Source organism: Peptococcus niger, from assembly GCF_900101835.1.
In the GTDB taxonomy this organism is placed as follows: Bacteria; Bacillota; Peptococcia; order Peptococcales; family Peptococcaceae; genus Peptococcus; species Peptococcus niger.
Window position 1 is genome coordinate 1 of sequence record NZ_FNAF01000001.1, and the last position, 115,343, is coordinate 115,343.

Sequence of the window (115,343 nt, forward strand, 5' to 3'; positions counted from 1 at the left end):
CTCCTATGATAAAATTATTGTGTTATCGGCAATAAAATATCAAGGAGGTATCCATATGGATAAGAGAAGCTTAGCACATACAAGTTGGAATTGTAAGTATCATATCGTGTTTGCGCCAAAATATAAGCGACAGGTTATCTATGGGAGATTGAAAAAAGCATAGGAAAAGCGTTAAGAGACCTATGCAAGAGAAGCAGGTCAAATAAAGTATGAAAATAGGCGCTTTAGCGCCAACTGGGGGATTTGTTGCAAGAGAAAGAAATTCAGAGCACGTGAGTGCTGCCAGTAACAGCCCCTTATAGGGGCATAACAAACCACCGGCTAAGCCGGTGGTTCTGATTATGCTTGCGGTTTACGGGTATGTCTATAGCAATAAGAGGAGGCGATTAGGTGAACATTCGACGCATCATCAGCCGAACCATTAAGGAGCCGGCAGGAGATCGACAAAACATTATTGAAGAAGCGTATCAAGAGGACCCCATTGCCACCATGCGGGTCTTGCAAATGCATGTTTATGCACCGATAACACGCCTTGACCGGTGGCTTGCCATTGAGGCCATCGGTGGGTTGGCGGGAAAATATGCGCCGGACTCTGATGAGCTTTTCAGAAATATCATCCGAAGGTTTATCTGGCAAATGTGTGAAGAAAGCGCTAATGTTCCTTGGGCATCGGCAGAAGTTATCGGGAGTATCCTAGCCAATGACAGCCAGCGGCAGTATGAAGAATTTATTGGACCGCTTTATTATCATGCCGGGCTCAATGAAATTTGTTATCCAGGTCTTTTTTGGGCCTATGTTCAGATGACCCCTAGGTATGCCCGTGAAATGGAGGAGTTTTTACCGAAGACCCTGCCTTACATCAGTTACCATGACCCGGAAGCACGAGCTTATGCGGCGTGGGCATTCCGGGAGGTACCTTATGGTACAGCAGAGGGTGAACTGAAAAAATTATTGGATGATGAGCGTGTCGTACCGATTTTTGAAAACGGCGCCTTAAAAGAATATGTTATCAAATCTTTGGCAGAAGAGGCCCTGTCAAGACTTGCGAAAGAATCATAATTTGATTTTGCCTTTACAATAGGTGTGACATCAATTAAGATAAGATGTATTCAGCAGAAAGTGATCACGGCTTCGGCTGAGGAAAGTCCGGGCACCATCGGGCAGGATGCTGGTTAACGGCCAGTGAGGGCAACCTTAAGGAATAGTGCCACAGAAAGCAAACCGCCTTCGGGTAAGGGTGAAAGGGTGCGGTAAGAGCGCACCGGCGATTGGGTGATCAATCGGCCAGGTAAACCCCATTCGGTGCAAGACCTAGTAGAAAACAATAGAGCGGCCCGTTCTGTTTTCGGGTAGGTCGCTTAAGGCGTCGGGTAACCGATGTCTCAGACAGATGATCACTGATACAGAACCCGGCTTATTATCTGCTGAAAAGCCCCCGTACAAATTTGTACGGGGGCTTTTGTATGCTCTTATGCAGCAGGATTGCCCTGCTGGCCGGTATATTGTTGCTGGCCTTGCTGATACTGGCCTTGCTGGTATTGTCCCTGCTGGCCGGTATTTTGCTGTTGATTTTGTTGCGCTTGATTTTGCTGCTCTTGTTGTTGGGCCTGTTGATTTTGCTGTTGTTGCTGACGGTAATAATTCGCATAATTGGCAGACGAGTAAGTGGTCGGCTCAGTGCCGCTGGCATAAAGTTCCATATGCCTGAAGGCGTAGGGCGTTGAGCGTGTGGCCAACTTACCGGTCTTGGTATCGACCAAGACTTCAACCAAGCCATCCGGCTTGGTGAAATTTTCTACCGGCAAGTTGCGATGGGCGTAGGTCATAATATTACCGAAAACCACAGCGGCATTGGTTGAGGTGCCATAAATGGGAGCAGGTGTATCAAAGCCCATCCAAACGACGCCCACCAGTTGAGGGGTGTAGCCGGCAAACCAGAAGTCTTTGCTGTTATCGGTAGTCCCTGTTTTACCAACGACTGTACGGCCATCGCCTAAAGCAGCACCGCCGCCAATGCCCTCATAAACCACACTTTGCAGGCAAGAGGTGATCATGTAGGCAGTTTGCGGGCTCATGGCCTTATGACGTTCGGCTTTTTCTTCCCAAATGACCCGGCCTTTTTCATCGGTAATTTTAGTAATCAAGTTTGGCTCGGTGTAAACACCGCCATCGGCGAAGGACCCATAGGCACCGGCCATTTCCATGACCGATACACCCTTGGTCAGACCGCCTAAGCCGGCAGATAAGGTTTCGTCGTTGACCTCACCTTTTTCAACCAAGGTGGAAATCCCGATGTTTTTAGCAAATTTCAAGCTGTCTTTAATGCCAATCTCCTGCAATACACGGACGGCAACCGTGTTGTACGATTCGGAGATGGCCTTGCGGATGGTGACATCACCGTGGTATTGCAAGTCGGCGTTTTTAATCTCATGGCCGGAATCGCTACGGAAGGGCGCATCTTTAAAGGCCGAACCGGTACCATAGCCTTTTTCAAAGGCCGGGGCGTAAACGAAAATGGGTTTAAAGGCGGAACCCGGTTGACGGGTGCTCTGAGTGGCATAGTTCCAGCCGCGGCTTTGGTTTTCGTCCAGGTGGCGGCCGCCGACCATGGCTCGAACCCCACCGGATGTGGCATCCATGACCACCATAGCGGCCTGCAGCGTTTCATTGGATGCGCCGCCGGGGAAATTATAATCGGAATTAAAGTAATCATACATGTACTTTTGCAAGTCTTGGTCCAAACGTGTATGAATGATATAGCCTCCAGTATACAACTGGTTGATGTCTTTCTCCAAGCCTAACTTTTGGGCGGCAGTGGAGATAACGGCATCAATATAACTTTGGTTATACGTTTGTGTTTCGGTTTCAGGCGTCACTGAAATGGTGGATAAATCCAAGGGGGCGTTGGACGCCTTTTGATAATCTTCTTCAGTGATGTACTTGTGCTTTAACAAAGCCTGTAAAACCTGTCCCCGCCGTGCAAGGGCGTTATCCGGATTGTTGATCGGTGAATGGCCGGCGGGGTTTTGGATGATCCCGGCAATCATGGACGCTTCCGCAATACTGAGTTCAGAGGCGTGTTTGCCGAAAAAATCGTTGGCCGCGGCTTCAACACCGTAGCAATTCATACCGCTGTTGCCGATGCCTAAGTAGACCCGGTTTAAATAGGCGGTAATGATTTCTTCCTTGCTGTATTGCCGTTCGATACGAAGGGCCAAAACGGCTTCTTGAATTTTACGAGAATAGCTTTTTTCATCGCGCTTGTTCAAGGCCATACCGGCCAACTGCTGAGTAATCGTCGAGCCGCCCTGAACGATGTGGCCGGCTTTTAAATTGGCAATAAAGGCCCCGCCGATACGAATCGGATCAATGCCGTGGTGTTTATAAAAGCGCTGGTCTTCAATGGCAACCACGGACTTAATCATATTCGGTGAAATATCATTGTATTTTATTTGAATATGGTTATTGTTGGCGGATAGCTTGTCGACAAATTCGCCGTCCTTGTCAACGATATAGCTGGTAACGTTGTAGCTGGTGATATCCATGTCCTCAATGTCCGGCATTGAGGACATCGCCGCCATGATGACAGTGGCTACAGTTGTAACACCGACCACGCATACCAATAAAAATAGTAAAATTAATAAATGCGACCACTTAAACCGCTTGGGACGGCTGGCATCTGTCGGCTGTTTTTCATTGTCCATTACAAAACCTCCTTATTCACCTTATTATAGCATAGATTGTACCTGGTCCATAGGGCAAAAATCAATGCAAAAAAAGAGCGCCCCGGAAGGGACGCTATGCCTACTACTACATCCTTATGCTGAAATGGTTTCGTTTAAGGCGTTGATGAGGGCATCTACGTCGATACCATGTACCACAGCGCCCTGCTCAATGTTTTCAAAACGTGCTGCGGCACAGCCCAAGCACCCCATGCCGTATTCCATAAAGACTTGTGCTGTTTGCGGATACTCCCGAACGACATCGGAAATAGCCATATCTTTTGTAATTGCCATTATGTTGCTCCTTTCTATGACCGACGGAAATCCGTCAAGCGAAATTTTAGCAAAATATGCTTTCTTGTCAAGACGTTTATCCTTATACCCTTTTGTCGGTGATTTTAATCCGGCTTGAGACTTTTTACTAAAGCGTCTATACTGAGACTGCTGATATCAGGAGGGGAATTTTGTGGAAACATTTCTCAGTCGAAGCGAAAAATTAGTCGGACATGATGCCTTAGAGCGCCTGGCAGCTGCTCGCATTATCGTTGCCGGGGTAGGCGGGGTAGGTTCCGTCGTAGCAGAAGCCTTGGTGCGGGGCGGGGCAAGGCATTTGATGCTTATAGATGATGATGAGGTGGAGATAAGTAATATTAACCGCCAATTGCAAGCCTTGCCGGAAACCGTCGGCCGGTTAAAAGTTGAAGCAATGCGTGACCGCTTGCTATCGATCAATCCGGCCTTGGTTTGCAGCGCAGAGCCGGTGCATATTGACGACAGTTGGGCCTGTCCGGACGGAACGGCTTATGTGATTGATTGTGTTGATGATGTTGCAGCAAAAAAACAGCTCATTCTTTCTGCTTTTCAGGCAAAGGTTCCGGTAATCTCAAGCATGGGGTCAGGCAATCAGATTGACAACCGGCATTTTACCATTACAGACATTGCTAAGACCCATACCTGCCCCTTGGCGCGCGCTTTGCGCAAAGCTCTGCGTGAAGAAGGGATTTCAAAAGGCGTTAAAGTCTGCTATAATCCCATTAGCCCATATCTTAAACAGGGAGGCTCTCCGGGAACGATGAGCTATGTGCCCGGAACGGCAGGACTACTCATTGCCGGTGAAGTTATTCGAGAAATAATGGGTCTTCATGTGTAATGTTTTTCAATACAGGGTATAAATTTGGATAGGTAGATTGTGAAATATAAGGAGGATATTTATGGCTAATGACAACGTCATCGTCGTTAACGACGATAATTTCGATGAAGTGGTCTTACAAAGCGATACACCGGTTCTCGTAGACTTTTGGGCTGCCTGGTGTGGTCCCTGTAAGATGGTTGGTCCTATTGTAGAGGAATTGGCAAATGATTTTGCCGGAAAAGCGAAAGTATGTAAGCTGAATGTGGACGAAGCAGGTCGCACAGCACAATCATACGGGGTTATGTCTATTCCGACATTAATTTTATTTAAAGACGGCGAAGAAAAAGATCGGGTTGTCGGTTTCCGTCCGAAATCCGATTTGGCACGTTTGCTCGAATCATAATAAAAGCTGCCCGGTTTGTATAAGCCGGGCAGCTTTTAGGTTATTTCATATGTGTGGGCACAGCTTTGTGAATACGCCGTGTCTGGTGTTTGAAGAATTGTTTATCCAAGCCTTTTAATAAGCTTCCGGCCAAGAAAAAACTAAAGGTGATTGACAATCGTACAGCCAGGCGGTTGATTTTTTTTCGGATAACCGGCGCCAAAGAAAATTCTTCTTCGGCGTCTGTATTTGAAACCAAATCAATTTCTTTCAGGGCCTGTAGTCGCAGCGCCGTTTGTGCAGGGGAAAGGCCGCTGATTTGTGCCAAAGTGGTCACATCGCAAGGGCCAAATGTAAGCCTGATCAATAAGGGACGGTCTTCGGCATTTAAAAGGTGACGCAGATATTCTTTCATAAGTATAGATCCCTCCTTCAGTCAACATAGCATGAGGATGAGGGCCTGTCAATCTAAATTAACAGATTAAATCCATGGCAGAAAGGAGGAACCGGCATGCAATGCCCAAAATGTGGCAAAAATAGTCGCGTCCTGGATACGCGTACAGCAGAAAAGGGGAATGCCATCCGCAGGCGCCGAATTTGCACCGCTTGTGGTCAGCGGTTTACAACGTTTGAAAAAATTGAAGATATGCCCTTGGTGGTCGTGAAAAAAAGTGGACGTAAAGAGCTTTTTGATCGCAGCAAAGTCATGAAGGGCTTGGTAAAAGCCTGCGAAAAAAGACCCATCAGCTTGGACCGGCTTGAAGCCCTATCTCTGGAGATTGAAAAAGATCTAAAAAATGAAGGCCGCGAAGTCGATTCGGCGCAAATCGGTCAAGCCATTATGAACCGGTTGATCGAGTTGGATCAGGTGGCCTATGTTCGTTTCGCTTCTGTTTATAAAGATTTTAACGATGTGGAAACCTTCATTCGAGAAATAGAAAACCTGCCGAACCGTCATGCCTGATCGGATTGACGGTAGCTACGATGCGATTATTTTACAAGAGCGTCCATTTAACGAGGCGGATGTGATGTTGACCGCTTTAACGGCAGACATCGGCCACCAAACCCTTATTGCCCGCGGCTTAAAAAAAGGGACCAGCCGCTTACGCGGTATTGTTGCTCCTTTTGCAGAATGTCGTTTGCAGTTGGTGCAGGGCAAAGGGGTGGCGGTATTAACCGGGGCGGACTTAGTTGATGCGCATCAAGCCATCCGCAATGATTATCGGGCCTCTTTAGCGGCCATGTACATTTGTGATCTCTTTCATCAAATGACGCAGGAAAACGAGCGAGATTTGGAACGCTATAGCTTGTTGCAGAAGGGATTAAAGGTATTACCGGATCTTTATCCCTGGCAATGGCTATTTTGGATGGAGTGGCAATTGCTTAAAAATGCCGGATTTTCAGCAGATCTTGACGTATGTGGTGTCTGCGGAAAGCCTTTAACGCCTTCTCATGGTGGTGTGCACGCCGGTATTGACGGGACCTTTAGCCATACCACCTGCGGTCCTGACGCAGAGGGTTTGCAGCTAAAGGTCGCTGAGTATCAATATTTGCGTTTTTTGGATTCTGGGGACCCAGCCTATTTGAAGGCCATCCAATTAAGGCCAACGGTGAGAAAGCGTTTGTTCAGTTATTTGGGGACGCGTTTAAGGTATGTTTTGGATTTTCCCTTGCGCTCGCGTGAGAGCATTAAAGGCTTGATTTAAGCCCATGAAAAGCTTGACAAGCCTGTCGCTGAACGCTATATTAAATGCATAAAATCATATGAAACTGTGATCAGGAAGAGTAGAAAACAATCGTTTTTCAGCGAGCTGCCGATGGTGCAAGGGCGGTAAACGATATTTTTGAAGGGCGCCTGGGAGTTTCTCTATTTTGAGAGAGCGTAAGCTAATCAGGGTGGAACCGCGGGAACCGTCTCGTCCCTGTCTTTGACAGGGACGGGGCGGTTTTTTTGAAAGGAGTTAGTATGGATTTTCAAAATATGATCTTAACCCTCAATAAATTTTGGGGTGATGAAGGCTGCATTATTTTGCAGCCGTATGATATTGAAAAAGGCGCCGGGACCATGAACCCGTCTACTTTTTTGCGGGCATTGGGGCCGGAGCCCTGGCATGTGGCCTATGTAGAGCCCTGTCGCCGGCCGACGGATGGGCGCTATGGCGACAACCCGAATAGGCTACAGCATTATTATCAATACCAGGTTATTTTGAAACCGTCACCGGAAAATATTCAGGAACTTTATTTGAAAAGCTTGGAAGTTCTGGGCATTGATATGAGCCGCCATGACGTGCGTTTTGTAGAAGATAACTGGGAGTCACCGACTTTAGGCGCCTGGGGCTTGGGCTGGGAAGTTTGGCTGGACGGCATGGAAGTGACCCAGTTTACCTATTTTCAACAATGCGGTGGGTTAGACTGCTCTCCCGTGAGTGGCGAGATTACATATGGCTTGGAACGCCTGGCCATGTTCATTGACAATAAAGACAATGTCTATGATCTGCCCTGGGTTGGCGATTTAACTTACGGAGATGTCTTCCATCATAACGAAGTGGAATACTCCACCTATAATTTTGAAGTGGCAGATATTGATATGTTGCTACAGCTTTTTGATATGTATGAAAAAGAAGCCATGCGAACAGTAGCCGCCGGACTGGTCATGCCGGCCTATGATTATGTTTTAAAATGTTCCCACACATTTAATCTATTAGATGCCCGAGGCGCGATCAGTGTTACAGAGCGGACGCACTATATCTCGCGGGTGCGCAATATGTCACGCGAATGTGCGGAAGCCTATGTGGCGGCACGCGAGAAATTAGGGTTCCCGTTACTAAAAGATCAGAAGGAGGCAAACCATGAGTGATGTCATTTTAGAAATCGGCCTGGAAGAGGTCCCGGCCCGATTCATGCCGGCGGCCTTGAATGATTTGAAGACATCAGCAGAAAAAGCACTGCATGAAGCGCGCTTGTCTTTTTCTGAAGCGCTGACTTATGGCACGCCGCGTCGGCTTGTCCTGGTCTTGAAAAATGTGGCAGACCGCCAGGAAGATCTTTCTGAAGAAGTCCGTGGTCCTTCTGAAAAAGTGGCTTATGGCGCTGATGGGACCCCCAGCAAGGCTTTAAAAGGCTTTATGGCGTCTCAAGGCGTGGTGCCAGCAGATATTGAAATCAGAGACGGCTATGTTTTTGCCAACAAAACAGCTGCAGGCGAATCACGCATGAGCGTATTAAAACAGCTCTTACCGGAATTGATTTTGGGCCTTCACTTCCCGAAAACCATGCGATGGGGCGCCCATCAGCTGCGGTATGTTCGTCCCATTCATTGGATTTTAGCCCTATGTGACGATCAGGTCATTCCGTTTTCCTTGGAAGTGGCAGATGCTGACCGGCTCAGTAGGGGACATCGCCACCTGGGAGAAAGTACTTTTGCGGTGGCATCTGTGGAAACGTATTTTGACCAATTACAGGAAAACTACGTTATTGTAGATCAAAACAAGCGTCGCGCTATGATTGAAGAACAGCTGGAGGCCTTAACTCGCCAAATGAATGGTCAATTGGTGCCGGATGAAGACCTTTTAGAGGAAATTGTCTATCTGGTAGAGTATCCGACGGCTTTGGCAGGGCATTTTGATGATGCATTTTTGGCCATTCCGCCGGAATTGGTCATTACACCGATGAAGGAACACCAACGTTATTTTCCGGTACGCGATGCGGAAAGTGGCGCCTTGTTGAATGCCTTTTTAACGGTCCGAAACGGCACCAACGACCATTTGGAAGTGGTCCAGGCCGGTAATGAACGGGTACTCTTGGCGCGTTTATCCGATGCACGTTTCTTTTTTGAAGAAGATTTGAAACATACGCCGGAAAGTCGTTTGGATAAGCTCAAGCAAGTTGTTTTCCAAGAAAAGCTCGGGACCGTATACGATAAAGTCCTTCGGCTGGAAAAATTGTCCAAACAAATAGCCGAGGTACTGGGATATGATGAGACCGTTCAACAAGATGTCACACGGGCAGCGAAATTGGCTAAAACCGACCTCGTCAGCAATGTTGTCGGTGAATTTCCTGAACTGCAGGGGATTATCGGAGAGGTGTATGTTTCCCGCAGCGGGAAGGACAACGACAAGGTGGCACAAGCTGTGCGCGAGCATTATATGCCACGGTTTTACGGGGATGCCACACCTGAAACAGACGCCGGTGCACTCCTCGCTTTAACCGATAAACTGGATACCATTGTCGGGTGCTTTGCCGCAGGCATTGAGCCGACCGGGTCCCAAGACCCCTATGGTTTGCGTCGACAGGCCAGCGGTGTCATTGCAATTCTTTTAGCCAATCTCCAACCAGCCTCTTTGGCAGAACTCATCACTTTGGCCACTGACACTTTGCCGAAGGCACTGGTGGCCGATGCAGACCAGCTGGTCCGCCAAGTGGTTGCCTTCTTTGACCAGCGGATGCGGACAGTCTTAAAGGATTCAGATTTTAATACGGTCTTTATCGATGCGGTTTTAGCGGCCGGCTATGACGATCCGGTTGCTACCATGGCACGTGCTGCGACCATTGATGCCTTCCGCAACAATGAACCGGCGGCCTTCGACATGATTTTGCAAACCTATAAACGTGCGCATAATTTAGCCGAAAAAAGTGATGCACGCGCTGTTTCCCCTGAATTTTTTGAAGAAGCAGCGGAAAACAAACTTTTTGATGCCATTGAGACCTACCGGTCTGCTCATGCTGAGGCCGATGTCTATGACTCTTTAAAAGATTTAACTGAACTGAGCGCCCCGCTGGATGCTTTCTTCGATGCGGTCATGATTATGGATGAACGAGAATCTGTTCGTATGAATCGTCTGGCCCTTTTGCGCGAGTACACCCTTTTAGGCCGCGACTTGGTTGATTTTAATCGCTTTAAGTAATTTGACGATGGAGGTCTGATCAATGAAAACCGATATTGAAATTGCGAATTCCGTCACACCGCAACCGATTGAAAAAATAGCGGAACAATTAAATATTTCAAAAGAAGATTTGTACCTCTATGGACCCTATAAAGCCAAGCTCAATTTATCGCTGGCTGAAAATCGCCCATCAAAAGGGAAACTCATTCTAGTTACAGCTATTAATCCGACGCCGGCTGGAGAAGGTAAAACCACGACCACCGTCGGTTTGGGGGATGCCTTGGCCAAAGCCGGACATCGGACGGTTATTGCCCTGCGGGAGCCGTCTTTAGGGCCGGTATTCGGCATTAAGGGTGGCGCTACAGGGGGCGGTTATGCCCAGGTCATTCCGATGGAAGACATCAACCTCCACTTTACCGGCGATATGCACGCCATTACCGCTGCCAATAATTTACTGGCAGCCGCCATTGACAACCATATTCACCAGGGAAACGCCTTAGGGATTGACCCCCGCCGAATCATTTGGAAGCGCTGCCTGGACATGAACGATCGCGCTTTGCGTAAAATCGTCTGCAGTTTAGGCGGGCCGACCAACGGCATGCCGCGTGAAGAAGGTTTTGACATTACGGTGGCGTCAGAAGTTATGGCCATCTTATGCCTGGCCAAGGACTTGGAAGACCTAAAAACACGTCTTGGGCGTATTGTTGTTGCAGAAAACTTTTCCGGCGATTACGTTTTGGCGAAAGACCTGGAAGTTCAGGGCGCCATGGCGATGCTCTTAAAGGACGCCTTAAAGCCCAACCTGGTTCAAACGCTGGAACATACACCGGCCATTATTCATGGTGGCCCCTTTGCCAACATTGCCCACGGCTGCAATAGTGTTACAGCAACGAAGATGGCACTGGCTTTTGGCGATATTGCAGTAACAGAGGCCGGTTTTGGTGCTGACCTGGGCGCTGAAAAGTTTTTCGATATTAAATGCCGGTACGCCGGGTTAACGCCGGATGCCGTTGTGGTGGTGGCAACGGTGCGCGCCTTAAAATACAACGGTGGCCTGCCAAAATCTGAACTGGAGGCTGAAAACCTGCCGGCGTTGGAAAAGGGACTTCCCAATTTGCTCCGCCATTTGGACAACATTCAAAATGTCTATGGCTTGCCTGCTGTTGTGGCCATCAACCGCTTTCCCACAGATACGGAAGCAGAAATCAATTTGATCCGCAAGGCCTGCGAAAGGCAAGGGGTAGAAGTGGCCCTCTCTGAAGTTTGGGCAAAGGGCAGTGCCGGCGGTGCAGAATTGGCAAAAGCTGTCCTGTCCCTCTTACAGGCACCCCGTGATTTTCGGTATGCCTACCAATTGGAGGCGCCGATAGAGGTTAAAATACGTGAGCTTGTTCAAAAAATCTATCATGGGCGCGATGTGACCTTTAGCAAAACCGCCCAAAATGCCATCGCTCATTTAACCGCGGCCGGTTATGCTCACCTGCCCATTTGCATGGCCAAAACCCAATACTCCTTTTCCGATGATGCTACCCAATTGGGCGCTCCGGAAGGATTTACCGTTACCGTTCAAGACCTTCATGTTTCAGCCGGCGCCGGCTTTATTGTCGTCTTATGCGGCAATATCTTAACCATGCCCGGCTTGCCGAAAAAACCTGCAGCCAATCAGATGGATATAGCGGCAGATGGCACGATTACCGGCTTATTTTAACTAAAACTTATAAAAATCCCTCGAATGCAAAAATGCGTTCGAGGGATTTTTTGTACAAGGGCCTTATGGAATAAAAAATTCCAATATCAATGCCAGGGCCAAGTAAGTGCCGTAATCGCGATTTAATTTTGACATTTGAGCCATAGCGGGCATCATCTCCTGGGGGGATTGATTTTCTTTTGCAAAACCGCCAATGACCTTTCGGACGCGCCAGGCAGATAACCATGGCAGCAGAATAACCCATTTATGGCCAATTCCTAAAAGGATAAAGGTCCACAGATAAGCAAGCATCAGGCCGCCAAACATAAAGAGGACACTCTTCCGATGGCCCAATAAAATCACCAGGGTGCGTCGGCCGCCTTTTTGATCGCCAAGGCGATCGCGTAAATTGTTTGCGGTTAAAATAAGGCCTATGAGGATGAAGGGCGGAAGGGCAACCCATAAAACTTGTGGCGTCATGTGATTCATTTGAATAAAATAAGCAATACAGGTGATACCGGCTCCCATGATTCCGCCTGCAAAAATTTCCCCAAAGGGGGTACGCGAGAGCGGCAGCGGCCCACCGGCGTAAATAAAGGCGATCACCATACAGATGGCACCAACGACAAGGAGCCACCAGGATGTGCTCCAAGCCAAATAGATGCCCAGCACCATTGCGATCAGACAACAGATAAACGCAGTGCGTAAAACAAAACCGGGCGAGGCACCATCGTGGACAATGGTACCGCCGATGCCAATGGAATCTTTTGTATCTAAACCGCCACGATAATCAAAGTATTCGTTGAATAAGTTGGCTGCAATTTGAATCAAGACCGTCGCCAGCAACATAGCCACCAACAGCAAGTCTCTCAAGTGGCCGCTCTGCTGCATGGCAAAAGCGGTTCCGATAAAGACCGGCGTAAAACTGGCAGATAATGTATGCGGTCGAATCATCCGCCAGTAAAAATCAAGGGATAACAATTCGCATCATCCTTTCTTTGTAATAGTGAGTGTACCACAGACTGCTGCAATGTCAATTTTTCAAAAATAGTAGAGCTGTAACCACATTGTCATCATTGCCGTTTGCTCCTGTAAAGTTGTATTAAACCCCATGATTAACACGTTTTTCAAAGAATTATTTCTGATCCAAATCGCTTCGGCATACGCAAAAGAGCTTTTTTCATTGAGTGCGCCAGCTGATTTTGCTATAATAAGCCATGTTGGAGGTTTTAACAACACTAAGAGGAAAAGAGGTGTACTGGAATGGCTCACGTTATTAATGGTGATTGCTGCATCTCTTGCGGCGCATGTGAAGGTGAATGCCCGGTTAGCGCAATCAGCGCTAACGATGACGGCATCCGCGTCATTGATGCTGATGCATGCATTGACTGCGGCAGCTGCGCAGCTGCTTGCCCTTCTGAATGCATCGACGCAGAATAATTATTCGGCGCAGGGCATCATCCCTGCCGGACGTGCCGCTTAGCGGCACATACATAGACAGGAGGATACGCAATTAAGTATTATGCTGTCAAAAAAGGGCGTACGCCCGGTATTTATGATAATTGGGACAGGTGTAAGGCGCAAGTTCACGGGTATCCGGGAGCTGTGTATAAAAGCTTTAAAGAAAAATCTGCAGCCCTTGCCTTTCTCAAGGATGATCAGTTTGCCACTCAGCAGGATAGTCCTCTAAAACCCGATCAAGAAACTTTTATCGCTTATGTGGATGGAAGTTACGATGTGGAAACGGGGCGGTATGCCTGCGGCGTTGTCATGCTCACTCCCGAAGGGGAAACAACGCTGTCAAAAGCTTATTGTAATCCGCAAAATGCATCCTTGCGCAATGTGGCTGGCGAATTGGCCGGGGCCTGTCTGGCCATGGACTATGGCCTCATGCACGGCGCTAAAACCTTGATCATCGTACACGATTACAGCGGGATAGCTGAGTGGGTAAGAGGTAGCTGGCAGGCTAAACTGCCCTTAACCCAAGAATACCGGGATTATGCACGCCATATTGGTGAGCAATTAACCCTTCGCTTTGTCAAAGTCAAAGGACATAGCGGAGACACATATAATGAATATGCAGATTGTTTGGCTCGAGAAGCCTTAAATAAAAAGGGGTCATAACGCCACAAATAAAAAGTTAAGGATGGATGGTATGCACGCACCTAATAAAGTATTAGCATCCTGTCTGATGCTGTCAATGGCCGGTGGGCTTATCTTGCCACAGGCCGCAGAAGCCAGCTCTGTACAGGATTTACAAAATAAAAAAAGTCATTTGGAAGCGGATATTAAAGCCGCAAAAGCCGATCGCGATAAAACTGCCGGAAATAAACGCAGCAATGCACAGGCCTTAGAAGCCATTCAGGCCGGTATTTCCACGACGAAACAGCGGATCGGTATTTTGTCGGATCAAATTTCAGCTTCTGAAGGGCGTATTGCCGAGAAAGAGGCTGAAATTGAGCAAAAACAAAAAGAGTTTGATGCGCGTAAAGCTAAATTAAATGAACGCCTGGTGGAAATTTATAAAAAAGGCGACAATAATTTCATGGAAGTCCTTTTTCAATCAGAAAACTTTTCCGATTTTCTAACGCGGTTTGAATATATGAGCATGATTGCTAAAAAGGACCAAGATTTGTTGCGCGAGATTGCCACTATGCAAAAGAATTTGCAGGCCGATAAAGCCGCTTTGGAAGAAGAACGCACGCATTACAATGCGTTAAAATCTGAACAAGTGGATCACCAAGCAGGCCTTGAGCGACAAGAAGCCGAGAAGCAGGAACTGGCCAAAAACTTAAGTGACCAGGAAGCTTCTCTAAATGAACGCATTGCTGCGATGAATGCTGCCAGTGCTGATATTGGCAATCAGATTGTTGCCATTCAACAACGGGAGGCTGAGGCCGCTCGGGCGCGCGCAGCCCAACTGCAGGCACAACAGCAAGCGGCTCAAGGTGGACAGTTACCGGCAAATATGCCCAGTGCACCCATTACTGTATCAGCGGGAGGATATGTTTGGCCGGTACCCTCATCACATATGGTCAGTAGCCGTTATGGGTGGCGTGTTTATCCGTTCGGCGGAACCGATTTCCATATGGGTCAAGACATTGCCGCACCGATGGGGACGCCGATTGTCGCTTCAAGAAGTGGTAAAATCATCATCCAGGTTTATCATCCGAGTTACGGCAATTACGTTGTCATTGATCACGGTGACGGTGTGAGCACCGTTTATGCACATATGTCAGCATTTGCTTCCAGTTTGGGGGCAACGGTGAATGCCGGTGAAATTGTTGGCTTCATGGGGTCAACCGGTGATAGCACCGGTTCGCATTTGCACTTTGAAGTCCGCATCAATGGCCAGCATACGGATCCTGCTGCTTATATTGGTTGCTAATGTATCTCCCTGGTTCAGCACCGGGGAGATATTTCGTTAAATAAATAAAATTTTAGAGGTGTTTGTGTGACAGTCTTAACAAAGAAGCAGATCAAAGGTTTGCGCAAAATGGCGCAAACCACAAAAGGGACGGTGCAAGTCGGAAAGAGTGGTGTTACTGACGGCACCTTAATTAATTTAAATGAAGCGCTACTGGCCCATGAATTGGTCAAAGTGACCGTTTTAAAAAATTCCACCGATGCTATTGGGGATATTGCTGAAGCCTTGGCCGATGCATCTGAAGCCGTTCTTGTTCAGGTGATTGGTCGTCAGATTGTACTCTACAAGCAAAATCCTGATAAACCGTTCATCGAACTGGCGGACCTGTAAGATGGGGACGCATAATCATATTCGCCGGATTGTGGTAAAGGTGGGCACCAGTACCCTTATCCACGATAACGGAAAACCGAACTTACGGCGCATCAACCAGCTGGTTGAAACCTTGGTTGATTTGAGCAATTATGGGGTCGAATGTATCTTAGTTTCTTCTGGTGCCATCGGCATCGGTATGAGTCATTTGCGCTTAGCCCATCGCGGCAAGACCCTTTCTGAAAAGCAAGCTTTAGCGGCTGTGGGGCAGGGCTTGCTGATGCATATTTATGAACGCAAATTCAGTGAATTCGGCGCCACAGCGGCGCAAATTTTGCTGACGCGCGATGACTTATCCGATCGCCGGCGTTTCTTAAACGCACGCAATACCATTCATGAATTGCTCAAATTGGATGTGGTACCGGTCATCAATGAAAACGACACGGTTTCTGTCGATGAAATTCGCTTTGGTGATAACGATTCCTTGGCGGCCCTGGTGGCTATCTTAATTGACGCTGATTTAACCATCCTCTTAACCGACGTAGATGGTCTTTATACGGATAATCCGAGCCTTAACCCGGCGGCTGAAAAAATAGAGCGGGTGCCGGAAATCACAGCAGAATTAGAAAAAATAGCGGGGACTGCCGGTTCTTATGTGGGGACAGGCGGCATGAAAACAAAAATTGAAGCAGCCCGCATCGCTACATCTGCCGGTATTCCCTTGGTGATTGCATCCGGAAAGACGCCCAAGATTGTCTACGATATTGTCCACGGCAAATCAGTGGGGACCTACTTTGACGCGCAGCCGGTAACCCCCCATAGTCGAAAGAGCTGGATTATTTACGGCGCTCGTGCCTTAGGGGCTGTTGTCGTTGACGAGGGTGCTGTCTCCGCCATTGTTGATAGAGGGAAAAGCTTGTTGCCTGCAGGTATTCTTGCCGTGCAAGGGACCTTTGACCAGGGAGACATGGTAGACATTGTTTCATCTCATGGTAAAATAATAGCAAAAGGAATTTCAAATTACGCAGCATCAGACATTGAACGCATCAAAGGCTTGCAAACAAGTCAAGTGGATAAAGTATTAGATGGACACAGCTATGATGTGGTGATTCATCGCGACAATATGGGCTTGACCCATTGAAGGAGGCTCCTCCATGGCACTGGAACAAATGGCACGTAATGCAAAAGCCGCATCCAAAGTATTGGCCTTAAGTGATCACGTTATGAAAAATAATGCTTTAAAAGAAATGGCTGAAGCTTTACTCTTGGAAAAGGCCTATTTGCAAAACGAAAATAATAAAGATATGCAGGCGGCCAAAGAGGCGCATATGTCCAAGGCATTAATAGACAGACTTTTATTAACAGACCAGCGGATTGAAGATATGGCAAACGGGCTAAAAGCCTTGTGTGATATGCCCGACCCCATTGGTCGAGTTGATGAATCCTGGCGCACAGAGAACGGCTTGGAAATTTCCCGTCGGTCGGTGCCCTTAGGGGTTATTTTAATGATTTATGAAGCACGCCCGAATGTCACAGCTGACGCGGCAGGTCTTTGCCTGAAAAGCGGTAATGCAGTTATTTTACGCGGCAGCCGGTCGGCCCTCCATTCGAATATTGCCATCGTATCCGTTTTGAAGCGTGCTTTAGCAGAAACGGGCATACCGACAGATGCCATCCAATTTGTGGAAGATACCGATCACGAGGTTGTTGGCGAACTTTTACGCATGAATGAGTGGATTGACCTGGCCATTCCTCGGGGTGGTTCAGGTTTGATTCAAAGCGTGGTGCGTCAAGCCAGCATTCCGGTCATTGAAACAGGCGTTGGCAATTGCCACCTATATATAGATGCGTCAGCAGATTTAAGCAAGGGACAGGCCATCTTATTAAATGGGAAAGTCCAGCGCCCGGGGGTTTGCAATGCTTTGGAAACCTTGTTGGTGCATGCAGATATTGCCGATCAATTTTTACCTCAAGCCTTGGAAACCTTAAAGGCCGCCGGCGTTGAAATTCGCGGTTGCAGTCGGACCATGGCCTACGGTAAGGACATTATTGCTGCCAGTGAGGAAGACTATGCCACAGAGTTCCACGATTTAATTCTGGCCGTAAAAATTGTAGACAGTTTTGCCGATGCGGTCAGCCATATCAACCGCTACAGCAGCGGTCATTCAGATGTTATTGTGACAGACAGCTATAGCCGTGCCCAGGCCTTCCTCAATGAAATTGACGCAGCCTGTGTATATGTCAACGCTTCCAGTCGCTTTAGTGACGGTAGTGAATTTGGCTTTGGGGCAGAAATTGGCATCAGCACCCAGAAAATGCATGCCCGTGGACCGATGGGCATTGCAGCCTTGACCAGCTATAAATACACCATTTGCGGGGAAGGACAGATTCGCGAGTGAAGCGCCTCGCTTTCTTTGGCGGTAGTTTTAATCCGCCGCATAAGGCTCATGTGATGATTTTGGCAGAGATTGTTCAACGCTTTCAATTTGATCAAGTGGTGGTTGCACCGGCCAGTTGTCCGCCACATAAACAAGATGAGCACCAGGCCTCTTTTGCCCATCGCCTGGCCATGACAGAGCTTGCCTTTTTAGGGCTTCCAAACGTTCAAGTGAGTGATATAGAAGCAAGACGTGTCGGCCCGTCTTACAGTGTTGAAACCCTAAAGCATCTTAAACGAGACTACCCTGACCATGCGCTTTACATGATTACCGGTGGTGATGCCTATGCACAATTTTGCACCTGGCATCATTGGCAAGAGCTTTTGGATACGGCATGTCTGATCATAGCCCGCAGACCGGGCTATGCCTTGCGTGGCAACCAGGACTTGGAGGCGGTGGCTGCGAAAAGCCGCTGCGGCATGATTTTGATAACCGTTCCGCAAGTGCCGGTTTCGTCTACGGAAATACGGCAACAGATTGCCGACGGCCGGTTGAGCGATGCGGCGCTGCCGGAAACCGTAGCTGATTATATTGCGAAACAAGGGTTATACCGGTTGGGAGACTGATACATGGATGACACAGCATACCTTGCCATATTGAATCGTGAATTAGGACCAAAACGCGTTGCGCATTGTCAGCGCGTTGCCGAAACAGCTGTGGCTTTGGCGCATAAAAATCATGCCAACGAACGCTCTGCCTACATTGCCGGCTTGATGCATGATTATGCCAAAAAATTCGATTCCCGTCGGTTATTGGAAATTGCTTCTGAGGCCGACCTGGTGACAGACCCTTGTGAGCTGAAAGTGCCGAGCTTATTGCACGGGGCTGTCGGAGCTTATCTTTTAAAAAAGGAAAATATTGTTCAGGATGAAGCAGCCTTACAAGCCATGGCGCGCCATACAGTTGGCTGTGCGCACATGTCTTTATTGGATAAAGTGATTTACGTGGCAGACTATATTGAACCCGGTCGGACAACGCCGGGAGTAGAGTCTGTACGAAAAGCGGCCTTTAAAGATCTTGATCAAGGTGTATGGCTTTCTTTGACCCATTCATTGACCTGGCTGCTAAGGGAAAAACAGATTATTCATCCGCAATCGATTCAAATGTATAATTGGCTGCTAAGCGAGGTAGTAACTGTGCCTCGGGCCTGACCGAAAAGGAGTTTTAATTTGGAACTTGAACTGAAAAGTATTGTTCAAACACTTGAAGAACATAAAGGCGAAGATATTAAGGTGTTGGAAATTGGCGCTTTATCCAGCATTGGCGATTATTTTGTATTGGCAACTGCCTTGAATCAGACACATGCCCAGGCCTTGGCACATTACGTGGAAGCGGATGTGGTTAAAGCCGGCGGTGAAAAACCGCTGCGCATTGAAGGTTTGCGCGAAGGCGATTGGATTCTTATGGACTATGGCGATATTGTGGTCCATATCTTCACTGCCGATCAACGTGCTTACTACGGGTTGGAAAAACTGTGGGGCGATGCCAATGAATATAACATTGCACCTTGGCTTGAACTTGTCGAACAGAAACGCTCATGAGACCGGTTGCCATTTTTGATTCAGGCATTGGCGGCTTGACCGTGATGCATGAGGCGATGGAACGCCTCCCTGATTTACCGGTGATTTTTTATGCGGATCAGGCGCATGTCCCATATGGCAACAAGACGCCGGATATGATTCGACGTTATATGCATCAGATGATGGCGGACTTGGCGCCTTATCATGTCCAAGCCCTTCTTTTGGCCTGCAATACGGCCACCAGTGCTGCTGCCGAGGACTTGCGCGCCACTGCTGATATTCCAATCATCGGTATGGAACCGGCGGTAAAACCTGCCGTGCTGCAGGAAGCGCCGGGACAAAAAATTTTAGTCAGTGCGACAGATTTGACCTTGCGCTTAGACAAGCTCAACCGCTTAATTGATGATTTGGGCGCAGGAGAGCGGATTTGTCGTGTTTCATTTCAAAAACTGGTTCAGTTTGCTGAACAAGGGGATTTTGACAGTCCGGCAGTATACCGCTATCTGGAGGACCAGCTCTCGCCGTTTGACATGCGTGAGGTTGGTGCCCTAGTTTTGGGCTGTACACATTTTATTTATTACAAACCTGTTTTTAAGGCCCTTTTGCCGCCATCTGTTGATGTTTTGGATGGCAATGAAGGAACCGTCAAAAGATTGCAGAGCTTGCTGACCTATGACCCTGTAGGCGAAGGTGGCCACACATCATCGCACCCGATTTTTTTAGTGTCGGGAAAACCGGCAAATGAGCAGCAAACAATGTTTTTCCATAGGTGTTTGGATCGCTTGAAAAATTGCTAGGAGGTGGTATAAAGTGCAAAAGATGCTATTTGTGATTAATCCTGCTGCTGGACGCAGCAGTTTACGCGACACGTTAATGAGTGTGGTGAAGATTTTTTCAGATGCGGATTACCTGGTAACGCTTTATATCACGAAGTGCTCCAGAGATGGACAGGCGCAGGTGGCTGCTTGGGCCCATCAATATGACGTCGTGGTCTGCGCCGGTGGTGACGGCACCTTAAATGAGGTTGTCAACGGTATTCTGTCAAACGGAGCAGATGTACCACTTGGTTATATCCCCGTCGGCACAACGAATGACTTTGCCACCAGCCATCAGCTGAGCCGTATTCCACGACAAGCGGCACAACATATTGTGGACGGTCAACCATTTGGCCATGATATTGGTGAATTTAACGGGGTTTATTTTACATATGTGGCGGCTTGTGGCCTGTTTTCTGATGTTTCCTTCTCAACGCCACAAGCCTTGAAAAATGCCTTTGGACGTTTCGCTTATTACTTTGAAGGGGCGCGAAAAATTCAGGAAATCACCCAGGATTTTCCTCTAAATCTGACCGTTGATGGGGAAGAAATCAATGGCAAATATTGTTTTTTGGCCATTGCCAACTCTTTGTCTCTTGGCGGCGTTCTTCAATTCCCTGAAAATCTGGTTTCCCTTTCAGATGGTATTTTAGAAGTTCTAGCAATACGCGCACCGCAAAATCCAATTGAATTTCACAATTTGATGCGGGCCATGGTGGAGAAAGATTACAACAATAACTTGATCCGTTGTATTCATGGGAAAGAAATACGCGTACAGAGTGATATTCCTTTAGCTTGGACGCTTGACGGCGAATCCGGAGGGGAGCATACGGATGTCACCATTCGTGTCTGCAAACAACAGATTCGATTGATTTACTAACAGATAAATGACAATGAAGGATGGTAGCCGTTTATGATTCAATTTCAAAACGTAAAGAAGCGGTTTAAAAACGGTACAGTTGCGCTGGAGGACATCAATTTAACCATACACGACGGTGAATTTGTCTATATCGTTGGTATGAGCGGGGCCGGAAAGTCCACCTTGATTAAACTGCTGCTGAAAGAGTATGATGTTTCAGCTGGGCATATCACAGTTGATGGCTTGCGTCTGGACCAGATTCCCAGGTGGAAAATTCCTGCTTACCGACGCAATATTGGCTTTGTTTTTCAAAACTTTCGACTCCTTTCAGATCGTACCGCTTATGAAAACGTGGCTTTTGCCTGTGAATGCATGGGCTTGAGCAGCCGGGAGGTACGGCGCAAAAGCAGGGAGGCCCTGCAATTTGTCGGATTACGGGACCGGATGCGTCACCGTCCGGATGAATTGTCTGCCGGTGAACAACAGCGGGTGTCCATTGCGCGAGCGGTTATCAATAATCCGCGCATTGTCATTTGTGATGAACCGACAGGGAATTTAGACCATCAAACCGCTGCCGGAATTATGCAACTGATGGAAAATATTCATCAAACAGGTGCTACGGTACTTATGGCGACCCATGACAGACGTTTGATGGACAACCATATTCATCGTGTGGTCAGTTTAGCCGATGGGCATATTGTTGGCGATACACGACCGACTACAAGGGGGCTACGCCATGAAGTGGATTAATCATATGATGTACGGCCTGCGCGATACCTTTCGGGCGCTCACACGCCATAAAGCCATGGCCGGTTTGACGACACTGACCATAGCCATTACTCTTTTTATTCTCGGTGCGGTGATTTTATTTGCCTTAAACAGCCAGGCTGCGTCTCAAAAGGTTGAGTCTGAACTGGAAATGGTGGCTTATCTCAAGCAAGATTTGGATAATGAAACCATTGCAAAGTTGGGTGATGAGATTGCCAAACTGCCTGAAGTTACAACGGTTAAATTTGTCAGCAAAGAAGAGGCCATTGATAATTTAAATGCGCGTTTTCAAGCCGATGATAATTTAAAAGAATCGCTTGAAGGTGATAACCCCCTACCGGATTCTTACCGGATAAAATTAGAAAATGCCCAGGACAGTACTGCTGTAGCCAATAAAATCAAAGGTATGCAGGGCATTGAAGAGTTGCGTTATGGTGAGGACTTGGTACGTAATGTGGTCCAATTAAACCATTCTGTCAAAGTTTTTGTGCTGATTGCGGTTTTATTGATGCTTTTTGCCGCCTTATTTTTGATCAGCAGTACCATTAGCTTAACAGTTGCCGGCCGGCGGGATGAAATTTACATCATGTCTTTAATTGGGGCAACCGGCGGGATTATTCGCATGCCATTTTTTTTAGAAGGGATTATCATTGGGGCAACCGGTTCAATCCTCTCTATTGCGGCCTTGTATTTTGGGTATAGTAAATTAGAGATGTATATTTCTCATTTATTGCCATTTCTACCCATTTACGTGAATATGCCTGTTATTTATGCTTTGATGGGCGTTCTGTTGGCCATTGGCATCGTTTTAGGCGCTGTCGGCAGTGCATTTGCAGTTCGCAAGCATTTGAATGTGTAATTTAAACAGCACACGTATGTGAAGTGTGCTGTTTTTTTATAAGGAGGCTCTACTTATGGATCAAGTTCTTTCCGTTGCTCTCCAGCCAATTATCGATGCCGGACCGCGCATTGGTATTGTTTTAGGATCCGGATTAAATAACTTTGCCGAGGAAATAAATAACGCCATCTCCATCCCTTATACAGATATTCCGGGTTTAAAAGCTTCTACTGCACCGGGTCATCGAGGCCGTTTCGTTGTCGGGCACTTGTCGGGTGTGCCGGTATTGGCTATGCAGGGGCGGTTACATTATTATGAAGGATATCAAATGTCGGATGTGGTCTATCCCATTCGCTTGATGCATCGCCTGGGCATTCGAACCTTGCTCTTGTCGAATGCTGCTGGAGGAATTAACGAAAATTTTTCAGTTGGCGATTTAATGCTGATTAAAGACCATATCAATTTTATGGGCACCAATCCGCTGATCGGTCCGGTACAGGCTGACGAACTGCGGTTTCCGGACATGACCTATGGATATGACCCTGGTTTACAGGATATTTTTCGAAATGCAGCTGCAGACCTGGGCATTTCTTTATGCGAGGGCGTTTACCTGGGTACGTCAGGACCCAGTTATGAAACGCCTGCGGAAATTAGAGCCTTTCGCAGCTTAGGTGCTGATGCCGTTGGCATGTCAACGGTGCCGGAGGTCATTACGGCTAATGCGCTTAAAATGAAAGTGGCAGCTGTGTCCTGTATTGCTAATATGGCGGCCGGCATTTTACCGGAACGTTTAACAGAAGAAGATGTCTTGGCGGCGGGGAAATTGGTTGAGAAAAAATTTTCCGCTTTGCTTCGCCGGGCAGTTGAATCTCTGGAGGAATAGAAATGAAAGGAAACTTTAAATCGCTACCTCCGGCTTTATCGTATGACCCATCTACCAATACGATGATCATCATCGATCAAACGGCTTTGCCTGGCCGCCTGTCTCTAAAAAAATTGACGACCATTGATGATGTTTTCTATGCCATTAAAAATATGGAAGTGCGGGGCGCTCCGCTTATTGGGCTAACAGCAGCTTACGGTTTACTGCTGTACGCCAATACAATCCGAACCGACGACCGCCTCTTCTTTTGGAGCCAAATGAAATCGGCTGCAAATTACTTAAAAAGCGCACGCCCCACTGCAGTGAATCTTTTTCGGGACGTTGACTGCGTTATGTCTGTGTTTCGTACATTGGCAGGTGCACCAGTTGAAAAAATTATTGATGAGATTAAATTTCGTGTGGGGATTTTAAAAGAAGCAATCATCAAACAAGAGAATGCCATCGGAAAGACCGGGGCAGCTTTCTTGAAAGATGGCGACACGGTCATGACCTATTGTAATGCAGGGGCACTGGCAACCGGCGGTAAAAAAGGAACCGCTTTGGCGCCTATTTATACAGGTCATGAAATGGGGTTAAACTTATCGGTCATCGCTTGTGAAACCCGGCCTGTTTTACAGGGGATGCGCCTCACGGCATTTGAATTGGCGAAAAATAATGTTCCCGTACAAGTCATTTGCGACAACATGGCGGCCACGGTCATGAAACAACAACCCATTGCCGCAATTTTTGTCGGCGCAGACCGCATTGCTGCAAACGGTGATGTGGCAAATAAAATAGGTACCTATGGGCTAGCCACCCTGGCCCTTGCGCACCAGGTACCTTTTTATGTCTGCGCCCCAACCTCTACATTAGATCTGGATCTGCCATCGGGAGACGCCATACCGATTGAACAGCGGGATGGTGCAGAATTGACGGATTTATGGTTTGCCTCGAGCATGGCCGTTCAAACCGCATCGGTTTACAATCCTTCATTTGATGTCACCCCTTATCACATGATTACAGGCGGAATTATTACAGAAAACGGATTTTGGAAACCGGAGGCCCATCATGGTTGACTGGCTGGCAGAACGAATGTTGGTTGAAGCGGCACACGCACTGGCGCAAGATCATTTGGTAACCGCAACGGACGGCAATTTGAGCATGCGGTCTAGGGAGACCTACCTGATTACGCCAAGCGGTTGCGAAAAGCGCGCCTTAGAGGTGAAAGATCTTAGCCATCTGACCATTGATGGAAAGCTGGTTGAAGGTCCGGCCCCCAGTAGCGAATGGGCTTTTCACCTGGCCATCTATGCTAAGCGTCCGGAAATAAATGCCGTCTGTCATGCCCACCCGGACATGGCCACTGCTTTGGCATCGCAAGATTTAGCAGAGCGTCCGCGCCTGTTATTTGATGCCGAAAGACGGTTTCCCCGGATCGCTTATATTCCACGCCTCGCACCAGGCAGCGCGGAATTGGCGGAAGCCGTGGGCAGGGCTGCTGCGGAATGCGATGCGATTTTACTAGCGGATCATGGTGCCATTACCTGGGGAGAAAACCCGCAAGTAGCAGTTCACCAGATGGCAGCTTTAGAGCGGTGGGCCCGGACAATCTGTATTTTGGAAAACCGCTGCATGTAATTTATTTTTCTACCCTGTTGTGTTACAATTAATAAATGACGGAAAAAGGAGGGGTATGTCATGCAATTCGAGAATAACTTGAGTGCCATCCGGGCCTTACAAAACGATTTTACGGTGGTTGGTACATCTATTTTTGCTGATTTTCCGGAAACGTTTAATTGTTTTGAAGTCCTAAGCGCCTTCCAATTGCCTAAGCTCCTTTTCCCGAACGCAACGGATCCCGAACGGGTAAAGCGCTTTTGCATCAACAGTTCCTTGGTATTTTTAGCCGTCAAAACGCATATATTGACCATGGACTTAACCTATTCGGAAACAGAGAAAAAGCTGGAAATGGCCGTCTTAAACGGGGATTTGTTGAGCGGCCGATTTGCAAAACGGATGATAATAGATGATGAGTTGGACTTGCTGAAAGAGTGGCTTGACCGCCTTCTGCCCTTTTACAGTGATTTAACGGATATGAGCTTGGCGGGAGTCGACAAATCAGAGCGGATGCTATACTGTTCCAGCAAGCTTTTAACCAATCAAATTGAAATTGGGGCCACACACCCTTCGTTTGGCGGAACGCCTCAAGTTGTGCGGACTCATGTAGACGACTTGGCGGAAGGCCTTGTCAATAAAAATTGGGATAATTTATTAACGGCGGTGTCATCAAATGAGAGCCTTTTAGTTGCGGCGCAAAATTTAATTCACTTGCAAAAGCAATACGCCAAGCTGCCGTTGAATCGGTTTTCTATTTCCACACTGGAGGCAGAAAAGACAATATGAAAAATATCCTTCAGCATGCATTTTTGAAAAAAAGACTCAGTCAAGTGGAAGCCTATCTAATGGATTTTCTGTCAGATGGCCCGGCCTTTATTAGTGAACAGGCGAGTGGCAACCTGTCTGCAGGCGGGAAACGCTTACGGCCTGCCTTTGTCATCATGTCCTCAGAATATTATAACCGTTTTGATGACAACATCATTAAAGTTGCCTCCATGTTAGAATTGATTCATATGTCGTCTTTGATTCATGATGATATCAATGACAATGCCGATTTACGTCGCGGTCGTCAGACCATCCATACGGCTTTTACAAATGACGTCGCAGCCCATGTTGGCGATTATATTTTAATCAAAGCCTTGCGACATCTTTTTGAGGTACCCAACCATGAGCGCATTTTAGACCTTATTGCCGATACGGCGGTGGAAATGTGCAAAGGCGAAATTGCTCAGTTGAACTCTATGTTTGACTGGGAGCAAAGTGTTGCAGATTATAATTATCGAATTGAACGAAAAACGGCACTGTTAATTGCCATTTGCTGCCAAATGGGCGCTGTTATGGCAGAAGCCGGTGCATCTGATGAGAATGCCTTTTATCAATATGGGTATCATTTGGGCATGGCCTTTCAGATGAAAGATGATTTGTTGGATTTCTTAAACAGCGATGCTGAAGTTGGCAAACCGACAGGTAAAGATTTGGAAACGGGCTTAATCAATTTGCCGACGATTTTGCTCTTGAATAAAGATTTTGCTGAAAAAGAACATGTGCGTCATCTTATTAGCACTCAATTCCCGAATGGCGAAAAAGATGTAGGCTATATAGTGAGCTTAATCAAACGCGAAGGCTGTTTTGCTGAAACGGAAAAGATTATTTTAAATCATATTCAACAAGCCAAAGATGTTCTGACGCAGTTGGAAAGGAAACCCATTACCGATTTAATGCGGTCGGGCGCGGATTTTATCTATGAAAGGGCTTATTGATGTCATTTGACAATGTTTTTCATTTTGATCTTACCGGGGCGGATTGCTTGATTGTCGGTGGCGGTAAGGTGGCGTTTAGGAAAGCGGGCTCGCTTATTGCAGGCGATGCCCGGGTAACGGTGGTTGCCCCAAAACTGGCTGCAGATTTTACGCGCCTCCCGGAAGAAGGCTATGATTGGATTGCGCGTGAGTTTTTGCCGTCTGATCTTGCCGACCGTCAATTTGTTTTTGCTGCAACAGATGATCGCGCTTTGAACAAGACCATTGCACAGGCCTGTCGCGATAATCGTATTCCAGTTAATGTGGCCGATAGCCGTTCAAATAGCACTTTCATTGTTCCGGCAGTCCTTCAAAAAGGAGACTTAACCGTTTCTGTAGCGACCAACGGCAAAAATCCGGGCTATTCACGGGCCCTTAAATCTTATTTGGACGACGTTCTCGATGACCGTTTATTGGAAGCGCTGGCCGTTTGGTCGGATGTGCGTGAAACAGTAAAGGTACGCGTGCCGGATCAATCTGAACGCGAACGTATTTTACGATCCGTCCAACTGGTGGAGCTGGTGGCTGCATTGGAAAATGAAAGCAAAGATAATGTGTATAGAAAGGTGATCAAATGTCTATTATTGTAATAGGCTTAAACCATAAGAGTGCGCCGGTTGAAGTACGTGAACGCGTATCTTTATCCCGTCCGCAGATTATCAAATATAGCCCCATCGTGCGTGAAATTCCGTCCTTTAGCGGGTGTGCCATTTTGTCAACCTGCAATCGGACGGAAATTTATTGTAATACTGAAACACCGGATGAGGCCATAAAAGATATTCTTAACTTGGTCGCGCAACGCAGTCAATTTGACATAGAGGAATTAAAACAATATATATACATATTTAAAGGAGAAGAAGCTGTTCGCCATCTTTTTACAGTTTCAGCCGGTCTGGACTCCCTGGTATTGGGCGAATGCCAAATTCAGGGACAGGTTCAAGATGCTTATGACGTTGCCCTGCATGAACACCTGTCGGACAGCATCATCAACACCTTATTTATGAACGCATTGACCGTTGGTAAAAGGGTTCGAACAGAGACGCAGGTGGATCGTCAGGCGGTGAGTATTTCCAGTGCAGCCGTTGAAATGGCAAAATCTTTCTTTGGGGAGTTAGAAGGGAAAAACGTACTTGTTCTAGGCGCCGGGGAAACCAGTGAACTCACGTCACGTCACTTGGTCAGTAACGGCATTACCAGCATTATGGTGGCCAACCGCACCTATGAACGGGCGCAATGGTTAGCTGATGAAATTGGCGGCAAAGCAGTGCGGTTGGATCACCTGCAAGCCTATCTTCCGGATGCGGATTTAATCATCAGTTCTACCGCCTCGCCAAAATATTTTATCGAAGCAAAAGATTTGTCACCGTATTTAAACAATCGCCAGCGACCGCTTCTCATTATTGATATTGCTGTACCGCGTGATATTGAGCCAGCGGTCGGCGACTTGCCACATGTCACCTTGTATGACATCGATGATCTTCAAACAGCCGTCAACCGCAATAAGGCCTATCGTGCAAAAGAGGCGATTGCAGCACGGGATATTGTTCAAGAAGAATTAGATGATTTTCTCTTTTGGTTGGACACTTTATGGGTTGTACCGACCATTGTGCGTATGAGGGAGCAATTAGCGGATATTAAAGAAAAAGAAATTCGCAAGGCAATCAATCGCATCGACAACCCGAGTGAGCGTGAGGTACAGATTATAGAGCAAATGGCCAACAGCATTGTCAACCAATGGCTGCACACGCCCATGACCAATATGAAACGCTTGGCCGGTAAGCGGATCGACCAAATTGATTGCTATATTCGGGCAATTAACGATCTCTGGGATTTAAAACAATAGGGGGACTTATGACGATTAAAAAACATTGTCGCGTTGGAACGCGCTCCAGTCAATTGGCCTTATGGCAAACCCGGCATGTGATTGTGGAACTTGAGAAACGATTTCCTGAAACGGCTTTTGAAGTGATTGAAATGTCGACCAAGGGGGACCGCATTCTCAATCAAGCGCTTTCGGCGATTGGCGATAAAGGGCTGTTTACGCGGGATTTAGAAGACGCCATGCATTCCGGGGCCATTGATTTTGCAGTACACAGTTTAAAGGATATGCCAACTTTACTGCCGGACGGGCTAGGCTTGACTGCCATGCTGTCGCGTGAAGATCCACGTGATGCGCTATTGGCAAAAAATGGCATTACAGATATCATGGATTTACCGCAGCAAGCCATCGTGGGCACCAGTAGTTTAAGACGAAAAGCCCAATTACTAGCCCTACGGCCGGATTTGGACATACGGGATTTGAGAGGCAATGTACAAACCCGCATCCGCAAATTTACGGAAGGACCCTTTCATGCCGCCATTTTAGCCAGTGCCGGCTTAAAACGCATGGAAATGGACGAACACATCGCCGCCTATCTGCCAACAGAGCAATTTATTCCTGCAGTCGGTCAGGGCATTGTGGTGGTCGAGTCACGCCTTGACGATGAGGACATGTTGGAAATGCTGGCGCAGGTAAATGACAGGTCTGCTGCCACTTGTGCCCAGGCTGAGCGAGCTTTTATGCGGCGTCTGGAAGGCGGCTGTCAGGTACCCATCGGGGCTTTGGCCCATATTAAAGATAATCATTTAACTGTTCGTGGATTTTTAGGCCGGGTAGATGGTTCTGAAGTGATTATCAAAGAAAAGCAGGGGCTTATTTCCGATGCGGAAGCCGTAGGCACTGCCTTGGCAGAGGATATGCTATCCGGAGCCGGCCAATCAATCTTGGCCGCTATCCGTGAAGAATAGGAGCGTATATGAATAAGGGAATGGTATACTTAGTCGGCGCAGGGCCGGGGGATGTCGGCTTGATTACCTTAAAGGGCCTGAAAGCAATTCAAACGGCAGATGTTATCGTTTACGATCGTTTGGCAAATTCTCGGTTGTTGAGTTTTGCCAAACCGGACTGCCAGATGATTTATTGCGGAAAAACACCGGATCATCATACTTTAAAACAAGATGAGATTAATGCGCTGTTGGTTGATTTAGCGGGTAAACACCAGGTTGTCACGCGGTTAAAAGGTGGCGATCCTTTTGTGTTTGGACGTGGTGGTGAAGAAGGGGAAGAACTGCGTAAAGCCGGGTATGATTTTGAAATTGTGCCGGGCATTACATCTGCCATTGCTGTGCCGGCCTATGCGGGCATTCCGGTGACCCATCGTCATCTGACATCAACGTTTACAGTGATTACAGGCCATGAAGACCCCACCAAGGATGACAGTCAGATCAATTGGCAAAGGTTGGGAGAAGACCCGGGCACCCTGATTTTTCTGATGGGCGTGGGGAGATTACAAGGCATCGTCAGTCAGCTAATGCGCTACGGCAAAGATCCCCATACGCCGGTGGCCTTAATTCGCTGGGGAACGCGTCCTGAACAAGCGACGGTAACCGGCACGCTGGAAACCATTGTAGAAGTGGTTGAGGCCGCAGGCTTTACGTCCCCAGCCATCATCATTATCGGCGATGTGGTTGGCATGCGGGACACACTGGCCTGGTTTGAGAACAAGCCGCTCTTCGGCCAGCGTATCTTGGTAACGCGCGCCAGAGAACAAGCCAGTGCTTTATCGGAAAAGATAGAGGCTCTTGGCGGCGAGGCGATTGAAGCCCCGATGATTCGTATCAAACCGGCCACAGACCAAGCTCCACTTCAAAATGCTGTGGCCAATATTGATGTTTACGATTGGATTATTTTCACCTCGACAAATGGTGTCAGATACTTTATGAAGGCACTGATGGCAGCTGGGAAGGACGTCCGCGCCTTGGCAGGGGCCAAACTTTGTGCCATTGGCACAAAGACAGCGGATGCCTTGCTGGGATACGGCCTTCGCGTTGAAGTGATGCCGGAAGTTTTTCGTGCTGAAGCGGTAGCTGAGGCATTGCAAGGACATATCAGTTCAGCTGGTCGGGTGCTGATTCCCCGCTCAAACCTTGGCAGAGCGGTTTTGGTGGATGAATTGGAAAAAATGGGCATGGAGGTTGATGATGTCATCGCCTATGAAACAGTTCAAGCAGATCTTCCCGAAGGTGGTTTAGCTGGCCTGCTTCAAGAAAATCATGTGAATGCTGTGACCTTTACCAGCTCATCAACAGTGAAAAATTTTATGCGCCTATTGGCCGACAAGTCTTTCTTGCCGGCGTCGTTTAAAATTGTCTCCATTGGACCAATCACAAGTCAAACATTGGCTGAATATGGGCTGAAGGCTGATATTGAAGCAGATCCCTATACAATAGATGGTGTGGTTGAAGCACTGGTTGCATTAACAAAATCACAAAAGGAGTCTTAATATGAATTTAACACATCGCATGCGTCGATTGCGCCGTACACCGGCTATTCGGCGCATGGTACAAAGCGTATACATTCATCCGGAAGACATGATTTACCCGATATTTGTCACGGAGCTTTCCGATAAACCACAAGAGGTCAGTTCCATGCCTGGTGTATGGCAATTCCCCTTGGACGATGTTTTGACTGAAGTGGACCGATGTGTGAATGCGGGCATTGAAGCCATCATGCTTTTCGGCTTGCCTGCTGAAAAAGACGAAAAGGCCTCACAAGCATACGCACAAGATGGGATTGTGCAAAAAGCCATTCGTAAAATCAGAGCGGCTTATCCGGAGTTAATCATTACGACAGATGTCTGTCTTTGTGAATACACCAGTCATGGCCATTGCGGAATGATTGCTGCTGATGGTGATGTGCAAAACGATCCGACGCTCACCCTGCTGGCCAAAACAGCTGTGAGTCATGCTGAAGCCGGTGCCGATATTTTATCGCCGTCAGACATGATGGATGGCCGCGTGGCTTTTATCCGCCAGGCACTGGATGACGCCGGGTATCAGAATGTATCCATCATGGCTCATTGCGCTAAATTTGCATCAGCTTTTTTCGGGCCTTTTCGCGACGCGGCAGATTCAGCACCCCAGTTTGGTGATCGCAAAACCTATCAAATGGATCCAGCCTCCGGTGCACGTCAAGCCTTAGAAGAAATTGCTTTGGACGTCGATGAAGGCACGGATTTTATCATTGTTAAGCCGGGGCTGGCTTATCTGGATTTGGTCAGCCAAGCCGCCGAAAATTTTTTGCAACCCATTGTCACATATAATGTGAGCGGTGAATACGCCATGGTAAAGGCAGCTGCTGAAAAGGGTTGGATTGATGAAAAGAAAGTTGTCATGGAAATGATGTACGCCTTTAAACGCGCTGGCGCAGATATTATTATCACCTATCATGCTATTGATGTGGCCAATTGGCTAAAGGAGGAACAAGCATGAGCTTAAATTATGATAAATCAAAAGCCGCTTATGAAGCGGCCAATAAAGTCATCCCTGGTGGTGTCAACAGTCCTGTTCGTGCATTTCGCGCTGTTGGTGATTACCCCATCTTTATTGAAAGCGGTCAGGGTGCTCATGTGACCGATATTGATGGCAATGAGTTGATTGATTTTATTTGCTCCTGGGGCCCGCTTATTTTTGGTCACAACGATCCTGTGGTTCAAGAGGCTGTTATGTCTGCTGTCCAAAAAGGGACAACTTTTGGTATGCCAACGGAAATTGAAACGCTTATGGCGGAAAAAATCGTTGAACTGATTCCATCCATTGAAAAAGTGCGCATGGTGTCTTCCGGGACGGAAGCAACCATGAGCGCTCTTCGCCTTGCCAGAGGGTATACAGGTCGGGATAAGATCGTCAAATGTGGCGGCTGCTATCACGGGCATGCAGATCACCTGTTGATTCAAGCCGGTTCCGGCGCCTTGACCTTTGGCGTACCGTCCAGCCCGGGTGTTCCTGAGAACATTGCGCACGAAACCCTCACGGCCACCTACAACGATATCGACAGCTTTAAAGCTCTTTTTGCCGAATACCAAAATGAAATTGCAGCGGTTATTATTGAACCGATTCCGGGAAATATGGGACTGATTCTTCCGGAAGAAGGATTTTTAGAAGCCTTACGCGAATTAACAAAAGAAAACGGCAGCTTATTAATTTTTGACGAAGTTATTTCAGGTTTTCGTGCGTCTCTCGGCGGCGCTCAAAAACGATTTGGTATTATGCCGGATTTAACCTGCCTGGGTAAAATTATTGGTGGTGGTCTGCCGGTTGGTGCCTTTGGCGGTCGTGCCGATATTATGGATCACTTGGCACCGGTCGGTGATGTGTATCAGGCCGGTACCTTATCTGGTAACCCCCTGGCCATGAAGGCTGGCTATACAACCCTTTGCGAACTGCAGAAGCGCAATCCTTATGCCGACTTGGATGCAAGAGCCAAAAGACTTGAAGAAGGATTGGCGGCTGCAGCTGATGCCCATGGTGTGCGCGCAACTATCAATCAGGTCGGTTCCTTACTAACCGTATTCTTTACAGATCGTCCGGTGCACACCTATGCAGATGCACAAACATCATCTGTCGACCAATACCGGATCTTTTTCCAAGCCTTGCTGGCCGAAGGCATCCACTTGCCGCCCTCTCAGTTTGAATGCTGGTTTATTTCCACCGCCCATACGGATGCGGACATTGAGAAAACCATCCAAGCTGCTGAGAAAGCTTTTGCCGCCGTTGCCAAGGCATAATGGCAATGGCGAAAGGTAAATTTTATTGTCAGACATATGGCTGCCAGATGAATGAGCACGATTCAGAAATCATGGCGGGCTTGCTTAGTGAAAGCGGTTATGTGCCTTGCGAGATTAGGGAAGATGCTGATGTTATCATCATCAACACTTGTTGTATCCGAGAAAAGGCTGAACATAAGGTCCTGAGCCTGCTTGGCGAGCTGCGCGGGCTTGTTGAGGAACACCCTGAAAAAGTCGTTGCGGTAACTGGCTGTATGGTGCAACAAGCAGATATTGTGCCTAAAATACGGCGGGCCTGTCCTCATGTGAAGCTGATCATTGGAACGCATAACTTCCATCGCATTGCTGAATACGTAGACCGTATTCGGGCAACAAATGAACTGATCTGCGATATTCCCACTGAAGAGCTGTTGATTGAAGAAGCCTTGCCAACCATGCGCGAATTTCCGCATAAGGCATTTGTCAACATCACCTATGGCTGCAATAATTACTGCACCTACTGCATCGTGCCCTATGTCCGCGGTAAGGAACGCAGCCGGGATTTAGCGGATATTCTGGATGAAGTGCGCCAATTGGTGAATGATGGCGTTAAAGAAATTACTTTTTTAGGGCAAAACGTCAATTCCTACGGCAACGATTTGGTCGATCCGTCTGCGAATTTTGCAAGGCTTTTAGAGGAAGCAGACCAGGCGGAGGGGCTTGAACGTATTCGATTCATGACCTCACACCCAAAAGATTTAACCCAAGCGGTCATCGATGTGATTGCTAAGAGTCATCATATCTGTCATTACATCCACTTGCCTGTTCAGGCGGGAAGCAATGCCGTTTTACAACGGATGAACCGGCGTTATACCAGAGAGCATTATTTGCAACTGGTTGCCGCCATCCGTCAAGCGCTGCCGAATGCAGCATTAACGACGGATATTATTGTCGGCTTTCCGGGAGAAACAGAAGATGATTTTATGAGCACCTTATCCCTTGTGGAAAAAGTCGGGTTTGACAATGCTTTTGCCTTTGCTTATTCGCCACGCGCCGGAACCCCGGCTGCAAAGATGGCAGATCAAGTGCCTTTTGAGGAAAAAAAAGAACGATTGGCGCGTTTAAATAGCCTTTTAGCCAAGTGGTCGTTAATTAGGAACCAAGCTTATATCGGTAAAAAGGTTAAAGTCTTGGTAGATGGGGTAAGTAAAACCAACGAGCAGATTTTAAGTGGCAAAACAGATAGCGGTAAAATTGTGCTTTTTGAAGCCCCCAAACACTACGTTGGCCGGTTGGTTGATGTGGAAATTGAAACTGCTCAAACTTGGATTTTAAAAGGTAAAGTGACGTTTGATGATTTGGAGGTATAAAATTGAGTATCTTAGATAAAGCGAAAGAATTGGCAGATGCTATTTCCGAAAGCCCGGAATTGCGTCGGGTTAAAGAAACGGAATTACGGATTATGATTAACATGGATGCGCGGGAAATCGTTGAAGAATACCAAAACATTCAAACCGATGCCATCAACTCGGGTGTGAATTATGAAGATCTTCCTGAAGAAAAGAAAGAACGGTTGCAGTATTTGGAAGAACAAATGAACAGCAATGAAATCATTAACGAATATCTGTCTGCAAACCAGGAATTAAATCAAATTTTAGAATCTGTGAATATGGTTATTACCGGTGCTTTAAACGGCAATCAGAGCGATTGCTCCAGCTGCTCCAGTTCTGGAGACTGCGGTGGCAGCTGTCCTTCAGGCCATTAAAATTAAATTATTATGCCGACAGAAATCAATTGATTTCTGTCGGCATTTTGCTTATTATTAAATTATTATAGGCTATGGCGAATGAAGAAAGTTATGAAAGGTGAGCTATCATGAAAAAAACATCATGGTTATTGGTAACGATCCTTTTATTTGCTGTTTTTGTTTTCCCGAATAATGCATTTGCCGAAGAATTATCAACAGAAGAAGCGGTTTATGCTCTCTTACAGCACAATATTGTTAAAATCGATATTGATCCAAAGGCATTTGATCAACGGCTGGAGGATATCGGTATGACTTATGCTGCTTTTGATGGTTATAAGCACAGTTTAAAGTATTATTACTACAAAGAACGTCCAGGGGAATATTATATTCACGTTGTTTTAAACCCGGATGAAGGCATCAAGCGTCTGGCTGTTTTTGAAAAAATCCAAGGCATTCGCTCTAAAGCGCTGGAAACGCCGGGCCCTGTAACCCAGTTAGAGTTTGCCAATAATTATTTAGTGGATCACGTGGCTTATGATGACGCGGTTTATGAGTCGTATTTAAAAGGCGCACCAATGACGGATTTATCTCCATGGTCTGCTGAAGGGGCTCTTTTAAACGGAAAAGCGGTATGTGAAGGCTATGCCGGTGCATTTATGATGATTTGTGATCAACTGGGCATTCCTTGTGTCAAGGTAAACGGTGAACTTAATGGCATCCCGCATACTTGGAACAGTGTTTTTATTGAATCTATCCAAGATTGGTTAAATGTTGATGTGACCAATAACGATCCCGGCAATACTGAGGTACCAGAAGGGTTCAGGACCCATTTGTTTTTATTAACAGACGATCAATACAGCAACTATGGCTACCAATGGAATAAAAAGAGGGCCCAAGCCATTAAAGATATTCGCTTCCCGTACTTGGTTGGCAATCAATTAGATTACTTACGGCGGGAAAAAATTATTGTCGGCCGTGGTGGTGCCGATTTTGCTGCAGCAGCGCAATTAACACGTGAAGAGCTGGCAGTCATCCTCGTTCGCATTTCTGACAAAAACCTGTCCCAGCCGGCTCAAACATCAACAATACCAGACGTATCAGATTGGGCGCAAGAAAGCGTGCAAATCTGCAAAGCAAATGGGCTTATGGTTGGGTATCCGGATGGCAGCTTCAAAGGAAAAAATCCGGTTAGCAAACAAGAGTTGGCGGCAATTATGCTGCGCCTCAGCAAGGTGCCAAGCAATGCTTACCGCTGGGAGACCGTTGAACAAACAGCCGTCGCCCATGATTTAATGAGTGCTGGTCGTACAAGCGGCATTATCACTGCAACAGCCAGCCGGGCCGATATATTTGATGTCTTATACCGGCTGCTCCACCAATAATCCCCTATAGTAAAAAGCCGATGCCAGCAACGCTCTGTAAGGGCGTTCTAGCATCGGCTTTTTTATAAACTAAGATCAGTCACCGCAAAGCGTTTCACCAATACCCGCATGTATGACTAAAGTCGCAATATTATCTCTGGATGTGGCTTCTTTGTTTATGAGCACCAAGGTATCCCCTTTGAAGTAATCCAACAAACCGGCTGCCGGATAAACAACCAAGGAGGTCCCGGCAACGATCATCATATCTGCCGCTTCTATGGCACGGACCGATTCAATTAGTGTCGTAGAATTCAAGGCCTCTTCATAGAGAACTACATCCGGTTTTACAATGCCATTATCTTTGGGGCAACGGGGAATGCCTTCCGTTTCTCCAATAAAGTCCAAATCATAAAAAGCACCACAGCTGGTACAATAATTGCGCAAGACGGAGCCGTGCAATTCCAGTACTTTTTTACTGCCCGCCATTTGGTGGAGACCATCAATATTTTGTGTGATGATGGCTTTCAATTTACCGCTGGCTTCAAGTTCAGCCAGTTTTTTATGGGCACAACTGGGGCCATTGTTTGGCGCCAGGGAAAAGGACCGATAAAATTCAAAGAATTCCTCTGTATGGTTTTCAAAAAAAGAATGAGACAGCATCGTTTCAGGCGGATATTTAAAATCCTTTCGATGGTAAAGCCCGTCCGGACTCCGAAAATCCGGAATGCCACTTTCAGTCGAGACACCAGCGCCACCAAAAAATACAATATTATCATGGCTATCAATCAATTTTTTTAATTCGGGATGCATAAAATCACCCTTTCTTTTTTATCTACACCCCATCGATATGTTACAATAAGAATAACGTGAAAGCCCTGAACAGTCAAAGAAAAGAGTTGTATTGTGTATAATATCGTCTTATTTGAACCGAGAATCCCGCAAAATACCGGCAATATTGCGCGCACCTGCGCTGTAACCGGATGTGCTTTACATCTTATCAAGCCTTATGCATTTGAGATTACCGAAAGAAATTTACGGCGCGCCGGATTAACCTACTGGGAGATATTGGACTTGTATGAGTACGAAAACTTTGAGGATTTCATGAACCGTAAAAAATCCGGAACCGTACATCTGATGTCCAGCAAAGGAACGCGACTTTATACAGAGACAGTCTTTCAAGATGGAGATTACCTGCTCTTTGGTCGAGAAGATACCGGTGTAACAAAAGAGATCCATACCGCATTAGCGGCTAATGAATGCCGGATTCCCATGCTGGATATTCCGGAAGCCCGATGTCTTAACATTGCCACCTCCGTTGGCATTGCCTTGTATGAAGCCTTGCGTCAGAATGGTTTTAATGAATTGAGGTAAGTAATGATAGATTTTCCGCTTAATTCAAATGTTGCCATGAAAGAAATACAGATTGAAGATATCCCCGGATATTGTTTTCGTCCAAAAAATCTGGCCGCACCATATCCAAGCATTGTTTTCTATCATGGTTGGCAATCCAATGCCCAGCGCCAGCGTTTTCGCGCAGGTCTTTTAGCTTCTTTTGGCTACCAGGTCTTTATTGTTGATGGCCCCTTTCATGGACAGCGGGGGGCCATTGCCGATACGCCGGAAAACGTTGCCGCCTATTTTTGGCGGACCATTGACTTGGAGGTTGATGAATTTCAACTTTTGCGCAAAGCCATCGTTCACCAGTATGGTGCAGATCCGGAACGTCTGGCCGTCATGGGGCATTCCATGGGGGCACTCATTAGCCTGGCGCTTATGACCGTTTATCCGGATATTGTCTGCTCGGTAGCTTATAACGGTGCAAGCGATTGGCAGTGGTTAGAGGACAACATGGCTTCTCGATGGCATACAACGATGACCGCCATTCGGGAAAGGCGGTCATCATTAGGAGACATTTCATACTATTCCAGTCGATACAACCCCTGGCAAGACCGGACAAAATTATTGGAGCGCCCCCTTCTTTTGACCAATGGCGAAGAAGACAAAACCATTCCCTACGCTGCCAACTTGCGCCTGGCCGATTATCTCAAACAGCATAATACTGATTCGAACGATTTCCATCATGAGATTTATGAAGGCGTTGGTCATCTTGTAACAGATCGAATGCTGGCAGATGGCATTTCTTTCTTGAAACGATACTTGTAATTTAAAACGCATTAAAAGCACAAGAATGTCCTTTTAAAGTATCATCATATTGAAGTTTGTTTATGGCCAACTTTTCTTTTGCCACGCTAATGACCCATTGCTGGATGGAATAGGCATAAATTAGAGCTAGAAATCACCTGGAATCCTTGACAATTTTTAGGAAAGATAGTAGTATATATATTGCTTGTCGGGGCGTGGCTCAGCTTGGTAGAGTGCTGCATTGGGGTTGCAGAGGTCGCTGGTTCAAATCCAGTCGCTCCGATACGTTAATAAAGCAGGTTTGCGGATTTTTCGCGGACCTGCTTTTTTTCGTTTTTAGGGGTTGTACAGTTCTGTGTACAGTGGTTACGCCAAAATAGCAGATATTTTTTCCAGTTGGGCGTCTAGGAGGTCGGTGGAAATGTCGATGTAATAGTCGGCGGTGGTGGAGATGTCTTCGTGGCCCAGGAGCTCTTTTACGATGCTAATATCTGTTCCTTGTTCGACTAGGCGGGTGGCGAAGGTGTGGCGAAGGGTATGGTTGGTGATGTCGTCGGGGAGGCCGGCTTTTTTCAGGAGGCGTTTTAGGTGTTTTAGGACGTTGGTTTGGCAGTAGGGGGTTAGGTTCGAGGTTTGGAATATGAAGGTGTTATTTGTCCAGGGCTTGCCTGCGATGAGATGGAGTTCCTTCAGGCGGGTTATTTGCGCTTTTAAGGCGGTCTTTAGCGGCGGAGAGAGGGGTAGGTATCTATCTTCCCAGTCTTTTGTTGTGGGGAGGTTGTGGACTGTGTAGTGGCCTTGGCGGGGCAAGGTATGGGATACGTGGATGGCGTTTTTGGTGAAGTCTATGTCTTGGATATTTAGGGCTAAGGCTTCACCTATTCTTAGCCCTGCGCCGAGCATGGTCAGGTAGATGGGGGTGAAGGGGTCGGTGGGGGATAGGGTTGTTAAGAATTTTTCCTGCTCTTCGTGGGTTAGGACGCGAGGGCGGGTCTTTTTGATTTTGGGCTTTTTACATTTAGGGGCTGGGTTCTGTGGGATAATCTTATAGTCCACGGCTGCGTCCAGGGCTTGGCTGACGATGGCGTTTAATTTCCGGATGGAGGCGGGGCTTAAGTCTTTGGAACGGTCGTTATAGTAGATTTGGAGTTGCATGGTGTCTAGATCTTTTAGGGTGATATGGTCTAGGTGGGGGACGATTTGATTGCGGAGGTAGCTTAGATAACTAGTATAGGTGGAGGGCTTTGTTTGGTCTTGCTTGAAGGTAATGAGCCAGCAATAGATCCATTCTGCGGTAGTCATCTCTTGGAGGTCTGTTTGATAGGCGTGCTGGCTTCTTTCGAGCTTTAGGTACATTTGCTCTTCGTAGCTGGCCATGCGGGCTTTGGCGGCTTTCTTTGTGGTAGCGTAAAAGGCTTTGCATTTCTTTTCGCCGTCTATTAGGTAATGGCGTTCGGCTACGAATTTACCGGCCATTCTGCCGGTTTTGCGCTTGAAGAAACTACCCTCTCCTAAAGGGGTAAACTCATACATAAAAGGCTCCTTTCTTTATCGTTCAAGCACATATGTTCCCTGCCGAGGCTAAAAAAAATAAGACTTGTAGATAAGGTCTACTGTCCAGGTAGGGACGCCATAGTAGCGGGCGAGTTGGGCGCTTGTATAATCAGCAAATCCCTCGGGGATTTTTTCGGGTAGAATGAGGGCGGCTGAAAAGATGTCTGCTCTGCGCTCGATGTAGTTATTTTTGCTAATGTAGGGGTCAATATATAGCTTATTTCTGGCCTTATCCATGAAATAGTGTCCTAGCTCATGGCCGAGGATAAAGCGTGTTAAATAAGGATCTAGGCTCTTCTGGATGGCTATTGTATGCATGCGGTGGGTATGGACATGGAGACCTGTGACGCCGCGGCTCAGGGCTGTAAACAGAATATGGATATCCTTGGCGATGCAGATGGATTCTGCGTCGCCATATTTGTTTTTCAGCTTTCTAGCAAGACTGATCGCTTGCTGGGCTGCGGCGTCGTACATAGGTCACCTACTTATGCTTGCTTGAGATTATTTATCAAAGTTAACAGTAAAAGTCACTTTTTCTCCGAGTGTAGAGAAGTTTTCATCATGAGGGGCATCTGCTGTGAAAGTAATGGAGGTTATTTCTTCGGCGGGAGAATCAAGGATAAAGTAAACTTGCCCGTTCTTTTCGATGTTGCCAATGTAGTCTCCGCCAACATCATCACTTAGCAACAAATCAGCTTCTTTCTGCTCTTTAGTATTTGTTGTGATAGTTCCTTGGTTAAGATAAATCGAATTCGTTGCATCTGATTTGTTTTCGGATTTAAAAGCGAGTGTTATTGCTGTTACCTTATCTTTGCCTCCAAACATTTGCTTAAAATCCGGACTTGGCTCAAGGGTCATTACTTGAGCGTCGGTTAACTCAATATCAAAGGGACCAGTGGTCACTTTATCGCCAATCCCCTTTTTCTGATGAACTATCTTAGATTTTCCGACTTCTGATTGCTCCGTCTGCCCGGTGCGATCTTTACGGTCCTTTGCTTGTGTTTCGTGTTGGACAGAAGATGCTTCTTCAGAACTCTTTGCAGGTGATGCTTTGTCTGCTCCGCTACCACAACCAGCTAGGGTAGTTAGTGCGACTGTTAGCAATAATGCCATGAGTTTTTTTGCCATAATAATTCCTCCTTTTTGATTAAACCGGCGCCAAATTTTGTGATAACATTCGTATTTCTTTAGCGTTACCTTTTTTATTAGCGCTGTAATAAATAGAAAATTCTTCTGGATCTAACTCCTTGTACATAGAGTGGATGACTTCATGGTTGTCATAAGTAATGATATACGGGCACTTGATGGTAGCTTGAACCGTATTAGCTAAATCCTGGTGATCTGAGTGCTCAAATGCATTTAAGTAAAGAGTGGGTCCCTTGGCATAATAAGGGGGATCAATAAAAACAAACGTGTTTTTAGTATCAAGGTTATTAACTTCATTATGGATGAAGTCAATGGCGTCTTTGTTAAATATGCTAATAACGTTTTTGAATTCGGAAATACGCTTGATTCGCTTTATTAAATCAGGTTTATTAAATCGGCAGTTCATTTTATATTTACCAGTTTGCTTGTAACCGCCAATCACACCGCCCATAATAATGCCAGATACATTCGTACGGTTAAGGAAAAATGTAGATAAAGCTAAATCAAAGAGGTTAGCAGCACTTTTATTACTTTGAACTTCTTTTTGTTTGTACCATTCGTTCATGGTTACCGGGATGTCAGCGATTGCTTCGCAAAAGGCATCTGTATCGTTTAAAATCGTTGCCCAAAAAGCAAAAATAGACCTATCTAAATCATTTAATAGCAAGCGAGATATGTTACCTTTTAGCAGTAACTTTAAGGCTAATCCTGCTCCGCCAGCAAAGGGCTCACAGTAGGTACACCCAATCAAATGATTATTTTCTAAGAGAGCAACGGTGTAATTGTAGAGCTTCGATTTGCCGCCTGGATATCTCAAGGGAGAGTAGTAGGTAGTCATTTTATCGCCTCCTTGAGAATAGTATAAAGCTTATCTTATGGCTTGGCCAGACTTAAATATCAAACTCGGGCAAAGATAAGGCCTTTCTCTTCTGATTAATACACTCCATTAAATTGCGTCTAAAGGTATTAAATAAATTAGTGTTATTAACAAACCAAGTGATATAGGTGTTAAACTTCTTGTCGGATTGCGCCCATTTTTTAGCACTTTGGGTATCACGTGCACTTAAATTGCCAATTTTAGTAAACAGGTTGTATTTAGAAAACTCATTAAGAAATACAGCTTTCTCTTTGTTGTTCTTTTTAAAAAAAGGGCTACTGCCATCAAGATCATTAATCGCCTGGACAATGGATAGCTCTATACACAAGTTTTGATTTACACAGAAAGATGGAATCTGTAGAGTGCTTACAGATTTTTTCGGTATAGCTTTAGAATCCACATCCGGGTCATAAATAACGATACTATTAGAAAATAACTTAGGTCCATTTTTTATTAATGCATTTAAAGATTGATAAGAATTACCTGCCTGATTATCTTTTAGCGCAGTAATATATTCCAAACTCTGATTAATCTCTTTCTTTTTTAGTACTCGCCTTATGAGAGTTTCTGCTTTTTTATCTTCACAAATGATATTCACTTTAGAAAGATTATTTAAGTCTTCAGGCTCCTTTAAAGTAAGCTCCTTATATGCTATGCCATAGGATGGATTGGTTCTTATAATATAGTTATCGTTATCTACAAATGCTGTACTTATCATATTTATTGTTATGCTATCATCTAGCTTAAGCTTTTTTTGCTTGCTTAAAGCATGCTGAATTAAATACAGGGAGTGCGTCGTTGCCACAACCTGTATTTTATTAGCTATGGACCAATTCAACAGAAAGTCAAATAGGTTTTCTTGAGCAATAGGGTGTAAGCCTGCCTCAATCTCGTCAATGCAAAAGATTCCCTCTAAAGCCCCGTCATCGACTTTATTGTCCTGAAATGCCGCCATCTTGCAGAGAATGTATCCTAAACTGTCTTCTCCGGAGGATATTGAATTAAAGTCGTATAGCGCATCTTTAGGACCTATGGTATTCTTACCTGCTGATTTTTTGCTATCTGAAACAGGTGTGATTACTCTAAAAGCTTCTCTTTGCATAATATTCAGATATCCACTAGTAATAAACTCCTCGGTATCTGAAGACATAGTGCTATTTAGGTCTACTTCAGAGGCCTCCGTATTGATTATCGGAAAAAGGCGGAGAAAGTTTGTATACGAGGTATTAAGTAGAAAATTCCCGCGGCCCTTTTTATTATCTTTACCAACGGTTACCCGATGCCGTTGATCCGTTTCTGTAAGGCGTGGGTAAACTCGGATAACTTCTGATATTTTTTCGCCTTTTATCGTTGTTGCGTTTAAGTAGTATCTATACAGAATTTCATCTTTTTCCAAGCTAAGGCGAAATACATCACTCATACTTGTTTTCAGTGGAAGTCCAAAGATATCCTTTGCGTTGTTAGGGCTACTGAAAGGGTGTGCAATTAGCCCTAAAATAGAAGATTTCATTGTTCCATTTTTGCCTGTAATAAGGGTAATGTTTTTCCCTAAGGGGATTTCTCTATTCTTTAACGTTCTGAAGTTCTCAATGAAGATACTATTAATTGCACTGAGCCGCACTTCTTTGTTGCTCTTATAGCCTAGCTCCAATGGATCCAAGTCATAGTTCTTCATTATTTATCCCCCCTGTATTTCTTCGGGGTGTATTTTTCTTTGGCACGTTGTTTATTAATCTCGATGGCAGTGCGGATGCTTTGCATAAGGACTTCGCGGTCCTGTTCGTCGAGGGGTTCGCCGTGGAAGGATATGCCGATGTCCATCTGGTTTTCCAGATCTTTCATAAGGGTGTCGATTTCTTTGATATCTTTGGCGCCCAGCTCATGGTAGGGACGGTGGCGGTCGTTGGTGCGACCTAGAAGGTAATCGAGCGACACATCGTAATGGTCTGCTATTTTCACCTTTAAGCTATCATCCGGCGTGCTTTTTCCGCTCTCGTAAAGTGAAACAGTGGACTTAGCGACACCAAATTTTTTGCCAAATTCTTCTTGCGTAAGACCGTTTTCTTGACGCAAAGACTTAATGCGTTCGCCTAAAGTAGCCATTGCGTCAATCCTCCCTTCAAAAAATGAAATTCTAAATCTATCTTACATATAAGTTTGAGGATAATCAACTTAAAGAGCAAGCAGTTTTAAAAAATTAAATAAAACCATTGACAGTTTAAGAAACGCAAACTATAATAAAAGCATACAAGGAGGTGAAGCTGTTGAATGCTCTCAAAAATGCTAGAAATCAAGCCGGTTTAACGCAGGAAGAGTTAGGTAAGCAGCTAGGCTTGTCAAAAAGCACTTACTGCCTCTTGGAGGCTGGTAAAATCAAGATGACAATTGAACGAGCTGAAGCAATCAGCAAGGTGCTAGGCGTTTCACCTATGATTTTTTTTACTCAGAATGTTTGATTTTTAAAAACATTGGTTTTGAAAAGTCAAACAAAAAGTTCTTTCTTTACCCCAATTATCCCACGAAAGGGGGCGAATGAAATAGACAAGGTGGGCAAAAATGGGCCCGAAATTTATACCGAGGCGGAAGACAGTTTCTCTATTAAGGATGGGAAAGAGGGTTTTACGCTTAAGCTGAATAGCCAAGAGGTGCCTTATATAACTGGCTATAGTCTCAAAAGCAATGGTCCCTGCGGATTTATAGATGTGACACTACAGTTGAGCATTCCATGCAGTGCAATTAATTATGAAGCTCATTTTTAAGTAATTCGAGCGGTGGGAGGTGAGGATAAATGGAAATGGAAATAAGGGTTCATTTGGTTGCTGATATTTGGGAAGATATTGGGCCTATGGTTGAGGGGCTGCGGAAAATAGAAAAAGAGTACAGCTGCAACTGCACTCTTTTGGAGGTTATTCCGCGAGGTGTACGCACAATAAATCTTTCCCATTCACAACTAGGGTGCTTGTCCCAACAAAGCGAAGGGTTGTGTCCGACAGAATCAGATCTTTGAAGTCTGTTATGGTTTTTGCGTTGGGGTTGCCGGTGTTGCCGGTGTAAATTTCTTTAAGGTCTTCGATGATTAATTTGTGGCGGTCACGAAAGTAAATAGTTGCTTTCATAGGTATCACCTCCTTTCAAGGAGAGTATAGCAGAAATCCATACAAAGGGTGGGAGGTGAGGATAAATGATTAGGCATTATCTTACAAAATATAGAGATAAAAAAGATGGTAGAAGATATGCGGAAAGTTGGTTGCAGTTAGATTTATTTGATCATAGTTTTTGTTTCTGGAAAAAGCGAATAGAAATATAAAAGGGAGCTCATAAGGGAGTAGGTGAAGATGGACAAAACAGGCAACAATTATTACCAAAGTTGCCGGCTAAATGCAGGGTTGACGCAAGCTCAGGCGGCGGAAGCAATGGCTATTTCGACCTCTACGCTGGCCAAGATTGAGACGGACGTACGGTTACCGTCTGATGCTCTGGTAGACCGGATGGCGGACACTTACAGGTCGCCGATGCTGGCCTGGTGGCATCTCAAGAACCACTCTATTTTAGGTCATCATCTGCCGGATGTTGTCCCACCGCAGAGCGACTGCGATATGGCCTTACAGTCTATCCTCATGGGGGATGACATTGGCCAGGCAAACGAAGTGGTCAAGTGCTTATTGGCAGATGGCATTATCGCTCCGGACGAGTACGAAGACCTAGTGAAGTATAACGCAATGATTAAGCGGGTGTCCGACCGGGCGACAAGCATTAATGTTTATATCGATGGACTGGAAAAGGAGGGCGTATAAGCTTATATGTAGTGCCGGATGGGACCTGTCAAGAAAAGGTCCGGGTCAAGTTTTTAGCTCTGGCTGAGGTAACGGGGTCTGTAGTAGTTGACGCAGACCTGGTAGACCAACTACCTAATGAATTATCGGAGTTAACTGCTCCAGAGGCCCTTGTGGAAATGGTAGATAAAGAGACAGAGCGTTTGATCAAGATGGACGCCTGGGAATACGGCGATTGTAGGATTTATAAGTGAGGTGGCAAGATGAGCGAAGTACTACAGGAATTGCAGGAAATAAAGGCTTTCCTAGCAGAGTTAGCAGAAGGGCCGAAGCAGTATCCGGACTTCTTAACTTGTGAAGAACTGGCTGAGTATCTTGGTATGGGGATCCAAGCAGCAAGAGAACTTGGCAAGTCTCCGGGCTTTCCGCGGATTCAGTACGGCCGTCGGGTTATGTATCCACGTGACTTGGTCAAGCAGGAGATGGAAAGGCGAAGCCGGGCTGAGTACCGGGAGAGGATGGCTAAATTAAGAATTTAAGGAGGAAAATATGAAGACATTGCCCGTTAGAGTATTAGGACGAATCTTTATGATTACGGCCTATGTCATGTTTTTAGCAGCGTTGGTCCGGGTGGATTTGGGACTTATTAACCATGTTCAAGCCGGGATCCGTGTAACTGCCTGGCTTACACTCACAGTTATAAGTGCGGTGGTATCAGATGCCATCGAACTATAAAAAAACGCCCTTACGAGCTGGCACTCGCAAAGGGCGCAAAGGTAAAACATCCGCTTTTAGTATATCACAAATGTGAGAAAAGGAGTAATCATGAGTGTAAAAATTAATTCTATTCAGCTTGAAAATATAAAACGGGTTAAAGCCGTACAGTTGGAACCGTCTGAAGCAGGATTGACCATTATTGGTGGTAATAATCGCCAAGGGAAAACGAGCGTCTTAGACGCCATTGTGTGGGCGTTGGGAGGTAATCGTTACAAGCCAAGTGAACCGCATAGAGAGGGATCAGTTTTAGATCCCTCTATAAAACTGGTTTTATCAAACGGTTTACGTGTAGAGCGCAGCGGAAAGAATGGTGCTCTAAAAGTCACTGATCCCAATGGCAATAAGGCCGGACAGCAACTTTTAGATGGCTTCATTGCAGAATTGGCTTTAGACTTGCCTAAATTTATGGCTGCCAGCAATAAAGATAAGGCAGAAACCTTGCTGAATATTATAGGGGTTGGGCCGCAGCTGCACACGTTGGACCGTAAAGAGCAGGAGCTTTACAACAAGCGGCACAGTATTGGTCAAATTGCCGATCAGAAGAAAAAATGGGCTGCTGAACAGCCTTACTATGAAGATGCCCCGGAAACCCTTATTTCAGCCGGAGAGCTTATTAAGCAGCAGCAGGAAATTCTTTTGCGCAATCAAAAAAACAAAGAGCTACGGGATGAAAAAGCAGCCCTAGAAAACCAAGTGCAGCGATTACAGCAACAGACTTCCGCTATTGCTCAGCAAATTGCTGATTTACAAGAAAAACACAGGACGCTGCTCATTGAGACAGAAGAAATTTTGATCAAGCTGGATACGGCAACTAAAACAGTTGAAGAGTTGCAGGACGAAAGCACGGCTGAGCTTGAAGCGTCAATTCAGAACGTCGATGCCATTAATATTAAGGTGCGCGCTAATTTAGATAAGGTTCGTGCTGAAGAAGAAGCGGAACAGTATCAAACTCAATACAGTGCCCTGACCGAAGAAATTGAATCGGTACGTAAAGACCGAATGGCTTTATTAGATGGTGCCAATTTACCGCTTTCCGGTTTATCCATTCAAGATGGTGAGTTGACCTATAAGGGATATAAGTGGGATGCCATGAGCGGAGCGGATCAGTTGATTGTAGCAACAGCTATCGTGCGTCAATTAACGCCTGATTGCGGCTTTGTCCTAATGGATAAGCTTGAGCAGATGGACCGCCTTACATTGGAAAAGTTTGGTGAATGGCTTGAGCAAGAAAGCCTGCAAGTTATTGCAACCCGGGTATCTACAGGAGAAGAGTGCACCATCATTATTGAAGACGGCTATATTCTTGAGCAACAAAGACCAGCTGCGCATGCAGGTATGCAACCAGCACAGACGGCTTGGAAAGCAGGTGAATTTTAATGTTTACAATTACAAGCGGTGTTATTAAGCGGGCGCAAAAGGTTGTCATCTATGGTCCGGAAGGCATCGGAAAAACGACGCTGGCCAGCAAATTTCCTAACCCCATCTTTATAGACACAGAGGGCGGTTCGGCTCAACTGGATGTGGCCCGCCTACCTCAACCAACCAGTTGGCAAATGTTACTTCAAGAAGTGGACTATATCAGTGCAAATCCCTTATGTGAAACGCTGGTTATTGATACTGCAGATTGGGCGGAAAAACTTTGTATGCAACAGATTTGCGCCAAACATCAGGTGGATGGCATTGAAGGCATTGGCTACGGAAAAGGATACACCTACCTGGAAGAAGAGTTTGGACGATTTTTAAATCGCTTAAGTGATCTTATTGATCGCGGCATTAACGTTGTGATTACGGCGCACTCATTTATTCGTAAGTTTGAACAGCCAGATGAAATGGGCGCTTATGACCGCTGGGAACTTAAGCTGCAAAAGAAAACAGCGCCACTGTTGAAGGAGTGGGCAGATATGCTCCTCTTTTGCAACTATGAAACGCTTGTGGTCAATGTAGATAATCAAGGAGCCCGTAAAGGTAAAAACAAGGCGCAAGGTGGCAAGCGTGTTATGTATACCAACCATACGCCGACCTGGGATGCTAAAAACAGACATGGATTACCGCCTAAGCTGGATATGGACTATGGCAAAATTGAGCATATCTTTGCTGATACAAGCAGCATTATGCAGGCGGCCCAAGGCGCAGCAAAGACGCCTGAACAAGGTGCATCGCCATCATCTATGGAAGGGCCGGAACCAATCCCCGCACCTGCGCCGGAAGCTTCTGTTACCCCCCCTGCTGATATTGCACAAAACCCTCCTCATCAGTTATCCCCAAAACAAGAGGTTCCGGGGACAGAAATCACAGATTCTGACGTCATTGCTACTGCAGAAGCGTTATTTCCACCGGATTTAGATATTAGACATGAGGGGTTATTGGACCTTATGCTTGCCAACGATGTTAGCGAAAGTGAGATTCGCAAGGTGGTTGGTGCCAAAGGCTATTATCCGGTGGATACGCCAATAAATATGTACGATGACGGATTTATTGAAGCTGTGCTAATACAAGCATGGCCAGCCGTATACCAAATGATTGAAGAGACCAGAAAGGCAGGAAAATAATGAGCTACGATAACAACTTTAACCCCGCTGCAGACCTGGGTCAGGCCTTGGACTGGGAAGGCTATATTGAAAAAGATGATTCTTTTGTTTTGTTACCGGAAGGGATTTACGACTTTAAGGTTTTAAGCCTAGAACGTGGTTACTTTAACGGTAGCGAAAAGATGCCCCCCTGCCCGCGGGCTACAGTTCAAATCCAGGTAACAGATCCTACCAGCAAAACACCCGTAGAACTTAATGAAAGCCTCTTACTTAACACTAAAATGGAGTGGAAACTGTCTCAATTCTTTACGTCCATCGGTCAGAAAAAACCGGGCGAACGGGTTCAAATGAACTGGCAAGCTGTCCCGGGTGCCACCGGGAAGGCTGAAATCCACCAGCGGGAATACACCAATCAAAATGGTGAAAAAAGAACCACAAATGCAGTGAAAAACTTTCTGCCTGCTCTGGAAACCATTCAGCAGCGTCCCATTCAAGGGCAGGCTTACCAACAGCCAACGGTGAAAACGCAGCAAGCAACGGGACCGGTTCAGCAGCAAATGACCAATTACACCCCCGGTAGTTTTTAGAAAGTGTAAGGCTTAGAAGAAAGGAGGATGATCAAGCATGGAATTACGGCCGTATCAAAGAGAGGCCCATGACGCCATCCTGGACAAGTGGGCAAGCGGTGAACAGCGCCTGCTTCTGGTATTGCCGACCGGCACAGGGAAAACCATTGTTTTTTCTAAGGTGGTGGAATCGTGTGTTCGTGCCGGTCATCGTGTGCTTATATTGGCACACCGGGGGGAGCTCCTTAGTCAAGCTGCTGACAAGATAAAGGCATCCACAGGGCTTATGTGCTCTGTGGAGAAGGCTCAGGAATCCAGCTTGGATAGTTTTTACCGAGTTACAGTAGGATCTGTGCAGACCCTCATGAGGGAAAATCGGCTAAAACAATTTGCAGCCGATCACTTTGATACCATTATCATTGACGAGGCGCACCATGCTGTATCAGACAGCTATAAAAGAATACTCGATTATTTTGACCAGGCCCGGGTTTTGGGGGTTACGGCTACCCCAGACCGGGGAGATATGCGTAATCTGGGGACAATATTTGATTCGTTAGCCTATGAGTACAGCCTACCAAAGGCCATAAAAGAGGGCTACCTGGTGCCCATTAAGGCCATGACCATTCCCTTGCAGATTGACCTGTCGGCTGTCCGTCAACAGGCCGGAGACTTTTCTGCCGGAGATGTGGGGACGGCGTTAGACCCTTATTTGGAAGGCATCGCAGAGGAGATGGCCAAGTACTGCATGGATCGAAAAACGGTGGTCTTTTTGCCCCTTATTGCAACCAGCCAAAAGTTTTGCCAGCTGCTAAAGAGTAAGGGCTTTGCCGCTGCAGAGGTTAATGGCGAAAGTGTGGATCGGGCAGATGTTTTGACGGCTTTTGATCGTGGCGACTACAATGTCCTTTGCAATTCGATGCTACTAACTGAGGGCTGGGACTGCCCCAGTGTTGATTGCGTGGTGGTTTTAAGGCCGACTAAGGTGAGAAGCTTATATAGCCAAATGGTAGGCAGGGGAACGCGATTATATCCGGATAAGGATCATTTGCTTCTCCTGGATTTTTTATGGCATACGGAAAATCATGAGCTATGCCACCCGGCCCACCTAATTGCCTCTTCCTCGGAAGTGGCTGAAAAAATGACAGAGAATATTGCTGAAGCTGAGGCGCCTATGGACCTTGAAGCAGCAGAAGAAAGAGCCAGCCAAGATGTTATCGCAGACAGGGAGGCGGCTTTGGCAGAGAAGCTAAAAGAAATGAAAAGACGCAAGCGTAAATTGGTAGATCCGCTTCAGTTTGAAATGTCTATTCAGGCTGAGGACCTGGCCAATTATGTTCCGTCCTTTGGCTGGGAAGGGAAACCACCTACGATGAAGCAACTCCAATCCCTGGAGAAATTCGGCATATTCCCGGACGATGTGGGTAGCGCCGGCAAGGCAAGTGTCTTGCTGGACCGGCTACACGCCCGGCGGGAGGCAGGCTTGGCTACACCTAAGCAGATACGGCTACTGGAAAGTCGTGGTTTTCAGCATGTCGGGACATGGGCGATGGCAGATGCAACCCGCCTTATTGGACAAATTGCCGAATCCGGTTGGAGAGTGCCTGCGGGGATTAACCCGGCTACCTATCAGCCGCAAGAGCAGCGGGTAAAGCAAGCCGTAAACAGCTAAGGGGCAGGCTATGAGAGAGTACAACACAGATCTATTAGAAATATTAGGGCACATAAATCCGTCTTTATTAAACTACCAGGAATGGGTTAGCGTGGGCATGGCCCTTAACCATGAAGGCTACGACGCCCAAGTATGGGAAACCTGGTCCCAAAGAGATGTTGCCCGTTATCATACTGGAGAATGCCAAAGAAAGTGGAAAACATTTCACGGCGGGGGAAGTGATCCGGTAACGGCAGCAACCATTGTCCAATTGGCCAAAGACCAAGGTTGGCATCCTGCACCTATAGATGATGGGCCGATTTTAGCCCTGGATTGGGATGCCTATGTAGGGGATAAGGATGATCTAAAAATAGTAGATACGGCCTGGATCGAGGGTGAGGAGCTTCGGGGACCAAACTCCTGGCACCCAGCTCAAGAGCTTATCCGGTACTTGGAAGCCCTATTCGATTCTACCGAAACAGTGGGCTATGTGACGGACTCTTGGGAAAAAGATGGCCGTTTTATGCCAACCAAGGGGGTGTGGTCACGGACAGCCGGTGAGCTAATTGAGGCACTTTCCAGGTGTAATGATGATCTTGGCGCTGTTTTAGGAGACTATAAGCCACAAGTAGGGGCTTGGATTCGGTTTAACCCGTTGGACGGGAAGGGCTGCAAGAATGAAAATGTGACGGATTATCGCTATGCCTTAGTTGAATCAGACACAATGGACCTTGAAACCCAGAATGCCATTATTAGAAAGCTGGAGCTGCCGGTAGCTTGCCTGGTTTATTCCGGCAAGAAATCTCTACATGCAATCGTCAGGATTGAAGCGGAAAATTATACCGAATATCGTAAACGGGTGAACTACCTATATGAGGTGTGCGAGAAAAACGGTCTAAAGATAGATACACAAAACAGGAACCCTAGCCGGCTGAGCCGGATGCCAGGCGTTATTCGGGGGGAACGAAAGCAATACCTAGTTGATACCAACATCGGGCAAAAATCCTGGAAAGACTGGTATGAATGGATTGAAAGTATTAACGACAATCTACCTGAGCCGGAAAGCTTGGCAGATTTTTATCACAACTTGCCTGAATTGGCTCCACCGCTTATTTCAGGTGTCCTTCGACAAGGCCATAAAATGCTTTTAGCCGGTCCTTCAAAGGCGGGAAAGTCTTTTGCTTTAATCGAACTATGTGTTGCCATTGCTGAAGGCAAAAAATGGCTGGAATGGCAGTGTGCCAGGGGCCGGGTGATGTATGTCAACTTGGAGCTTGACCGAGCTTCTTGTTTGCACCGGTTTCGAGATGTATATGAGGCGATGGGGATTATTCCTAGCCACTTAGAGGCCATAGATATCTGGAACTTGCGGGGGAAATCTGTCCCCATGGACCAGCTGGCGCCAAAGCTTATTAGAAGGGCAAAGAAGAAGGATTATGCAGCCATCATCATTGACCCAATCTATAAGATCATCACCGGAGATGAAAACTCTGCCGATCAAATGGCCCATTTCTGCAATCAGTTTGACAAGGTCTGCACGGAGTTGGGAAGCGCCGTAATTTACTGTCACCATCACAGCAAGGGTTACCAGGGTGGCAAACGGTCTATGGACCGCGCCAGCGGGTCCGGGGTATTTGCCCGGGACCCTGACGCTCTTTTGGACTTAACAGAACTGGACGTTCCGGAGGCAACCATTAAGGCGGTATTTGGTGACCAGGTTCATGCGACGGCTTGGCGGATAGAAGGTACCCTTAGAGAGTTTGAACGTTTCGCTCCGGTGGATTTTTGGTTTACTTACCCAGTCCACCAGATGGACATAACGGGGGTCTTGAAAGAACTTTCGCCGGAAGTGAATGGCGGAAGATCTTCTCACGCCGGCAGGCCCGGGAAGAGTAAAGAGGACAGAAAAAGAGAACGAATGGAAGCACTGGATACGGCTTATGAAGCGCTAAAATTACAAGAAATTATCACGATAAAGGACCTGTCAGGCTACATGGGCGTGTCAGAATCTACGGTAAAACGTCGATTGAAAGAAAGTAGAAAATATTCAATTGAATACAGAAATGGTCATGAGGGACGTATTACAAAGTTGTAGAACAGAACGTATGGACCCAGGTCAATCAGAGCAAAACATGTTTTGACTTTTGACAGTCACATTGAAAATAACTTTGTCTAATATTTAATGAATTCATTTGAATAAAAAATAACTGTTTTTTATGAATTTAAACACGCATTTGAATAGTTTAAGTATACTTTTTTCCGTGTTTGACCTGGGTCAACAAAACGCTACTCTTACCAGAGTAGCCTTGACGGCTCTGTCTCGCGGCCACCGGGGAAAAGAGTCGTGCGTTAGCTTTCGCACGACGACTTTTTCCATCCGGGTGGCAGAGATTTTTTCTGAACAGATAAAAAGTTGATTTTAGCAGTTTAATAAATGAAAGTGGTGAGGGAAGATGTGTGAAGCATGTTTACAGTTTTTTCTGCCGATGCATCCGCCGAGAACGACGCATCAGCAGAAGGAAATTCGCTGCTTAAAAAATAAGCCAATCGTCTATGAGCCAGCAGCACTTAAGAGTGCCAGGTCTAAATTGATGGCGCATCTTGCTGGGCATGTGCCGGCAGAGAAATGGACGGGTCCAATTCGATTACAAGTGAAGTGGTTATTCTCGGGTAATGGACATTATGATGGGGAATGGAAAATAACTAGGCCTGATACGGATAACTTGCAAAAGTTATTAAAGGATTGTATGACGGATCTTGGTTTTTGGGAAGATGATGCATTGGTTGCATCTGAGATTGTGGAAAAGTTTTGGGCTAGGCAGCCTGGGATTTTTATCCGGGTGGAACGGCTGGAGTTGGCTGAAAGGGGGCTTGCTTTATGAGTTGGACTTGTTTTGTGGATGCCAATAGTCCAAAGATGAAAGAGCTTTTTGAGGCGCTAAAACACGAATATGTAAAATGTAATTTTTGGCCTATGTATGTTGATGAGCAGGAGTTAATGCATGTTTTACTGGAAGAACGCAGAGAACTCCAGGAGGCTTATGATGAATGGAAGGCTGCAAAATACGCTTATGAAAGCGACGGCACAGGTACTCCGCTAAAGATAGATAAGGCTACCGATAAACGTAGACGTGAAATGCTTCGTGGCCATACGGTAAAAATTATGCTGGAAGCTATCCAGGTAATTGCTATATTGGACAAGTGGGAGGAACGCATATGAAGCCCAAAGGCACCAGGTGGACGCAGGAGGAAGATGTATACTTGGTCGGTATGCTGGAGCGTGGGGGGCTATCGGTTGAAGAGGTTGCCAGCGATTTAAGGCGGGAGCCATCTACAGTGCATTCAAGGGTGGCCACGCTGAAGAAGTTCTGGCGGTATGGTCACTTGCTGGACCAGTGGGATGCCGAAAGCTGAGGTGACCATGAACGCAAAAGAGTACCTAGGCCAGTATCAGCTGGCGGAAGCAGAAATTGAGGCCTGCTATGAGCAGATCGCCGCCCTGCGTGACGAGGCGACACGGATGAGTGCCGAGTTGTCTGATATGCCAGGTGGCGGCGAGTGTCGTGATCTGGATGATATTGTGGCGGAGATGGTGGACTTGCGGGCAGAGCTTATCGAGCGGATCCGGCGGGCCAATCAGTTGCGCAAGGAGATTTGCGATCTGATCTATAGCCTGGAAGACGAGCGACTGATTAGACTCTTGCACCTGCGCTATGTAGATTGCCTCAAGTGGGAGGATGTGGCGGATAAGCTGGGCTATGAGCAGCGCTATGTCCACAAACTCCACGGCAAAGCTTTGCGGGCGTTGGAAAGAGGACACTAAAAGACACTATGGACCTGTGCTATACTGTATGTGGGTTGAAATGGCAAGACACCTCCTTTCCTCCTTTTTGATAGCGCCCTAATCGGGCGCATTTTTATTGCAGAAATCTATAAAAATTAAATAAATACCTCCAGGAACTGTTTAATAAATCAAATTTAATGATATAATTTGATTTAAGGTGATGAAAATGGAATATTTATTTAAAAAATGGTACAAAACAGAAGAAAAGAGCGGAGTAGAGGATTTATATTTAGAGCGTTTCAATAGTCCAGTGTCAGTTAAAACAGGGCTTACAATTCTCCCGATGAATTCTTCTGAGACTTTCGAACTTTTTTATACGCCAACAAATGACATGATGTTAAAGATTGACGAGATTTTTCAAAATGATACGCTAATGAAGTTTTACGATGAACGGCTACCCGAAGTTGCTAAAAAGAACTTTCTTTTAAGCCTTATTGTTGAGGAGCTGCAAAGCACCAATCAAATTGAAGGGGTTAAAAGCAGCAGGCAAGAAATCGCTAGCAGTGCCAGGCGTGTTATGGAAGGCGTGGCGCCTTCTAAAACAAGGATGGGTAGTATGATCCATTCATACTTAGAACTGTGGTATGGGGAGCTGTCTTTGCCGGATTCAGCGAAGGATGTACGCAAAATATATGACTTTATAACTGACGGAGAAATTTCTGCGTCAAACCTACCTGACGGACAGGTTTTCATCAAAGATGGGTCAGAAATAAGGAACTCGGTTGGTCGGGTTATCCATAAGGGCGTTGGCAGTGAAAAAAGAATCATTGATCATGTCTCGCAACTGCTGAATTTTCTCAATCATGCAGATTTACCTTATTTGGTAAGGCTGGCCATAGGGCATTATTATTTCGGCTACATTCACCCCTTCTATGATGGCAACGGGAGGACCAGCCGGTTTATAACGAGCCTGTACCTTTCCAAAGCTTTTTCGGTTTATACGGCTTACGCATTTTCAAATGGATGTCGGATTATGGAGAAAAGGTATCTAGACCTATTTGCTAATACAAACCGGTTTAACTCCTACGGGGAAATGAATTTTGCAATAGATTCTTTTTTGGACATTTTGCTTGAAGGTCAGGCGTTTGTTAACGAGAATTTGCAGGACAAGGAACGGCTGTTAAACCAAGCTGATGCATGCATTAAAATGGACGAGCGCCTCATGAACAATGAATTGGCGCAAAATATTGTGTTTGTTCTCTGCCAGGCCCTGTTATTTAATGACTCCGGCTTGGAAAGACGAGAACTGGAAGACATTATTAAAGCACCGAAGCAAAAACTACACGAAACTTTAAGCTGGTTAGAGAAAGATGGATATATCTATCGGGTTCAGAAGAGGCCTATCGTATATGTTTTAAACGAAAAATTTTTAGAGAAAGATTGTCAAATGCTCTAAAGACACCCACCCGGGTGTCTTTTTTGATGCGTAAAACTAACAGGCGGTGAGGTGATGACATCTAAATTTAGTCCTAAGCAGAAGCGATTTATCACAGAGTATCCGAAGGATATGAATGCCACGCAGGCGGCGATTAGGGCAGGGTACAGCCCTAAAACGGCCTATTCTCAAGGTCAACGACTGTTGAAGAAAGCTGAAATTAAAAAAGCTATTGAGGATTTGATCCGCAGCATCCGTCGGGACAACATTGCCGATATTGAAGAGGTGCTGGAGTTTTATTCCCTGGCCGTCAGGGGGCAGGTGGATGAAGAAGTAGTGGTTGTGGAAGGTAGGGGAGATGGATTTTCCAAGGCTCGAGTGATACGCAAGCAGATCTCAGCGAAAGACCGGATCAAGGCGGCAGAACAGCTGCAAAAACGGTATGAAGCCGCTGGCATCGACATTGAGGTTGAAGACCTTTCTGACATTGAGGGGGATATCTATAGTGGTTAAGCGGCGCAAGACCATTCCCTTTCAATTTGGCGATAAGCACAAGGCTTATATCCGGGCTTGTAAGGGCAGCACTTATAACATCGCTGAAGGGGCGGTCCGGGCGGGCAAGACAGTGGACAATGTCTTTGCTTTTGCTCATGCCCTTAAGCGGTCAGAAGACAAGCTCCACCTGGCATCCGGATCTACCATGGCTAACGCCAAGCTCAACATAGGGGACGCCAACGGTTTTGGCCTGGAGTACATCTTCCGTGGCCAGTGTCGCTGGGGCAAGTACAAAGACAATGAGGCCCTGCTGATCAAGGGGCCGGATACCCGAGGACAGTTGCGGATTGTGGTCTTTGCCGGAGCCGCCAAGGCAGACAGCTATAAAAAGATTCGGGGTAACTCTTACGGCATGTGGATAGCGACAGAGGTCAACTTGCACCATGAAAGCTTTATCCATGAGGCCTTTAACCGGACGGCTGCTGCAAGTAGGCGGCAGTTTTACTGGGATTTAAACCCGGACCATCCGAAAGCGCCGATTTATACCGATTACATAGACAAGTACCGGGACAAGGCCCTGGCCGGAGAGCTTACCGGCTATAATTACGAGCACTTTACCATTGATGACAACGTGACCATATCAGCGGGGCGCATTGCCGAGATTAAGGCCCAGTATGACCCGGATAGTGTTTGGTACCAGCGGGACATTCTGGGCCGCAGGATGATTGCTGAGGGCCTTATTTATCGGTCCTTTGCAGATAAGCCTGAGCGGTGGCGATTGGCAGCAGAGGAAATGCCTGAATACTTGGAGCGAATTACCATCGGTGTGGACGTTGGCGGCAATAAGTCTAAGCACGCCTTTGTGGCCACCGGCATCGGCATCGGCTTTAAACGCTTGTATGCTCTGGCATCTAGGCAGGTAAGCCCGGATGGGACGCCGGAGGACTTTACGGCGGCCCTAGTAGACTTTTGCCGCTTCGTACAGATCCATTATGGACTGCCGCAGGAAATTCGCTTTGAGTCGGCTGAGCAGGTGCTGAAGCGCGGGGCGGAAAAGGCTATCCTGGATGACAAGACGCTACATACCATCGCTGTTAAAAATAGCGTCAAGCTGCCCATTAACGATCGGATTAAGCTGACAGCAGGGCTTATGGCTCAGGGGCGATTTTACTATACCGATAATTGCCGGTCCCTGGTTGAGGCCTTAACCACCTGTGTGTGGGATAGCAAGTACTTAACGCAAAACGTAAGGTTGGATGACGGCACCAGCGATATTGATACCCTAGACGCTTTTGAATACAGCTTTGAGCGTTATGCCAAGGCTTTACAGATGGCCGGCGAGAGGAGTGATTAAATGCTTTATGACGAGGTAGCCAAGCGCTACCATGCGCCTGCCTTAGAGGATATGGGCGATAACAGCAGCAGGCTGTGGCAGGCCATGTACCGCGACGAATATATCTATTCATCGCCTGAAATCCATCACTTAAGCCTACCGGCTGCTATTGCGACAGAGATTGCCCGTGCGGCGGTCATTGAGTTTAAAAGTGAAATGGCGGATGCCAGCGCAGACCTGGCGAGAGACTACGCTGGTCTGCTGGATGACTTACCCGGGATTACCGAGCAGGCTTGTGCCTTTGGTGGGGTTATGCTTAAACCCTATGCTCTTAGCAATAAGGTGGTCGTTGACTGTGTCGCCCCGGACCTTTTTGTGCCGCTTGGCGTCACCAGTGATGGCAAGATTAACCATGTTATTTTTATAGATCGCGCTGATGCCTTGGATGATAAGGGCCGGCGCGTTTTTTATACCCGGCTTGAAGAGCACGATTACAGCAGTCCGGAGCGGTATGTCATCCGCAATGAAGCCTACCGGTCTGATACCCGCAATAGCCTAGGCGACCCATGTGCGCTTGATTTAGTAGCGGCCTGGTCCGGCATGGCAGAGGAAATAACCCTAACGGGCTTAGACCAGCCGCTGTACGCTTATCTAAAATATCCCCAAGCCAACAACCTGGACCCGACAAGCCCCTTGGGTATGTCCTGCTTCTGTCGGGCTATTGCCCTTATTCAGGATGCCGATGAACAATACAGCCGCATTCTCTGGGAGTATACCGGGTCTGAGTTGGCCATTGATGCAGACATTACCGCCCTTAAGGCGGGCAATAAAATGCCGGTCCATGGAGAGCGGCTTTTTCGGGATCTAGGTCTGGACGCCCAAGATGGCTTTTATAAGGTCTTTAGCCCTGCCATCCGGGACGAATCCTTATTCCGGGGGCTAAACCAAATCCTAAGGCGAATTGAATTCAACTGCGGCCTGTCTTACGGGCTTATCAGTGATGTGACGGATACGGCCAAGACGGCCACCGAGATGAAGATTGCCAAGCAACGCTTTTACACCACGGTGAGCGCCCTGCAGGGGGCCCTCCGAGAGGCGCTGGAAGCAACCGTCTATGGCATGGCCATTCTGCTTGGAGAAAGGCCGCCGGAAGACATCAGCTTTGACTTTGACGATTCCATCCTAACCGATAGCTCTGAAGAACAGCGGATCATGATTGCCGAAGTGGCAGCCGGCCTTCTTCGGCCTGAAGAATACCTCATGCGGCGGTATGGGGTTACAGAAGACCAGGCCAAAGCGATGATGCCCCCGGCCAATCCGGATACCCATATTTGGGATGGGGAAGAATAATGCTTTTCCCGGAAGACATCGGCTATTGGCCGGAGGACTTGCAGGCACTCTTGCTTGACTTAGAAGAAGACATTATCCGGTCAATTGCCGCAAAGCTGGCCACCGAGGAAACGCTTAAAGAAACAGACATCTATCGTTATCTGACCTTGGCCCCCTATGAGGCCGACCTGGAAGCACTCAACCGACGGATAGCCGCCACTTGTCAAAAAACAGCAGACGAAGTGGATACCATCCTGGAAGATGGTGCCAAAGAAAGCTACCGGCATGATGAATGGCTTTATGCCATGGCCGGGCAGCAACTGGTTTCCTATGAAGAAAATCGTCAAGTCCAACGGATTCTATCCGCCGTACAAAAGCGACGCCGTGACGGCATCTTAAACCTTTCCGGCACCATCGGCTTTATTACAGCTGATGGCTTTACCGGTCTTGATGACTACTACCGCAAGCGAGTTAATGATGGCATCTTTGCCACTTTAACAGGGACCTATGACTACCAAACCCAAAACCGGCGGATTATCCATGAGATGGCCGCCAGCGGCGTCCGAGTCTACGACTTTGAATCAGGTGTAACCCGGAGCATTGACGGTCACGTGCGGACCCTCCTGCGGACCGGTCTTTCCCAGATTAGCCATGAGATTACAGCCAGCAACATGGACGAGATGGGCGCCTGCTATGTGGAAGTATCCGCCCATATAGGGGCCCGACCCAGCCACGCCGACTGGCAGGGCGGCGTCTATTACTGGCAAGAAAAAGACAGGCATGGAGATGGCAACCAAGCCGGCCTACCCGACTTTATAGAGGTTACCCAGTACGGCAGTGGCCCCGGCCTGTGTGGTTGGAACTGCCGGCATTCCTTTTTCCCCTTCTTTCCCGGCTTTTCCGAGCGGACCTACAGCAAAAAAGACCTGGAAGAAATTGACCCGCCGGCTTTTGAATACGAGGGCCGAACCTATACCGCCTATGAAGCCAGCCAGCGCCAGCGTCAGCTGGAACGAAATATGTGTAAAACAAAGCGAACCATTATCGGCTACCAAGCCATTGGCGCCCCGGATACCCAAGTCGCTGAACACGTTATTCGCCTGCGCCGGCAGAGGGAAGCCTATAAAGACTTTTCAAGAGCAGCCAAGCTGCGTCCCAAGCTTGAGCGGATTACCACCGGCGGGTATAATAGAAGTGTAAGCAGCAAGGCCGTATGGAGCCACAGGCGGGCGCAGGTGCGGGCAGAGAGCGCATATCATCTTGGGTCACCTGAGGATAGCTTAAATCTGCTGATTAAAGATAACCGTTTAAGGCGTGCTATCCAGGGCGGAGCCTATAACTTGAAGATTCATGAAGGCCGGCAAGGGAAGCACATAAAAGAACATAATAACTATTCAGGTGCAAGCTATCTGCTTGAAGATGTTGATCCCCAGGAGTTGGTTTACAAGTACGCAGGTACAGGCGAACTTAAGAGAAGCAGAGGGGGCGGAGATTGGACAAATAAGGAGTTCATTGAAGCAGATGCATTTGTTGGTGTAGTTGTTGAAAACGGTATTGAGATTACCCGGACCAAACGATTCAGCATACATTATTCAAAGAAAAATGGGACGCACATTGTACCTAGGGAGGAGCTCTAAAGATGGTAACAATTGAGGAAATGAAAAAGGCTGCACGGCATCAGGTTCGCGTTACATTAACGAGCGGAATAATCAGCGAAGGGTTTTGTACTGAATACTTATGGCCTGAACCAGGTGAAGACGAACATCATAATATTACCGTCAATGAAGGCGGTGTACTTTATGAAATTAATGACTATGAAATTGAGAGCATTGAGATCTTGGATTAATTTGACTGTCTTACAAAAAAAATACAATATCCAAACCACCCAAAGGGTGGTTTTTTCATGCTCATTTTTAGGAGGTGATCCACTATCTCCCGCGCAGGGTGACGCGCTGACCAATACGCTTATGTCGTTAAACTGCTTGCGGCATCGTCTTACAGGACGTTAACAAGGAGGTAAACCATGCAAGACAGCACAGAAAAGCAAACAGAAACGCTGGAAACACAGGAAACCGAACAAAAGCAGGAAGAGCAAGCAATCGAACATCAGGAACAGTCGTCAACTGAGCCGGATATGAAGCCGGCTGAAAAAACTTTTACCCAGGCAGAGGTTGATGCCATCGTACAAAAGCGACTGGCCCGGGAAAAGAGTAAAGAAGCAGACCACGAAGACAATGAAACTAAAGAGTCTTTAGCAGCTTTGCAAAAAGACATGCGGGCCATGCAGGCTGAAAATTATGCCCTTAAAAAAGGCATTAGCGAGGACCGGATTGGCTATGTCATTAAGCTGGCCGAAACAGTTGAAGCAGATACTGTGCAGGAGCGGATTGACAAGGTCCTGGAAGACTTCCCTGTACTTACGGTCAAGCCGGAAGAAGATGACGGCATGGCGGCTGTCCGTGCCAGTGTGAGTAAAAGTAAGCCCCAAAAGGCAAAGATGACCCGGGCTGAAATTGCCGCTATTAAAGATCCCGCAGAAAGACGGCGGGCTATCGCAGATAATATTGCTTTGTACACAAATGATTAAGGAGAGATATTATGCCAGCAGAAACAAATTTACAAAGCCGCAGTGATTTTACAGCAGAGCAGGTTTTAAACATTGATTTTGTTGAGCAATTCGGCTTAAAGCTGAACAGTTTGACGGAACTCTTGGGTTTAGAGAGAAAATTGCCCATGACGGCAGGCTCTGTGATTAAAACCTACAAAAGCACGGTAACCTTGGCCGGCGGGGAAGTCGCACCGGGCGAAATTATTCCCTTGTCTAAAGTTGATAAAAAACCGGATAAAAGTTATGAATTGGCGTGGGATAAGCGCCGTAAAGCTGTGCCGGCGGAGCTCATCCAAGACGTTGGCTTTGATGAAGCCGTTCAGCAGACAGACGCTAAGTTTGTCCGCGAAATTCAAAAAGGTGTGCGGGATAAACTTTTAGGCCAACTGAAGAGTGGTACCGGAGGAGTGACCGGGAAGGGCTTGCAGGCAACGATGGCTCAAGCCTGGGGCGGGGTTACCAAGGCCTTTGAAGAAGATGATGTAACTGTCATTGGCTTCGTTTCCACAGATGACATTGCCGATTACCTGGGAACGGCGCAAATCAGCACCCAGACGGCTTTTGGCATGTCCTATATGGAAAACTTCTTGAACTTCAAAGTTGTTTTTGCCCACCCGCTTATCCCCAAAGGCACGCTTTACGCTACCGCGGCGCAAAACTTGGTACTGGCCTATGCCACGATGGCCGGTGCTTTGTCGTCTACTTTCGATTTAACCACAGATAGTACCGGTTTGATCGGGGTTACCCATGATGTGAATAAGCAGCGGTTGACCTGTGAAACCATTGCCATGTACGGCATTGTACTTTTTGCGGAAAACTTAAACGGTGTCATCAAAGGGACCATTAGCGCCATCGGCGTATAAGGAGGGCCTATGCTGATTTATATCACTACAGATTTTGAAGATTTTGAGCGAGGCGTACCGGTGAAAGCTGGTACGCTTTTAGATTACACGGATAAAGACCGGGCCGGAGAAATTATTAGAGCAGGCTTTGCCCATGAAGTTGTTGCAGAAAAGGTAAAGGCGGTTGCTAAGAAAGAAGCGGAAAAATGATTACTTATGAAGCGTACAAAGAGCGGTACCCTGATGTCGGTTTGACCAATGAAGAATTTGTACGTTTTAAACGAGAAGCCCTGGCCGACTTATCTTCAGCCTGTTTCCACCGGTTACCCGCCAGCGATGAAGCTTACTACGACAGGGTTTTAGAAACCCTTTGCGAGCTTATCACCATGCGTAAGCAGGCAGCTGATGAGGCAGAAGCAGCGCCGAAGCTGGCATCTGAAACCATCGGCAACTATTCGGTAAGTTATCGCCAGGTAGTGGCGCAAACGCCTGAGCAGCTCCAGGCAAAAGCAAGGCGAATTATTAAGCTACGCTTGGGCGATACCGGCTTGCTATACAGGGGGGCAATATGATTAGACAGGGGCTTTTCATCCACAACGTGGTGCGCCGGCCATACCGGTCTGATGATTTCATGGGAGACGCATGGGGGCCGGCTCAGGAGATACGGGGCGTCCGCGTTGAACCGGCCGTCCAGGTTCGAGGCAGTGATCGTGGCGTTAACATGGCTTACCTGTCGTACAGGGCCCTGTTATTTGCGCCGCCGGATGCGGCTAAGTGGCAGGAAAAAGACAAGGTCATTTTTAACGGATTGGAAATGACCGTCCAGTCTGTGGCCTATATGTACGGGGCCACTGCTGATGTGCATCATGTGGAGGTGCAACTGATATGATCAGGTTCAATGTAATCATTGATGATGACAACATTGGCAAGGATATTCTTGAGAAGCTCAGTTTAACCGGAGCAGCCCAGCAGGTCTTAGACGAGCAGATAAAGAAGGATTGTGATCCCAAGGTGCCCTTGGATATGGGCGCCTTAAAAGATTCCGTCCACGCCCATTCAAGCCCCGGCCGTATTGTATGGCAAACGCCGTATGCTAAACGCTGGTATTATGAACCGGCTCGTTTTGCAGGAGCTCCTGAACGCGGCAACCACTGGTTTGAGCGGGCTAAGGCTGAACGGTTGCCTGAATGGGTCCAGGTCATTCGGCGGGTGCTTGGCTTATGACATCAGTAGCCTTTTATCAGTTGCTGAACAAAAGCCTGACCAGCTTAAACCTATTTGCTCCCTTGCGGCTGGGTGGAACAGACCTGGGCGAGCGGTCGATCGGGATTATACCCCTGCCCCGGGCACCGGGAAGCAGGTATGCAGATGGGAGTCGGATGGCCAGTCTGGCTTTTGATGTTCAGTGCAAAAGCCCCCAGCAAGCAGAAGCCTTTGCTGCCTGCGAGCGCATTGCCGATTACTTAGAGGGTAAAAGCTTGGCCGAAAACTCAGTGATAGAGGTCTATACGGAGCCTCACTTTGCCTACCGAACAGACCATGAAGTGGTGTATAGCGCTATGTTTTACGCAGAATTTTTGAAAGGATGATAATAAATGGCAAAAAACTTTTTACTCCAACATAATTTTGGCTTTGACATCAATAAAAAAGTGGACGCTACCGATTCTGCTTCTGATTGGTTAAAACTTGGCAGTGGCGTAAAAGACATGGAAATTGACAACAACGAAGAAACCGATGAGTTCTACTACTACGATGGCGGTGGAAACGCTGAATCGGCTGTCACTGGGCAACAGAAAAGTTTTGAGTTTGAGTGCGACCGGGACTATAACGACCCGGCACAAAACTATATTTTCAATACGTTGGCCCACACCATTGGTCCGGAACGTGATGTGGCCATTCGGGTGACCTATCCGGACGGAACCAAGCTTACCGGACCCGGAACCGTGACGGATATTAAAGAGCCGTCCGGTGAAGCAAACAAACGCGGGGAATGCGGATTTACTCTAAAATTTGCCGGTAAACCGACGATCACACCGGGCAAAGCGGTTGGCGTATGAAGTGAGGAGTCTGAAGCATGAAAACGATTGAATTAAAGAAAAGCACCCTGGAATTTGATATCGCCGGAACAACCTATACCATTGACTTAGCCGACGAACAGATTAAAAAATACCTGACCTTTCTTGAAAACTTGACAGCCGATGGCCAATTGTTGGCTGAACGCCAGGACGCGGCGGTTGTAGAAGACAGTCGAGACATGATTATCCAAGCCTTTGATGTATTTTTTGGTGAGGGCTCCGGTAAAAACCTTTATGACACCTGTGGCCGGTCGGCCTATGTGGCCTTAGACGTATTGGCCCAGGTGGTTGATGAATTGACCGCGCACATTGGCGATACAGCGTCTGCCAGGTTTAATAAGTACCTTGGGAAATAGGAATGTTTAAGCTGACAGAGCGACAGACAGGTGTGGCTGTATCTGTTGCTTATCAAGATTTAACCATTACCGTGGATACATCATTTGATACGGTCCTGCGTTGCATGGAAGCAGCGCAGGACCCTTATTTTGGCGCCATTGACCGCCTTGTTTTAACCTATTACCTACTGGTGCCTGAACATGCCAAATATGAGCAACGGTTTGATTTGACGGATATTGCAGCGGTGATTGCCCTGGCCTATCAAGCTATAAATGGCGATGTGGTTAGCGATGAGGAAGCAGAAGAGATTGTTGATTTCACTTACGATGCGGAGCGCATTTATGCATCGTTTATGAAGGACTACGGATTAGACTTGATTAAAGCCCAGGGGAATTTGTCCTGGGCTCATTTTATGGTCTTGTTTAACGGTTTATCTGACGATACGCCAATTATGAAGGCTATTCATTATCGAACCTGTCAAGTTCCAAAGGGCAGCGAATACGCTGAAGAACGCAAGCGCATCATTAAATTAAAGAGGCATTACGAATTGCCATCTCATAAAAAGGCACGGGAAGCGGCAACGGTTGCGGCCCTTTATGATTTGCGCGATCAAGCAAAATAACTGAGAAGGGAGGCATACATATGGCATCTGACGGACGAGTGGTTATTGATTCGGTGCTAAACTCGGACGGCGTCAAGCAAGGTGTGGCGGATATTAAAAACCAGCTGCAAAACATTAAGCAGACTGGCAGCAATATGAGCCAAGGCTTGGCCAACGCAGCGGCTACCGGGTTGACGGTGATGGGCGCGGCGGCAACAGCCTTTGGCGCCTACAGTTTGAAAGCCGGCATTGAATTTGACAGCGCCTTTGCCGGCGTGGCCAAAACCGTTGACGCGACAGACAGCGAATTGGCGAAGCTGCGCACGGGCATTATCAACATGAGTAAGGAAATGCCTCAGAGCGCAACGGAAATTGCTCAGGTGGCAGAGGCAGCTGGTCAACTTGGCATCTCAACCCCTCATATTCTTGACTTTACCAAGACCATGGTCATGCTGGGTGAGTCTACCAACATGTCCAGCGACCAGGCGGCTGTATCTCTGGCCAGACTGGCCAATATTACCGGAATGAGCGAAGAAAATTACAGCCGTCTTGGCTCATCTATTGTGGCGCTAGGCAATAATATGGCGACGACGGAATCTGAAATCGTCGATATGAGCTTACGCCTTGCCGGTACCGGGAAGCAGGTCGGCTTAACGGAAGCGGAGATTGTCGGTTTATCGGCGGCAATGAGTTCTGTTGGCATCAACGCAGAAGCTGGCGGCTCGGCCATGTCTCGGACGATGCAAAAGATTAACACGGCGGTTTTATCCGGCAGTGATAAGGTAAAAGGCTTTGCACAGGTGGCCGGTATGAGTGCAGAAGAGTTCTCCGCTGCATGGAAAGAACGACCGTCGCAGGCCATTGCTGCTTTTGTAAAAGGACTGGACAAGGTTAAAAAAAGTGGCGGCGATGTTGCCAGTACGTTAAAAGATTTGGGCTTAAATTCCATGCAAGAAGTGGACACGCTCATGCGTTTGGCCGGTGCATCTGACGAAGTGACCAAAGCGCTTGATATATCTAAAAAGGCTTGGGAAGAAAATCAAGCTTTGCAGGAAGAATATGGCAAACGCCTTTTAACGGTACAGTCTCAGCTGGATATTTTAAAAAATAAGGTAACGGCTTTAGGCATTGCCATGTTTGACAGCTTGCGGCCGGCCATTATGGCGGGCATTAAGATTTTGCAGCTGTTTGTGGCTGCGCTCAGCCATTTGCCGGCACCACTTTTAGCTGCAGGAACAGCAGTCATGGCCTTGGTTGGGTCTGTACCGGCCTTGGTTACCAGCTTGCGCTTGTTGGGAATAACGACGATGACCAATGCCCAGGCAATGGTTATCCTGCGTGGTGTATTGATGGGCGTCGGCCGAGCCATGCTTGGTTTTATTGCATCGCCTGCAGGAATTGCCTTGATTGCTATTGCCGCCTTGGCAAAAGGTGTGGCATTTTTACATGCCCATTGGCAAAATTTGTCGGCTGTTTTAGCGGCTGCCGGGGCTCACTTTCCTGTTTTAGGAAGTGCGGCGCAGCAATTAAGTTCTATATTTGGCGGTTTAGGTACTGCTGTTACAGCGCTAAAAGAGAAAATGGCAGATATCTTCGGTCCGGTTGCACCTGCGTTCCAAGCTGCTTTACAAAGCGCTAGTGCATTTGGCGCTGCCTTAAAAGCCTTGTTTGCAGGCATCATGTCTCCGGATACCATTAACGCCGATGCGTTGGTAAATGGGGTTGTACAGAGTTTCCAGCAGCTGATACCTGCTCTAGGTAACTTGCGTGGCACACTTATCACCGCAGGTAGTCAGCTGGTTGCAAGCCTAGGTGAAGCCATTAGCACGGCCGGGCCACAGATTGCCGCGACGGCAACGAATCTAATTACGCAGTTGACAACGGCTTTATCAACTGCTGCACCGGCGATGCTTGGCGCAGCTGCAACCATTTTAATGGGGTTGGCACAAGGCATTACAGCCGCAGCGCCCCAATTGGCAAGTACGGCAGTAACGATTATCACAGGCTTGGTACAGGGTTTTGTCACTGCAGCGCCGGCTTTAATTACGGCGGCGACAACGCTTATTACCGGTTTAATCCAAGGCTTAACGACCGCAGCACCAGCGCTTATCGGTGGAGCTGTCGCTATTATTGAAGCGCTGGTAAATGGCATTACCACGGCCTTGCCAATGCTCATCCCCTTAGCAGTAGAAGTGGTTACAACCTTGCTGACAGCACTGATTGGTGCAGCACCGCAATTGATTGAAGCAGGGGTGCAGCTTTTAACAGCATTGATTGACGGCCTTACGCAGGCCTTGCCATTAATTATTGCGGCAGCCATTCAACTGGTAATGGCACTTTTGCAAGCCATTATTTCGAATGCACCGCAATTATTAGCGGCAGGCGTCCAGCTCATCACTGCCTTGATCAGCGGGGTGCTGTCCCTTCTGGGGGCCTTGGTTGGTGCAGCAGGGTCACTTATTGGCGCTGCCCTGGGGGCTATTTTAGGCTTTTTAGGGCGAATGCTATCCGCCGGTGTGCAATTGATTGGTCAGCTGATTTCCGGGATTGCCTCCCGAGCCAGCCAAGTGGCGGCCAAGGTGCGGTCAGCTGTCAGTAATGCGGTTTCAGCAGCAAGAAGTTTTGTTGGACATTTTGCTGGCATTGGACGTGCTATGATTCAGGGTTTAATTAATGGAATCATGAATATGGCACACGCTGTAGCGTCAGCGGCACGAAGTGTTGTTGAAGGGGCTGTTAATGCAGCCAAATCGGCATTAAAAAGCCACTCACCTTCTCGTGTCTTTATGGATATCGGTCGTTGGACCGGTGAAGGCTTTGTTATCGGTATTGATGGTCAAAAGAAAAAAGTGGCCAAGGCCGGCGGGAATATGGCCGGCGCTATGATTGGCGCTACCCGTAAGGCCTTGGGCATATCCGGCCCATCTAAAGTGGGCGTAGAAATGGGTGCCAACGTTGGCCGGTCGATGGCTACAGGCATGGCATCTGTGGAAAAGGAAACGGCGGAAGATATCGCCAAAACCACAGCCCGCATTACCGATCGCGTATTGGCTCAGCAGGTACAAAATAATAACCGCTTAGCTGCTGAAGTGGGGCGGATTGGCGGCAGTGTACAAAAAATTACCGAAGAAATCGGCAAGCAAACCATTGCTGCCCAACAAAAATTTCATGATGCCGTTGCAAAAACGCGTGAGAACCTTGCCAAAGAAGAGCAGCGCATTACCGACACTTATGAAAAAGAATTTCAAACACGTGCAGATAGATTGGCCGGCTGGGTAAAGACCTTTGATGAAGTCCCAAAGCGTGCTGAAGTGACCGGTACTGAATTACTGAAAAATTTGAAAGCCCAGAATATGGCCTTTGAAGACTGGCAAGAAGATATGGCTGCGATTACCGGGCGTGGCATTGAAGAAGGACTTTTAAAAGAGCTGCAGCAAGCAGGCCCTAAAGCAGCCGGAGAGATTAAAGCTTTAGCTTCTATGACAGAAGACGCTTGGGCAGAATATCAAGCCGAATGGGTAAAGAAGCAAAGTTTGGCTAAAGTGCAGTCTTATATCGATACCTCCGGAGCACGTAGCAAAATGGAGGCTGACTTAAGGGCAGCCCAGCAGAAGGCGCAAGAAGAGATGGATGGACATGTACAAGAGTATGTCAAGGCATTAGATACAACACAGCAAGAGGCGCTCAAAAAACTTGGTCAAATTTCAGTTCAAGGCATTGATTTAGGTGCGGATTTTGTTAATAAAGTTATTGAGGGCATTCGCACACGCACGCCGATTATGACAAAAACAGTTGATGACGTGGCCGGAGCCATGAAACGCTTAGGCATTCAGCAGTTAAAACCGCCTGTTGTGCAAGCGCTTGACGCATCTCTTGTGGAAGCAGGAGCAAAAGAGCCGGAATTTAAAACGATTGGTCAACAAATGATGCAAGGTATGGTACGCGGTGTCAAAGATGGTAAAAGTAGCCTAGTATCAGCAATGGTGTCTTCGGTCTTGGCGGCCATTGGTGCTGCAAAAGGCGAACTGGGCATTGCATCACCCTCTAAAGTTATGCGGGATGAAGTCGGTAAATGGCTGCCGGCCGGTATGGCTGAGGGGATGTTACGCGGAAGCGGGACAGTGAAAGAGGCTGCAGAACGAATGGCGTCCCAAGCCGTATCTGGCATTAAAAATTTATCCATGCCCACGGCTCATCCAGCCTTAGCAGGCGGTTACGCTGGCAGCGTGGATAAAAGTCGACACTATACCAGCAAGGTCACCGTTGAGAACATCAACACCAGCGAGACTGCCAAGAGCATCGCAAAACTTGATGAAGAAATGGCTTGGCTGCAACGCCAGCGTGAAAGGGGGCTGGGAAGGCGATGATGCCGAGAAAAGATGATGCTTATTTTTTCTATAATGGTCGCTCTTCTCGAGAGTTCGGCCTGCGGATTCTAAACGATATGTCTTTGCAGATTCCCGAATATGACATGGAATTTATTGAAATCCCCGGCCGTGATGGTGATCTGGCGGTAGACAATAGGCGATACAAATCGGTTGAGCGCTCTTTCCGTTGTCACTTGGTCCTAGCAAAGGGACAAAGGCTGGATCAAGCGGCTGTTGCCATTGCAACTTGGTTATCCGGCAAACCGGGCTACCACAAGCTGTTGTGGTCCGGCGAACCGGGGTATTTTTGGCAAGCTATTCATGTGCAGGGCGTTAATATTGTAGAGAGCTTGCGCCAATTTGGTGCAGTTGAACTGACTTTTCGCTGCCAGCCTGGGAAATATATGGCAGCCGGTGACCGTTGGTTTGATGTGCCGGCTGAACCGGGCCTCACTTTACACAACCGCTATAACATGGTTTCGCACCCCACCTGGAAAATCGTCATTCCACAAGATAAAACGGACTCTGTTACGATTTCCATTCGTGGGGGCGATGGCATTTATATGGAAGGCGCAAAAGGTGAAATTATTTTTGACACAGAAAACAACATCCTGACTGGGACTTTAGATAGGATAGTTGGCGACAGGCCGTGTTTTCCGCCGTATAGCCGTGTTGAAATAAGCTTACGAGCATCGCAAGGAACACAAGTGTTTGTAAAGCCGAATTGGAGGACGCTTGGATGATCCCTGAATTGCAGACGGAAGATTACTTTTATGACGATGAAAGGGCAAATCACTTTATTGGTTTTTTGCCGGAGACGACTTCATGCCTGGTGACGGAAAAACGCAACGACACATTCACATTAGAGATGGCCTATCCTTTGTCCGGCAGGGCCGTGAAAGACATCACGCCGGAGCGAATTATTGTCGCTCGCTCAGATATGCAAACAAAACGCCAGCCGTTTCGTATTGCGCAGATAAAGCGCAACATCGCGTCAGGAAATTTAGATATTTATGCAGAACACATCAGCTATGACCTTTTAAACTACCCTCTAAAGCCGGATACCAGCTTCACTACCACCGGTGCAGCAGACGCCATGAGAAAGTTAGAAGATATTTGCGTAGGAATCGAATACCTTCCGTTTTCGCTTCGTTCAAGCATAAGCGGCGATCGAACTTTTCACTGGCGCATTAGCGAAGTGCATAATGCTCGTGAAGCTCTAGGCGGCGTGCGTGGCAGCATACTGGATAAATATCACGGGGAATATTTATTTAAGGACACCACCATACGATTGATGACAGCTAGAGGACGTGACCGAGGCGTGGCATTTATATATGGCGTAAACCTCATTGATGCTGAAATTGAGCTGGACATGAGCAATTTTGCCACCAGCATTTATCCGTATAGCGGGGGAGAAGATGACGCCATCATTACTCTACCGGAATACTACATCGACAGCCCCTTGTATAAAGAGGGGCAGCGACGACAGATAAAAGTGGTGGACTTTAGCAGTGATGAAATCAAATCCGTAGACGCCTTGCGCAAGCGGACGAAGCGTTACATTAGCGACAATAACGTTGGTCAGCCAAGCATTCACGCCACCGTAAGCGGTGCAGATATCAGCCGAACTTTTAATGGCATTGATGCAAAAAGTCAAATTTTAGCCCTTTGTGATACGGTTCGTGTGTTAATTCCGCACTTGGATATTGATCTAAAAGCAAAAGTGACAGCGCTGACCTATGATACCCTTAAAGAAGAAGTAAAAAGCATTGAACTGGGTGACCCCCGTCCAACCTTGCGTGAAACCTTGCAGGTTTCTGTTGATCAATTGGGTAATCGTGTAGGAACGCTTTCTGGGGTGACAGCTAGATTAGCAGAGGATAGCGTTAGCTCAAAAGTAAAGGATAGTGCTACTGAAAAAAATTACTATATATTTCCTGTGATAAAAAACGGCACATTAACTTGGGAAAAACAAGAGCAAGGAGGAACGTGATGGCTTTAGATAACTACAGACGTGTGGACATTATTTTAGATACGGCCAACGATAAAGTGGATTGGCAGTCGCCACTCAATGCCAACACGGGCGAATACAACAGCCGAAATTTACGAGTTCAACTTACCAATGGTGGTGTCGTAGAGCCACAAACGGCTAACTTATATTTCGGATTTAGGCATGTAGAAACCGGTGAATCCGGTGTAGTGCCGATGAATAAAGTAAATAGCAACCGAGGAATCTATGAGGTATATTATCCGCGTGAGATGATGGCCAAAGAGGGCGTCGTTATTTGTGCTGTGAAGATTGTTGATGCCGTCAATGGCACAAATCATATTAACTTGACGGCTAATTTTACAGTTAATGTGGCGCGGTCTGTTATTAATGGTAGCATGGAAGTACCGGAAAACAGCTTAAGAGCATTCGACAAAATGGTTATCGACGTTATGGTTCACGAGCGTCGGGTTGCTGTTATTGAATCCACATTAAATGAGATTATAAAAGAATACGGGGATCTTAAGACCTGGCTTGAGAACAATGTCGTTAAACAGTCGCAAATTGAGGCGCTGACAAGGCAGAACGCTGAGATTGCTTTTAATGCGGGTAAAATAGATCAATTAGCTAAAACTGCTTCGGTATACGACGTGTTTAAAAACTTATATACGATTGATGAAGAAATTATCTCTACCAACCCTAGTACGGTTTCGTTAGAAAATATATTACGCGATGGAAAAACGCTACTGGGGTCCTATCTCAATACGAGCACTTATACGCGTAACAATCATAAGATATTAGTTATCGAGGGTTCCGGAGTATTGTTAGGCGTTCTACTATCCGGTTATCATTACATTCAGGCAGATCTTCGGGTTGATAAAAACACTTACACCAACAGACCGGAAGACAGTCGTTGGGGACTAGATCATCGATATACAAACTACTACTTTCCAGATGAATTATCTATGAAAATAAAAGCGGACGGAAAAACTATTTTAACATCTACCCAGGGGCGCACAGAAAGAGATCGAACGGCTAAAATATCCCTCACTAGCTTGTATTTAGATTATCTTATCGGAAGAGACGGCCCCTATGCGTCATCTAGGTTGCGGTATAGCAGCATTGGTAGTAGAGTGCTGGACAAAGAAGAAACAAATATTGAAGGACGGGTAAAAGGGCGTTTGAGTGAAGTGGAATTGGCTGGGATTTCGTTTAATAATAAGTTGGAAATTGTGTTCGATGCTAAAAACTTTAAAGATATCAACCTTCCAATAAAAACTGATACTGAGATGACAGGTGCTTGGTATTATAGAACGCGACTTGATCCCGATGGAAATGACAAAGCAAAATTCCCACAACTTCATAGTCAATATACTCTGGAAGGATTGGTAGTATTACTATATCCGAAAAAATAATAAAGGAGATGCGATATGAGCGAGGAAAAATTTAATGGAGCAATTATATCGTTTGATGGTGAATTCCGGTCTTCTCGAGATGCTCCACCGGAGCCATCCCAAGAAGAAATCCTACAAGAAAAACTATCAAAGCTATCGGAAAAACTGGACAGACAGTCTGCGGCCTTACTGCAAATCGGCATGTCAGTAGTTAAGCCCCCGGACGCCTCAGAAATTCCGGAGGTCCCACCGGTCCCACCAGCACCGACAAGCCCCGCCGGTGCACCGCCTGTTCCGGACGGAATGCCGGACGCAGAAACCCTTAAGAAATTGATGGGGACATCATGACTAAGCGCTTAAAGCTCGCCTTTAGGTGCTTTTTTATTGCCATGAAAGGAGGTGATCCTATGCGTTTTGCAAACTGGTTGGCCTACGGCATTATGAGCGGAGAGCTTAAGTGGGCCGATATCACCGAAGCCTGGCGCCCGGCCGTGAAGTACTGGCTGGACGTGTATGGTGTTGGTACGGACGGTAGACCTGTTGTGCCGAAAGAAGTACCGACGCCTGAAAAGTAAGGCCTTTGTGATTCCATAGCGATACGTCTCGTGTGTCGTGCCCCCAATATTTGATAGAAACATTTTCCACATACACGAGACGTATGATTTTTTTGTTTTTAATAACACGAGGTGATCAGCATAGCTCACATTATACAGCAAGTATTGGACTGGAGTGTTATTACCGCCCTTACGTCTATATTTAGTGCGGGAGGAATTGGCGGATTATTATGGCGACAGATAACCCATAATCGAAGACAAGACCGAGCATTGCTGGCCTTATTACATTTTCGCTTGTACACAAACGCTGAGGATTATATTTCCAGAGGCTACACCACCGTATCTGAGATTGAGGATTTGGATAGTCTCTTTGTAGCGTATAAAAACCTTGGCGGAAACGGAACCGGCGAACGATTATATAGAAACGCTGTCGAATTACCAGTCAAAAAAGGAGTTGGTAATTGTGAAAATCAATTGGAAACTAAGATTTCAAAATAAGTCTACTTTAGTGGCGTTGGTGGCTTTGATTGTTGGATTCGCTTATCAGGTGTGTGGCATATTTAACATTGTTCCGGCTATTAGTTCAGACGAGGTTATTCAAGGTGTTGGAATAATCATCAACTTGTTAGTGGCTCTCGGCGTGGTAGTTGACCCGACAACGGCCGGTATCAAAGACAGCCCGCAAGTTCATACTTATACCAAACCACGAGATGATTCCGATCATATTGCCCCGGAGGTGGAATAAAAGATGGTACGAATAGGTATTGATCCCGGACATGGCGGAGCAGATACCGGCGCATGTGGTATGGGATACCAGGAAAAGGATGTTGCGTTAGATGTCGCTTTACGCCTTCGCAAGCAACTTCAAGCCTGTGGGGTTGACGTCATTATGAGTCGAGATGGGGATTGGAAATACTTCATCGACCAAGGCGCCGACCTATCTCGACGAGCACAAGTCTTTAACGACGCTAATTGCGACGCCGTTATATCACTTCATTTGAACTCGGCGGTACAGCCCGCTTGGGGTGTTGAGACTTACACTTGGGACGGAAACGATATTGCAAATTCATTCGGAGACTCCGTACATAATGCTGTAAGTCATCTAAACCCCGTCAATAGAGGACGTAAGTTTGCAAATTTTGCAATCCTGAGAGAAACGGACGCCGTGGCTTGTTTAGTCGAGATGTCTTTTATCAATTCTGACGACGTTCACAATGTCGTTGGGCATGAAGACGAGTGGGTTAAGTGCTTGTGTAAGGGTATTTGTGATTATTTCGGGATAGCCAAACAAGCTGATGCGAAAAATCAAAATCAACCCGTACAAGCCAATCTGAACAATATTATTTCAGCTCCGACAGCAACAGTCGAACAGGGTAAAGCATGGGCCAGAGATAAAGGTGCCGCTGATTGGTTCATCGATACCGCTGATATTTTCTGGTCTGTCAGTACGCAATACGGAGTTAATCCAGCAGGGGTTTATGCCCAAAGTGCTCTCGAGACGGGTTTTGGTAAATTTGGCGGTGTTATCGACGAGACATATTTCAACCCGTGTGGTCTTAAACGCCCGGAAGGTGGCGGGAATTACGATCCTAATGCGCACATGCGTTTCGTGAGTTGGAAAGAGGGGATCATAGCACAAGTACATCATTTACTACTTTATGCCGGGAAACCTCAAAACCCGACTTCCGATCCGAGGCATTTTAGCTGGTTATCAGGCAAGGCCCGGACTTGGGTGGACCTAGGCGGTAATTGGGCACCGAGTAAAGATTACGGACGAAAGATATTGGATATGATTGTCGAAATGAAAAATACGCACGTATCCGAACCCGAGAAAAAGGTGCCAGAACATGCGTATGTAATACCCGAATGGGCCGCCGACGCTTTTAAACGCTCCAAAGAACATGGCTTTACAGACGGGACCAGATTAAATGAGCCGCCAACACGATTAGAAATGGCGGTTGGTTATGAACGGGTATACGAAAAGGTAATGAAAGCATTATCCAAATAGAGTTCTCTACAATGGCAGAAAATTGAGGTGGTGGGGGAAATATAGGTTTAGGAAAAAAGGAAAATGAGTATAACCGTTGATATAGCCTTGTATGGGAGTGTCTATCCACAGGAGTTGGATAGAGACGATAAACCAGTTGAATGAGGGGAAATCTAACCAAAAATCAGCTGGAGGTGTACAGTAGTTGTACAGTGCTCAAAGCAAACCATACACAGTTATCTATAAAATAAACGCCAACAGAAAAACAAAAAAACGATTATAAATAGCTCAATAAAGCCGTTTGTAGAAAGAAGAATTCTAGGAGTTGTCAATGCCTTGATAATTGGGGTTGCAGAGGTCGCTGGTTCAAATCCAGTCGCTCCGATTGCTAAAAAAGCAGGTTTGCGAGTTTTCGCAGACCTGCTTTTTTCGTTTGTGTATATGACAGCCGAGCCCATATAACATTTGCAGGCATGCAATACTTGCAGGAATATGCCATAATGAAAAAATCCGCCAACCTTGCAAAAGGCATAGCAAATATAAATTAAGCCAGGTAATCCACAATCTCCCGTGCAGGGTGAGGCACAATATGTTTGATACCTTTTCAAAATGTGGTATAATCCAAGTAAGACAGAGCCTTTGCCGCCTGTCAAGCGAAGCTAGTGCTGCCATGTGCGCACAAAAAAACCACCGAGGGCTAGTCGGTGGTTTTTTGTTGGGCTGGTTGTTATTTGTTTTTCTTACGGTCCAATCACTTGCAAATATAGTGGCTAACTACACTTGTCGCGACAGTAAGGATTAGCGAAGTTAATGCTCCTACCATGATGCACACCTCCCTTCCGTTGCCGGAATGGGCATGACAAGGCCAATAGTATACCATAATTGACCTGGACAAGTCGTTAAAAGGTCTTTTTCTTATAACCAGAGATTGTCACATGAGGCCAATGACGTCAACAAGGCTAGGTCACTGTCCCGAAAAAAGAGGGAAAAGGAATAAGTTTATACACCGGCAGAGCATAATCGATCTGGTCAGACGGCACAAGAATTCTTTTCATTTAAGGGCAATCATGGTATGATTAAATGGTACGATAAGCGTTTTATGCGCTTTTCAGTTAATTTATAAAAAGAAGGTGACAGACTTGTTTGTAGCTGGCCGTTCGCACATCGGTTTGGTGCGTAAAACAAATGAAGACGAATACTACTGTGATGGTAGAGGACGATTTATCATCGTTGCCGATGGCATTGGCGGGCATCAAAACGGTCATATTGCCAGTCGTATGGCTGTCAATGAACTTCACTGGTTTATAGAAGAAAATATCGACAGGCCGCCGGAGGATTTATTGGCTGAAGGATTTAAAAAGGCTAATAAAAAAGTGCATAGCTATCAAGAAGAGCAAACTGACGGCGGACTTATGGGGACAACTTTAACCGCTTTCATTATTCGCGATGGCAAATATTATCTGGGGCATCTAGGCGATTCTCGTGCTTATATTATGCATCCTGGAAAGATTGTCGAACAAATTTCTGAAGACCATACTTTTTTAGCAGAATTGGCCCAACTGGATGAAGATGTTCGTCAGACAATGCTGGCCAATCGTATTAGCAATCCTAAAAATACGTTAATGCGCGCCATCGGGCCGGAAGCAACTTGCACGCCGCAAATATCTTCCGGTGACCTATCCCCAGGGGACGTGCTTTTATTGCTGACCGATGGGATGTACCGGTATACCACTCTTGAAGAAATGAGCGAGGTTATCGCTTATACGGATGATTTGGAAGAGGTGGCCTTGCGCTTTGAGCAACTGGCACTGGAACGTGGTGCAAGAGATAATTTAACCATTGTGCTTTACCGGGAGGAAGGGGGTGGCAAGCCATGCAAGATGTTTTAGGCGGACGCTATAAAATCATTCGCAAAATTGGCGGCGGAGGAATGGCAATTGTCTACTTGGCCGAGGATATCTTTTTGAATCGTCAAGTGGCGGTCAAGGTTTTACGGGAAGAATATGTTGAAGATCCTGAGTTTATTCGACATTTCAGAAAAGAAGCCAAATCTATTGCCGCCTTAAACCACCCAAACATTGTCAATATTTATGACTTTGACGCAAGTGCTGATCCGGCCTACTTGGTAATGGAATTTGTTGAGGGGATGTCTGTTAAGCAAATTGTTGAAGAAGAAGGCTCTATCCCCTGGGAACAAGCTGCAGATATCGGCATTCAAGTGGCCAGAGGCTTAGCGGAAGCCCATCGCCACCACATCGTTCATAAAGATGTTAAAAGTCACAATATCTTAGTCGAACATACCGGAATGGTTAAAATTACGGATTTTGGCATTGCTCAAATGCTATCCAGCACGACCATTACCCACAACAAAGGCATCCTAGGGTCAGCCCATTATTTTTCCCCTGAGCAGGCACGCGGTGAACGGGTTGATGAAAAATCCGATATTTATTCTCTTGGCATTGTCCTCTATGAAATGCTTTGCGGGCAGGTGCCCTTTACCGGGGATAATCCGGTAACGGTAGCTTTAAAGCACATTCAGGAAAAGCCCATTCCACCGCAGTCTATCACACAAGATGTACCGGAGGCCATGGAAGCCATTGTCCTGAAATGTCTGCAAAAGGATAAGAACTTGCGGTTTCAGGATATGACGGAAGTTGCCGAAGCACTTGAGGCTGTTCGAGAAACAGGTGTTGCTGCACCGGCTTATCATCAGCCAGTAGATTTTTTAGCACCGGAGCCGGCGGTGGATCCCTTAAACGATACCCTGGCGCTCCCTAGAAATTTAACCCAAAAACATGGAGAGGTCGAAGCCAACCAGGTCAGCGAAGGTAAGGCTTCAAAAAAAAATCGGTGGCCTAAAGGAAAGAAAAAGCGGCTTACCAATTTTCTAATTCTTGTCTTGGTTCTTTTGGCGGCTTTTGGAACACTTAAAATTGCCCAATCTTTTGCCGGCGGTGGCGATATAGAAGTCCCTTCAGTGGTTGGGTTTAGCTATGCAGATGCAGAAGAAATTATGGACCAGGAGGGGCTGCGTATTCGTGAGATTGACAGCGAGTACAGTGATGAGGTAGAGAAGGGCGCCATTATAAGCCAAGATCCGATTGCCGGGAAAAAAGTGAAGAAAGGGCGCCTGGTAGGCGTCGTCATCAGCCGCGGCCCGGAAAAATTAACGGTTCCGAAATTAACTGGTAAAACTGAAGACGAGGCGCGTGCCCTTCTTGAAGACGCTGATTTGGAGCTGGGCGAGGTTAAATCCGCTTATGACAGTTCCATTGAAGCCGGTCAGATTATTTCGCAGTCGCCGTCACCCGGTAAAAAAGTAGATAAAAATACAGCTGTTAGAATTACGGTCAGCTTAGGGAAAAAGCCCGAATACGTTACAGTTCCGGATGTGCGCGGCATGAAACTTTCCGATGCAAAGGCCGCTTTAAGCGAAAAAGGGTTGGTTGTTGCTGCTACAAATGAAGAAGAATCGTCTAATGACAGCAAGGGACGGATTATTGGTCAATCCTTAGAACCCGGCTCTCAGGTTGAAAAACAAACGAGCCTTACATTGACCATCGGCACCGGTAAACATAGCTCGTCTACAACCGGTGTTAACGTGACCTTTGACGTTCCGGAAAATGGCGTGGTTGTCGTCACCCAGACAGATGCAAATGGCGGGGAGACTATGCTTTACAGAGGTGTGCATCAAGAAGGCGAACATTTTAGTAAAATGTATAATGCCCCGAGCGGCTCTACCATTACGGCCAGTATTAACGGTAAAAATATCAGCCAAACGGTTGCAGAATGAGGTGGCTATGAAAGGACGTGTCCTAACGGCGCAAGGCGGCTTCTATGACGTTTATGCGCAAGATGATGTGTACACTTGTCGGTTGCGCGGCAAAAATAAGCAAGGGATGCGCGTGGCCGTTGCAGGAGATTGCGTTGATATCGAAACCGCCGCTAACGGCACGGGGACCATTGAAGCTATCCATCCACGCAAGAACCTCTTGCCTCGACCAACCATCGCCAATATTGATCAGTTGTTGATTTTATCGGCCTTGAAAGATCCGCCGACAGATTTCATGTTGATTGATCGCTTATTGGTTTTATGTGCCCATCACCAGATAGACCCCCTACTTGTTTTTAACAAGCTAGACTTAAGCGCAGATACCAGGCGCATAAAAGACTACTACCGCGATTTTTTCCCGATTTTTATCATCAGTGCAGAAACGGGTGCCGGCATTGCTGACCTGAGTGAAAAACTGCATCAGAAAATAACCGCTTTAGCCGGACATTCCGGCGTTGGGAAATCCAGCTTAATCAACCGGTTAACGGGCATGTCAGAGCAGTCGACAGCAGCCGTTAGCGATAAACTCCGTCGTGGACGCCATACCACACGGGCCAGCCGTTTTATCCCATATCGAGAAGGTTTTTTAGTGGATACACCCGGATTCAATGTACTCCATTTGCCAGAAGATTTATCGGCTCTTCAATTGGCCGGTCTTTATCCGGATTTTAGCCAGTATACAGACGAGTGCCGTTACCGCGATTGTTTACACCGGAATGAGCCGGATTGTGCCGTAAAAGCTGCGGTAGAGGCGGATAAAATTTCTGCAGACCGCTATCACAATTATTGGTTACTGTTGTCCGAGCTGAACTAATTGGAGGAATAACTTTGTCCATCGTCATTTCGCCGTCACTTCTTTCAGCCGATTTTGCTCGACTTGCGGAAGAATTGGCGGATATCAAGCAGGCAGGCGCACCCTGGGTTCACCTAGATATTATGGACGGACTTTTTGTCCCCAACATCACCTTTGGGCCACCGGTTATCCGCGCCATTAGAAAAGAGACAGACCTTTTCTTTGATTGCCATCTGATGATTGCTGAACCCAGCCGCTATATTGAGGATTTTGCCAAGGCCGGTGCCAATTTGATCACCGTTCACGAGGAAGCTACGCGACATATTTCTCAGACCTTAACCGCCATCAAATCCTGCGGATGCAAAGCTGGCCTTTCCATCAATCCGGAAACGCCTTTATCCGCCGTGGAACCTTATTTAAAAGAAGCAGACCTAATTCTACTGATGAGCGTTCACCCGGGCTTCGGCGGTCAATCCTTCATAGATATCACCTATAAAATTAAAGCTTTACGAGAAATGATGGATAAAGCTGAATCCACTGCGTATTTACAAGTGGACGGTGGCATTACCGCCGATAATATAAAAACCGTTGTGGATGCAGGATGTACCTGCCTTGTTGCCGGTTCAGCCATCTTTGGACAAACCGATCGACAAGCTGCAATAGATGCTTTAATGGATGCCTTGACAAAGGAGGCCCAATGAAAATTGCCGTTGATGCCATGGGGGGAGACCATGCGCCTGGGGAGGTTGTGAAAGGCGCTTGCGAAGCCTTAAAACAATTCCCGGTAATAGAAAAAATTGTCCTTGTCGGTGATGAGACCCGCATCAAACCGCTGCTGGCTGAAGAAGTAGTAGACCGCATTGATATTTTACATACGGATGAAGTTATCGGCATGGATGAACATCCGGCAACAGCCTTTCGACAGAAAAAGCAGGCCTCAATCCGCCTGGCAACTGATTTGGTGCGCGATGGCGTCTGTGACGGGATCGTTTCCTGCGGCAGCACCGGGGCGCAAATGGCTTCGGCTATTTTTCGGCTAGGCCGGATCAAGGGCATAAAACGTCCCGCCATCGCTGTTTTACTGCCAACCTTAAACGGACCCAAGCTATTGGTAGATGCCGGCGCCAATACCCAGGTGGATCCGCAAAACTTATTGGACTTTGCCACCATGGGTGCCATCTATATGCAATTGCTCAACCATCATCCGGCAAGGGTTGCCTTGATCAACAACGGTGCCGAAGAGGAAAAAGGAAGCGACCTTACCCAAGCCGCCCACCAAACCTTAAAGGCTTCTTCTTTAAATTTTATTGGCAATATTGAAGGCCGTGAAATTACAGAAGGGGTCGCAGATGTCATGGTCTGCGACGGATTTACAGGCAATGTGATTTTAAAAACCCTTGAAGGTTTTGGTAAAAATATTTTCACCCTATTGAAACGTGACATTCAGAAGCATTTGCGCTTTAAACTTGGCGCTCTTTTACTAAAACCGGCTTTTTATGAACTGAAACACCAGCTGGATCCGAAAGTTGTCGGTGGCGCACCCCTTCTGGGCGTGCGCGGCGTGAGCATTGTATGTCATGGCAACAGTGACCATACAGCTGTCCTGAATGGCATCCAAGTGGCCAAACAATGTATAGAAGCAGATTTAATTGCACAAATAGAAGAAGCTGTTGAATGCGAACAAACGGAGGACTAATATGAGCACATTTGATCAAGTTAAAGAAATTGTCGCCAACCAACTTTCCATCCCTGCAGAAAAAATAACGGCAGAGACAACATTTGAGCAAGTTGAGGCAGATTCATTAGATGTTGTTGAAGTGATTATGAGCATTGAAAGCACCTTTAACATTGACTTGCCCGACGGCGACGTAGAACAGTTTAAAAATGTCGGTGATTTGTCAAACTATGTGGATAAGCTCTTGGCGTAAATTTGCCATCAATTTAAATCTATGCTATACTTATTACTGGAAAGAGTGGGGCTGCCCACTCTTTCCTATTTATTAAAGTAGGTGACTGTAATGAATGCAGCAGAGACATATATTGAGGAGCATTTTTCATCACTTCTAGAAGCACAAGGCTTTGAATTGGTGGATGTTCAATATGTAAAAGAAGCAGGCGACTTTTATTTACGCCTGTTTTGTGACCGATTGGCAAAAGATGAGCACATTGATTTAAATGACTGCGAAAACATTAGCCGCATGATTGGTGAGCAATTGGATCAAGCTGATGACCTACCGGTGAACAATGCCTATCGATTAGAAGTTTCCTCGCCGGGAATTGAACGGCCACTTAAAAAGCCTAAAGATTTTATGCGCTTTAAAGATGAACTGGTGGAAGTTAAACTGTATAAAGCAATCGATGGGATGAAATCCATTATCGGTCGACTCGAAACGGCGACAGAAAGCGATATCACCTTGGTGACCTCAAAAGGTCAGCACCATACATTCGCTTATAAAAATATTGCAAAAGCAAATTTACATTTTGAATTTTAATCAAGGAATCTGAGGTGGAGCATGAAAAAGAAGGTTAAGGAAGACTCCTTACGGGAAATTCTTGCCTTATTGGAGATGGAAAAAGGGTTAAAACCGGCGGTCATTGAAGAGGCGATTAAAACATCTTTGGTTTCTGCCTATAAAAAAAATTACGGCAATGATGTTAATGTCCGCATTGAGTTTAATGAAAAAACGGATGCCATTGACGTATTTATTGACAGGGTTGTCGTTGCGGAAGTATCGGATCCCCAGGTTGAAATAAGTCTATTGGAAGCACAGGCCCAATACCCTCAAGCTAAAATCGGCGATACCATTTCGGAAAAAGACGAACCTAAAAATTTTGGCCGCATTGCTGCACAAACGGCCAAGCAAGTTATTGTTCAAAAATTACGGGAAGCGGAACGTGGGTATGTGTTTAAAGAGTTTGCCAGCCGCGAATCAGACATTGTCACCGGCATCGTTGACCGCATCGATCATGGCGTTTGTACAGTGCATTTGAACAATGCTGACGGGATGCTGCCGGCAACAGAACAAATTCCTGGAGAAGAAATTTTACCAGGCCAGCGCCTTAAAGCTTATATCGTTGAAGTGCGCAACGCACCAAAGGGACCACAAATTATTCTTTCGCGCATTCATTCAGATTTGCTTAGCCGACTGTTTGAATTGGAAGTACCGGAAATCCAAGATGGGTATGTAGAAATTAAGTCCGTAGCCCGGGAAGCCGGTATGCGGTCGAAAATCGCTGTTTACTCTGCCGATGAAAACATTGACCCGGTCGGGTCTTGTGTCGGGCCGAATGGCAACCGGGTTCGCGCTGTGGTTGAAGAATTAAATGGCGAAAAAATCGACATCATCAACTGGGACGCTTCAGCGGATATTTACATAGCAGAATCCCTCAGTCCGTCAGTCGTTATCGATGTTCTGGTAGATGATGAAGAAAATAAAGCCATTGTCGTTGTACCTGATGATCAGTTGTCTCTAGCCATTGGGAAAGAAGGGCAGAATGCCCGCCTGGCAGCCAAACTAACCGGCTGGAAAATAGATATTAAGAGTAAGACCCAGGCAGACGAACAGGGCGTCCAGTATAACTATATTTTCTCTGACGAACGTCCATAAAGAGGTGGGCCATGTCAAAAAAAGTCCCGGTAAGAACTTGCTTAGCTTGTGGTGAAAAATTTCCAAAGCGTGATTTGATGCGCATTGTGCGAACGCCTGAAGGAGACTTCCATCTGGATCCGAGTGGTAAAATGCAGGGGCGTGGTGCTTACCTGTGTAAGCAGAGCACCTGTTTAGCCAATAGCGTATTGCGCAAACGATTGCAGGCATCTTTTAAAACGTCCGTTGATGACGATCAGTTTGCACATTTACTTGAAGAGGTTTCAGCATATGTTGACCAACAATGACAGCGACCAAAAGCTATTAACGCTTTTAGGTTTTGCCCAAAGAGCAAAAAAAGTCATTTCCGGTGATGCGAATGTGCGCGCATTCCTAAAAAAAAGACAAGTCAAACTTTTAATTCTGGCAGATGACATCAGCAATGAAGCAAAAGAACGTTGGCAGCGAAAAGCTAATGAGCATCAAGTGCCAACCATCATTGCAGCCGATAAAAAAAGACTGGGCCTATCCATAGGGCAGTCACCGCGTGCCATTATCGGACTCTTGGACGATTCCTTTGCCAAAGCGATTAAAGAATGCAGGATGGACACTATGAAAAAATAACAGATGAAAGAAGCGGGGTGTGATGATGGGAAAAATTAGAATCTATGAACTCGCTAAAGAGCTGAAGCAAGATTCAAAAACGATTATTAAAGAACTGGAGCACATGAATGTTCCGGTCAAAAACCACATGAGCACAGTTTCAGAAACCGTTGCTCAGGATGTCAAAAATAAATTTAGCGGTGCTAATGATGCCGCTAAGAAAGATAGCCCAACTCAGGCACAGCAAAGCGAGTCAAAAGGAAAGAAAACCATAAAATCGACAAATCAAAACAAGAAGGATACCACTGCAGAGCGTACTGGTAATGTGAAACACCAAAAAGACGAAGCTGGGAAAGGCCAGCATAAAAATACCCAAAAGAGCCAATCGTCTCAACGCCAAGGGAAAACAGCACAGAAAAACGATAAACCCAAAGCCGCTGACGAGAAAAGTACGTCAAACAGAAATCATCGCCGCAATAATGCCGATGATCATAATCGTTCTTCTCATCAAAACAACCGAAACAATAAAAACGGCAAACAAGCGCCTCAAAAGGGACAGTCCTTTAACAAAAAAAGACGCAAAGGCAAAAAAGGCAAGCGTGATGCTAAAAAGGCCGTTCAACACGAACCACGGGAATTTGCAGAAGTCAAGCACCATGTTGTCATTAACGAAACCATTACGGTGCAAGACCTTGCCCGTCAAATGGGGAAAAAAGCCAGCGAAGTTATTATGAAGCTGATGGCCTTGGGCATGATGGCAACCATGAACCAGGAACTGGATGCTGATACCGCTTCTATCATTGCAGAAGAATACGGGGCTACCGTGGAAATTAAGACAACGATGGAAGAGGACCTGCTAAAAGAACTGGAAGTCGAAGACAATCCACACGATTTACGCAAACGGCCAGCGGTTGTTACGATTATGGGCCATGTTGACCATGGTAAAACGTCACTCCTGGATAAAATCCGCAGCACCAATGTAACCACCCAGGAAGCCGGTGGGATTACTCAACAAATTGGGGCCTACCAAGTGCGGTTTAATAATGAACGGATTACCTTCCTGGATACCCCCGGTCACGAAGCCTTTACTTCCATGCGCGCGCGAGGCGCCCAAATCACCGACATCGCCATCTTGGTCGTTGCTGCCGATGATGGCGTTATGCCACAAACCATTGAGGCCATCGACCATGCTAAAGCAGCTGAAGTGCCCATCATTGTGGCCATCAATAAAATTGATAAACCTGATGCCAACCCTGAAGTCATTAAGCAGGAATTAACCCAATACGGTGTTGTATCCGAAGAATGGGGCGGCGATGTTATCATGGTGCCGGTTTCTGCAAAACGCGGAGACGGCATTGAGGAATTGCTGGAAATGATTCTGCTTGTGGCTGAAGTGGAAGACCTTAAGGCCAATCCGAACCGGCAAGCCGTTGGTAAAGTCGTTGAATCAAAGCTCGATAAAAACCGCGGCGTTGTTGCTACCTTGTTGGTGCAAAACGGGACCTTACGCAATGGGGACTTTTTGATTGCCGGTTCAACCCAAGGGCGTATTCGCGCAATGTTTGATTATAACGGTAAACCCTTGGAAAAAGCCGGACCTTCTACACCGGCAGAAATTCTCGGTCTCAATGAAGTGCCGGAAGCCGGCGATGATTTTGCCGCTGTAGCCAATGAAAAACTGGCCAAGCAATTGGCTGAACAACGGCAACAGGAGAAGCACCTGAAAGAAATTAGCCGTGGCTCTGCCGTTTCCTTAGAAGAATTGTTCAGTCAAATTCAAGAAGGCGATGTACGAGAATTGAACATCGTCTTAAAGGCGGATACACAAGGGTCAATTGAAGCCATGCGCCAGTCCTTGGAAAATCTAGGGACCAATGAAGTACGGGTCAATATCATCCGTACCGCTGTGGGTGGTATTCGTGAAACCGACGTTATGCTTGCTATGGCTTCTAAAGCGGTTATTATTGGCTTTAATGTACGGCCGGACATCAACGCTAAAAAATTAGCGGATAAAGAACAGGTCGATATCAATACCTACCGCATCATTTATGAAGCTATTGATGATGTTAAAAACGCTCTCAGCGGTCTTTTGGCGCCGGAAATTCGCGAAGTTGACTTGGGACAAGCAGAAGTGCGCAGCGTCTTTAAAGTGCCTAAGGTCGGTAATATTGCTGGGTGCTACGTGACCTATGGTAAAATCATGCGCAATGCCAAAATTCGTATTTTGCGCGACAGCGTTGTCATTTATGATGGTGAGATAGCCTCTTTGAAACGGTTTAAAGATGATGTCAAAGAAGTTGCCACCGGATATGAATGCGGCATAGGCTTGGAAAAATTTAATGACTTCAAAGAAGGAGATGTCTTTGAAGCCTACACCTTCGAAGAAGTCAAACGTGAGTTATCTTAGGAGGTACTATGGCGAATTTAGACCGCGTAGCTGAAGAAATTAAACGCGATATGACAGATATTATTCGCTCTGAAATCAATGACCCGCGCATTGACAGCTTGATCAGTGTGACAGAGGTTTCTGTGAGTGGAGATCTTGGGCACGCTAAAATATACATCAGTAAACTGGGCAGTGAAGAGGAGCGACAGGAAGTGGTTGAGGTGCTCAATAAGGCGGGCGGATACATCCGCACGCTTTTGAGCCGACGCTTAAAAACGCGGACTGTTCCTGCACTGGAATTTTTACTGGATGATTCAATGATATATGGTGCAAAAATAGATGGGATACTCAATGAGCTTAAAAAAGAACAATAAAGATGATCAGGCCATTCGCTCTGCGCTCCAATCGGCGGAGCGAATTGCCCTTTTTTCGCATATTCATCCGGACGGAGATGCGATTGGCGCCCAATTGGGACTGGCCGCCGTCTTGCGGGCCATGGGCAAAGAAGTCGCCATTTACAACCAAACCGGACAGCCTGGGACTTTTGCTTTCTTGCCCGGCATGGCAGATTTACGGCACTGGGGAGAAGATGATTTTCCAGCAGATCTACGGGTGGCTTTGGACTGCGGCAATCTGGATCGTCTCGGCTTAAGTGAAGCTGAGTGGCGGGCTGACCAACGCATCAGTATTGACCATCATATGGGCCATGAACCCTTTTCCGATCTCAATTATGTTGATGCTGAAGCGCCGGCCACTTGTGCCATCCTTGCCGACTTCTGCCGCAACTGGAATTTTCCTGTTTCAGCTGATGCAGCAACCTGTTTTTTGACAGGACTTCACACAGATACCGGCTCTTTTCGTTTTGAAAAGACTAAGGCTGAGACCTTTCAAACAGCGGCCTGGTTGATGGAAAAGGGGGCAGACTTATCCGCCATTCGCTACCATGTCTTTGAAAGCACGTCTCAAGCCCGCTTTCAATTGCTCAACGCCATGTACCAGTCCAGCGAATTTTTATCCGACGATCATATTGCCATTGCTGAAATTACTTACGAACAAATGTTAAATTTAGGCGTTAACGATGATGAGGTGCACGGATTGGTCGGGCAATTAAAAGAAGTTCAAGGCGTGGAATTGTCTATTTTGCTTCGTGAATTATCCTCCGGCGCCATTAAGGTGAGCTTGCGCAGCAAGCAGTATTTGGACTGCAATCGTTTAGCGTCCGAATTTAACGGCGGCGGGCATGTACGAGCCGCCGGCTGTACCCTTCATTCATCCCTGCAGGAAGCCCGCCAAACCTTATTGGCCGCAGCAGCCCGTCATCTTAAAGAGGATCTTTCGTCATGAACGGCGTTTTAATCATTGATAAACCGGCCGGTATGACCTCTCACGATGTTGTCAGCCGAATTCGACGCATTTTTCATCAAAAACGGGTTGGTCATACAGGGACCCTTGATCCGGATGCAACCGGCGTACTGCCCATCTGCTTGGGCCAAGCAACCCGCTTAGCGGAATATTTAACGGCAGATGATAAGGTTTACGCCGCTAAACTTGCCTTCGGAAAAGCTACGGATACCCAAGATGCGAGCGGAGCTGTGATTGAAGAATTGCCCCTGCCGAACATATCAGAAGAGGCCTTTAAGGCTATTTTAGCTTCTTTTTTAGGACCGCAATTACAAATTCCACCTAAGTATTCTGCCATCAAGATCAATGGCGTACCCCTGTATCGGTTGGCCAGAGAGGGTAAAGTAACGCCTGACGTGAAGCCACGCCAGATTACGGTTCATTCTATTTCCCTGACCGAATACAGCCCTGAAAGCGCTGCCTTTGAGGCCTGTGTCAGTAAGGGGACCTATATCCGCTCATTATGTGCAGATATAGGCCGAGCGGCGGGTTCCTGCGCCCATATGACCCAATTGAGGCGATTGGCCAGCGGTCGGTTCACCATATCGGAAGCAGTTCCACTGGATATCTTGGAGACGGCTGACCAACCGGAAGGGCATATCTTACCGATGTTGGATGCCCTGTCAGACTATCCTCAACTCATGCTAAGCGAAGAATCCTATGCCAAGATAAAGCATGGCAGTCCCATTGAAATCAATGATAAAGCAAGTATGACAGAAACGCCGATTGTAGCGGTTTATCAAGATGCCGTCTGTGCCATCGGCTTTGCAACAGCAGGCTATTTTAAACCCAAAAAAGTTTTTATACAATAAAGGTAGGCGAGAAATGAGGATTTACCATTCCTATGACGAAGTGCCACAAGCTCCTCGTGTCGTGGTACTTGGTCACTTTGACGGCTTACATTTAGGGCATCAGGCGCTTATTGAAGAAGGGCGTACATTGGCAGACAGATTAAACCTGCCGCTGATGGTAGCAACTTTTTATCCCCAATTTCAATCGCTTGTGACCCCTGAATTTAAATATATAATGGACCAAGATAGCAAAATGCGTCACTTAGAAGAAATGCATGTTGACGAAGTGTTTTCCGTGCCGTTCAGCTGGTCAATTGCCGAAATGACGCCGGAAGACTTTGTACAATCATTACTTCTAACGGCATTGCATGCCCAAGGCATTGTTGTGGGCTTTGATTACACCTTTGGCCATCGGGCAGGAGGTAAAGCAGAAGATTTAATGGCTCTGGCCGCGCCCGTTCCGGTCAAAATTGTTCCGGCCTATACCTTAAACGATGTCATCTTAAGCAGTACAATGATTCGCCAGGCTTTACGGGAAGGCCGCATAGCAGATGCTGAACGTTTTCTAGGCTATTCCTACGAATTGTGCGGTGAAGTCATCCACGGCCTGGCCAACGGCAGACGATTTTTAGTCCCCACCGCCAATGTATCTCTACCGAAAGACTTGCTTTTACCGGCTCCAGGTGTCTATGCCGGTCGTTGTGTTTTGGAATCAGAGAAAACGCGCACTTATGATGCAGTTATTAACATTGGGACTCGCCCTACCGTTGATGACAATCCTTTTGAAATGGTAGAAGCCCATCTTTTGAATTTTAATCGCGATATTTACGGAGAAATGCTTTGTGTCCGTGACCTGTATCTTATGCGGGGCATTGTTAAATTCGATTCGTTTGAAAAGCTGAAAGAAGCCATTATGAAGGACATTGATACGGCGAAAGAATACTTTCATCAAAAAGCTTGACGCTTTTCCGTCTTTTTCGTATAATTAAATAGTTGATGAAGACCGAAGCACAGTTTACCGCTTCTCCGGCGATAACTTTGTTTCCGGTGACAATATTTTAAGGAGGATTATTATGGCATTAGATCAAGCAACGAAACAAGAAATCATTAAGAAGTATCAAACACACGAAGGAGATACTGGCTCTCCGGAAGTCCAAATCGCCTTGTTAAGCTATCGCATTAATTATTTGACGGAACACCTGAAAGTTAACAAAAAGGACCATCATTCCCGCCGTGGCCTGCTAAAAATGGTTGGCCATCGTAGAGGGCTTTTAAATTACTTGATGAAAATTGATATGAATCGGTATCGTGATCTCATCGCTAAGCTTGGCTTGCGTCGCTAAGTCTTGCTGATCGGTAAGCGTATATATTGCCAAGGCGCTTTTGTGTCCTTGGCAATTTTTATAAACCCATAAGGAGGCTCTATATGGATACAGTGATTCGCCGGTCAATTGACTTGGCCGGGAGAACTTTAACCCTGGAGACCGGTCATCTGGCAAAACAGGCCAGCGGCTCTGTGCTTGTGCGCTACGGCGATACGGTTGTTCTGGTAACGGCGACCGGCAGTCAAGAACCTCGGGAAGGCATTGATTTCTTCCCGTTGACCGTTGATTTTGAAGAAAAAATGTATGCAGCAGGCAAGGTCCCGGGCAGTTTTTTGCGCCGCGAAGGACGTGCATCTGAGCAGGCAACCCTTTCTGCTCGATTGATTGACCGGCCGATCCGCCCACTGTTTCCGAAAGGCTACCGCAACGATGTACAGATTGTCGCGACAGTCCTCTGTGTTGAACCTGACAATCCGCCAGATATGGCAGCGATGATTGGGGCATCTTGCGCCTTGCATTTATCTCACATTCCCTTTCAGGGGCCAATTGCCGGTGTACATGTCGGCTATGTTGACGGCGAGATTATGATTAACCCCAACCAGGCAGAGCGTGAAGTCAGCAGCCTAGACCTTGCGGTAGCCGGAACGCATGATGCCATTATGATGGTTGAAGCCGGTGCTCAAGAAGTTTCTGAGGCTGTCGTTCTGGAAGGGATTCTAGAAGGTCATAAAGTTATTGCCCAGTTAACAGATTTGATTGAAGATATGAGGCGTGAAGCCCTTGAAAAGGGGATTGCAAAAGAAAAAATCGCTTTTGAAGCGCCTGAAATTAATGAAGCCATCACCGATGCCGTAAAGGCTGAAGCATCTGATGCCTTGCGCACCGCTTTGCAAATTGTTAATAAAAAAGCCCGTGATGAGGCTATTCAAACCGCCAAATCTGAAGCGCTTGCCGTACTCAGTGAACAATTTGAAGACAGCGATGATGATATTATCCAGGCCTTAGATGCCCTGACCAAGGCCATTGTCCGTCGTCTGATTACGCACGATAAGATTCGCCCGGATGGGCGTGCCCTGAACGAAGTGCGTCCGTTAACCTGCGAAGTGGACTTATTGCCGCGCACGCACGGCAGTGCCGTCTTTACCCGCGGGCAGACGCAGATTTTATCGGTCACAACCCTGGGCTCATCCCGAGACAGCCAGCCGCTGGACGGATTGGACGATGAAACAAGTCGACGCTACTTGCATCACTATAATTTCCCGCCGTACAGCGTTGGTGAAACACGGCCCATCAGGGGACCCGGCCGGCGTGAAATCGGTCACGGTGTTTTAGCGCGCCGGGCTTTGGAACCGGTCATTCCGAGTTTAGAAGAATTCCCCTATATGATTCGTGTGGTTTCTGAAGCTATCGAATCAAACGGTTCTACCTCAATGGCCTCCGTTTGCGGCAGTACGATGAGCTTAATGGCTGCCGGTGTCCCCATTCGCAAACCGGTTTCCGGCGTTGCCATGGGCCTGATTCGAGAAGAAGACCAGTTCAGTGTGTTGACGGATTTACAGGGGCTGGAAGATGCTTTGGGGGATATGGACTTCAAAGTCGCCGGTACCGTAGACGGCATCACCGCCATCCAAATGGATATAAAAATTGACGGCATCAACAAGGCTATTTTAGAACAAGCCTTGGCACAAGCTAAAGAAGGCCGTCTGTTCATCCTTGACACCATGCTAAAATGCATCAATGCACCGCGAGAAAGCTTATCGCCTTATGCGCCGCGAATTGAATCCTTCAAAATTGACGTTGATAAAATTAAAGATGTTATCGGCAGCGGTGGTAAAACCATTAAAAAAATTATTGAAACGACCGGTGTTCAAATTGATGTTGAAGAAGATGGAACGGTCAATGTGCTGTCAAGCGATGCTGAAGCTTGTAACCAGGCTGTAGAGATGATTCAAAATATCGTTAAAGATCCGGAAGTCGGTGAAATTTACACCGGTAAAGTGGTTCGCATCATGGATTTTGGGGCCTTTGTCAACATTCTCCCCGGCAAAGATGGCCTGGTGCATATTTCTCAACTGGACAAAAAACGCGTCAATAAAGTTGAGGATGTGGTGAAGGTCGGCGATGAAGTTACTGTGAAAGTAATTGAAATCGATCGCATGGGCAGAATAAATCTTTCACGAAAAGCCTTGCTGGATTAGGTATTCTTTTCCCTAAAAACGGGTATGAATTCAAGGTGTGATGAATTCATACCTTTTTTCCTTATGTACAATACTGTTTGGAGGGGGGACGTCTCTTGTATCATATCGGATTGGACATTGGTTCGACCACCTTGAAAATGGCTGTTAAAGATCAAGATAACAAGGTCGTCTATCAATCATATAAACGTCACCGGTCTTTTATCCGGGATGTTGCAATGGAATCCATGCAGGAGATTATAGATGTTATCGGCAACGACGCCCAGGTGACCATCGCCGTAACCGGTTCTGCCGGGATGGGCTTTGCTGAACAGGTTAATTTGCCTTTTATACAAGAAGTTGTATCTACCCAATTGGCGGTTGAAAATCAATATGACCATATAGACGTTGTTATCGAATTGGGTGGAGAGGATGCTAAAATCCTCTTTTTAACCGGGGGAACAGAAGTGCGCATGAACGGCAGCTGTGCCGGTGGAACAGGCGCTTTTATAGATCAAATGGCTGTATTGCTAGATACAGATTTGGCGAGCTTGGATAAGCTGTCTTTACAGGCAACCCATATTTATCCCATCGCCTCTCGATGTGGCGTATTTGCTAAAACAGATATACAGCCGCTGCTAAACCAAGGTGCCGCTAAGGCAGATGTTGCGATGAGTATTTTTTATGCAGTGGTTAACCAAACCATTGGCGGCCTGGCACAAGGCCGCGAAATACACGGCAACGTTATGTTCCTAGGGGGACCGCTGACCTTTTTGAAGGGTTTACAAAAAGCCTTTCAAGATGTTTTAACTGAAGGTATTCAGGATTATATTTTCCCTGACAACGCCCAGTATTTTGTCGCTTATGGCGCGTCTTTATACAGCCGAAGTGAAAGGGTTATGAACGCCGGGGAGTTGTTTAAAGCAATTGAAGAGCAGCAAGAAAGCCATCAGTTTGAAAGTCATGTGTCACCACTTTTTAAAAGCCAAGCTGAGTATGATGCTTTTGTTGAACGGCATAATAAAACGGCGGTGCCCAGAGGCAATTTAGAAAGCTACACCGGCAACAGCTACCTTGGTATTGATGCCGGTTCAACAACGGTCAAACTCATTTTGATTGGCGACAATCAAGAAATTCTTTATGAAGTGTATGAGGCGTCCAATGGTCGACCGGTTGACTTTGTCCGTAAAGCCTTGCTGGACATTTATCGCATCAATCCTAATATCAAAATTGCTTCAGGCGCTGTAACCGGCTATGGTGAAGATCTGGTCAAAACCGCTTTGCAAGTGGACGATGGATTGGTGGAAACGATGGCGCACCTAACCGCAGCGCAAGCCTTTTTACCCAATGTTGATTTTATCATCGATATCGGCGGACAAGATATGAAGTGTTTCCGTATTAAAGACGGTGTTATTGACACCATCTTTTTGAATGAAGCCTGTTCATCAGGTTGTGGTTCTTTTATTTCAACCTTTGCCAGTGCTTTGGGCTACAGTGTTGCAGATTTTGCCAAGCTGGGCTTGTTTGCTGAACACCCGGTTGAATTGGGTTCCCGCTGTACGGTGTTTATGAATTCTTCTGTTAAGCAAGCCCAAAAAGAAGGGGCCAGTGTTGAAGATATTTCAGCCGGCTTATCCATGTCCGTGGTTAAAAATGCCTTGTATAAAGTCATTCGGGTTAATTCTGCAGAAGACTTGGGCAAGCACATTGTGGTGCAGGGCGGCACCTTCTACAATGATGCCATTTTGCGCTCTTTTGAACAGGAAATCGGGGGGAATGTTATTCGCCCTGAAATTGCCGGACTAATGGGGGCTTACGGGTGTGCCTTATTTGCTAAAAACCGGCCGGCGAAGGAAAAGTCTTCGATTCTAGATAAAGAAGCGCTGGAGAATTTTGAACAAATCACCGATACCCGTATCTGTGACCTCTGCGGCAACCATTGCCAATTAACTGTTAATCGTTTTAGCGGTGGTCGAGAATTAATTGCCGGAAATCGATGTGAGCGGCCCTTACATAAGGATAGGGTAGCGGCTGATAAATTGCCGAACCAGATGGCCTATAAACGACAGCTCATAAACCAGGCGCGGGCCAAAGGAAAGCGTCCTTTGGAGAATAGACGTGGTACCATCGGCATTCCTTTGGGATTAAATATCTATGAAATGTATCCTTTCTGGATGGCCTTTTGGCGGGCCCTGCGCTTTCAAGTGATTTTATCGCCTTTTGGCAGCAAGGATATCTATCTTTCCGGCCAATCGACGATTCCGTCAGATACGGTCTGCTACCCGGCAAAATTAATGCATGGGCAGATGGCCTACCTGCTCAAGCAGGGGGTTGACGCCATTTTTTATCCCTGTTTGACCTATAATTTTGATGAAAACATCAGCGACAATCATTATAACTGTCCGGTTGTTGCCTATTATCCTCAGGTCTTAGATGCCAATATGAAGGCTCTGCGTGATGTACAATTTTTATTCCCCTTTTATGGCGTGCACAACCGCAAACGGTTTACCAAGACAATAGTAAATGACATGCGGAAAATCTTTAATATCCCGGTGCGTGAGACCAAGGAAGCGGTCGAGGAGGCTTTTTCCGCCTTAGAGGACTATCATCAAAAAATCTCCGCCTTTGGAGAGGACGCCATTGCTAAAGCAAGAGATATTGATGCGCCCATCATCGTTTTAGCCGGCCGGCCCTACCACATTGACCCGGAGATCAACCACGGCATTGATCAGCTGATTGAAAGCTTTAAGGCGGCCGTCATCACAGAGGATGCCCTACCGATGGATCCAAATAATATTGAAACAGATGTACTCAACCAATGGACCTATCATGCCCGCCTGTATAATGCTGCAAAAGTGGTTCGAGAAGAGAAGGATATGTACCTCATCCAGTTGGTCAGCTTCGGCTGCGGCTTAGACGCTATTACCACAGATGAAGTGCGCGATATTTTAGATGAAAAGAATGATATTTACACCCAAATAAAAATAGACGAAATCAATAACTTAGGTGCCGTTCGCATTCGGCTGCGCAGTTTATTTGCAACAATTGAGGAGCAAAATCGGCGTGACCGGTCGGCAATAAAGGAAGGTGAAGGAAGCGACAATGTCAACGAATGAACGCGTTCTATTCACTGAAGAAATGAAAAAAACACACACCATCTTGGTACCCATGATGTTGCCCATTCATTTTAAGTTTTTACAACGCATCTTACAGATGGAAGGGTACAAAATAGAAGTCCTAACCGGACAGGGCCAAGAACTGGTCGACACCGGTTTAAAATACACCCACAACGATACCTGTTATCCTGCGCAGTTGACCATCGGACAATTGATGCAGGCTGCTTTAAGCGGCAAGTACGATACAGACCGGATTGCTTTGCTCCTAATGCAAACCGGTGGCGGTTGTCGGGCATCAAATTACGTCAGCCTTTTACGCAAGGCCTTGCGGCGGGCCCACATGGAGCATATTCCCGTGCTCTCTTTCAACCTGCTCGGCATGGAAAAAAATCCAGGATTTGTTTTAAGCAAGGATCTCATTCACCGCTTGGCCGTCGGCGTTTTGTATGGCGATGTGATCATGGACCTGTACAATCAGACCCTGCCTTATGAAGTCATAGAAGGTGATTGCGACCGCCTGGTTGAAGAATTGGTCGATAACCTTTGTGATAAGTTCAAGCAGCATGAGGCCTTCCGGGATAAAGATATCGTCCGTGAATCTCGGCATATTTTAAGCCGTTTTTCAGCCATTCCTACAAAAAAGGTTAACCGAGTCCGTGTTGGTATTGTTGGCGAAATTTATGTCAAATTTGCGCCCTTGGGGAATAACAACTTGGAAGCCTTTCTCAGGTCGGAAGGGGCTGAAGTGGTCGTCCCTGGACTTATGGACTTCATCCTCTATACCATTGACGCCGGCATTGAAGACCATAAACTTTACGGGACCGGCTTCATCAAACGCATTCTTTCTGAATACCTCTATAGACGGATTATCCGTTTGCAGAATAATATTATCAAACAGTACGCTGATTTTCCGACCTTCAAAGCACCAGCACATTTTGAAACCACCAAGAAACAGGCCGCAGAGGTTGTTCACGTTGGAACAAAAATGGGAGAAGGCTGGTTATTGACCGGTGAAATGGTTGAACTGATTAACAGCGGAGTGGATAATATTGTCTGCACCCAGCCATTCGGCTGTCTTCCAAACCACATTGTCGGCCGGGGAATGATGCGTAAAATCAAAGAACTCTACCCTCAAGCCAATATTGTTCCCATCGATTACGATGCCAGCGCTACGCGGGTCAACCAGGAAAATCGTCTAAAACTAATGCTTTCATCAGCGCGTAAAAACAACAATTGAGAGCCGCTGCCCGCGGCTTTTTTATTTGCTTAAAGTTATCTTTTGTGAGATAATATTAAAAGAAAGGAAGGGATATGGTGTGCAGATATCAGATTTAAATGATGCCCAACGCTTAGCCGTTGAAACAACAGAGGGGCCCTTGCTGATTTTAGCCGGTGCCGGAAGCGGCAAAACGAAAGCTATTACCTATCGTATTGCTTATCTAATTGAAGAAAAAGGCGTATCGCCTTATCATATTTTAGCCATAACCTTCACGAATAAAGCTGCCCAAGAATTACAGGAACGCATTATCAATTTAGCCGGCCCTGCTGGAAAGAGGGTATGGGCGAAAACATTTCACGCCACGGCTTTGCAAATCTTGCGTTTTGAAAGCGACTTTATCCCATACGAAGATAATTTCGTCATTTACGATTCAGCAGATCAGCTAACGCTGATTAAACGTATTTTAAAAGAATCGGACATTTATGAGAAATCTGTTTCTCCAAGATCCGTTTTAGCAGATATTTCCCGTGAAAAAAACGCTTTGCACAGTCCTGAAGATACGCGTAAAGCTGCTGAAGGGGATGAAAGCGGCACAGAGTTGGCAGACCTCTACATGAGCTATCAACAAGCCCTACGCCGTCAAAATGCAATGGACTTTGATGATATCATCTATCAAGCGATCCAGCTGTTTCAAAATAACCCCGATATTCTAAAAAAATATCAGGACCGCTTTCAATATATTATGGTTGACGAATATCAAGATACAAATTATGCTCAATACATTTTTATCAAACTCCTGGCAGACCACTACAAAAATATATGTGTGGTTGGCGATGACGATCAATCCATTTATGAATGGCGTGGCGCCGATATTCGAAACATCCTGGATTTTGAGCAGCATTATCCAGAGGCAAAAGTGATTAAATTGGAAAAAAATTACCGGTCTGGACAGTTTATTTTAAAGGCTGCGAACGGTGTGATTGCCAATAATATCGAGCGAAAAGAGAAAAACCTTTGGACGGATCGCAATGAAGGGGACAAGGTCAAGCTATATATGGCTTTAGACGATACGGATGAAGCTTTTTTTATTTCACGCCATATCCAGCAATTGATGGGCGAAGAAGGCACTGGCCTGCAGTACAAAGATTTTGCCGTGCTTTGCCGGATGACTGCTCAGTTCCGAAAAATTGAGGAAGATTTTATTCAAAGAAAAATCCCCTACCGGATTTTTGGCGGCGTAAAATTTTACAGCCGTAAAGAGATTAAAGACATGCTTGCTTATCTGACCATCTTGGCGAATCCATATGATATGCTGGCTTTAGAGCGCGCTTTGCAAACACCGCGCCGTGGCATCGGCGATGGAAGCATTGATAAAATTCGCAAGCTGATGCAGACAGCCTCTATATCCGGTTTAGAAGCCTTAGCACGTGCCAATGAGGTCATCACCACCAAGAAAATTTTAAAAGCCATTGGCGAATTTTTAGCCCTTATCACCGATGCGCAAAAAATATACCGCAAGACTTACAGCCTTGCGACATTAACAGAATTCATACTCGATGAAAGCGGCTATCGCGATATGCTCCTCAATGAGGACAGCGTTGATGCTGAAACGCGCTTGGATTATCTCAATCAATTTCTTGCCACAGCAGCAGAATTTGATGATACACATGATGATTTGGAAGATGCTGCTTTAACGGTATTCCTCTCTGATCTGGCCCTATATACAGATACGGATGACTATTCAGCCAGACAAAATTCGGTTTCGATTATGACGCTTCACTCAGCCAAAGGGTTAGAATTTCCTGTTGTTTTCATTCCCGGTATGGAAGAAGGCGTTTTTCCACATGCTTATCGCCTCCTGGATGAGAGTGAACTGGAAGAAGAACGACGCCTTTGTTATGTCGGCATCACGCGAGCCAAGTCCCATTTATTTCTCTTGCGCGCACAAAAGCGGATGCTGTACGGCAAGGGGCAGTCCAATGCGCCATCGCGCTTTATTGACGAAATTCCACCCCTCGTTTTGGATGACTTAAACAGCCGTCATCATAAAACAAGTCCGGCAAAAGAAAACAAGCACGCCGAGCGCCCCAAAGCCAATGCTGTGGAATTTTATGTTGGCGATAAGATTAGCCACCAATTGTGGGGGGAGGGCGCAGTCGTTGCTGTGGATAATAAGGGGCCCTTCACCCAAATCAGCGTTATGTTTCCGGAAATGGGCCTTAAAAAACTGATTTCTGCCTATGCGCCTATTGAAAAAATAGATTAGCAGGAGGTCCACATGAAGCGTTCAGATTTGGTCATCTCGGATTTGCTCAAAGATTATCAAATTTATTTGGATCTTGAACGGGGCTTGAGCGATAAAACACAAGAAGCCTATCTGCAGGACGTCAAAGACTTTATCAACACCTGTGCGCCTAAAACGCCGACCGACTGGTCAGATGAAGACATCGCGTCTTATCTGCAAGATGCCGGTCGGCGTTTTGCGCCGAGCACCGTTGCACGGCGTACCGCAGCCTTACGCAGTTTTTTTAAGTATTTAAGCACCGTTCACCCAGATGCAATCACCGTCACCTATCAGTGGGCGCGTCCGCATCGAAATCGACAACTGCCTGATGTGCTGACCGTTGAAGAGGTGACAAGGCTTTTACAGGCCCCTGATGCATCAACCATGCCGGGGCTGAGAGATGCGGCTATCTTAGAATTGCTTTATGCAACAGGTATGCGGGTCAGCGAGTTATCCGCTTTAGAGTTGCAACAAATTTTACCGGAAGAACAACTGGTTCGCGTTTTTGGTAAAGGACATAAAGAGCGTTTGGTCTTTTATGGAGATGCCGCAAAATCCGCCTTGGAAAATTATATGCTGAAGGGCCGTTTGAAACAAAAAAACGCGCGAAAAAGTCCTTATGTTTTTTTAAACAATAGAGGAGGCCCCTTATCGCGCCAGAGCATCTGGAAAATGATAAAGCGTTACGGCCAACAAGCCGGATTGCCGGTGAGTCAACACTTATCGCCGCATACGCTGCGTCATTCATTTGCCAGCCATCTATTGGCCGGCGGAGCTGATTTAAGGTTGATACAAGAGCTCTTGGGGCATGCCGATATTTCAACGACACAAATCTACACCCACGTTGCAGATGATGCCGTATTGGCCCAGTACAGAGCGGCACACCCGCGTGGATAACCGATAAGAAAGGTAGCATTATGAAAATTATCCTAATGGTGTTAGACAGTTTGGGCATTGGTGCCACACCGGATGCGCAGCAATTTGGCGACGCCGCCGATGTGAACACCTTGGCCACCGTTTTAAAGCACCTGCCGAAAAATAAAGAACCTGTTCATTTAAAAGAACTGGGATTAACAGAATTACAGAAAGAGCATCCGCGTGCCGGTACAGCTTTTACCGCCAAAGCCACCGAAGCTTCAAAGGGAAAGGATACGGTTGTCGGTCATTGGGAAATTGCCGGACTCATCAGTGACAAAGCCTTTCCCGTATTCCCGGAAGGATTTCCAAGGCAGATGATCGACCACATAAAAGCCGTCTCCCAACGGGAGGTCCTTTGCAACCGGCCGGCATCGGGTACAGAGATCATTCAAGACCTGGGGCCGACCCATATGGAAACGGGAGCGTTAATCGTTTATACATCATCGGACAGCGTCTTGCAAATCGCTGCTCATGAAAGCATCGTGCCCTTAGACGAATTATACGCCTTATGTGAAAGGCTCAGACATGATTTTACCGCACCGGATGAGTGTGTGAACCGCATCATTGCCCGGCCCTTTATTGGACCAGCGACTGGCCCTTTTACACGTACGGCGAACAGACGGGACTATACCGTTCCTGCCCCGGAAGGGCATTTATTAACCGCTTTATCGGCAGCTGATGTGCCTATTTATGCCGTTGGAAAAATCAGCAGTATTTTTCCAAACGTTACTTTTAATGGCACATTTCCCGGGCATAATAATGATGAAGCGGTTCAGTCAACCCTTCAAATTGCCCAAGAAATCTCCCATGGATTTGTATTTGTGAATTTAGTGGATTTTGATATGCTATACGGACACCGCAGAGACCCTGAAGGCTACGCACAGGCCTTTTTGGATTTTGACGAGCAATTACCGGCAATTTTAAAGACATTAAAGCAAGAGGACTGGCTCATATTAACGGCTGATCATGGTTGCGATCCTGGAGCTGCAGGCACAGACCACACACGGGAGAAAACACCGGTGGTTTTTTATTCCCCACAAATAAGGCATGGCCAATATCTGGGCGAATGCAGTACATTTGCTGATATTGCCCACACCATTGCCAATTTATTTGAGGTAACCTATCAAGGTGCCGGTCGGTCGTTCGTCAGTCGATTAACCAAGACTAACTAAAAATCTGAAAGAAATACAATTTATTGTCAAGATAAAGGAAGGGTAAAGTGCTAAGAGATTATTTTCCTTTAAATGATAAGTCCAGCGGCCTCAAAGACTTTAAGGTAAATTTGTTAATCATAGCCGGCATGTTTATTGTCGCTATCTTTTTTCTAAAAAAGCTCCCAGATCAAATACCCATCATGCACGATGGCCCCAGGCAAATATATGTCAACTCTATGCTAGGCGTCTTTTTAATACCTGCGATAGCCTTAGAAACAAATATCTTACTCAGCCTTCAGAAAAGATTATATCCCTTTCATAGCATCATTTATATTCTAGCATTGCTGGGAATGTCTTTTTATTATTACACGCTTATATAAATTCAGGAGGTCTTATGCTTAAAAGCACGCAAAATTATATTGCCGACAAGGCGCATGGAAAGCCTTTAACTGAGGCATCCATTGATCATATGGTCAGCGGTTTCATTCAGGAAACCGTTACGCCGGCACAAATGTCTGCCTGGATTACCGCTTGCTATATTCATGGCTTAAATGAAGAAGAAACGATTCTTTTAACCAAAGCCATGGCGGCCTCCGGAGACGTTTTAACATGGCCGGAGGCCCTAAGAAATAAGGGCCAATACCGCCTGGTGGATAAGCACAGCACCGGTGGCATTGGAGATAAAACCACGCTAATTGTCATTCCCTTGGTTGCCTCCTTTGGGTATCCGGTCGTAAAACTGTCAGGACGGGCCTTGGGGCATACCGGCGGCACTGTGGATAAATTAGAAAGCATTCCAGGCTTGCGCACCGATTTTAATGAGCAGGAAATCGCCAATCAGGTTGCCAAAATAGGCTTGTATATTGGCTCTGCCACGGGCGAATTGGCCCCGGCCGACAAGAAAATATATCAATTGCGCGACCACCTCGGTCTGATTGATGAGGCCGGATTGATTACTGCCAGCATTATCAGCAAAAAAATAGCATCAGGCGCCGATGCCTTTGTTTTCGATGTTAAATACGGGCAGGGGGCTTTTATGACCAGCTACGATAAGGCGGTCATTCTTGCGGACCGCTTGCAGAAAACATGCGAATATTTTCACAAGCCTTGTGCGACCATTTTATCTGATATGAATGAACCCCTTGGCAATGCCATTGGTAATGCCTTGGAAGTTCAAGAAGCCGTCCGGATTTTAAGTGGACATGAACCAGAAAGTATTTTAACAAAACTTTCGATCAAACTGGCCGCGCAAATGTTACACTATGCTGATCCCTCGAAAGAAAAGCACATGGATTGGGCTGAAAAATGTCGGCAGGCCTTGCAAGACGGTAGCGCCCTGAACAAATTTCAGCAGATGGTTGCTGCACAAGGTGGCTGTTTAGAAGAAGCCTTGGCTGAAGAAACCGAATTCAGCTATGATTTTTACAGCAAAAAAGCCGGGCGCATCACAGGCATGAATGCGAAAGTTTTTGGTCAAGTGGCCCATAACTTAGGGGCTGGCGCCTTGGCAAACGATCCAATTCATCCGGCAGCAGGCATTGTATTGGATAAGCACATTGGCGATACTGTTTTTGTTGGCGAGCGGATTGCATCATTACAGTATGATATTGAGCGTAGTGAGCTGCTTTATCCAATCCTTGACGAACTGGAAGCAGGCATAACCATTGACGAAAGCGTTGACGTTAATCCTTTTCAAATAGAAAATTAAACCACCGGCTCAAAAAGTTTACATAATACATATTATGGGAAGATTTAAGCTGAGTGATTATCAAAAGGGACCAATCTCATTTACCGGATTGGTCCCTTTTCCCTTTTTGATTTGGGTTTTCTTTACTTTTTAGCTGGTCCATTTAATTTTGAGCTTTGCGCAAGATATCCATAGACTCTAAGGGGTGCTCAACAGGCATGTAAATGATTTCTTGCGCATGTGGTGCTTCTGTAATCGGCTGCATATTTTCATCGTACATTTTTTCAATGCTATAATCCATTTCGGGAAAATTTTTGCCAAAAAATTGTAATTTATCGCCAATAACCATCTTGTTGCGTTGCTCTATTTTAGCCAAGTGGGTCATTGGGTCATAGTCTAAGACCACGCCACAAAAGGCATAGGGCTTGATTGGCTCAGAAAATTCGGGGTTTATAGCATGGTCCTCAGGACGGCCGTAAAGAAAGCCGGACGTATAGGGCCGATGGCTGACTTTTTCAAGTTCGCCCTCCCAATAGGTTAACAACTCGGTCGTTAAACGCTGCTCCATAATAGCATCTAAGACATTTCGATAGGCTCTTACAACCGTTGACAGATAAAAGACGCTTTTCATCCGCCCTTCTATTTTTAACGATTGAACCCCGGTGGCAATGATGTCCTCCAAATGGGCCAAGGTGGATAAATCATGAGAGTTAAAAATATAGCTTCCCTTATTGTCCTCAGCCACCGGATAATAGACGCCTGGCCGTTTCTCTTCAACCAATGCATAGCGCCAGCGGCACGGTTGTGCACATGCGCCTTGATTGGCATCACGGTCAGCTAAATAATTGCTGAGAAGGCAGCGGCCGGAATAAGACATACACATGGCGCCATGGACAAAGACTTCTAATTCAGCGCATGTTTTTTCCTGGATCGTTTTTATTTCTGCCAGAGATAACTCCCGCGCCAAAACAACCCGCTCTACCCCCTCCATTCCTTCCCAGAAACGGATGCCGGCCCAATTGACAATGGTGGCCTGGGTGCTGATGTGGATGGGCGTTTTAACCCCGGCCTGCCGGATAAGCCAATATACCCCCGGGTCAGCCACCAGGATGGCATCTGCCTGAATTTCTTCTAAGAAACGGGCATAGCTGGTCAGTCCCTCTAAATCCGGATTGTGGGGATAGGCATTCATGGTCACATAAACTTTTTTACCTTTTTCATGGGCATAACGGATACCTGTTACGAGTTCTTCATCAGAAAAATTACCGGCAAAAGCGCGCAAACCAAAACGCTGTCCGGCCAAATAAACAGCATCTGCCCCATAGTGAAAAGCAAATTTTAATTTTTCAAAGTCACCGGCAGGCGCTAAAAGTTCAACTGTATTCATTCATCTGATTCCTTTCCCTCTTTTACCAAAACCAGCAGTCCGTCATCAATCGGTAAGATGTGGGCATTTTTATTTTGCGTCACGTGGCGCATAAATTGCCGCAGCCGCATGACGGCTGTTTTTTGACGATGGTTTGGATAGTTCAAGGTGGCTACCCAACCGTGCTGAAGCACATCGTCAAAAATCATAACCCCACCTACAGATAATCGTGCCCACAATTTTTCCAGCAAAAATAGGTACTGGCCTTTTGCCGCATCTACAAATATCAGGTCATAACTGTCCTCTGTCAACTGCGGATGGGTCCAAAAGTTAGCGCTTCGGATATCCTCTTGAAGCAATACGACTCGCTCTTTTAGAAGCCAAGGCTGTAAAAATTGATTGGCCAATCGAAAGCGCTGATCGTTTAGTTCAACAGAGACAATCAAGGTATTCGGCAGTGCTTCAGCAAAAGTAGCCGTTGACACACCGATGGCCGTTCCCAGCTCTAAAATTTTTTTCGGCTGGGTCAATTGGGCGATTAACCGCAAAGCTGAAGCAATTTCCGGTGTAATGACAGGAATGTGATGGTCCTGAGCATAGGTGCGCATTTGCTGTATTTGTTGATATTCAGGAAAAAGCGCCTCTAAATAGGCGCTTTGGTTTGGATAAGCTTGTTCAATGGTATCAGTCATAACCGTATATCTTTCTATTTTTAAGGTGTTCTTCATAGGTGCTTGCAAAAACGTGAGCATTGTGTGTTTGAGTGTTAAAAAGGTAAAAGTAATAATTTGTCTTTGCAGGGTTTGCCGCAGCGACCAAGGAAGTCATGCTTGGATTGCAGATGGGCGATGGCGGAAATCCCTTGTGCTGATAAGTATTATAAGGCGACTTCAACTCATAATCAGCATAATTCAAAGACCTGCCCGGTGCGCCCATGGCATATACAATGGTGGCATCACACTGTAAGGGCATGTTTTTCTTTAAGCGATTAACGTATACAGAAGCAATCGCGGGCTTTTCACCGTCGCTACGCGCTTCACGTTCCAGCATAGAGGCTAGAATAACGGTTTCGCGATCGTTTAATTTATTTGTTCGCTTTGGAATTTTATCAAAGTGAGCGGAAAAATTATCCAGCATCAGCTCCATAATGCTTTCCGAATCCATATTATCTTCATATTCATAAGTGCCGGGAAATAAGTAACCTTCCAATCGGGTATCATCCTGACCGGGGGATACAAGAAAAGGATACCCTTCAAAAGCGCCGTTTCGTACTGTTTTCCAAAATTCCTTTTTACTACAAATTTCTTTTTTTTCAAACAAGGTAGCAATGTCACTCAGGGTTACCCCTTGTGGGATGGTGATGACACGAGCAGCACCTTTTGGCCGCATAACAATCATACTGATGCGCTTGAGTGGCATAGCGGCACTAAGACGATAGGTTCCCGGGCGAGCTTTTGCATTGTTGCAATGAGCCTTAACATAAGCGATAAAGTTGGCATTATTTTTGATTAAGCCTTCATGTTCCAGACGCATAGCAATGGTTTCAAGATTATCGCTTGGGTCTACAACAAAATCAACGCGTTCAGTTTCTTCCAAATTGGCAATTTCGTCACCGGATACGTTACCATCAAGATGATTGTAAAATACAAACCCGATCACACAAATGAGGATCAAAGCCGGCAAAATAGCATACCAACGAATTCGGCGGGTACTTTTATGATTTTTTCGGGATGATGCCATATGCTCACCTCAGTAGGGATTAAAAGTTATTGCCAGGAGATCTTTCGACTGAACTTCACCAGATAATCTACCGCTGATACGATCGTTAAAAGAACGGCGATGTAAATCAAGGCCGTACCAAAAGGCCATTCTAAAATAAGCAGAAAAATGGCCACCATTTGGGTCACTGTTTTAAATTTTCCCCAGGGACCGGCCGCAATGACAATGCCCTCTGAAGAAGCAACCGCACGCAAACTGGTAATACCTAATTCTCTGGCCAGTATGATAATGACCACCCAAATAGCCACCTTATTTTGTACACACAGGGCAATTAAAGCGGTCAGCACCAATAATTTATCCGCCAGTGGATCCATGATTTTACCATAATTGGTCACCAGGTTATTTTTTCGTGCCAAATAGCCATCTAAAAAATCTGTACATGAGGCAAGCAGAAATATGACGGCGGCAAAAATGGCGGACCTTCCTGAGCCAATCATTTGTGCAATTAAATATATTGGAATCATCGCCATGCGGGCGGTGGTCAACATATTAGGCAAGTTCATCAATTATCAACTCCCCGACAAGATCGTATTCATCAACACCCGTTAAACGGACTTGAACAACATCCCCTACTTGAAGGGCACCAGGCGCTGCCTTGAGCAAAATAAAGGGATCAATTTCCGGCGCTTCCGCATAACTCCGTGCCAGGTAGAGCCCGGGAATATCAGGGCTAATTTCTTCAATAACCGCTTCTCTAACCTCGCCTTCAGCTGCCCGATGTTTATCTTGCATAATTTGAAATTGTTCTTCCATCAACCTTTCAGCTCGTTCTTCACGAACATCTTCCGGCACCTGATTGGTCATTTGGCCAGCAGGCGTATGATCTTCCTGCGAATAAGGAAAAACACCGACACGGTCTAGCTTGGCCTTTCGCAAAAACTGCAGCAATTGGTCAAACTGCTCATCACTTTCGCCCGGATAACCGGTGATAAAGGTGCTCCGGAAAACCATGTCCGGAACGGCTTGACGAAAACGGGCTAAAATATTTTCAATTTCTGCCCGTGTAATATGTCGCCGCATGGAGGCTAAAATAGCATCATCTATGTGCTGTAAAGGAATGTCGATATAATGGCATATTTTTTCTTCCGTTTTAAAGCAATGGATTAAGTCATCCGTAATGTGGTCTGGGTAGGCGTATAAAACCCTTATCCAGTCAAGGCCCGGGACTTGACACAGCTCATGCAAGAGGTTGGCCAGTTGAGGTTTTCCGGTTAAATCAATGCCATAGTAGGTGGTATCTTGGGCAATAACAATCAGCTCACGGATGCCTTCTGCCGCTAATTTTTTTGCTTCAGCAATAATATCTTCCGAAGCTCTTGACCGATAAGGGCCCTGCATATCAGGGATGGCGCAATAAGAGCAGCGGTTGTTACAGCCTTCTGCAATCGACAAGTAGGCATAATAATCTGGTGTGCTAACCAGCCTGCCGGCATAGTCCTCTGTTCCCGGTAAACGCCAGTAAGTATCAACCTGGATGGGGTCTGTTGAGTGGCCGTAATACTCTTGGATAATTTCCACAATATGATCATAACCGGTCGTCCCTAAAAACAAATCGACTTCCGGCATGGCCGATTTTAGCTCATCTGCATATTTTTGTACCAGGCAGCCCAAGGCAATTAAAAGCTCGAGTTTGCCACTTTCTTTATAGTCGGCATATGCCAACAATGTATTAATGGATTCTTCTTTTGCCGCTGTTATAAAGCCACAGGTATTGACGATGATGACTTCCGCTTCGTGCGGTAGGTCCGTCAATTCAAAAGTGCCGGAAGACAATAAACCTGCCATCACTTCACTATATACAGTATTTTTGGCGCAACCCAGGGTTTCGATGTAAATCTTCTTCACGCAGTACTTCCTCCGTTATTTTTGTTGATTGCCAAATTGGCGATCATACTCCTCCATAGTCATCTTGATTTGCCTCGGTTTGCTGCCTTCATAAGGACCCACATAGCCCAATTCTTCCAGTTGATCAATAATCCGCGCAGCACGTGTATAGCCAATGCGGAAATGACGTTGCAGCATGGAGATGCTGGCTTGACCATTTTCAATAAAGAGCCGGCAAGCCTCTCCAATCAAATCATCGTATGCCGCTTCATCGCTGTCCGTCTGATTTTTCATTTCTGCTGCGATATTTTCAGCCGCCATCACATCTTCATTGTAATCCGGTTTGGCTTCCGCTTTAACGGCATCAACGACAGCATCAATTTCATCATCTGTTACGAAAACGCCCTGAACACGTTTTGGTTTGGCCATGCCTGCCGGATAAAAGAGCATGTCCCCGCGGCCTAATAATTTTTCAGCCCCACCCATGTCTAAGATGGTCCGTGAATCCACCTGGGAGGATACGGCAAAGGCAATACGAGATGGAATATTTGCCTTAATAATCCCGGTAATGACATCAACAGAGGGCCGTTGCGTCGCAATCACCAGGTGCATACCGGCGGCACGCGCCATTTGAGCCAATCGACAGATGGCATCTTCCACATCAGCCGGTGCCACCATCATTAAATCGGCCAACTCATCAATGATAATAACGATGTTCGGTAAAGTTTCTGTTTCCGCTGAAAACTCACCCTTGGCTTGACGTTCCAAACATTTTTCATTGTACCGGCGGATATCTTTTGCTCCGCTGGCAGCAAATTTTTCATAGCGGCTTTCCATTTCTTTGACAGCCCACCGTAAGGTTGCAGCCGCTTTTTTAGGATCGGTTACGACCGGTGCCAGCAAATGGGGAATACCGTTGTAGTTGCCCAGTTCAACCATTTTAGGGTCGATCATCAACAGCTTTACTTCATACGGTTTTGCTTTATACAAGAGGCTCATAATCAAAGCGTTTAAGCAAACGCTTTTCCCGGATCCGGTAGAACCAGCGATCAGCAGGTGGGGCATTTTTGATAAATCTGTAATGATGGATTGCCCGCTAATGTCTTTACCTAAAACAACGCTCAAAGGGCTCTCAGCGGCCTGAAAAGCCTGCCCGGCAATCAGTTCTTTGATCCGGACAACCCGCGCCCTTTTATTCGGCACTTCAATGCCAACGGCAGGCTTGCCCGGAATGGGCGCCTGGATACGGATGCCGGTTGTTGCCAAGTTTAAAGCCAAATCATCGGACAAGTTGAGGATTTTACTGACCTTAACACCGGCTGCCGGCTGAAATTCATATTCAGTGATGGTTGGCCCCACACTGACTGCGTTAATGCTTCCATTAACACCAAAATTCGCTAAAGTATCCACTAAAATTTTTGCATTGCTGTCAATTTCATCTTGATTGATATCCAAGCCTTTTTTAGGGATATCCTCCAATAAATCAACAGATGGCAAATGGTATATTTGCTGTGGCGAATGCGCCTGAGAGGCCACAGCATCCGCTAAGCCGCTCTCAACATAGGATTGAACTTTTTGGCGTGTTTCCTCTTCCCTCAGTTCTTCTTCAAACTCTTTTAAATTGCTGATAAAAATTGTTTGGTCATTTTCAGGATTATTATTAATGGTAATTTTTTTCTTTGCAGAAGCCTTTTTGGGCAGAGCCTTGACATCACCTGCTTTATCAATTTGTGATGCATGTTCTCGCTTGGGCAGGCGCTGACGCATTTTGGCGAATAAACCCTCATCCTTCTTCTCTGGCAGACCAGACTGATCGTCCACAAACACGAAATGCTTAAACTGTTGAACAAATCGCGCCAGAGCAGGGCGGGCATTTTGCGCCAATAATGCCAACCAAACCAACAATTTACCATTAGAGCCGTAATATAAAAACAAAACCATACCTGCCAGCATGATAAAGCGGGTACCTGTTGCCCCAAATAACTTGACGAACAAAAATGACACAAGCGCGCCAATCAACCCACCGCCAATGCCATCTCTTCCATAGGCAAAACTTTTTTCCGGTTCAATGTTTAAGTGTTTCATGCCTAAAAACAGGACCGCAATGCCGATAAAAGCAATCACTTGACGGCGGTTCGGCGAAAATCTCGGAATGCTCAAATGAACGCCGGCAGCACCGACTAAAATAGGAACAAGCCATCCGCCAGAACCGGCCAACGAATGAATCACACGATAAAAGAATGCACCGAGAACGCCCAACTCTTCCCCTAAATTAGAGGGATGAACACCGGCCCCTCGCGCTAAAATCCAAATCATATATCCAGCTAAAACAATTAGCACTAGACCGCTTAAAACGCGCAAGACAATATTTGATCGATCAAGCGTTTTTTTTCTTGTCACGGACGTCACCTCCATATCAATAAAATACAATATCTAATCTATTTTATCATGCCTTGACGATAATGAAAAGTTTTTATATCTAAAAATATTATCGCTCAGCTTGATAGGCCTCAACAATTAATTGAGCAGCTTCCTCCCGACTGACCTGGTCCAGATCAATCCACTGTAAATTAGGATCGCGACGGAACCAGGTTAATTGGCGTTTGGCAAATCGGCGCGTATTTTTTTTGACCGTTCGCACCGCTTCTTCTAAGCCAATATCACCGTTAAAATAGGGGATAAACTCTTTAACCCCAATCGCCCGCATGGCCGGCGTATCCGACGGTAAGCCCAAGGCCCGTATTGCCTTCACTTCAGCCAAAAGACCTTGCGCCATCATTTGATCTACCCGCGCATTAATCCGCTCATAAAGACGCGCCCTATCCATCGTTAAACAAAAAAAGTGCAAGTCATAAGGGCTGTAGGCGTACCTCTCTGTCATACGATGTTGAGCCGTGTCCACTTGCCGTAAATATAGCAATTCCAAGGCACGGGTAACACGCCGTTCATCGGTTGGCTCTACACCGACCATCAATTCGGACGCCTGGTCTTGTAAAAGGTCAACGGCGGCTTGCAAGCCATGACACTTTATGTAATTTTCCGCCTCACTCCGATAATGGGCATCGGTATCGGCAAACTGAAAATCATAAATAAGCCCGTTGACATACAGTCCGGTCCCCCCCACGACAAAAGGCACTTTGTGGCGCTCGGCAATTTCTCTAATGTGCTGCCGCGCTGCCTTTTGAAACTGAGCTGCCGAATAAGCTTGGGTCGGTTCTCGTTCAGCGATGCCGTAATGAGGAATGCCACACATTTCTTCTATCGATGGCTGCGCCGTACTAATGGCCATTCCTCGATAAATTTGCATAGAATCGCCGGATATTATTTCGGCATCTAAGGCCTGGGCCACACGAATGCTTAAATCTGTCTTGCCGCTGGCTGTTGGTCCCACCAGAACCAATAACTTTTGCATATGCTCTCCTTTACGGTTTTGCCGTAAAACTACCGCGTTTAAAAAATCGATAGAGTTCGTTCATGCTGATTTCAATAAATATTGGCCGCCCATGAGGACATGTCTTAGGGGTTGAGAGTTTTGATAAACTCTGTATCAGCGCGTGTTGTTCTGCATGACTTAAGGGCCAATTTGCCTTCACCGCCGACTTGCAGGCACGAGTGGTCAATAACTCTTCCCGCAACTCGGCCAAAGTAAGGCGGGGCTTATCTTCAAAGAGGGCCAATATATCTAAAATAAAACCCTGTATATTGGGAACTTGCACCAGAGTTGCGGGCAAGGCGATAATATTATAGTGGTCGTCCTCGTCAATTTCAATAATGATGCCCATATCCCTCAGGACCAAAATAGCCCGGTTGGCCGTTTCTTTTTGTGCCGGGGTTAAGGACAGCTGAAAAGGATGTAAAAGACGCTGGGCAGAGACATCTTGTGTCCGCTCTACTTGCATGAGGCTGTCATAGAGGATGCGTTCATGGCAGGTATGTTGATCAATGATGTATAGAGCGTTCTTATTTTGAGCCAAAATAAAGGTATTGTTCAGTTGACCAATCACTTGTAGAGACGCCAGCTCACCGACCGATAAGGGGTCATCAAGTGCAGCGTCCAAGGAGCTGCTTAAAAATCCACGCGTTGCAGATTGGTCCTTTGCCGCCTCGGCTGCTCCAAGAACCGCTTCCTGTAAATTTGACTCCAGCTGATAAGGATATGCTTGGTCCGCTACTTGCCTTGGCTTCTCATCGTCTGCCGGAGCCGGCATTATAGCTTCATCAGGTGCGGTGAATGAAAGGCGTTGAGGCATCGGAAAAGTATGCCCACCCATCGAGCTGATATCAGTTTCAGCTGATAACAAGTCTTGCAAAGACCCGTCAGCCTCTTCTCCGGTTTCCCTCGCACCATTTTTCTCATCAGAAGCCATGGCGGCAGGTGTAAAGGCCAAGGCGACATGGTCCTGCCAGATGACATCCCGGATAGCATCTTCCAACTGTGTCTGCCATAGCCCCGGATGGGCAATTTTTACAGTTGTCTTGGCCGGATGAATATTAACATCTAAAACATCCGCCGGGACAGAAAGCTTCAGCAGAACAGACGGAAAACGGCCACTAGGTATATAAGTGTGGTAAGCATTCTCGATCAAGGTATTGATGTCACGATTTTTTACCCACCGCCCATTGACAAAAATCGTCATTTCTTTACGGTTTTTACGCGTAACGGTGGCATCACTCATCCAAGCTTCAGCCTGGATGCCCGGGGCAAGTTCTGTTGGCTGTAAATGCAAGAGGTGACCGCTCAAATCAGAGCTGCGAAAATAGACAAAACGGTCTTCAGCCGAATCACGACCGACCGTCGTGTAAATAAGCTGGTCGTTATGCCACAACATCAGGGTAATGGTCGGATATGCGGTTGCATATACGCTGAATAATTCCGCCACAAGGCCAAACTCATAGGCTTCCGATTTTACAAACTTGCGCCGCGCCGGGACATTATAAAAAAGATTACGAACCTCCAGCTGAGTTCCCTGTCGGGGGGCTGAGGGTTCAAATCTTTCCTCCTGCTCCGCTGCAGGTGTATATTGCCAGGCGGTTTCTTTTTTATCGACACCGCTGGTGATATTGACCTGGCTAACCGTTGCAATGCTGGCCAAGGCTTCGCCGCGAAAGCCAAAACTGTGCAAGGCGAATAAATCGTTAAAATCTTTTATTTTACTCGTAGCATGACGCTCAAAAGCCAGCGGTAAGTCTTCTTTAACCATACCGCAACCGTTATCCGTCACTTGAATAAGGCGCAAGCCCCCACCCAGTAATTTTATTTCAATGGTATCGGCACCGGCATCAATTGCATTTTCCAAAAGTTCCTTTACCACGGATACCGGTCGTTCAATGACCTCGCCAGCAGCTATTTTATTGGCAATTTGTGTGCTGAGAATGCGAATTTGCCCCATACAATCAGCCTTTCTATAGTATCTTATGATCCGTCAGTGTTAAGGCTTCTTTTTTCCATTTGATAGCTTGATTTAATAAATCGCCAATGGCCAGGTCGTCAAGATCCCAATCGGCCATGGATTGAACAAAACGTTCCAAGTCCAAAGTCCGTTCACGCCGATAAATATCCCCATCATCAACTTTATTTAAATCAACATGCTCTGCCTGCTCTAAGGTATTGAGCGTATTTTCCGCCATGGCAATCAGCTCTGACGGCAAACCGGCCATCTTGCCGACATGAATCCCGTAACTTTTACTGGCAGGCCCTTCAATAATCGTGTGTCGAAACACAATATCTGTACCCATGTCATCCACGGCAACGGAGCGGTTAACAATCCCCTCTTCATCCGCCAAAACAGTTAATTCGTGATAGTGGGTCGCAAAAATAGTCATGGCGCGAATACGCGTATTAATATAACGGACTATTGCATAAGCGATGGATAGGCCATCATAGGTGCTGGTTCCACGACCAACTTCATCCAATACAATAAGCGAGTGTTCAGTGGCATGGTTTAAAATATTAGAAACCTCATTCATCTCAACCATGAAGGTACTTTGGCCACGCGACAATTGATCACTGGCTCCAATCCGCGCAAAAACCCGGTCGACAACCGCCATACGTGCCGAGTCCGCCGGTACAAAGGACCCGATCTGCATCATGATGGCCGCAATGGCAATGCTCCGACAATAAGTGCTTTTACCGCTCATATTGGGCCCGGTTAGGAGAATAAACCGCGATGTTTCTGGATCGAATTCGACCGCATTGGCAACGTAATTCCCGGCGCC

119 protein-coding genes, 1 tRNA gene, 1 other RNA gene and 1 pseudogene (1 of these 122 running past the window's edge) are annotated in these 115,343 nt (G+C 46.6%); 101 read left to right on the forward strand and 21 right to left on the reverse strand.

What is annotated here, in order from left to right:
* Nucleotides 1-55: 55 nt before the first annotated feature.
* From BLQ16_RS00005 to rnpB, 3 genes and pseudogenes are all read left to right on the forward strand, one after another.
* Nucleotides 56-192 (forward strand): annotated as a pseudogene (locus tag BLQ16_RS00005) (transposase); the annotation flags it as partial.
* A 198-nt stretch (nucleotides 193-390) separates the two neighbouring features.
* Nucleotides 391-1,059, forward strand: coding sequence for a DVU0298 family protein (locus tag BLQ16_RS00010; RefSeq protein WP_091790707.1), 669 nt, complete (start codon nucleotides 391-393; stop codon nucleotides 1,057-1,059).
* Nucleotides 1,060-1,109: 50 nt separating this feature from the next.
* Nucleotides 1,110-1,432: RNase P RNA component class A (rnpB, locus tag BLQ16_RS00015), an RNA gene on the forward strand.
* 37 nt (nucleotides 1,433-1,469) lie between these two features.
* Here the strand turns inward: rnpB and BLQ16_RS00020 are convergent.
* Together BLQ16_RS00020 and BLQ16_RS00025 are read right to left on the reverse strand one after the other, a co-directional pair.
* Nucleotides 1,470-3,704: a transglycosylase domain-containing protein gene (locus BLQ16_RS00020; RefSeq protein ID WP_091790708.1), complete on the reverse strand. Its 2,235-nt coding sequence runs from the start codon at nucleotides 3,702-3,704 to the stop codon at nucleotides 1,470-1,472.
* A gap of 114 nt (nucleotides 3,705-3,818) precedes the next feature.
* On the reverse strand, nucleotides 3,819-4,016 hold the full coding sequence (locus BLQ16_RS00025) for a DUF1858 domain-containing protein (protein ID WP_091790709.1): 198 nt from the start codon (nucleotides 4,014-4,016) through the stop codon (nucleotides 3,819-3,821).
* Between the two features lie 172 nt (nucleotides 4,017-4,188).
* Between BLQ16_RS00025 and BLQ16_RS00030 the strand changes: the two genes are divergently transcribed.
* Both BLQ16_RS00030 and trxA read left to right on the forward strand, forming a co-directional pair.
* Nucleotides 4,189-4,872: a tRNA threonylcarbamoyladenosine dehydratase gene (locus BLQ16_RS00030; RefSeq protein ID WP_091790710.1), complete on the forward strand. Its 684-nt coding sequence runs from the start codon at nucleotides 4,189-4,191 to the stop codon at nucleotides 4,870-4,872.
* A gap of 61 nt (nucleotides 4,873-4,933) precedes the next feature.
* A complete protein-coding gene (gene trxA, locus BLQ16_RS00035) occupies nucleotides 4,934-5,257 on the forward strand; it encodes a thioredoxin (protein ID WP_091790711.1) in 324 nt (107 codons plus the stop codon).
* Between the two features lie 40 nt (nucleotides 5,258-5,297).
* Here trxA and BLQ16_RS00040 read toward each other — a convergent pair whose 3' ends face one another.
* Nucleotides 5,298-5,651: a hypothetical protein gene (locus BLQ16_RS00040; RefSeq protein WP_091790712.1), complete on the reverse strand. Its 354-nt coding sequence runs from the start codon at nucleotides 5,649-5,651 to the stop codon at nucleotides 5,298-5,300.
* Between the two features lie 96 nt (nucleotides 5,652-5,747).
* On the opposite strand from BLQ16_RS00040, the gene nrdR reads away from it, so the two are divergent.
* From nrdR to BLQ16_RS00065, 5 genes are all read left to right on the forward strand, one after another.
* Nucleotides 5,748-6,200, forward strand: coding sequence for a transcriptional regulator NrdR (gene nrdR / locus BLQ16_RS00045; RefSeq protein ID WP_091790713.1), 453 nt, complete (start codon nucleotides 5,748-5,750; stop codon nucleotides 6,198-6,200).
* Nucleotides 6,193-6,942, forward strand: coding sequence for a DNA repair protein RecO (gene recO / locus BLQ16_RS00050; protein WP_091790714.1), 750 nt, complete (start codon nucleotides 6,193-6,195; stop codon nucleotides 6,940-6,942). Before nrdR ends, recO begins: the two co-directional genes overlap by 8 nt.
* A gap of 260 nt (nucleotides 6,943-7,202) precedes the next feature.
* Nucleotides 7,203-8,093, forward strand: coding sequence for a glycine--tRNA ligase subunit alpha (gene glyQ, locus BLQ16_RS00055; RefSeq protein ID WP_091790715.1), 891 nt, complete (start codon nucleotides 7,203-7,205; stop codon nucleotides 8,091-8,093).
* Nucleotides 8,086-10,140, forward strand: a complete 2,055-nt coding sequence (gene glyS, locus BLQ16_RS00060; RefSeq protein WP_091790716.1) for a glycine--tRNA ligase subunit beta — start codon at nucleotides 8,086-8,088, stop codon at nucleotides 10,138-10,140. The genes glyQ and glyS overlap by 8 nt, the downstream gene beginning before the upstream one ends.
* A 22-nt stretch (nucleotides 10,141-10,162) precedes the next feature.
* Nucleotides 10,163-11,827 carry a formate--tetrahydrofolate ligase gene (locus BLQ16_RS00065; RefSeq protein WP_091790717.1) on the forward strand — a complete coding sequence of 555 codons (1,665 nt, stop codon included), beginning with the start codon at nucleotides 10,163-10,165 and terminating at the stop codon, nucleotides 11,825-11,827.
* A 63-nt stretch (nucleotides 11,828-11,890) separates the two neighbouring features.
* Here the strand turns inward: BLQ16_RS00065 and BLQ16_RS00070 are convergent, their stop codons facing one another.
* Complete coding sequence (locus BLQ16_RS00070) at nucleotides 11,891-12,787, reverse strand: 1,4-dihydroxy-2-naphthoate polyprenyltransferase (RefSeq protein ID WP_091790718.1); 897 nt, start codon at nucleotides 12,785-12,787, stop codon at nucleotides 11,891-11,893.
* A 282-nt stretch (nucleotides 12,788-13,069) separates the two neighbouring features.
* On the opposite strand from BLQ16_RS00070, the gene BLQ16_RS00075 reads away from it, so the two are divergent.
* From BLQ16_RS00075 to BLQ16_RS00205, 27 genes are all read left to right on the forward strand, one after another.
* Nucleotides 13,070-13,246, forward strand: coding sequence for a 4Fe-4S binding protein (locus tag BLQ16_RS00075; protein ID WP_091790719.1), 177 nt, complete (start codon nucleotides 13,070-13,072; stop codon nucleotides 13,244-13,246).
* Nucleotides 13,247-13,318: 72 nt separating this feature from the next.
* Nucleotides 13,319-13,930: a ribonuclease H family protein gene (locus BLQ16_RS00080; RefSeq protein ID WP_278308559.1), complete on the forward strand. Its 612-nt coding sequence runs from the start codon at nucleotides 13,319-13,321 to the stop codon at nucleotides 13,928-13,930.
* Between the two features lie 31 nt (nucleotides 13,931-13,961).
* On the forward strand, nucleotides 13,962-15,194 hold the full coding sequence (locus tag BLQ16_RS00085; protein ID WP_159427902.1) for a murein hydrolase activator EnvC family protein: 1,233 nt from the start codon (nucleotides 13,962-13,964) through the stop codon (nucleotides 15,192-15,194).
* Between the two features lie 66 nt (nucleotides 15,195-15,260).
* Entirely contained in the window at nucleotides 15,261-15,563 is a 303-nt protein-coding gene (locus BLQ16_RS00090; protein ID WP_091790722.1) for a YhbY family RNA-binding protein, read from the forward strand.
* Nucleotide 15,564: 1 nt separating this feature from the next.
* Complete coding sequence (gene proB / locus BLQ16_RS00095; RefSeq protein ID WP_091790723.1) at nucleotides 15,565-16,683, forward strand: glutamate 5-kinase; 1,119 nt, start codon at nucleotides 15,565-15,567, stop codon at nucleotides 16,681-16,683.
* A 13-nt stretch (nucleotides 16,684-16,696) separates the two neighbouring features.
* Complete coding sequence (locus tag BLQ16_RS00100) at nucleotides 16,697-17,941, forward strand: glutamate-5-semialdehyde dehydrogenase (RefSeq protein ID WP_091790724.1); 1,245 nt, start codon at nucleotides 16,697-16,699, stop codon at nucleotides 17,939-17,941.
* On the forward strand, nucleotides 17,938-18,546 hold the full coding sequence (nadD, locus tag BLQ16_RS00105; RefSeq protein WP_091790725.1) for a nicotinate (nicotinamide) nucleotide adenylyltransferase: 609 nt from the start codon (nucleotides 17,938-17,940) through the stop codon (nucleotides 18,544-18,546). Before BLQ16_RS00100 ends, nadD begins: the two co-directional genes overlap by 4 nt.
* 3 nt (nucleotides 18,547-18,549) lie before the next feature.
* Nucleotides 18,550-19,131, forward strand: coding sequence for a bis(5'-nucleosyl)-tetraphosphatase (symmetrical) YqeK (yqeK, locus tag BLQ16_RS00110; RefSeq protein WP_091790726.1), 582 nt, complete (start codon nucleotides 18,550-18,552; stop codon nucleotides 19,129-19,131).
* 18 nt (nucleotides 19,132-19,149) lie between these two features.
* Nucleotides 19,150-19,521: a ribosome silencing factor gene (gene rsfS, locus BLQ16_RS00115; RefSeq protein WP_091790727.1), complete on the forward strand. Its 372-nt coding sequence runs from the start codon at nucleotides 19,150-19,152 to the stop codon at nucleotides 19,519-19,521.
* Complete coding sequence (murI, locus tag BLQ16_RS00120; protein WP_091790728.1) at nucleotides 19,518-20,297, forward strand: glutamate racemase; 780 nt, start codon at nucleotides 19,518-19,520, stop codon at nucleotides 20,295-20,297. The genes rsfS and murI overlap by 4 nt, the downstream gene beginning before the upstream one ends.
* A gap of 22 nt (nucleotides 20,298-20,319) precedes the next feature.
* Complete coding sequence (locus BLQ16_RS00125; RefSeq protein WP_242868926.1) at nucleotides 20,320-21,195, forward strand: diacylglycerol/lipid kinase family protein; 876 nt, start codon at nucleotides 20,320-20,322, stop codon at nucleotides 21,193-21,195.
* 33 nt (nucleotides 21,196-21,228) lie between these two features.
* Nucleotides 21,229-21,924: a cell division ATP-binding protein FtsE gene (gene ftsE, locus BLQ16_RS00130; protein ID WP_091790730.1), complete on the forward strand. Its 696-nt coding sequence runs from the start codon at nucleotides 21,229-21,231 to the stop codon at nucleotides 21,922-21,924.
* Nucleotides 21,911-22,801 (forward strand): permease-like cell division protein FtsX, encoded by an 891-nt coding sequence (ftsX, locus tag BLQ16_RS00135; RefSeq protein ID WP_159427903.1) that lies wholly within the window; start codon nucleotides 21,911-21,913, stop codon nucleotides 22,799-22,801. The genes ftsE and ftsX overlap by 14 nt, the downstream gene beginning before the upstream one ends.
* Before the next feature lie 55 nt (nucleotides 22,802-22,856).
* A complete protein-coding gene (locus tag BLQ16_RS00140) occupies nucleotides 22,857-23,663 on the forward strand; it encodes a purine-nucleoside phosphorylase (protein WP_091790732.1) in 807 nt (268 codons plus the stop codon).
* Nucleotides 23,664-23,665: 2 nt separating this feature from the next.
* Nucleotides 23,666-24,718 carry an S-methyl-5-thioribose-1-phosphate isomerase gene (gene mtnA, locus BLQ16_RS00145; protein WP_091790733.1) on the forward strand — a complete coding sequence of 351 codons (1,053 nt, stop codon included), beginning with the start codon at nucleotides 23,666-23,668 and terminating at the stop codon, nucleotides 24,716-24,718.
* Nucleotides 24,711-25,280 carry a class II aldolase/adducin family protein gene (locus tag BLQ16_RS00150; RefSeq protein ID WP_091790734.1) on the forward strand — a complete coding sequence of 190 codons (570 nt, stop codon included), beginning with the start codon at nucleotides 24,711-24,713 and terminating at the stop codon, nucleotides 25,278-25,280. Before mtnA ends, BLQ16_RS00150 begins: the two co-directional genes overlap by 8 nt.
* 60 nt (nucleotides 25,281-25,340) lie before the next feature.
* Nucleotides 25,341-26,045: a hypothetical protein gene (locus BLQ16_RS00155; protein WP_091790735.1), complete on the forward strand. Its 705-nt coding sequence runs from the start codon at nucleotides 25,341-25,343 to the stop codon at nucleotides 26,043-26,045.
* Between the two features lie 23 nt (nucleotides 26,046-26,068).
* Complete coding sequence (locus tag BLQ16_RS00160; protein ID WP_159427904.1) at nucleotides 26,069-27,019, forward strand: polyprenyl synthetase family protein; 951 nt, start codon at nucleotides 26,069-26,071, stop codon at nucleotides 27,017-27,019.
* Complete coding sequence (locus BLQ16_RS00165) at nucleotides 27,019-27,648, forward strand: precorrin-2 dehydrogenase/sirohydrochlorin ferrochelatase family protein (RefSeq protein WP_091790737.1); 630 nt, start codon at nucleotides 27,019-27,021, stop codon at nucleotides 27,646-27,648. The genes BLQ16_RS00160 and BLQ16_RS00165 overlap by 1 nt, the downstream gene beginning before the upstream one ends.
* On the forward strand, nucleotides 27,633-28,901 hold the full coding sequence (gene hemA / locus BLQ16_RS00170; protein WP_091790738.1) for a glutamyl-tRNA reductase: 1,269 nt from the start codon (nucleotides 27,633-27,635) through the stop codon (nucleotides 28,899-28,901). Before BLQ16_RS00165 ends, hemA begins: the two co-directional genes overlap by 16 nt.
* An 8-nt stretch (nucleotides 28,902-28,909) precedes the next feature.
* A complete protein-coding gene (hemC, locus tag BLQ16_RS00175; RefSeq protein WP_091790739.1) occupies nucleotides 28,910-29,845 on the forward strand; it encodes a hydroxymethylbilane synthase in 936 nt (311 codons plus the stop codon).
* Nucleotides 29,846-29,853: 8 nt separating this feature from the next.
* Complete coding sequence (cobA, locus tag BLQ16_RS00180; protein ID WP_091790740.1) at nucleotides 29,854-31,380, forward strand: uroporphyrinogen-III C-methyltransferase; 1,527 nt, start codon at nucleotides 29,854-29,856, stop codon at nucleotides 31,378-31,380.
* 1 nt (nucleotide 31,381) lies between these two features.
* Nucleotides 31,382-32,368, forward strand: a complete 987-nt coding sequence (hemB, locus tag BLQ16_RS00185; protein ID WP_091790741.1) for a porphobilinogen synthase — start codon at nucleotides 31,382-31,384, stop codon at nucleotides 32,366-32,368.
* Complete coding sequence (gene hemL / locus BLQ16_RS00190) at nucleotides 32,365-33,663, forward strand: glutamate-1-semialdehyde 2,1-aminomutase (RefSeq protein ID WP_091790742.1); 1,299 nt, start codon at nucleotides 32,365-32,367, stop codon at nucleotides 33,661-33,663. Before hemB ends, hemL begins: the two co-directional genes overlap by 4 nt.
* A complete protein-coding gene (gene miaB / locus BLQ16_RS00195) occupies nucleotides 33,663-35,012 on the forward strand; it encodes a tRNA (N6-isopentenyl adenosine(37)-C2)-methylthiotransferase MiaB (protein WP_200781846.1) in 1,350 nt (449 codons plus the stop codon). Before hemL ends, miaB begins: the two co-directional genes overlap by 1 nt.
* 2 nt (nucleotides 35,013-35,014) lie before the next feature.
* Entirely contained in the window at nucleotides 35,015-35,407 is a 393-nt protein-coding gene (locus tag BLQ16_RS00200; RefSeq protein ID WP_159427905.1) for a YlbF/YmcA family competence regulator, read from the forward strand.
* Between the two features lie 110 nt (nucleotides 35,408-35,517).
* Nucleotides 35,518-36,771, forward strand: a complete 1,254-nt coding sequence (locus tag BLQ16_RS00205; protein WP_091790744.1) for an S-layer homology domain-containing protein — start codon at nucleotides 35,518-35,520, stop codon at nucleotides 36,769-36,771.
* 75 nt (nucleotides 36,772-36,846) lie between these two features.
* Here the strand turns inward: BLQ16_RS00205 and BLQ16_RS00210 are convergent, their stop codons facing one another.
* Entirely contained in the window at nucleotides 36,847-37,560 is a 714-nt protein-coding gene (locus BLQ16_RS00210; RefSeq protein ID WP_091790745.1) for an NAD-dependent protein deacylase, read from the reverse strand.
* Between the two features lie 93 nt (nucleotides 37,561-37,653).
* On the opposite strand from BLQ16_RS00210, the gene BLQ16_RS00215 reads away from it, so the two are divergent.
* The 3 genes from BLQ16_RS00215 to BLQ16_RS00225 all read left to right on the forward strand — a co-directional run bounded on the left by BLQ16_RS00215 (nucleotide 37,654) and on the right by BLQ16_RS00225 (nucleotide 39,175).
* Entirely contained in the window at nucleotides 37,654-38,121 is a 468-nt protein-coding gene (locus BLQ16_RS00215; protein WP_091790746.1) for a tRNA (cytidine(34)-2'-O)-methyltransferase, read from the forward strand.
* A gap of 3 nt (nucleotides 38,122-38,124) precedes the next feature.
* On the forward strand, nucleotides 38,125-38,913 hold the full coding sequence (locus BLQ16_RS00220; RefSeq protein ID WP_091790747.1) for an alpha/beta hydrolase family protein: 789 nt from the start codon (nucleotides 38,125-38,127) through the stop codon (nucleotides 38,911-38,913).
* A gap of 188 nt (nucleotides 38,914-39,101) precedes the next feature.
* Nucleotides 39,102-39,175, forward strand: a tRNA-Pro gene (locus tag BLQ16_RS00225).
* An 83-nt stretch (nucleotides 39,176-39,258) separates the two neighbouring features.
* Here the strand turns inward: BLQ16_RS00225 and BLQ16_RS00230 are convergent.
* Genes BLQ16_RS00230 through BLQ16_RS00255 form a run of 6 tightly spaced genes read right to left on the reverse strand, consistent with a single transcriptional unit; the run spans nucleotide 39,259 to nucleotide 44,572 of the window.
* On the reverse strand, nucleotides 39,259-40,425 hold the full coding sequence (locus tag BLQ16_RS00230) for a tyrosine-type recombinase/integrase (protein ID WP_091790748.1): 1,167 nt from the start codon (nucleotides 40,423-40,425) through the stop codon (nucleotides 39,259-39,261).
* Nucleotides 40,426-40,473: 48 nt separating this feature from the next.
* Nucleotides 40,474-40,920: an ImmA/IrrE family metallo-endopeptidase gene (locus BLQ16_RS00235; protein ID WP_091790749.1), complete on the reverse strand. Its 447-nt coding sequence runs from the start codon at nucleotides 40,918-40,920 to the stop codon at nucleotides 40,474-40,476.
* 27 nt (nucleotides 40,921-40,947) lie between these two features.
* Nucleotides 40,948-41,574, reverse strand: a complete 627-nt coding sequence (locus tag BLQ16_RS00240; protein WP_091790750.1) for a hypothetical protein — start codon at nucleotides 41,572-41,574, stop codon at nucleotides 40,948-40,950.
* 19 nt (nucleotides 41,575-41,593) lie between these two features.
* The gene (locus BLQ16_RS00245; protein WP_091790751.1) at nucleotides 41,594-42,430 is read right to left on the reverse strand and encodes a DNA adenine methylase; all 837 of its coding nucleotides are present in this window, start codon (nucleotides 42,428-42,430) and stop codon (nucleotides 41,594-41,596) included.
* Nucleotides 42,431-42,482: 52 nt separating this feature from the next.
* The gene (locus tag BLQ16_RS00250; protein ID WP_091790752.1) at nucleotides 42,483-44,144 is read right to left on the reverse strand and encodes an AAA family ATPase; all 1,662 of its coding nucleotides are present in this window, start codon (nucleotides 44,142-44,144) and stop codon (nucleotides 42,483-42,485) included.
* Nucleotides 44,144-44,572 (reverse strand): helix-turn-helix domain-containing protein, encoded by a 429-nt coding sequence (locus tag BLQ16_RS00255; RefSeq protein WP_091790753.1) that lies wholly within the window; start codon nucleotides 44,570-44,572, stop codon nucleotides 44,144-44,146. Before BLQ16_RS00255 ends, BLQ16_RS00250 begins: the two co-directional genes overlap by 1 nt.
* A gap of 161 nt (nucleotides 44,573-44,733) precedes the next feature.
* Here BLQ16_RS00255 and BLQ16_RS00260 point away from each other — a divergent pair, with 161 nt between their 5' ends.
* Nucleotides 44,734-44,925 carry a helix-turn-helix transcriptional regulator gene (locus tag BLQ16_RS00260; RefSeq protein WP_159427906.1) on the forward strand — a complete coding sequence of 64 codons (192 nt, stop codon included), beginning with the start codon at nucleotides 44,734-44,736 and terminating at the stop codon, nucleotides 44,923-44,925.
* Between the two features lie 450 nt (nucleotides 44,926-45,375).
* Here the strand turns inward: BLQ16_RS00260 and BLQ16_RS00270 are convergent, their stop codons facing one another.
* Nucleotides 45,376-45,585: a hypothetical protein gene (locus tag BLQ16_RS00270; RefSeq protein WP_091790756.1), complete on the reverse strand. Its 210-nt coding sequence runs from the start codon at nucleotides 45,583-45,585 to the stop codon at nucleotides 45,376-45,378.
* Nucleotides 45,586-45,804: 219 nt separating this feature from the next.
* On the opposite strand from BLQ16_RS00270, the gene BLQ16_RS00275 reads away from it, so the two are divergent.
* The 60 genes from BLQ16_RS00275 to BLQ16_RS00570 all read left to right on the forward strand — a co-directional run bounded on the left by BLQ16_RS00275 (nucleotide 45,805) and on the right by BLQ16_RS00570 (nucleotide 104,179).
* Complete coding sequence (locus BLQ16_RS00275) at nucleotides 45,805-46,263, forward strand: helix-turn-helix domain-containing protein (protein WP_091790757.1); 459 nt, start codon at nucleotides 45,805-45,807, stop codon at nucleotides 46,261-46,263.
* Nucleotides 46,264-46,274: 11 nt separating this feature from the next.
* Nucleotides 46,275-46,496, forward strand: coding sequence for a hypothetical protein (locus BLQ16_RS00280; protein WP_091790758.1), 222 nt, complete (start codon nucleotides 46,275-46,277; stop codon nucleotides 46,494-46,496).
* A gap of 9 nt (nucleotides 46,497-46,505) precedes the next feature.
* A complete protein-coding gene (locus BLQ16_RS00285) occupies nucleotides 46,506-46,781 on the forward strand; it encodes a MerR family transcriptional regulator (RefSeq protein WP_091790759.1) in 276 nt (91 codons plus the stop codon).
* A gap of 10 nt (nucleotides 46,782-46,791) precedes the next feature.
* Entirely contained in the window at nucleotides 46,792-46,977 is a 186-nt protein-coding gene (locus BLQ16_RS00290) for a hypothetical protein (protein ID WP_091790760.1), read from the forward strand.
* Between the two features lie 90 nt (nucleotides 46,978-47,067).
* Complete coding sequence (locus tag BLQ16_RS00295) at nucleotides 47,068-48,396, forward strand: AAA family ATPase (protein ID WP_091790761.1); 1,329 nt, start codon at nucleotides 47,068-47,070, stop codon at nucleotides 48,394-48,396.
* Nucleotides 48,396-49,568 carry an ATP-binding protein gene (locus tag BLQ16_RS00300; RefSeq protein ID WP_200781847.1) on the forward strand — a complete coding sequence of 391 codons (1,173 nt, stop codon included), beginning with the start codon at nucleotides 48,396-48,398 and terminating at the stop codon, nucleotides 49,566-49,568. The genes BLQ16_RS00295 and BLQ16_RS00300 overlap by 1 nt, the downstream gene beginning before the upstream one ends.
* The gene (locus BLQ16_RS00305; protein ID WP_091790763.1) at nucleotides 49,568-50,134 is read left to right on the forward strand and encodes a hypothetical protein; all 567 of its coding nucleotides are present in this window, start codon (nucleotides 49,568-49,570) and stop codon (nucleotides 50,132-50,134) included. The genes BLQ16_RS00300 and BLQ16_RS00305 overlap by 1 nt, the downstream gene beginning before the upstream one ends.
* Before the next feature lie 37 nt (nucleotides 50,135-50,171).
* Nucleotides 50,172-51,782, forward strand: coding sequence for a DEAD/DEAH box helicase (locus BLQ16_RS00310; protein WP_091790764.1), 1,611 nt, complete (start codon nucleotides 50,172-50,174; stop codon nucleotides 51,780-51,782).
* A gap of 10 nt (nucleotides 51,783-51,792) precedes the next feature.
* Nucleotides 51,793-53,856, forward strand: a complete 2,064-nt coding sequence (locus BLQ16_RS00315; RefSeq protein WP_091790765.1) for an AAA family ATPase — start codon at nucleotides 51,793-51,795, stop codon at nucleotides 53,854-53,856.
* Nucleotides 53,857-54,214: 358 nt separating this feature from the next.
* A complete protein-coding gene (locus tag BLQ16_RS00320; protein WP_091790766.1) occupies nucleotides 54,215-54,643 on the forward strand; it encodes a RusA family crossover junction endodeoxyribonuclease in 429 nt (142 codons plus the stop codon).
* Nucleotides 54,640-54,981: a hypothetical protein gene (locus BLQ16_RS00325; protein ID WP_091790767.1), complete on the forward strand. Its 342-nt coding sequence runs from the start codon at nucleotides 54,640-54,642 to the stop codon at nucleotides 54,979-54,981. The genes BLQ16_RS00320 and BLQ16_RS00325 overlap by 4 nt, the downstream gene beginning before the upstream one ends.
* Nucleotides 54,978-55,175, forward strand: coding sequence for a hypothetical protein (locus tag BLQ16_RS00330; RefSeq protein WP_091790768.1), 198 nt, complete (start codon nucleotides 54,978-54,980; stop codon nucleotides 55,173-55,175). Before BLQ16_RS00325 ends, BLQ16_RS00330 begins: the two co-directional genes overlap by 4 nt.
* A complete protein-coding gene (locus tag BLQ16_RS00335; protein WP_159427907.1) occupies nucleotides 55,162-55,584 on the forward strand; it encodes a DUF1492 domain-containing protein in 423 nt (140 codons plus the stop codon). The genes BLQ16_RS00330 and BLQ16_RS00335 overlap by 14 nt, the downstream gene beginning before the upstream one ends.
* Before the next feature lie 187 nt (nucleotides 55,585-55,771).
* On the forward strand, nucleotides 55,772-57,001 hold the full coding sequence (locus tag BLQ16_RS00340; RefSeq protein ID WP_159427908.1) for a Fic family protein: 1,230 nt from the start codon (nucleotides 55,772-55,774) through the stop codon (nucleotides 56,999-57,001).
* A 54-nt stretch (nucleotides 57,002-57,055) separates the two neighbouring features.
* Nucleotides 57,056-57,493, forward strand: a complete 438-nt coding sequence (locus BLQ16_RS00345) for a terminase small subunit (RefSeq protein ID WP_091790771.1) — start codon at nucleotides 57,056-57,058, stop codon at nucleotides 57,491-57,493.
* Nucleotides 57,486-58,829, forward strand: coding sequence for a PBSX family phage terminase large subunit (locus BLQ16_RS00350; protein WP_341443762.1), 1,344 nt, complete (start codon nucleotides 57,486-57,488; stop codon nucleotides 58,827-58,829). Before BLQ16_RS00345 ends, BLQ16_RS00350 begins: the two co-directional genes overlap by 8 nt.
* The gene (locus BLQ16_RS00355; protein ID WP_091790773.1) at nucleotides 58,830-60,158 is read left to right on the forward strand and encodes a phage portal protein; all 1,329 of its coding nucleotides are present in this window, start codon (nucleotides 58,830-58,832) and stop codon (nucleotides 60,156-60,158) included.
* A complete protein-coding gene (locus BLQ16_RS00360) occupies nucleotides 60,158-61,774 on the forward strand; it encodes a phage minor capsid protein (RefSeq protein WP_091790774.1) in 1,617 nt (538 codons plus the stop codon). The genes BLQ16_RS00355 and BLQ16_RS00360 overlap by 1 nt, the downstream gene beginning before the upstream one ends.
* A 2-nt stretch (nucleotides 61,775-61,776) precedes the next feature.
* Nucleotides 61,777-61,983 carry a hypothetical protein gene (locus tag BLQ16_RS00365; protein WP_091790775.1) on the forward strand — a complete coding sequence of 69 codons (207 nt, stop codon included), beginning with the start codon at nucleotides 61,777-61,779 and terminating at the stop codon, nucleotides 61,981-61,983.
* Nucleotides 61,984-62,160: 177 nt separating this feature from the next.
* A complete protein-coding gene (locus tag BLQ16_RS00370) occupies nucleotides 62,161-62,724 on the forward strand; it encodes a hypothetical protein (RefSeq protein WP_091790776.1) in 564 nt (187 codons plus the stop codon).
* Between the two features lie 11 nt (nucleotides 62,725-62,735).
* Nucleotides 62,736-63,608, forward strand: a complete 873-nt coding sequence (locus tag BLQ16_RS00375; protein WP_091790777.1) for a hypothetical protein — start codon at nucleotides 62,736-62,738, stop codon at nucleotides 63,606-63,608.
* A 9-nt stretch (nucleotides 63,609-63,617) separates the two neighbouring features.
* Entirely contained in the window at nucleotides 63,618-63,797 is a 180-nt protein-coding gene (locus BLQ16_RS00380; RefSeq protein ID WP_091790778.1) for a hypothetical protein, read from the forward strand.
* Nucleotides 63,794-64,159, forward strand: coding sequence for a head-tail connector protein (locus tag BLQ16_RS00385; protein WP_091790779.1), 366 nt, complete (start codon nucleotides 63,794-63,796; stop codon nucleotides 64,157-64,159). Before BLQ16_RS00380 ends, BLQ16_RS00385 begins: the two co-directional genes overlap by 4 nt.
* Entirely contained in the window at nucleotides 64,156-64,476 is a 321-nt protein-coding gene (locus BLQ16_RS00390; RefSeq protein WP_091790780.1) for a putative minor capsid protein, read from the forward strand. Before BLQ16_RS00385 ends, BLQ16_RS00390 begins: the two co-directional genes overlap by 4 nt.
* A complete protein-coding gene (locus BLQ16_RS00395) occupies nucleotides 64,473-64,811 on the forward strand; it encodes a minor capsid protein (protein WP_091790781.1) in 339 nt (112 codons plus the stop codon). Before BLQ16_RS00390 ends, BLQ16_RS00395 begins: the two co-directional genes overlap by 4 nt.
* Nucleotides 64,808-65,176 (forward strand): hypothetical protein, encoded by a 369-nt coding sequence (locus tag BLQ16_RS00400; protein ID WP_159427910.1) that lies wholly within the window; start codon nucleotides 64,808-64,810, stop codon nucleotides 65,174-65,176. Before BLQ16_RS00395 ends, BLQ16_RS00400 begins: the two co-directional genes overlap by 4 nt.
* A 6-nt stretch (nucleotides 65,177-65,182) precedes the next feature.
* Nucleotides 65,183-65,644 (forward strand): phage tail tube protein, encoded by a 462-nt coding sequence (locus tag BLQ16_RS00405; RefSeq protein WP_091790783.1) that lies wholly within the window; start codon nucleotides 65,183-65,185, stop codon nucleotides 65,642-65,644.
* Between the two features lie 17 nt (nucleotides 65,645-65,661).
* Entirely contained in the window at nucleotides 65,662-66,018 is a 357-nt protein-coding gene (locus tag BLQ16_RS00410) for a hypothetical protein (protein WP_091790784.1), read from the forward strand.
* Between the two features lie 2 nt (nucleotides 66,019-66,020).
* Nucleotides 66,021-66,620: a Gp15 family bacteriophage protein gene (locus BLQ16_RS00415; RefSeq protein ID WP_091790785.1), complete on the forward strand. Its 600-nt coding sequence runs from the start codon at nucleotides 66,021-66,023 to the stop codon at nucleotides 66,618-66,620.
* A gap of 20 nt (nucleotides 66,621-66,640) precedes the next feature.
* Nucleotides 66,641-70,966: a phage tail tape measure protein gene (locus BLQ16_RS00420; protein ID WP_091790786.1), complete on the forward strand. Its 4,326-nt coding sequence runs from the start codon at nucleotides 66,641-66,643 to the stop codon at nucleotides 70,964-70,966.
* Nucleotides 70,963-71,709: a phage tail family protein gene (locus tag BLQ16_RS00425; RefSeq protein WP_091790787.1), complete on the forward strand. Its 747-nt coding sequence runs from the start codon at nucleotides 70,963-70,965 to the stop codon at nucleotides 71,707-71,709. The genes BLQ16_RS00420 and BLQ16_RS00425 overlap by 4 nt, the downstream gene beginning before the upstream one ends.
* Nucleotides 71,706-72,959 carry a phage tail spike protein gene (locus BLQ16_RS00430; RefSeq protein ID WP_091790788.1) on the forward strand — a complete coding sequence of 418 codons (1,254 nt, stop codon included), beginning with the start codon at nucleotides 71,706-71,708 and terminating at the stop codon, nucleotides 72,957-72,959. Before BLQ16_RS00425 ends, BLQ16_RS00430 begins: the two co-directional genes overlap by 4 nt.
* On the forward strand, nucleotides 72,959-74,368 hold the full coding sequence (locus tag BLQ16_RS00435; RefSeq protein ID WP_091790789.1) for a BppU family phage baseplate upper protein: 1,410 nt from the start codon (nucleotides 72,959-72,961) through the stop codon (nucleotides 74,366-74,368). Before BLQ16_RS00430 ends, BLQ16_RS00435 begins: the two co-directional genes overlap by 1 nt.
* Before the next feature lie 15 nt (nucleotides 74,369-74,383).
* Nucleotides 74,384-74,695 (forward strand): hypothetical protein, encoded by a 312-nt coding sequence (locus BLQ16_RS00440; protein WP_091790790.1) that lies wholly within the window; start codon nucleotides 74,384-74,386, stop codon nucleotides 74,693-74,695.
* A gap of 59 nt (nucleotides 74,696-74,754) precedes the next feature.
* A complete protein-coding gene (locus tag BLQ16_RS09610; protein WP_159427911.1) occupies nucleotides 74,755-74,922 on the forward strand; it encodes a hypothetical protein in 168 nt (55 codons plus the stop codon).
* A 442-nt stretch (nucleotides 74,923-75,364) separates the two neighbouring features.
* Nucleotides 75,365-75,646 (forward strand): phage holin, encoded by a 282-nt coding sequence (locus BLQ16_RS00445; protein ID WP_091790791.1) that lies wholly within the window; start codon nucleotides 75,365-75,367, stop codon nucleotides 75,644-75,646.
* Between the two features lie 3 nt (nucleotides 75,647-75,649).
* The gene (locus BLQ16_RS00450; protein ID WP_091790792.1) at nucleotides 75,650-76,909 is read left to right on the forward strand and encodes an N-acetylmuramoyl-L-alanine amidase; all 1,260 of its coding nucleotides are present in this window, start codon (nucleotides 75,650-75,652) and stop codon (nucleotides 76,907-76,909) included.
* 1,118 nt (nucleotides 76,910-78,027) lie between these two features.
* Nucleotides 78,028-78,777 carry a PP2C family protein-serine/threonine phosphatase gene (locus BLQ16_RS00455; RefSeq protein WP_159427912.1) on the forward strand — a complete coding sequence of 250 codons (750 nt, stop codon included), beginning with the start codon at nucleotides 78,028-78,030 and terminating at the stop codon, nucleotides 78,775-78,777.
* The gene (pknB, locus tag BLQ16_RS00460) at nucleotides 78,762-80,681 is read left to right on the forward strand and encodes a Stk1 family PASTA domain-containing Ser/Thr kinase (RefSeq protein ID WP_091790794.1); all 1,920 of its coding nucleotides are present in this window, start codon (nucleotides 78,762-78,764) and stop codon (nucleotides 80,679-80,681) included. The genes BLQ16_RS00455 and pknB overlap by 16 nt, the downstream gene beginning before the upstream one ends.
* Before the next feature lie 7 nt (nucleotides 80,682-80,688).
* Nucleotides 80,689-81,534: a ribosome small subunit-dependent GTPase A gene (rsgA, locus tag BLQ16_RS00465; protein WP_159427913.1), complete on the forward strand. Its 846-nt coding sequence runs from the start codon at nucleotides 80,689-80,691 to the stop codon at nucleotides 81,532-81,534.
* Between the two features lie 14 nt (nucleotides 81,535-81,548).
* Nucleotides 81,549-82,214 carry a ribulose-phosphate 3-epimerase gene (gene rpe / locus BLQ16_RS00470; RefSeq protein WP_242868919.1) on the forward strand — a complete coding sequence of 222 codons (666 nt, stop codon included), beginning with the start codon at nucleotides 81,549-81,551 and terminating at the stop codon, nucleotides 82,212-82,214.
* Complete coding sequence (gene plsX, locus BLQ16_RS00475; protein WP_091790796.1) at nucleotides 82,211-83,209, forward strand: phosphate acyltransferase PlsX; 999 nt, start codon at nucleotides 82,211-82,213, stop codon at nucleotides 83,207-83,209. The genes rpe and plsX overlap by 4 nt, the downstream gene beginning before the upstream one ends.
* Nucleotide 83,210: 1 nt before the next feature.
* Nucleotides 83,211-83,441: an acyl carrier protein gene (acpP, locus tag BLQ16_RS00480; protein WP_091790797.1), complete on the forward strand. Its 231-nt coding sequence runs from the start codon at nucleotides 83,211-83,213 to the stop codon at nucleotides 83,439-83,441.
* A 90-nt stretch (nucleotides 83,442-83,531) separates the two neighbouring features.
* A complete protein-coding gene (locus BLQ16_RS00485; protein WP_091790798.1) occupies nucleotides 83,532-84,005 on the forward strand; it encodes a ribosome maturation factor RimP in 474 nt (157 codons plus the stop codon).
* Nucleotides 84,006-84,026: 21 nt separating this feature from the next.
* Entirely contained in the window at nucleotides 84,027-85,121 is a 1,095-nt protein-coding gene (gene nusA / locus BLQ16_RS00490; RefSeq protein ID WP_091790799.1) for a transcription termination factor NusA, read from the forward strand.
* An 11-nt stretch (nucleotides 85,122-85,132) separates the two neighbouring features.
* Entirely contained in the window at nucleotides 85,133-85,408 is a 276-nt protein-coding gene (gene rnpM, locus BLQ16_RS00495) for an RNase P modulator RnpM (protein WP_091790800.1), read from the forward strand.
* A complete protein-coding gene (locus BLQ16_RS00500; RefSeq protein WP_159427914.1) occupies nucleotides 85,392-85,724 on the forward strand; it encodes a L7Ae/L30e/S12e/Gadd45 family ribosomal protein in 333 nt (110 codons plus the stop codon). The genes rnpM and BLQ16_RS00500 overlap by 17 nt, the downstream gene beginning before the upstream one ends.
* A 25-nt stretch (nucleotides 85,725-85,749) precedes the next feature.
* Complete coding sequence (infB, locus tag BLQ16_RS00505) at nucleotides 85,750-88,110, forward strand: translation initiation factor IF-2 (protein ID WP_091791027.1); 2,361 nt, start codon at nucleotides 85,750-85,752, stop codon at nucleotides 88,108-88,110.
* Nucleotides 88,111-88,118: 8 nt separating this feature from the next.
* The gene (rbfA, locus tag BLQ16_RS00510; RefSeq protein WP_091790802.1) at nucleotides 88,119-88,463 is read left to right on the forward strand and encodes a 30S ribosome-binding factor RbfA; all 345 of its coding nucleotides are present in this window, start codon (nucleotides 88,119-88,121) and stop codon (nucleotides 88,461-88,463) included.
* Entirely contained in the window at nucleotides 88,441-89,433 is a 993-nt protein-coding gene (locus BLQ16_RS00515; protein ID WP_159427915.1) for a DHH family phosphoesterase, read from the forward strand. Before rbfA ends, BLQ16_RS00515 begins: the two co-directional genes overlap by 23 nt.
* Complete coding sequence (gene truB / locus BLQ16_RS00520) at nucleotides 89,430-90,302, forward strand: tRNA pseudouridine(55) synthase TruB (protein WP_091790804.1); 873 nt, start codon at nucleotides 89,430-89,432, stop codon at nucleotides 90,300-90,302. The genes BLQ16_RS00515 and truB overlap by 4 nt, the downstream gene beginning before the upstream one ends.
* Before the next feature lie 13 nt (nucleotides 90,303-90,315).
* The gene (locus BLQ16_RS00525) at nucleotides 90,316-91,242 is read left to right on the forward strand and encodes a bifunctional riboflavin kinase/FAD synthetase (RefSeq protein ID WP_159427916.1); all 927 of its coding nucleotides are present in this window, start codon (nucleotides 90,316-90,318) and stop codon (nucleotides 91,240-91,242) included.
* Between the two features lie 112 nt (nucleotides 91,243-91,354).
* Nucleotides 91,355-91,624, forward strand: coding sequence for a 30S ribosomal protein S15 (rpsO, locus tag BLQ16_RS00530; RefSeq protein ID WP_091790806.1), 270 nt, complete (start codon nucleotides 91,355-91,357; stop codon nucleotides 91,622-91,624).
* A gap of 83 nt (nucleotides 91,625-91,707) precedes the next feature.
* Nucleotides 91,708-93,804 (forward strand): polyribonucleotide nucleotidyltransferase, encoded by a 2,097-nt coding sequence (locus tag BLQ16_RS00535; RefSeq protein ID WP_091790807.1) that lies wholly within the window; start codon nucleotides 91,708-91,710, stop codon nucleotides 93,802-93,804.
* Between the two features lie 95 nt (nucleotides 93,805-93,899).
* Entirely contained in the window at nucleotides 93,900-96,896 is a 2,997-nt protein-coding gene (locus BLQ16_RS00540; RefSeq protein WP_278308552.1) for an acyl-CoA dehydratase activase, read from the forward strand.
* A complete protein-coding gene (locus BLQ16_RS09860) occupies nucleotides 96,883-98,133 on the forward strand; it encodes a 2-hydroxyacyl-CoA dehydratase (protein WP_091790808.1) in 1,251 nt (416 codons plus the stop codon). The genes BLQ16_RS00540 and BLQ16_RS09860 overlap by 14 nt, the downstream gene beginning before the upstream one ends.
* A gap of 79 nt (nucleotides 98,134-98,212) precedes the next feature.
* Nucleotides 98,213-100,381, forward strand: a complete 2,169-nt coding sequence (locus BLQ16_RS00550) for an ATP-dependent helicase (protein ID WP_091790809.1) — start codon at nucleotides 98,213-98,215, stop codon at nucleotides 100,379-100,381.
* A gap of 12 nt (nucleotides 100,382-100,393) precedes the next feature.
* Complete coding sequence (xerA, locus tag BLQ16_RS00555; RefSeq protein WP_091790810.1) at nucleotides 100,394-101,296, forward strand: site-specific tyrosine recombinase/integron integrase; 903 nt, start codon at nucleotides 100,394-100,396, stop codon at nucleotides 101,294-101,296.
* A gap of 20 nt (nucleotides 101,297-101,316) precedes the next feature.
* Complete coding sequence (locus BLQ16_RS00560) at nucleotides 101,317-102,489, forward strand: phosphopentomutase (RefSeq protein WP_091790811.1); 1,173 nt, start codon at nucleotides 101,317-101,319, stop codon at nucleotides 102,487-102,489.
* Between the two features lie 376 nt (nucleotides 102,490-102,865).
* Nucleotides 102,866-104,179, forward strand: a complete 1,314-nt coding sequence (locus tag BLQ16_RS00570) for a thymidine phosphorylase (protein WP_091790813.1) — start codon at nucleotides 102,866-102,868, stop codon at nucleotides 104,177-104,179.
* A gap of 142 nt (nucleotides 104,180-104,321) precedes the next feature.
* Here BLQ16_RS00570 and BLQ16_RS00575 read toward each other — a convergent pair whose 3' ends face one another.
* The 9 genes from BLQ16_RS00575 to mutS all read right to left on the reverse strand — a co-directional run.
* On the reverse strand, nucleotides 104,322-105,545 hold the full coding sequence (locus BLQ16_RS00575; protein WP_091790814.1) for a peptidase U32 family protein: 1,224 nt from the start codon (nucleotides 105,543-105,545) through the stop codon (nucleotides 104,322-104,324).
* Complete coding sequence (locus BLQ16_RS00580) at nucleotides 105,542-106,216, reverse strand: O-methyltransferase (protein WP_159427917.1); 675 nt, start codon at nucleotides 106,214-106,216, stop codon at nucleotides 105,542-105,544. Before BLQ16_RS00580 ends, BLQ16_RS00575 begins: the two co-directional genes overlap by 4 nt.
* The gene (gene mltG / locus BLQ16_RS00585; protein WP_091790816.1) at nucleotides 106,209-107,264 is read right to left on the reverse strand and encodes an endolytic transglycosylase MltG; all 1,056 of its coding nucleotides are present in this window, start codon (nucleotides 107,262-107,264) and stop codon (nucleotides 106,209-106,211) included. Before mltG ends, BLQ16_RS00580 begins: the two co-directional genes overlap by 8 nt.
* A gap of 26 nt (nucleotides 107,265-107,290) precedes the next feature.
* Complete coding sequence (pgsA, locus tag BLQ16_RS00590; protein ID WP_091790817.1) at nucleotides 107,291-107,806, reverse strand: CDP-diacylglycerol--glycerol-3-phosphate 3-phosphatidyltransferase; 516 nt, start codon at nucleotides 107,804-107,806, stop codon at nucleotides 107,291-107,293.
* Entirely contained in the window at nucleotides 107,793-109,148 is a 1,356-nt protein-coding gene (rimO, locus tag BLQ16_RS00595; RefSeq protein ID WP_091790818.1) for a 30S ribosomal protein S12 methylthiotransferase RimO, read from the reverse strand. The genes pgsA and rimO overlap by 14 nt, the downstream gene beginning before the upstream one ends.
* A gap of 15 nt (nucleotides 109,149-109,163) precedes the next feature.
* Nucleotides 109,164-111,527 carry an FtsK/SpoIIIE family DNA translocase gene (locus tag BLQ16_RS00600; protein WP_242868920.1) on the reverse strand — a complete coding sequence of 788 codons (2,364 nt, stop codon included), beginning with the start codon at nucleotides 111,525-111,527 and terminating at the stop codon, nucleotides 109,164-109,166.
* Between the two features lie 88 nt (nucleotides 111,528-111,615).
* Nucleotides 111,616-112,539 carry a tRNA (adenosine(37)-N6)-dimethylallyltransferase MiaA gene (miaA, locus tag BLQ16_RS00605; RefSeq protein WP_091790819.1) on the reverse strand — a complete coding sequence of 308 codons (924 nt, stop codon included), beginning with the start codon at nucleotides 112,537-112,539 and terminating at the stop codon, nucleotides 111,616-111,618.
* 10 nt (nucleotides 112,540-112,549) lie between these two features.
* Complete coding sequence (gene mutL, locus BLQ16_RS00610) at nucleotides 112,550-114,517, reverse strand: DNA mismatch repair endonuclease MutL (RefSeq protein ID WP_091790820.1); 1,968 nt, start codon at nucleotides 114,515-114,517, stop codon at nucleotides 112,550-112,552.
* 13 nt (nucleotides 114,518-114,530) lie between these two features.
* Nucleotides 114,531-115,343 carry the 3' portion of a DNA mismatch repair protein MutS gene (gene mutS, locus BLQ16_RS00615; RefSeq protein ID WP_091790821.1) on the reverse strand. 1,788 nt of this gene lie beyond the right edge of the window, so only the last 813 of its 2,601 coding nucleotides appear in the window; the start codon falls outside the window, past its right edge; the stop codon is at nucleotides 114,531-114,533.

Excerpts from the sequence above, each read along its gene's own strand:
- BLQ16_RS00020 (WP_091790708.1), bottom strand. The coding sequence starts at position 3,704 with ATGGACAATGAAAAACAGCCGACAGATGCCAGCCGTCCCAAGCGGTTT.
- BLQ16_RS00025 (WP_091790709.1), bottom strand. The coding sequence starts at position 4,016 with ATGGCAATTACAAAAGATATGGCTATTTCCGATGTCGTTCGGGAGTAT.
- trxA (WP_091790711.1), top strand. The coding sequence starts at position 4,934 with ATGGCTAATGACAACGTCATCGTCGTTAACGACGATAATTTCGATGAA.
- BLQ16_RS00040 (WP_091790712.1), bottom strand. The coding sequence starts at position 5,651 with ATGAAAGAATATCTGCGTCACCTTTTAAATGCCGAAGACCGTCCCTTA.
- nrdR (WP_091790713.1), top strand. The coding sequence starts at position 5,748 with ATGCAATGCCCAAAATGTGGCAAAAATAGTCGCGTCCTGGATACGCGT.
- recO (WP_091790714.1), top strand. The coding sequence starts at position 6,193 with ATGCCTGATCGGATTGACGGTAGCTACGATGCGATTATTTTACAAGAG.
- glyQ (WP_091790715.1), top strand. The coding sequence starts at position 7,203 with ATGGATTTTCAAAATATGATCTTAACCCTCAATAAATTTTGGGGTGAT.
- glyS (WP_091790716.1), top strand. The coding sequence starts at position 8,086 with ATGAGTGATGTCATTTTAGAAATCGGCCTGGAAGAGGTCCCGGCCCGA.
- BLQ16_RS00065 (WP_091790717.1), top strand. The coding sequence starts at position 10,163 with ATGAAAACCGATATTGAAATTGCGAATTCCGTCACACCGCAACCGATT.
- BLQ16_RS00075 (WP_091790719.1), top strand. The coding sequence starts at position 13,070 with ATGGCTCACGTTATTAATGGTGATTGCTGCATCTCTTGCGGCGCATGT.
- BLQ16_RS00085 (WP_159427902.1), top strand. The coding sequence starts at position 13,962 with ATGCACGCACCTAATAAAGTATTAGCATCCTGTCTGATGCTGTCAATG.
- proB (WP_091790723.1), top strand. The coding sequence starts at position 15,565 with ATGGGGACGCATAATCATATTCGCCGGATTGTGGTAAAGGTGGGCACC.
- BLQ16_RS00100 (WP_091790724.1), top strand. The coding sequence starts at position 16,697 with ATGGCACTGGAACAAATGGCACGTAATGCAAAAGCCGCATCCAAAGTA.
- yqeK (WP_091790726.1), top strand. The coding sequence starts at position 18,550 with ATGGATGACACAGCATACCTTGCCATATTGAATCGTGAATTAGGACCA.
- murI (WP_091790728.1), top strand. The coding sequence starts at position 19,518 with ATGAGACCGGTTGCCATTTTTGATTCAGGCATTGGCGGCTTGACCGTG.
- BLQ16_RS00125 (WP_242868926.1), top strand. The coding sequence starts at position 20,320 with ATGCTATTTGTGATTAATCCTGCTGCTGGACGCAGCAGTTTACGCGAC.
- ftsE (WP_091790730.1), top strand. The coding sequence starts at position 21,229 with ATGATTCAATTTCAAAACGTAAAGAAGCGGTTTAAAAACGGTACAGTT.
- ftsX (WP_159427903.1), top strand. The coding sequence starts at position 21,911 with ATGAAGTGGATTAATCATATGATGTACGGCCTGCGCGATACCTTTCGG.
- BLQ16_RS00140 (WP_091790732.1), top strand. The coding sequence starts at position 22,857 with ATGGATCAAGTTCTTTCCGTTGCTCTCCAGCCAATTATCGATGCCGGA.
- mtnA (WP_091790733.1), top strand. The coding sequence starts at position 23,666 with ATGAAAGGAAACTTTAAATCGCTACCTCCGGCTTTATCGTATGACCCA.
- BLQ16_RS00150 (WP_091790734.1), top strand. The coding sequence starts at position 24,711 with ATGGTTGACTGGCTGGCAGAACGAATGTTGGTTGAAGCGGCACACGCA.
- BLQ16_RS00155 (WP_091790735.1), top strand. The coding sequence starts at position 25,341 with ATGCAATTCGAGAATAACTTGAGTGCCATCCGGGCCTTACAAAACGAT.
- BLQ16_RS00165 (WP_091790737.1), top strand. The coding sequence starts at position 27,019 with ATGTCATTTGACAATGTTTTTCATTTTGATCTTACCGGGGCGGATTGC.
- hemA (WP_091790738.1), top strand. The coding sequence starts at position 27,633 with ATGTCTATTATTGTAATAGGCTTAAACCATAAGAGTGCGCCGGTTGAA.
- hemC (WP_091790739.1), top strand. The coding sequence starts at position 28,910 with ATGACGATTAAAAAACATTGTCGCGTTGGAACGCGCTCCAGTCAATTG.
- cobA (WP_091790740.1), top strand. The coding sequence starts at position 29,854 with ATGAATAAGGGAATGGTATACTTAGTCGGCGCAGGGCCGGGGGATGTC.
- hemB (WP_091790741.1), top strand. The coding sequence starts at position 31,382 with ATGAATTTAACACATCGCATGCGTCGATTGCGCCGTACACCGGCTATT.
- hemL (WP_091790742.1), top strand. The coding sequence starts at position 32,365 with ATGAGCTTAAATTATGATAAATCAAAAGCCGCTTATGAAGCGGCCAAT.
- miaB (WP_200781846.1), top strand. The coding sequence starts at position 33,663 with ATGGCAATGGCGAAAGGTAAATTTTATTGTCAGACATATGGCTGCCAG.
- BLQ16_RS00205 (WP_091790744.1), top strand. The coding sequence starts at position 35,518 with ATGAAAAAAACATCATGGTTATTGGTAACGATCCTTTTATTTGCTGTT.
- BLQ16_RS00210 (WP_091790745.1), bottom strand. The coding sequence starts at position 37,560 with ATGCATCCCGAATTAAAAAAATTGATTGATAGCCATGATAATATTGTA.
- BLQ16_RS00220 (WP_091790747.1), top strand. The coding sequence starts at position 38,125 with ATGATAGATTTTCCGCTTAATTCAAATGTTGCCATGAAAGAAATACAG.
- BLQ16_RS00230 (WP_091790748.1), bottom strand. The coding sequence starts at position 40,425 with ATGTATGAGTTTACCCCTTTAGGAGAGGGTAGTTTCTTCAAGCGCAAA.
- BLQ16_RS00235 (WP_091790749.1), bottom strand. The coding sequence starts at position 40,920 with ATGTACGACGCCGCAGCCCAGCAAGCGATCAGTCTTGCTAGAAAGCTG.
- BLQ16_RS00240 (WP_091790750.1), bottom strand. The coding sequence starts at position 41,574 with ATGGCAAAAAAACTCATGGCATTATTGCTAACAGTCGCACTAACTACC.
- BLQ16_RS00245 (WP_091790751.1), bottom strand. The coding sequence starts at position 42,430 with ATGACTACCTACTACTCTCCCTTGAGATATCCAGGCGGCAAATCGAAG.
- BLQ16_RS00250 (WP_091790752.1), bottom strand. The coding sequence starts at position 44,144 with ATGAAGAACTATGACTTGGATCCATTGGAGCTAGGCTATAAGAGCAAC.
- BLQ16_RS00255 (WP_091790753.1), bottom strand. The coding sequence starts at position 44,572 with ATGGCTACTTTAGGCGAACGCATTAAGTCTTTGCGTCAAGAAAACGGT.
- BLQ16_RS00270 (WP_091790756.1), bottom strand. The coding sequence starts at position 45,585 with ATGAAAGCAACTATTTACTTTCGTGACCGCCACAAATTAATCATCGAA.
- BLQ16_RS00275 (WP_091790757.1), top strand. The coding sequence starts at position 45,805 with ATGGACAAAACAGGCAACAATTATTACCAAAGTTGCCGGCTAAATGCA.
- BLQ16_RS00285 (WP_091790759.1), top strand. The coding sequence starts at position 46,506 with ATGAGCGAAGTACTACAGGAATTGCAGGAAATAAAGGCTTTCCTAGCA.
- BLQ16_RS00290 (WP_091790760.1), top strand. The coding sequence starts at position 46,792 with ATGAAGACATTGCCCGTTAGAGTATTAGGACGAATCTTTATGATTACG.
- BLQ16_RS00295 (WP_091790761.1), top strand. The coding sequence starts at position 47,068 with ATGAGTGTAAAAATTAATTCTATTCAGCTTGAAAATATAAAACGGGTT.
- BLQ16_RS00300 (WP_200781847.1), top strand. The coding sequence starts at position 48,396 with ATGTTTACAATTACAAGCGGTGTTATTAAGCGGGCGCAAAAGGTTGTC.
- BLQ16_RS00305 (WP_091790763.1), top strand. The coding sequence starts at position 49,568 with ATGAGCTACGATAACAACTTTAACCCCGCTGCAGACCTGGGTCAGGCC.
- BLQ16_RS00310 (WP_091790764.1), top strand. The coding sequence starts at position 50,172 with ATGGAATTACGGCCGTATCAAAGAGAGGCCCATGACGCCATCCTGGAC.
- BLQ16_RS00315 (WP_091790765.1), top strand. The coding sequence starts at position 51,793 with ATGAGAGAGTACAACACAGATCTATTAGAAATATTAGGGCACATAAAT.
- BLQ16_RS00320 (WP_091790766.1), top strand. The coding sequence starts at position 54,215 with ATGTGTGAAGCATGTTTACAGTTTTTTCTGCCGATGCATCCGCCGAGA.
- BLQ16_RS00325 (WP_091790767.1), top strand. The coding sequence starts at position 54,640 with ATGAGTTGGACTTGTTTTGTGGATGCCAATAGTCCAAAGATGAAAGAG.
- BLQ16_RS00330 (WP_091790768.1), top strand. The coding sequence starts at position 54,978 with ATGAAGCCCAAAGGCACCAGGTGGACGCAGGAGGAAGATGTATACTTG.
- BLQ16_RS00335 (WP_159427907.1), top strand. The coding sequence starts at position 55,162 with ATGCCGAAAGCTGAGGTGACCATGAACGCAAAAGAGTACCTAGGCCAG.
- BLQ16_RS00340 (WP_159427908.1), top strand. The coding sequence starts at position 55,772 with ATGGAATATTTATTTAAAAAATGGTACAAAACAGAAGAAAAGAGCGGA.
- BLQ16_RS00345 (WP_091790771.1), top strand. The coding sequence starts at position 57,056 with ATGACATCTAAATTTAGTCCTAAGCAGAAGCGATTTATCACAGAGTAT.
- BLQ16_RS00355 (WP_091790773.1), top strand. The coding sequence starts at position 58,830 with ATGCTTTATGACGAGGTAGCCAAGCGCTACCATGCGCCTGCCTTAGAG.
- BLQ16_RS00360 (WP_091790774.1), top strand. The coding sequence starts at position 60,158 with ATGCTTTTCCCGGAAGACATCGGCTATTGGCCGGAGGACTTGCAGGCA.
- BLQ16_RS00365 (WP_091790775.1), top strand. The coding sequence starts at position 61,777 with ATGGTAACAATTGAGGAAATGAAAAAGGCTGCACGGCATCAGGTTCGC.
- BLQ16_RS00370 (WP_091790776.1), top strand. The coding sequence starts at position 62,161 with ATGCAAGACAGCACAGAAAAGCAAACAGAAACGCTGGAAACACAGGAA.
- BLQ16_RS00375 (WP_091790777.1), top strand. The coding sequence starts at position 62,736 with ATGCCAGCAGAAACAAATTTACAAAGCCGCAGTGATTTTACAGCAGAG.
- BLQ16_RS00380 (WP_091790778.1), top strand. The coding sequence starts at position 63,618 with ATGCTGATTTATATCACTACAGATTTTGAAGATTTTGAGCGAGGCGTA.
- BLQ16_RS00385 (WP_091790779.1), top strand. The coding sequence starts at position 63,794 with ATGATTACTTATGAAGCGTACAAAGAGCGGTACCCTGATGTCGGTTTG.
- BLQ16_RS00390 (WP_091790780.1), top strand. The coding sequence starts at position 64,156 with ATGATTAGACAGGGGCTTTTCATCCACAACGTGGTGCGCCGGCCATAC.
- BLQ16_RS00395 (WP_091790781.1), top strand. The coding sequence starts at position 64,473 with ATGATCAGGTTCAATGTAATCATTGATGATGACAACATTGGCAAGGAT.
- BLQ16_RS00400 (WP_159427910.1), top strand. The coding sequence starts at position 64,808 with ATGACATCAGTAGCCTTTTATCAGTTGCTGAACAAAAGCCTGACCAGC.
- BLQ16_RS00405 (WP_091790783.1), top strand. The coding sequence starts at position 65,183 with ATGGCAAAAAACTTTTTACTCCAACATAATTTTGGCTTTGACATCAAT.
- BLQ16_RS00410 (WP_091790784.1), top strand. The coding sequence starts at position 65,662 with ATGAAAACGATTGAATTAAAGAAAAGCACCCTGGAATTTGATATCGCC.
- BLQ16_RS00415 (WP_091790785.1), top strand. The coding sequence starts at position 66,021 with ATGTTTAAGCTGACAGAGCGACAGACAGGTGTGGCTGTATCTGTTGCT.
- BLQ16_RS00420 (WP_091790786.1), top strand. The coding sequence starts at position 66,641 with ATGGCATCTGACGGACGAGTGGTTATTGATTCGGTGCTAAACTCGGAC.
- BLQ16_RS00425 (WP_091790787.1), top strand. The coding sequence starts at position 70,963 with ATGATGCCGAGAAAAGATGATGCTTATTTTTTCTATAATGGTCGCTCT.
- BLQ16_RS00430 (WP_091790788.1), top strand. The coding sequence starts at position 71,706 with ATGATCCCTGAATTGCAGACGGAAGATTACTTTTATGACGATGAAAGG.
- BLQ16_RS00435 (WP_091790789.1), top strand. The coding sequence starts at position 72,959 with ATGGCTTTAGATAACTACAGACGTGTGGACATTATTTTAGATACGGCC.
- BLQ16_RS00440 (WP_091790790.1), top strand. The coding sequence starts at position 74,384 with ATGAGCGAGGAAAAATTTAATGGAGCAATTATATCGTTTGATGGTGAA.
- BLQ16_RS09610 (WP_159427911.1), top strand. The coding sequence starts at position 74,755 with ATGCGTTTTGCAAACTGGTTGGCCTACGGCATTATGAGCGGAGAGCTT.
- BLQ16_RS00450 (WP_091790792.1), top strand. The coding sequence starts at position 75,650 with ATGGTACGAATAGGTATTGATCCCGGACATGGCGGAGCAGATACCGGC.
- pknB (WP_091790794.1), top strand. The coding sequence starts at position 78,762 with ATGCAAGATGTTTTAGGCGGACGCTATAAAATCATTCGCAAAATTGGC.
- rsgA (WP_159427913.1), top strand. The coding sequence starts at position 80,689 with ATGAAAGGACGTGTCCTAACGGCGCAAGGCGGCTTCTATGACGTTTAT.
- plsX (WP_091790796.1), top strand. The coding sequence starts at position 82,211 with ATGAAAATTGCCGTTGATGCCATGGGGGGAGACCATGCGCCTGGGGAG.
- acpP (WP_091790797.1), top strand. The coding sequence starts at position 83,211 with ATGAGCACATTTGATCAAGTTAAAGAAATTGTCGCCAACCAACTTTCC.
- BLQ16_RS00485 (WP_091790798.1), top strand. The coding sequence starts at position 83,532 with ATGAATGCAGCAGAGACATATATTGAGGAGCATTTTTCATCACTTCTA.
- nusA (WP_091790799.1), top strand. The coding sequence starts at position 84,027 with ATGAAAAAGAAGGTTAAGGAAGACTCCTTACGGGAAATTCTTGCCTTA.
- rnpM (WP_091790800.1), top strand. The coding sequence starts at position 85,133 with ATGTCAAAAAAAGTCCCGGTAAGAACTTGCTTAGCTTGTGGTGAAAAA.
- BLQ16_RS00500 (WP_159427914.1), top strand. The coding sequence starts at position 85,392 with ATGTTGACCAACAATGACAGCGACCAAAAGCTATTAACGCTTTTAGGT.
- infB (WP_091791027.1), top strand. The coding sequence starts at position 85,750 with ATGGGAAAAATTAGAATCTATGAACTCGCTAAAGAGCTGAAGCAAGAT.
- rbfA (WP_091790802.1), top strand. The coding sequence starts at position 88,119 with ATGGCGAATTTAGACCGCGTAGCTGAAGAAATTAAACGCGATATGACA.
- BLQ16_RS00515 (WP_159427915.1), top strand. The coding sequence starts at position 88,441 with ATGAGCTTAAAAAAGAACAATAAAGATGATCAGGCCATTCGCTCTGCG.
- truB (WP_091790804.1), top strand. The coding sequence starts at position 89,430 with ATGAACGGCGTTTTAATCATTGATAAACCGGCCGGTATGACCTCTCAC.
- BLQ16_RS00525 (WP_159427916.1), top strand. The coding sequence starts at position 90,316 with ATGAGGATTTACCATTCCTATGACGAAGTGCCACAAGCTCCTCGTGTC.
- rpsO (WP_091790806.1), top strand. The coding sequence starts at position 91,355 with ATGGCATTAGATCAAGCAACGAAACAAGAAATCATTAAGAAGTATCAA.
- BLQ16_RS00535 (WP_091790807.1), top strand. The coding sequence starts at position 91,708 with ATGGATACAGTGATTCGCCGGTCAATTGACTTGGCCGGGAGAACTTTA.
- BLQ16_RS09860 (WP_091790808.1), top strand. The coding sequence starts at position 96,883 with ATGTCAACGAATGAACGCGTTCTATTCACTGAAGAAATGAAAAAAACA.
- xerA (WP_091790810.1), top strand. The coding sequence starts at position 100,394 with ATGAAGCGTTCAGATTTGGTCATCTCGGATTTGCTCAAAGATTATCAA.
- BLQ16_RS00560 (WP_091790811.1), top strand. The coding sequence starts at position 101,317 with ATGAAAATTATCCTAATGGTGTTAGACAGTTTGGGCATTGGTGCCACA.
- BLQ16_RS00570 (WP_091790813.1), top strand. The coding sequence starts at position 102,866 with ATGCTTAAAAGCACGCAAAATTATATTGCCGACAAGGCGCATGGAAAG.
- BLQ16_RS00575 (WP_091790814.1), bottom strand. The coding sequence starts at position 105,545 with ATGAATACAGTTGAACTTTTAGCGCCTGCCGGTGACTTTGAAAAATTA.
- BLQ16_RS00580 (WP_159427917.1), bottom strand. The coding sequence starts at position 106,216 with ATGACTGATACCATTGAACAAGCTTATCCAAACCAAAGCGCCTATTTA.
- mltG (WP_091790816.1), bottom strand. The coding sequence starts at position 107,264 with ATGGCATCATCCCGAAAAAATCATAAAAGTACCCGCCGAATTCGTTGG.
- pgsA (WP_091790817.1), bottom strand. The coding sequence starts at position 107,806 with ATGAACTTGCCTAATATGTTGACCACCGCCCGCATGGCGATGATTCCA.
- miaA (WP_091790819.1), bottom strand. The coding sequence starts at position 112,539 with ATGCAAAAGTTATTGGTTCTGGTGGGACCAACAGCCAGCGGCAAGACA.
- mutL (WP_091790820.1), bottom strand. The coding sequence starts at position 114,517 with ATGGGGCAAATTCGCATTCTCAGCACACAAATTGCCAATAAAATAGCT.